The sequence below is a fragment of the Mammaliicoccus sp. P-M59 genome (assembly GCF_022386135.1).
In the GTDB taxonomy this organism is placed as follows: Bacteria; Bacillota; Bacilli; order Staphylococcales; family Staphylococcaceae; genus Mammaliicoccus; species Mammaliicoccus sciuri_A.
The window spans coordinates 576,715-692,057 of sequence record NZ_JAJNJJ010000001.1 but is presented as its reverse complement, the minus strand read 5'-3'; the positions used below and the strand labels follow the sequence as shown (position 1 = coordinate 692,057).

The window sequence follows — 115,343 nt, the reverse complement described above, 5'->3', positions numbered from 1 at the left end:
TCATTACCAATTTGAGTAATACTTTGAATAATGCCCCCATCTAAATGTTTACGCAGTACTCTAAGAAACATTGGTGGATCGAAAGGATTATCAAATTTTTCAGCAGTTAAGTGAAAACGACTGAAATTTGCATGTGTTGATAATAGTAATTGTTTATTTTTTCGTTCACTTCGAATTGTTAATATAATTGTGTCATTACTAGGTTCAGTAATTTTATGAATTCGCCCAGTTACGAGCGATTGTATATCTTCAACAATCTTTCTAGTAAATAAGCCATCAAAAGCCATTTGCATTCACACCTTTATCAAAAGTCAATTTATTGTAACATGTAAGGGATTAAATGAGTATAATTCTGTTTAATCTTTAAACGTCTCTAGCCATATAGAATTGAAATATGGTAAGATATAAAAAAACAAAATGATAATAAATCGTTAGTATTCATTAGGAAAGGTCGTTTGACATGAACATAGAAAAAGGGTTACTGATAGTGCTCTCTGGCCCATCTGGAGTTGGTAAAGGAACAGTACGTAAATCAATATTTGATGATCCGAGTACGGATTTTAAATATTCTATCTCTATGACTACTCGAAACATGCGTGAAGGCGAAACGGATGGCGTAGATTATTTCTTTAAATCAAGAGAAGAATTTGAAGCTTTAATTGCTGATGACCAATTTATAGAGTATGCTGAGTATGTTGGTAATTACTATGGTACGCCAGTACAATACGTAAGAGATACGATGGATAACGGTTATGATGTATTTTTAGAAATAGAAGTAGAAGGTGCGAAACAGGTTAGAAAGAAATTCCCTGAAGCATTATTTATTTTCTTAGCACCACCGAGTCTTGAACATTTGAAAGAAAGACTTGTCGGTCGCGGAACTGAATCAGATGAAATCATCCAGAACCGAATTCTTGAAGCGCGTAAAGAAGTTGAAATGATGAACCTTTACGATTATGTTGTTGTAAACGATGAAGTTGAATTAGCGAAAGAGCGTATTCAAGCCATCGTAGAAGCTGAACACTTAAAAAGAGAACGTGTTGAAGCACGTTACAGAAAAATGATATTGGAGGCAAAAAAATAATGTTATACCCACCACAAAACGAATTAAAAGACAGCATCAATTCTAAATATTTAGTTGTAACAACTGCAGCTAAGAGAGCACGTGAACTACAAGAACACCCTGACAGTTTATTATTAGATGAATATCGTTCACTAAAAAATGTAGGTCAAGCACTAGAAGAAATAGCAGCTCATAAAGTATATGCTAAATTAGAAGACTAATCATTTGAATTAACGAAAGACCTTTTATGTTTGGACGACCAATCCATACATGAAAGGTCTTTTTATTGAATATGGATATTGTAATTTAGATTCATGACAGTCTTTTTTAAAGAATGTATAATAAGTATAAAGTTTAAGAATCGAATTAATCGGAGGAGTACACAAATGAAGAATATACTTCTAGCTGTAACTGGAGGAATAGCTGCCTATAAAGCTATAGATTTAACGAGCAAATTAACACAAAGCGGCTATCAAGTGCGCGTCATGTTAACTGAACATGCGAAACAATTTGTGACACCATTGGCATTTCAAGCTATCAGTCGCAATCACGTTTATACAGATACTTTTGACGAAAAAGATGTCAGTGAAATTCAACATATTACATTAGCTGACTGGGCTGATGCAGTCATTGTTGCGCCTGCAACAGCTAATACAATTAGTAAATTAGCGAATGGCTTAGCAGATAACATGGTGACTTCAACATTACTCGCTACGACTGCTCCTGTTTTTATCGCACCAGCAATGAATGTTCATATGCTTGAACATCCTTCTACCGTTGAAAATATGTCTCGTTTAAGAAATTATGGTTATAAATTCATCGCGCCTGGGGAAGGTTATTTAGCTTGTGGTTATGTTGCAAGAGGTAGAATGGAAGAACCGATTACCATTTTGACAATTATTGATGATTATTTTAAAGAACAAGCACAACCAGAAACATTTGCTTTAAAAGGTAAAAACGTACTTGTAACTGCTGGACCAACAGTTGAAAAAGTAGATGCTGTACGCTATTTTACAAATCGTTCAAGTGGTAAGATGGGCTATGCATTAGCTGAAGCTGCAAGAGATTTAGGGGCGAACGTTACGTTAGTAAGTGGAGAGACAAATTTAACGCATCCTGTTGGCGTAGAATTTGTTCAAGTAACAAGTGCTGAAGATATGTTCCAAGCTGTTAAATCACGTATGAATGATATGGACATGATTATTAAAGCAGCAGCAGTCGCTGATTACACACCAGTTGAAACTTCTGAACATAAAATGAAAAAGAAAGATGGCGACTTACAGCTTACATTTAAAAGAACGACAGACATCCTTAAATATTTAGGGGAACATAAAGATAAGCAATATTTAGTTGGATTTGCGGCTGAAACAGATAATGTCGAAGAATATGCAATGGGTAAATTGAAAAAGAAAAATGCAGATGTCATCGTTGCCAATCACGTTGCGAATGAGGCAATTGGTTTTAGATCTTCAGATAATGAAGTAGATATGTATTTTGCAAATGGTGATAAAGTACCAATTGCTAAAGCTTCTAAACAACAAGTGGCCATCAAAATTTTAAATGAAATTACTAGTAGGTGGGAAGATTGATTGCAAATGTAGTCGTAGATATTCCAGCTAAAAATGTCGACAAAATATTTGATTATTTAATTCCGCAAGATATTGAAGATATCGTCAAAGTCGGTGTTAGAGTTGAAGTGCCTTTTGGTCCACGTAAAATTCAAGGATTTGTCATAGGCATAAGTGAAGAATTAACAAGTGACATTGATCAATCTAAATTAAAATCAATCATTCGTGTTAAAGATTTTAAACCAGAGTTAACAGCGGAACTCATTGAACTGAGTGAATGGATGTCTAACTTTCATTTAGTTAAGCGTATTTCAGCTTTAGAAATTATGTTACCGAGTGCTGTCAAAGCTAAATATCAAAAAGTATATTGTGTTGCTGATCCAGAAGGGATTCCTGCACAATATTTAAATCATTTTAATAAAGAAGGTATTTTAACATTTGAACAAGCGCAACAACTTCAAATTGTTTCTATTTTAGAAGACTTTGTAGAAAATGAGGCAATTATAAAAGACACAATTGTAGGTCAACAACTCACAAGAAAATATGTAACTTGCGTAAGAATCGTCCCTACAGATCGATTAGATGAGATTTTGATGTCATTGAGTAAAAAAGAAAAACAACTCGATGTCATGAACTATTTAATTGAACATAGACGAGAAGATGTCATGCTCAGAACATTAAAAGAAGAAGGGTTCTCAGAATCGAGTATCAATACGCTTGTTAAAAATCAAATATTAGAAAAATACGATGGCATTATGAATAGAGATCCGTATGAGCATCGCATTTTTGAAAAAGAACATAATAAAGCGTTAACTGAAGCGCAACATGAAGCTTTTACACAGATTGATGAAGCGGTTCGTAATAATGAATCGAAGACATTTCTTTTACACGGTGTGACGGGTTCGGGAAAAACAGAAGTATATTTACAAACTATTGAGAATGTACTCAAAAAAGGCGAACAGGCGATTATGCTTGTGCCTGAAATTGCATTAACACCGCAAATGGTTAACCGATTTAAAGCGCGCTTTGGTGATGAAGTAGCTGTATTACATTCCGGTTTATCTAAAGGTGAAAAATACGATGAATGGCAAAAAATAAGAGATGGTAAAGCAAGTGTTTCAGTCGGTGCAAGATCAAGTGTCTTTGCACCATTTGAAAAATTAGGTCTTATTATCATTGACGAAGAGCATGAAGCAACTTATAAGCAAGAAGATTATCCGAGATATCATGCAAGAGAAATCGCGATATGGAGAAGTGAATATCACAAATGCCCAGTCGTATTAGGATCTGCTACACCAAGTCTAGAAACTTTTGCACGTGCAGAGAAAAATGTTTATCAATATTTAGGATTACCAGATCGTGTGAATCAACAGAAAATGCCTGAAATTGAACTTATTGATATGAGGGAAGAACTTAAAGAAGGTAATCGTTCGATGTTCTCTAATGACCTGACTAAAGCTATTCAAGATCGCATTGATAAAGGTGAACAAATTGTATTGTTCTTAAATAGAAGAGGACATTCATCATTTGTATTGTGTAGAGATTGCGGGCATGTGCCACAATGCCCAAATTGTGATATCTCGCTTACATATCACAAAACACATGATGAATTAAAATGTCATTATTGTGGATATAGTGAACCTATGCCTCAAAGATGTCCAAGTTGTGAAAGTGAACATATACGACAAATGGGTGTTGGTACGCAGAAAGTCGAAGAAATTATATACGACACATTCGACCGCGCTAAAGTTATTAGAATGGATGTCGATACTACTTCGAAAAAAGGTGCCCACGAAAAATTATTAACAGCTTTTGGAAACCAAGAAGCTAATATTTTGTTAGGGACCCAGATGATTGCTAAAGGACTGGACTTTGAAAATATCACATTAGTAGGCGTTCTTAATGCAGATACGATGCTAAACTTGCCAGATTTCAGATCGAGTGAAAAGACATTCCAATTACTGACTCAAGTTGCAGGTAGAGCAGGTCGACACGAGAAACAAGGCGAAGTTATGATTCAAACATATAACCCGGATCATTACGCTATCTTAGATGTTACAAGTAATGACTATATGTCCTTTTATCAAAAAGAAATGAAATTTAGACAGATTGGTAAGTACCCACCATATTATTATCTAGTGAATTTGACCATTAGTCATACAGATATTAAAAAAGTATTAAAAGCATCCAAGCATATACATGGTATATTGTTGCAACACGTTACAACACAATCCTTTGTATTAGGACCATCACCAAGCCCGTTATCACGTATTAATAATAGACATCGATTCCAAATACTAATTAAATTTAAGAACGAACCAGATTTATTAACAGCCTTACAATATTTAGATGATTATTATCACGAACAATACTTAAAAGATAAACTATCACTAGAAATAGATATTAACCCTCAGATGATGATGTAAATAGAAGAAACCCGTGAAATTTGATGATTTCACGGGTTTTTCATATGAAGAGAGTGAATTCTAGTTCTCTTTTCTAATTTTGCTGATATGAATATCTCTTGAAATTGCAATCAACGGACGAATGAGCATTTGGAAACTCCCAATTACAAATAGAACAGTTCCTGCAAAAGTAGTCGATTCATTAAAAAATAGAAAACTACCCGTTATAAATATCATCGCAAGAATGATATCGTTAATTTGATATAGAAATTTATAAAAAGTAACAACCTTAACATCAATATTGAATATGGTGAATTCCAATTCATTTTTATTTTTAGTGTGCATAATCCTCACCTCAAGTTGATAATATCAATAAATAGATTAAATTCAAGAGATTGATGTATGTGGGGGGAGGTATATTGACGTCGTTATTAGCAGTTTTGGCCAAAGGTGCAAATACTGACCCCGTTATTAGCAGTTCTTGCTAAAGGTGCAAATACTGACCCCGTTATTAGCAGTTCTGGCCAAAGATGCAAATACTGACCCTGTTATTAGCAGTTTTGGCTAAAAGTGCAAATACTGACCCTGTTATTAGCAGTTCTGGCTAAAAGTGCAAATAGCAAACACCACACTAGTTTATTTAGGGAAAAATTTTCTATTTCTTTTCTTCTCTGATTTGAAATACTTGTTACAAACACGGCCAATTGTATATTGCTTCACCGGATAACACCACTGGATGGCTTCATCAAATGTGAAACCGTCTCTTTTTAAATAATAGAGTTCTTTCAAATTGTACAGAATGATTTCTTCGGATTTGATCTTACTATAACAGTATGTGCAGTTATAGTAGATTTTACTTTCTACTATATTGATAGTGTGCATTTTTCTACAACTTGGACATTTAATACCAGCTAAACTGAGATCGAAATATGGTGTGAGTTCTTTTTGATAATAAGTGGAGTGAATTTTCTTGTGTTGTAATAAAAAGTTTAATAGTGCGGGGTTAAACTTTGATGATTGGGATAGTAAAATTTCTTTGATTTGATTCAATTGATTGAAGTAGATGATATTCTGATCATGTAGCCAGTTTCCAACTGGGATAAAATGAGGGTTCGTAAAAATGATATAAGGCTGAATGTCTGTATGTATACCATTTTGATACAGTAATTTTTCTAATTCAGATTTCATAAATTGAGTTTGCTTAATGGGGATTTCGTAGTGATTCCATAACTATTTTTTAAGTAATCTTGTTCGAAATGCCACTCATCTCTATAATGTTTAATTTCAAATAAGAAAAGTGTATTATCTGTTGCGACTAAATAATCAATTTGGACATGATGTTGATTACCGAATTCGAAGTTATAAATATAGGTGACATTAGGTATCGTGTTTAAAAACGATTTGAAATACCGTTCTCCTTCTTTACCATTGTAATAAGTTAGAAGATTATTCCTCTCATCTTTCGATAAAATCTTTCGTGATTCAAGTGCGAGTAAATATTGATAGTAATCGGATGCATTCATATAGGACTCCTTTCTGTTATTTATTGGTAATTCAATTTTACTTCGTTTACTAAAAATTTCTATCAAATCAATATAAGCGACTGTAGATGAATTTTCTCTGTCGCTTTTTATATTGATTTACGTTATAATTATACGATGAGTTTTTAAAAAGGAGCGATAGATATGGCTGTAAAACCACTTGTTACGGTACCAAATCCAATATTAAATAGAGAAGTTAAAGATGTTGTGACTTTTGATGAGTCTTTAAAAACATTAATTGCTGATTTAGAGGATACAATGTTTGAAAATGATGGGGTGGGTATAGCTGCACCTCAAATTGGCGTTGATCTTAAAGTTGCGATTGTTGATATGGAGCAAGAAGGTATTTTGCAGCTGATCAATCCAACGATTGTTTCTCAATCTGAAGAAACTGAAGCTGATGTAGAAGGTTGTCTCAGCGTACCTGGTGTCTTTGGAGAAGTGAACAGAAGTAAAATGATTGTTGTGAAAAGTAATGATTTAAATGGTAATCAAGTTGAACTAACTGCGTATGATGATATTGCGCGTATTATTTTACATGAAGTAGATCATTTATATGGTGAGTTATTCACGGATAAGATGACAAGAGAAATTAGCGAAGAAGAACTAGAGGAGATGTATAAGGATGAGTAAAATTGTATTTATGGGTACACCAGATTTTTCTACAGGCATTCTTGAAATGTTAATCGAAGAACATGAAGTGATTGCAGTTGTTACTCAACCGGATCGTCCAGTAGGTAGAAAAAAAGTACTGACACCACCTCCTGTTAAAAAAGTAGCAGTTGAACACAATATTCCAGTATATCAACCTGAAAAATTAAATCATTCACCAGAATTAGAAGAGATTATTAATTTACAACCTGATTTGATCGTAACTGCAGCATTTGGACAGCTATTACCAAAATCATTATTAGATGCGCCAAAATACAAAGCAGTCAATGTGCATGCTTCATTGCTGCCTAAATATCGCGGTGGTGCACCGATTCATTATGCAGTTATGAATGGTGAGAAGAAGACTGGCGTAACAATTATGTATATGGCAGAAAAATTAGATGCAGGTAATATTATTAGCCAAGATGAAATCGACATTAAAGAGAACGACACAGTAGGAGATGTTCATGATCAACTAGCAGTACTCGGTACAGCATTATTGAAACGAACTTTACCTACTATTTTTAATGGAACAAATGATAGCATTCCTCAAGATGAATCTCTAGTAAGTTTCGCTTCTAATATTTCAAGAGAAGATGAAAGAATTGACTGGACACAAGATGCTGAATCAATTCATAACCATATTAGAGGGTTATCACCTTGGCCAGTTGCATATACAACGATGAATGATAAAAATATGAAATTGTGGCGCAGTGAAATAGTAAGAAATGTTAAAGGTAATCCAGGAGAAATTGTTGAAACAACTAAATCAGCTATTATAGTAGCAACAGGCAGTGAAGATGGTGTTGCTTTAACTGAAATACAATTAGCAGGTAAAAAACGAGTGCAAGCACGAGATTATTTAAGCGGATTACAATCAAAAATTGATGGGACTAAATTAATATGATGAAAAATAATGTAAGAAACGTTGCATTAACGATTTTAGATGATGTACTGACAGGTGAAGCATATAGTAATCTACAACTTAATGAAGCGATAAAAAACGAAGCCGTATCTAAAAAAGATGTTGGATTATTAACGGAACTTGTATATGGTACTTTACAAAGAAAAATCACTTTAGAATATTTAATTGAGCCTTTTATTAAGACGAAGTTAAAAGGTTGGATGAAACGTCTATTAATTATGAGTGCATATCAATATGTATATTTAGATAAAGTCCCAAATCATGCGATTATCAATGAAGCTGTCAATATTGCTAAAGTACGCGGTGATTTACACAATAGTAAAGCAATTAATGCAATTCTTAGAAATTTCATGTCTGCACCATTAAGAACATTAGATGAAATCAAACATGATGATAAGAAACTTTCAATAGAGGGTAGTGTACCTTTATGGCTAACGAAACATTGGATTACACATTTTGGATATGAAAAGACAAGAGAGATGTGTTTACTAAGTTTAACACCGCCAGATACAACAGTAAGAGTAAATACAACACGTATATCTGTTGAAGATGCAGTTGAAAGATTAGAAAGTAATGGTTATACTGTCGAAATAGATAAAGACATAGAAAGATGTTTACATGTTAAAGGTGAAGCTATTGTAAATGATAGATTATTTAAAGATGGTTTATTATCTGTACAAGATAAGAGTTCAATGTTTGTAGCAGAAATTTTGAATCCGAAACCGAATAGCACAGTGTTAGATACATGTAGTGCACCAGGTGGGAAGACTTGTCATATCGCTGAAATCATGAATCAAACAGGTCATGTTGATGCGTTTGACATTCACCCACATAAAATAGATTTAATAGATTTTAATATCAAAAAATTAAGACTTAAAAATGTAACAGCAGCAGTACACGATGCAACTCAGCCTTTTGATCAAACATATGATTACATCCTTGTAGATGCACCGTGTAGTGGATTTGGTGTCATGAGAAGAAAGCCTGAAATTAAATATGACAAGACGTCAAAAGATGTTGAATCATTATGGCACTTGCAATTAGAAATCCTTGAAAATGCGAGTAAATCTCTCGCACCTAATGGAGAATTAGTGTACTCAACTTGTACAATTGAACAAATGGAAAATGAAAATGTTGTTTATTCATTCTTAAAAGCAAATCCAGAATTTGAATTCGCACCATTTATAGATCCGAGAACAAATCAAGAAACTAAAACATTACAGCTACTACCTCAAGATTATAATTCAGATGGTTTCTTTATTACTAAAATTAAGAGAAAGGAAAGTTAATATGCCAGCGATACAGAAAAAACGCAATAAATTTATGCCAAACTTCGAAAGACCTTCAATATATTCATTACAATTAGGAGAATTAGAAGATTGGTTGATCGATCAATCAGAACCAAAGTTTAGAGCTAAACAAATTTTTGATTGGTTATATGTTAAAAGAGTAGATGCTTTTAGCGAAATGACAAATCTTTCAAAAGAATTGAGAGAAAAGCTTGTTCAATCATTTGAAATTACAACATTAGAAGTAGCTGTTAAACAAGAAAGTAAAGATGGAACAATCAAGTTTCTTTTTGAATTACAAGATGGATACACGATTGAAACAGTATTAATGAGACATGAATATGGGAATTCAGTTTGTGTGACAACTCAAGTAGGTTGTCGTATAGGTTGTACGTTCTGTGCCTCATCAATCGGTGGATTGAAACGTAACCTTGAAGCGGGTGAAATTGTTGCGCAAGTATTAACAGTTCAAAAAGCTTTAGATGCTACGGATGAGCGTGTCAGTCAAGTCGTTATTATGGGTATTGGTGAACCATTTGAGAACTATGATGAAATGATGGGATTCTTAAAAATCATTAATCATGATAAAGGTTTAAACATTGGTGCACGTCATATTACAGTTTCTACATCAGGAATTGTCCCTAAAATTTATGATTTTGCTGATGAATCACTACAAATAAACTTCGCATTAAGTTTACATGCTGCTGATAATGAAACACGTTCAAGATTGATGCCTATTAATAGAGCTTATGATTTAGATAAATTAATGGAAGCTATTGAATACTATGTCAATAAAACGAATAGAAGAATCACATTTGAATATGGTTTATTCGGTGGCGTGAATGACCAAGTTCATCATGCAAAAGCATTGGCAAAATTAATTAAACATTTAAACTGTCACGTGAACTTAATTCCAGTTAACCACGTACCAGAACGTGATTATGTAAAAACATCAAAAGAAGATATCTTTAAATTCGAAAAAGAATTAAAAAGAAACGGGATAAATGCTACAATAAGACGTAATCAAGGTGCAGATATTGATGCTGCATGTGGACAACTAAGAGCAAAAGAGCGAAAAGAAGAAACGAGGTAACAAATCATGGAAGCACGGTTTTTTACAGATGTCGGTCAATTTCGAGAACAAAATGAAGATGCAGGTGGTATCTATACAAATCAAACAGGTCAAGTTTTATTAGTGATTTGTGATGGTATGGGCGGACATGCTGCAGGTGAAGTTGCAAGTCAATTTGTGAATGATTCACTTAAAGCTAGATTCGAAGATGAAAATTATATTGAATATGATCATGCTGAAGATTGGTTGCAATCTAACTTAGCTGATATAAACAGACAATTATATAACGAGTCTATGAACAATGAGATGTATAGAGGCATGGGTACAACTTGTGTTTGTGCTCTAGTCTATGAAAAAGACATCGTTGTAGCTAATATAGGTGATTCACGTGCTTATTTGATGAACAGTCGTGAAATGATGCAATTAACAAATGATCATACATTTGTTAATCATCTTGTTACGATTGGGGAAATTACGAAAGAAGAAGCTTTCACGCATCCTCAAAGAAACATTATTACAAAAGTTATGGGAACAGATAAACGTGTTAACCCAGATATTTTTTACTACAATACAAAATTTTATGATTATTTACTTTTAAATTCAGATGGCTTAACAGATTACTTACATGAAGATGACGTTCAACAAATTGTGATGTCTCATAAAGGTACGGTTGAGGATATTGGTGAAACGCTTATCGAAGAAACAATCGAAGTCGAAGGTAAAGATAATATTTCGTTAATATTATATCCATTTGAAGGTGGAAAAATATGATAGGTCGCATAATCGCCGGTCGCTATGAATTTGTGAAGTATCTTGGTGGCGGTGGTATGAGTAACGTCTATTTAGCGAAAGATAAGATCTTGAACCGTGATGTAGCAGTGAAAGTAATCAACATACCGCCTTATGAAAAAGAAAAAGCCGTTGAACGTTTCGAAAGAGAAGTTCAAAATACGACGATTTTAAGTCATAGTAACGTTGTGAATGTACTAGATGTAGAAGAAGATGATAATTGTTATTACCTTGTTATGGAATACATAGAAGGACCAACTTTAAAGGAATATCTATGTAAAGAAGGTAAGTTATCTGCAGATGAAGCTGTTGAAATGACGCTTCAAATCTTAAAAGGTATCGCACATGCACACCATCATCGAATTATTCATCGAGATATTAAACCGCAAAACATTCTCATGACTAAAAATGGGACGTTAAAAATATTAGACTTTGGTATTGCAAGGGCATTAAGTGAAACAGCTCTAACTGAAACGAATCATGTTATGGGTTCTGTTCAATATTTATCGCCTGAACAAGCTAAAGGTCAATCAACAGATGAATCATCAGATATTTATTCTATTGGTATTGTATTGTATGAATTATTAACAGGACACCCACCATTTAATGGGGAAACGCCTGTAAGTGTAGCCATTAAACATATTCAAGAAGAGTTTCCTTCTATTAGAAAAGAACGACCATCTATACCTCAAAGTATAGAAAATGTCATTATGAAAGCAACGCGTAAAGAAAAGTCACTCAGGTACCGTGATACAAATGAAATGTATTATGACCTTTTAACAGCATTGGACGATGAACGTAAAGATGAATTACCTAGGTATGATTCTAATTCAGATACTAAAACAATGCCCGTTATAAAAGCAGATGAAGAAGAAAGTGATACAAAGACTGTTCCAATTGCAACGACTCAACAAGATGCTAATGCTCAACAACAAAATACGGAAACAAATAAGCCTAAACGTAAACGAAATAAATGGTTAATCGTTTTTGTGCCTATTTTACTATTATGTATGTTAGTAGGTGCAATCGGTTTTGCCTTAACGGCTCCTAAATATGTAGATGTGCCTAATTTATTAGGAAAATCACGTGGTGAAGCCTTAGCTTTAATAGACGAAAAAGGTTTAAGTAAAGGCAAAATAACAGAAGCCTATAGTAATAGCTTTAAAGAAGGCGAAGTTATGAAAGTAACACCTAAAGTTGGTAGCAAAGTTAAAGAAATGACTAAAGTTGATTTAGTGATATCTCAAGGTGTTAAGACGTTTACCGTAGAAGATTATGTTGGAAAATCAGCAGACAAAACGAAAAAGCAATTAGAAAAACAAGGCTTTGAATCTGTCCGTATAAAAGAACAGTATGATAAAGCGGCGAATGGCACAGTGATTAATCAAAATATCGAACCAGGTTCTAAAGTCGTACCTAAAGATACGATGATTATTTTGACTAAATCAATCGGCGTGAAACAAGAATACGTTAAAGATTATACGGGTGAAGAAATCAGTAAAGCGACATCTGAACTTGAAGCACTTGGATTTAAAGTAGAACAATCTGAAGTTGAAAGTGATGAACCAGCAGATACAATCGTCAAACAATCATTTAAAGATGGACAATTACCAGTCGAATCAACGATTTACTTTGATGTATCTAAAGGTGAAGATAAAGACTCTGACTCAGATAAATCAGATGACAAAGATAAAAAAGATGACAACAATGATAATGCAAGAGATAAAACATATACACAATCCGTTTATATACCATTTACAGGTTCTGATAGTAAAAAAGGTCAAAAAGTAGAAATCTTTGTTAAAGATAAATCAAATAATATTAAAAAAGTTGCAGATTCCTTTACGATTAAAAAAGATACAACAAGAAGCATTAATTTCACGATTCCAAAAGGCGAATCAGCTGAATATCGCGTTGAAGTAGATGGTAAAGAAATTGAAAGTAACACAATTGATTACGATGATTTCTAAATATATGAAAAGTATATAGCTATATAAGAGACTGAAACATTAACCAGTGTTTCAGTCTCTATTTTTATACACTATTGATTTAATGCTTAGTTCTTAGTAAAATTTAGAAAATGAGTCTGGGGTGAAAAATATGCTTCCTTATGTGTCTTTATATGAATATGTATATCGTCAAACAGAACATGCTATTGTAGATGCTGATCAAAAGCACGCTATTTATGAAGAGTATAAAAATATTGTGACCTCATCTCATCTAACTGATCAAGTCTTTATAGAAGTTATGAATAATTTCTTCTATGATATAGGCTTGTTAAATACGTCTATTAAGGCATTGAAAGTTCCTGACAAGCAAGTGGGGATTAAGGTGAGGGCTACTAAAGATGCTTTAGTTGTTACGGAAGTGCTGGATGATATACGCTTTGTTGTTGGTGATGAAATTACACAGTTATCAGGAGATTCTATTGAATATTGTAGAATGAGATATCATCGATTATTAAAAGATGAACCATACCATAGGGAAGAATGGGGACATATTTTAACTTTCCAAAATGAAGTAGAAGTAAAAAGAGCGAATCAAACTTATCGCTTTGAATTGAGACATTATCCGGTCGATACAGAACATACGATTGATGTGACGATTAAGGATGATGTACCAATATTAGAGTTTAACGGTGATATTCGTTTTGAACAAGCTGTTGAAGCGTTATATAAATTATCCAAAATTCAAGAATCATCTAAAAAAGTCGTGTTTGATTTTAGGAATGCACAATTTAAAAATTTAAGTATCGCAGAGTTTCTTATACCTTATTTTTATGAGATTGGAAATCAAGAAACGATATTAACGAGAGACACACACGTAAAGGTTGAGCGAGAGCGTCATAAGACGTTATTTAAGCAAAAATTAGAACGTTTGTATAAAGCGTGCAGTGAAATGAATGAACAAGCTTTTTATCAAAATATTTTAGATCAACCTGTTGGTGATTGGAAACTCTTTGATGATGATAAAATTGATTTTATCGGATTAAGTCGATTTGAAGAAATTGTGGTATTAATTGATAAAGATACATCTTATGCAGCTGAATGGCTCGTTTATAAAATAGCAAAATCGGGAATAGTCAATCTTGTCGGAAGACCAACGAGTGGAAATCTAGCATTTTTTAATGTTGTTGAGGAAATTATTGATCAACGATTTATACTCAGTTTTCCAGTTGATAATCTAAGTCAATCGATTCAAGATGATGTCGTTTATCCAGATACGCTAATTGAGTGGTCAAAAAGGCATGCATTAGTTGACAAAGATATAAAATTTTCAATTGATAATAGTAGTTGATTGATTATTTTCACAGAAAATGAAATAATATGTAAGTATATGAAATTTACAAAAATTCTAGGGGGCATTAACTTTATGGGTAAGCAAATACCAAAAGATAGAGGGCTAGACAGTACATTAAAAGTCTTAAAAGAAGGCTATAAATATGTACCAAATAGACTTGAGAAATTTGATACAAATATTTTTGAATTAAGAGCATTAGGTGGAAGAAGAACAGTTGTATTTAGCGGTAAAGAAGCTGCAGAGATTTTTTATAACAATGAATTAATCGAAAGACAAGGTACATTACCTAAACGTGTTGTTAATACTTTATTCGGTAAAGGCGCTATACATACTACTGGTGGTAAAAAACACATAGACCGTAAAGCTCTATTTATGTCATTAATGACTGAAGAAAACTTAGAATATTTGAGAGAACTTACACGTAGTACTTGGTTTATGAATACTGAACGTATGGAAAGAATGGACGAAGTTAACGTTTATAAAGAATCTATCATTCTATTAACTAAAGTTGGATTTAGATGGGCAGGCATTATCGCTTCTCCTGAAGAAATCGAAAGCTGTGCTAAAGATATGGATACTATGATCGATTCATTCAAAAATATCGGTACTGCATTCAAAGGATATAGAGAAGCTAAAAAAGCAAGAGATAGAGTGGAAACATTCCTAGAAAATCAAATTATTGCAGTACGTGAAGGTAAATTAACACCTCCACAAGGTACAGCATTACATGAATTTAGTCATTGGGAAGATTTTGAAGGTAATTTAATGGATTCTAGATTGTGTGCGATCGATTTAATGAACGTTGTGCGTCCTCTAGTCGCAATTAACCGTTTTGTTAGTTTCGGTGTGAAAGCATTACATGATTATCCTGGAGAAGCAGAAAAAGTCTTCAATAATGAAAATGACTATGCATATAAATTTGTACAAGAAGTTAGAAGATTCTATCCTTTCGTACCATTTTTACCTGGTAAAGCAGCAGTAGATATCGAATTTGATGGCTATACTATTGAGAAAGATACTTTCTTAGTATTAGATATTTACGGAACATTGCATAGAGAAGGCTTATGGGAGAATCCAGAAAGATTCTATCCAAACCGCTTCAGCGATTGGGACGGAAGCCCATTTGATTTAATTCCTCAAGGTGGCGGCGATTATTATACAAACCACCGTTGTGCGGGTGAATGGATGACAATTATCATCATGGAAGAATCAATGAAATACTTCGCTAGAAACATTTCATATGATATGAAAAAAGACCAAGACCTATCTGTTAATTTAAATAAATTACCAGGTCGTGTCGTAAGTGGTACAATCATTGAAAATGTTAATGCATTAGTAAACCGTAACGTAGAATCAGTTTAATTATAAATTGATTCATTATAATAATATTATTCAGGCTGAAATTTCATTCGAAATTTCAGCCTGAATTCATGTATATATGAAAATTTTCAAAGATATTTGGTATCATAGGTAAAGAGGTGATGACATGGTAACTTGTTTAGTTGTAGATGATGATAAATTTATCTTAAATGATTTGAAGCGAGAAATTGAACGTGAACATATAAATGTTATAACAAGTCTCAGTGGTGAGGAAGCTTTAGAAGTTGTAGAGCATAAATATATTGATATTGCTGTTGTAGATATTATGATGCCAGGTATGGACGGCTTTGAATTGTGTCAAATACTTAAAGATAGTTTTGATATTCCAGTTATCATGTTAACGGCAAGAGATGAGTTGAGTGATAAAGAAAATGCATTTCTTGCTGGAACAGATGATTATGTAACGAAACCATTTGAAATTAAAGAGTTAATTTTTAGAATAAAAGCTGTACTACGCAGATTTAAAATTAATTCATCCAATGAACTTCAAATAGGTAACACACATATTAATAGTGTTGATATGGAAATAACGATTAATCAGAAAACAATGCTTTTACCTAAGAAAGAATTTGCATTATTAGATTATTTAATGCGTAACAAAGATAAAGTATTACAACGAGACAAAATCATTGAAGTTGTATGGGGCATTGATTTCGAAGGAGACGAGCGAACACTTGATGTACATATTAAACGTATTAGAAAGCGATTAGAAAAGTTAGAGAGCGATGTCTTGATTAAAACCGTGAGAGGCGTTGGTTACAAGGCGGTGCTTGCTCATGAGGTTTAAGTCTTTAGCGCAACGTATAACAATCTATACAATAGTTGTGATGCTCGTAAGTGCTATTTTAGGATTCATTCTTACAAATATTTATTATCATATAGATTTAAAAGAAAAAAATGACCACAAAGTATTTAATACTTTAAAAGATGTTCAAGATTATATTGATCATGACAATGAAATGTCGTTGGATAATTATTTAAATCACTTAAGTGAGCTGCATTATCAGGCTGTATTATATAATGATAAGTTGAAACCGACTTACTATGGTGATAACTTTAGAAAATATAATTTAGATAACCAAGCAGTTGAAGATGTTTTAGACGGTAAAACGTATCATGGTATTAAGAATAGACCGTTTAATATATTTATTACAGGATTCTTTGATAATGAAACGAGAAACACTGTCGGTATCAAGATTCAACACCAAGGTAATGAATATGCGTTATTCTTAAGACCGAGTGTCGGTTCTATGTTAGGCGAATTTAGAATATTTTTAGCGATATTACTTGTATTACTTGTCGTCATTTCATTAATACTCGTGCTATTTTCAAGTTATTCTTTAGCAAATCCAATTAGACGACTTATGAAGACGACTGAATCATTACGTAAAGGTGATTTTGATGTCGATATCAAAGTAACACGTGACGATGAAATAGGTATATTACAACATCGATTTATTAAGATGAGAGATGAACTTAAACAACTAGAAATGATGAGACAATCTTTTGTTCAAAATGTCTCTCATGAAATTAAATCTCCACTTCAATCTATTTTAAGTTTATTAAGAGAACTTGAACATGAACAAGATGAAAATAACAGAATACAAATTATAGAAGATATATATGCTAGGGCATACCGTTTGAGTAATTTAACGAAACAATTATTGTTGTTATCTGAGTTAGATAATAGTGAGCATCTATCATTTAATGAAACAGTACATGTTCAAAAAGTCATTAAAGAAGTCGTTCAAAATCTCAATTTCTTATTAGAAGACAATGAAATCTCAGTTCTGTTTGATATGGATGATTTAACGATTAAAGGTAATCATAAGTTACTTTATCAAGCACTCTATAATATATTAAATAATGCTATTAAATACTCACCTAAACATAGTATGATACAAATTGATCTTAAAGAAGAAAATGAATTTGTAAAAATTTCTATTATAGATGAAGGTTATGGCATGACTGAGAAACAATTGAAACATATTAAAGATCGATTTTATAAAGGCGATCAATCACATAATATTCATGTTGATAGTAACGGTCTTGGTTTATCAATTGTGGATTCAATTATTGAACATCATGATGCTCAAATCTTCTTCGAAAGTGAAGTCGATAAAGGGACAGAAGTAACGATTTTGTTTAAGCAACATAAATAATTGATTATTTAAGCAGTATGATTTGGTATAATTAAAATAAAATGAGGTAGGTGTTATATTGAAAACGGGTCGTATTATTAAATCAATAAGTGGAGATTATTCAGTACAAGCTGACGATGGTATTTATATTACGAGAGCTCGAGGGTTATTCAGAAAGAAGAAGACATCCCCTGTTGTCGGAGATATTGTTGATTTTCAAGTTGAAAATGAAACGGGTGGGTATATTCAACATATTCATGAACGTGAGAATATATTATTAAGACCACCAGTCTCAAATATTCATAAAGTTATCGTCGTGATGAGCGCATCAGAACCAGCGTTTAGTCAACAATTATTAGATAGATTTCTCGTAGTTGTTCATTCATACAATATTACACCGATAATATGTGTAACTAAAAAAGATCTCGCTACTGATGATGAAATTCAACAAATTCAAGATAAATTAGCTCAATATCAATCAATTGGATATGAAACTTTATTTATAGGCGAAGAAGATGATGTATCAAATGCGATTAAACCTTTAATTGATGGTATTATCGTGTTAAGCGGCCAATCTGGTGTTGGTAAATCCACGATTATGAATAGATTGTTCGAGGATTTGAATTTAGAAACGAACAAAATCTCAAAAGCGCTTAATCGTGGTAAACATACGACAAGGCATGTTGAGTTGTATGAGTTAGATGGTGGTTATTTAGCGGATACACCTGGATTTAGTGCATTAGACTTTTCTCACATTGAAAAGGAAGAACTTGCAGATTTATTCCCAGAATTTGAAGCCATTAAATCACAGTGTAAATTTAGAAATTGTACGCACATTAATGAACCTAAATGTGCAGTAAAAGAACGCATACGAGACAATCATTTTTATCAGTTAAGATATAAGCACTATTTGACATTATTCGAAGAAATTCAAAATAGAAAGGTAAGATATTAATGGTAAAAATAGCACCTTCACTTTTAGCTTGTGATTTTGCAGAATTAAAACAAGAAGTAACACGCGTTAAAGAATCTGGCGCAGACATTTTACATTTTGATGTAATGGATGGGCAGTTTGTACCGAATATATCAATTGGTTTACCTATTTTAGAATCATTAAGAAAAGTAACAGATATGACGATTGATACACATTTAATGATCGAGAACCCAGAACAAATGATTGATGCGTTTTGTGAAGCGGGTTGTGACATGGTATCTGTCCATTTCGAGGCGACACCACACATTCATAGAGCGATACAACAAATCAAAGCGCATCATAAATTAGCAGGTGTTGTGATCAATCCTGGAACGCCTGTAGAATCATTAACTCAAATTTTAGGAGACGTGGACTTTGTTTTAATTATGACTGTGAATCCTGGATTTGGTGGTCAAAGCTTTATAGAATCTACGCTAAGTAAAATTACTTGGTTAGACGAATATAGAAAAGAACATGACTTAAACTTTGAAATTGAAGTTGATGGTGGTGTTAATGAAGAAACTGGTGCGTTATGTAAAGCACAAGGAGCAGATATATTAGTTGCAGGATCTTATTACTTCAAACATGAAGACTACAAAGAACCTGTACACAAATTAAAGGGTGATTAATCATGAAAGTAAATCTATTATGTAGTATGCGTCATATCAATGAACATATACTTCAAGATGAAAAGCACATTGATTGGATAGGTGTAGATAGAGGCACAATTGAATTAATTAAACATGATATTAAGCCTATTGCTGCTATAGGAGATTTTGATTCGGTATCAGAGGAAGAGTATCAACAAATTATTAAACATATCGATATTGATCCGGTTAATAAAGAAAAGGATGATACCGATCTTGCATTAGCGGTTAACTTAGCAGTTGAACTCGGATACGAAGAAATAAGAATATATGGTGCGACAGGTGGCAGATTAGATCATTTTATGGGTGCTGTTCAAATATTAACGAAACCAGAATTTCTGGAAGATAATATTCAAATTACGCTTGTAGATGAACAAAATGAAATTACAGTATTAAAAGCAGGAAATCATCGAATTTCACAAGTAGAAGGCATGAAATATGTGTCGTTTATTCCGTTAAGTACGAATATACGAATAAAATTAGAAGAATTTAAATATGATTTGCCATTTACCACTTTGGCTCAAGGCTCAACGTTAACAATTAGTAATGAGTTTAAAGCAGGTCATGAACATCCATTAGTGACAGTTGAACTTGGCAATATATTGATGGTACAAAGTAAAGATAAATAAAAAAAGAGAACCTTCCACACAAAGGTTCTCTTTATTATATGTGACTTATATTCATTAAACGCGTGTAACTTTACCTGATTTAAGCGCACGAGCTGAAACCCATACACGTTTAGGTTTACCGTCAACTAAGATTCTAACTTTTTGTAAATTAGCGTTCCAACGACGTTTGTTAGCATTTAATGCGTGAGAACGGTGGTTACCAGTTCTAGCTTTACGACCTGTTACGAAACATTCTTTAGCCATAAATATCCTCCTTTAATGAAATATAAATACACATTTATTTACGTTTACACACCTTAATAATATAACACGCACTTGTCATTTATTCAACGGCTTTTTTGCAATTTAGCGAAAAAATAATAACAAATTTCGCAAAAAGTATTTTAAAGTTCAATTTATTTGTTATAATAATATCTTGTGAAAACGTTGTATAAAAAACGTGATTAAAATGATGAATTCTTGCGATGTGAATGTGATATTAAGTATAATTAAACAGAACATATAAAAGTAGTTTATAAAACGAAAAAATTTAAATGTGTAGGAGGGACGTAATCATGACTTTAGAAATTACAAATGAGTATGGAAGTATCGATATTTCAAATGACGTTATTGCAACGCTTGCTGGCGGAGCTGCCGTAGAATGTTATGGTATCGTTGGTATGGCAAGTAAACATCAAGTTAGAGATGGTATTGCAGAAATTCTTGGGCGTGATAATTATGCCAAAGGTGTTATTGTATCTCAAAACGAAGGTGTTCTTGATGTAGATATGTATATAATTGTGAGTTATGGTACGAAAATCTCAGAAATAGCAAACAATGTCCAATCTGCTGTTAAATATACTTTAGAACAATCATTAAATTTAAAAGTCAACGCAGTCAACATATATATCCAAGGTGTTAGAGTTATTAATGATGATGAGGAAGCATAGGGAGGCAAATACAGTATGAATAAGATTGACGGCAAATTGTTTGCTGATATGATCGTACAAGGATCAGATAGTTTATCAAACAATGCAGATTTTGTAGATTCTTTAAATGTGTTCCCTGTACCAGATGGAGATACAGGAACAAATATGAATTTATCAATGTCATCAGGTGCAGCAGAGGTTAAAGCTCATAGTAATGTACATATCGGTGAGGTTGGTAAAATATTTTCTAAAGGATTGTTAATGGGCGCAAGAGGTAACTCAGGTGTTATCTTATCTCAATTATTTAGAGGATTCTCAAAATCGATTGAGAATGAACAAGAAATTGATGCTCAACAATTCGCTAAAGCATTCCAAGCAGGTGTGAATACAGCATATAAAGCTGTAATGAAACCAGTTGAAGGAACGATTTTAACAGTTGCGAGAGTAGCTGGAGAAGCGGCTGTTAAAGCAGCTGAATCAACAGAAGATGTTATAACAGTTATGGAAGCTGTCATTAAAGAAGGTCAAACAGCATTAGAAAACACACCAAACCAACTACCTGTACTTAAAGAAGTAGGTGTTGTGGATAGTGGTGGACAAGGTTTAATGTTTGTTTATGAAGGCTTCTTAGCAACATTAAAAGGCGAAAAAATTCAACCAGCTAAAGAAAAAGTAGATACAGACGAATTTATTAATGATGACCATGATTTCGGTGGTGTCATGAATACTGAAGATATCGTCTACGGCTACTGTACTGAAATAATGGTTCGCTTTGGAAAAGATAAAAAAGCATTCGATGAAGAACAATTTAGAGAAGATATGAGTCAATTCGGTGATTCATTACTTGTAATCTCTGATGATGAAATCGTAAAAGTACATGTTCATTCTGAAACACCAGGTGAAGTATTATCTTACGGTAGCCAATACGGTGAACTGATTAAAATTAAAATCGAAAATATGCGTGAACAACATAGAGAAGTACTTCGTAAAAACGCAGATAAAAAGATCAAACAAGAACAACAACAAGAGCAAGAAGAGATTGAAACAGCAGTTATTACAATTTCAATGGGTGAAGGAATCACAACATTATTTAAATCACTTGGTGCAACACATGTCATCAGCGGTGGCCAAACTATGAATCCTTCAACAGAAGATATTGTAAAAGTTGTAAAACAATCAGGTTGTAAAAATGCAATCATCTTACCAAATAATAAAAATATTATTATGGCAGCTGAGCAAGTTGAACATTTAGTTGATATACCTGTAGCTGTTGTAGCATCAAAAACAGTATCTCAAGGTCTTTCAGCAATGTTAAATCTTAACTTAGAGCAATCAATCGAAGAGAATAAAGCGCATATGGAAGATGCAATGCGTTTTGTAAAATCAGGTTCTGTAACATATGCCGTTAGAGACACAAATATAGATGGTATTACAATTAAAAAAGGTGAGTTCATGGGTATCCATGAAAGCAGTATTAAAGTAAGTGATGCTGACCACCTAACAGCTAGTAAAAAGCTTATCGATGAAATGATTGATGAAGATAGTGAAATTTTAACAATTATTAAAGGTGATGACGCTACTGATGAAGAAGTCGATCAATTAGTATCATATGTTGAAGAAAACTATGAAGAAGTTGAAGTAGAAGTACATCAAGGTGACCAACCAATTTACTCATTCTTATTCTCAGTAGAATAATCTCAAGATAAAAGACAACAATGTTAAACAAAAGCGTTGTTGTCTTTTGTGTTGTAAAACGCTTACAAAACGAGCGAAAGTTGTTATAATGGTATGGTGAAATTAAAAGAGAAACGAGTGATTATTGATGAAATATAGAAGTGTCTTTGACATTATTGGTCCAGTAATGGTTGGACCATCTTCATCACATACTGCTGGTGCAGTAAGAATTGGATTAATAGCTAGAGGGTTATTTGATGGTAAACCTGAACATATTGATATATATTTATATGGGTCTTTCATGGAAACTTATAAAGGACATGGTACTGACGTTGCGTTAGTCGGCGGTATTCTAGGCTATGATACAGACGATGACCGAATCAAAACAAGTCTTCAAGATGCTGAGCAACAACAGATTGATGTCAACTTTATCGAAATGTATGAAGAACGATCACATCCGAATACAGCAATTATCAACATGAGAAATAAAGAAATGGAAATCTCAGTAGAAGGTATTTCAATTGGTGGTGGTAAAGTTGAAATCGTTGCGATAAACGGATTCCAAATTGCCATTAGTGGGAATTATCCTGCTTTACTTGTTTTTCATAAGGATACATTTGGCACAATCGGGAAAGTGACCAATGTCTTTGGTGATTATCGTATTAATGTTGGTAGTATGCAAGTGGCCCGTAAAGAGAAAGGTGAACTTGCATTAATGACGTGTGAATTAGATGATGATATTCCACAAGAAGTCTTAAATAAAATTAAAGAAATTGATGGTGTACAGACAGTCACATTAATGGGGGAATCATAAAAAGGAGGGTTATCATGTTTCAAAGTGTAAAAGAACTTATTGAAATTTGTGAAAGAGAAAATAAAAAAATTTATGAAGTCATGATTGAACAAGAAATGCGTGTGTCTAAACTCTCTAAAGAAGAAGTTTATCAAAATATGGAACGCAATTTAGATACAATGGAAAAAGCCATTGAACGTGGTATAAATGGTGTAACGTCAACAACAGGTTTAACTGGAATGGATGCTGTACTTTTACAAGATTATTTAGAAAGTGGACAATCACTTTCAGGTGATTTAATGATTGATGCAGTAAGTAAAGCTGTTGCGACGAACGAAGTAAATGCAGCAATGGGTAAAATATGTGCAACACCAACTGCCGGTTCTGCAGGGGTTGCGCCTGGTGTATTATTTGCACTGAAAAAAAGACTAAACCCTACTAGAGAAGATATGTTACATTTCTTATTTACAACAGGTGCATTTGGATTTGTTGTTGCGAATAACGCATCTATATCAGGTGCTGCTGGTGGTTGCCAAGCTGAAGTTGGTTCAGCAGCTGCGATGAGTGCTGCTGCAACAGTAGAAATGGCTGGCGGTACACCTCAACAATCTGCAGAAGCATTTGCGATTAGCTTAAAAAATATGTTAGGACTTGTTTGTGATCCAGTTGCAGGATTAGTAGAAGTACCTTGTGTTAAGAGAAACGCTGCAGGTGCTTCAAATGCAATTATTTCAGCTGATATGGCTTTAGCAGGCGTGAAATCCAGAATTCCTACTGATGAAGTTATAGAAGCTATGTATAAAATTGGCCAAACAATGCCTTCAGCACTACGTGAAACAGGTCGTGGTGGTTTAGCAGGTACGCCAACAGGTGAAAGATTAAAACAAGAGATATTTGGAAATTAACCAAAACATTAATTTATAAGGCTAGGACATGATTCATTGTCCTAGTCTTTATTTGTTTGTATAAAGCTCATTTTGGTGAAATCGATTGGTTTATATCATGTATTTGTTCTATAATTAGAGTATTAATAAATATAGGTGATAAAAATGAATAAGCAACATCTAATATATACAGACCGAACTTTGCAAGAACTTAAAGGTGTTGGACCAAAAAGTTTACAGTTATTAAATGAATTAAATATCTATACATTAGAAGATTTAGTGTTGTATTTACCAACACGTTACGAAGATGAATCTGTCATAAATTTAAACGAAGCAACTGATGGTGATGTTGTCACTGTTACTGGAGAAGTGTACTCTAGTCCGACTGTCGCATTTTTTGGTAGAAATAAATCTAAATTAACGTGCCATATGCTAATTGATCAAATTGCCGTTAAAGTCACTTTCTTTAATCAACCTTATTTGAAAAAGAGACTCATCATGGGTGAAACAGTTACAATTAAAGGTAAATGGGATCAAAAGAAACAAATTATTGCTGGTCAAAAAGTAATGGCTGAAAAAGAAGACGGTGGAAATGCGTTAACACCTATTTATCGATTAAAAGAAGGTTTAAAACAAAAGCAGCTTAATAAATATATTGAACAAGCATTACAACTTGTTGAAATTGATGAATGGTTATCTCCAAATTTAATGGATAAGTACAAATTAATGCCATTAAAAGATGTCATTCCAATTTTACATAAACCACTTCAATTTAATCACCTCAAATTAGCACGACGCACATTTTCATTTAATGAATTATTCTTATTTCAGTTAAAGATGAAATGGTTAAGCAAATTAGAAAAAGAATCTAATAAAATAGAAGGTTTAAATTATGATGTTAATGCGGTGAAATCTTTTATCGAAACATTACCTTTTGAATTAACAGATGCTCAGAAAAATAGTGTGAATGAAATTTTTAGAGATTTAAAAGCGCCTATTAAAATGCATCGATTATTGCAAGGTGATGTAGGTTCGGGTAAAACGGTTGTTGCAGCTATTGCGATTTATGCAATGTTTAATGCTGGTAAGCAAAGTGCGCTTATGGTCCCAACAGCTATATTAGCTGAACAACATGCAATCAGTTTAGATGAGTTGTTTGGTGGGCAATTAAATGTCGCTTTATTAACAAGTTCAGTTAAAGGTAAAAAAAGAAAATTATTACTTGAACAGTTAGAAGCAGGAGAAGTTGACGTTATTGTTGGCACGCATGCACTAATTCAAGATGATGTAGCGTTTAATGATATTGGATTAGTTATCATTGATGAACAGCACCGATTTGGTGTAAATCAACGTAAGAAGCTGCGTGAAAAAGGTGCAGATACAAATGTCTTATTTATGACAGCAACACCAATTCCGAGAACATTGTCTATCTCTGCGTTCGGGGAAATGGATGTAACCTCGATTAAACAAATGCCTAAAGGGAGAAAAGAAATTTTGACATCGTGGGCTAAACATGAAGAAATTGATCATGTACTGAATCAACTAAACAGTGAAATATCAAAAGGTCGACAAGCGTATGTCATTTGTCCATTAATAGAAGAAAGTGAAGCGTTGGATGTTCAAAATGTAGTCGCAATTTATGAGCAATTACAGTTGCGTTTCGGTGCGGATAAAGTCGGTCTTGTCCATGGTAAAATGCATGCAGATGAAAAAGACGAAATCATGAATAAATTTAGTAATAATGAAATCGCGATATTAGTTTCTACAACTGTTGTTGAAGTAGGTGTAAACGTCCCTAATGCAACATTTATGATTATCTATGATGCTGACCGATTTGGTTTATCTACGTTACACCAATTAAGAGGACGTGTCGGTAGAAGTCATCACCAAAGTTACTGTACGTTAGTAGCATCACCTAAAACTGAGAGTGGTGTAGAACGTATGCACATTATGACTGAATCTACTGACGGTTTTTATTTATCAGAACGAGATTTGGAAATGAGAGGACCTGGTGACTTCTTTGGCGTTAAACAAAGTGGTTTACCTGATTTCAGAGTTGCAAATATTGTAGAAGATTATAGAATGTTAGAAGTTGCAAGAGATGAAGCGAGTGAATTAGTGCAATCAGGTGAATTTTTCAAACCTGAATATGATAAATTGAGATTATTAGTACAAGAATCTATGTCAGAACAAAATTTTGATTGACATTGGAACACGTATTGTATAAATTTGAATTACCATATTTTGAGAGTAGGTTAGAAACATGAGATGGTTATATAAAATTATAGGTATCTTATTAATCATGACGGCAATATCTATTTTCTTCTGGAATGATATTAGAACGTATTTTACAGACCGTGTTAATGATAAAGTCATTGAGTCGTATGAAAATCATGATGACAGCGTTAAAATAAATCCAATAGAATCATGGATTACAAAAACAGAAACAGATAACTTAAAAGTAAATGAACACATGGTTGGTTATTTAAAAGTACCAGCAGCAGATATATCAGAGCCTATATTTAAAGGACCAGCAACAGAACAAAATTTAAAAAACGGATTGTCATTAGTAGATGAGAACGAAAAATTAAGTGAGCAGAATGTCGCAATCGCTGGACATCGTGTAGAAGGTGCAGGAATAAGATTTAATTATCTCGATCGCGCAAAAGTTGGCGATAAAGTAGAACTCATCACATTAAAAGGTAAAAAGACATATATAATTAAAAATATTAAAAATGTAAAGCCAAATCAAGTTGAAGTATTAGATGAACATAAAGGTAAACCGAATCAATTAACATTAATAACATGTGATAATTATAATCCAGATACTTTATTGTTCGAAGAGCGCATGATATTTACAGCAGTAGAAGAAAATGCAGCATAACTATGATAGAGGAGAGTAAAATTTCAAATTTTGCTCTTTTTTTGTTGGGAGAAATGAGTTGGATGGAGTGGGTATGGGAGATCGGTGGGTGGATTTGTGGGGGATTTGTTGGATATAGGTGTGGGGGATTCATCGAGTAGGTAGGGAGAATGTGAGATATTCGAGAAGATGTAAGCTAAAGTTGGAGTAAACACACGAGATCTGCGAAGATGTGAGTTAAAGCGGTAGTAAACTCACGAGATTGAAGAAGATGTGAGTTAAAGAGGTAATAAACTCACGAGATTGGTGAAGATGTGAGTTAAAGGAGCAATAAACCCACGAGATTGAAGAAGATGTGAGTTAAAGAGGTAATAAACTCACGAGATTGGTGAAGATGTGAGTTAAAGTTGTAGTAAACACACGAGATTGGAAAAGATGTCAGTTAAAGAAGAAGTAAACCCACGAGATTGTGAAAGATGTAAGCTAAAGTTGGAGTAAACACACGAGATCTGCGAAGATGTGAGTTAAAGAGGCAGTATACTCACAAGATTGCAAAAGATGTGAGTTAAAGCGGTAGTAAACTCACATCTTTTTAAAAATTAAATGATTATTTAGAAATGAACATTTTTGATTACATAAAAAATCGCCCAAGTCGTAGCTTAATGCCTACATTAAGCCAAGAGATGGCTCAAGTCGTAGCTTAATGCCTACATTAAGCCAAGAGATTGCTTAAGCCTCAACTCCCAACATCAATTCCCACCCCCAACACCTAACCTCGCACCCAAAATAAGTCCAACCTCCTACCCAAATCCATAATCAACCCCCAAAATTCACTCATTCCACCTTGTCTTCACATCTTATTATTTAAGTCTTATGACCAAATTTTTAAATTTCGTTCTTTTTTATTGTATAATTTGTTGAGTATATTGTTATACCCGTGTTAGTATAAGTAAGGTAGGTCATGATAGCAGGTGCTAATTTTAGCTATAAGTACATAATAGAATGGATTTGGATGAAATGAAATTATCAAAAGCAGATCGCCAGAGGGAATTAACAAATCGTTTGAAAGCTGAACCTTTCATAACTGACGAAACTTTAAGTGAATATTTTAAAGTAAGCATCCAAACTATTAGACTAGATAGAATGGAGCTAGGTATTCCAGAATTAAGACGCCGCATCAAAGATGTAGCAACACAAAATCATGATGAAATTAAATCATTACCCATTGAAGATGTCATTGGGGAAATTATAGATATTGAATTAGATAAATCAGCAATTTCTATTATAGATATTAAGGAAGAACATGTTTTTACACGTAATGGTATTGCTAGAGGACACTATTTATTTGCCCAAGCTAACTCATTATGTGTAGCATTGATTAACGATGAATTAGCATTAACAACTAAGAGTAATGTTCAATTCAAAAAATCAGTAAAACTAAATGAAAGAGTCATTGCTAAAGCTACTGTGATTCATAAATCGAAACATATAGCTAAAGTAGATGTCACTAGCACTGTTCATGGAGAAACTGTTTTCCAAGGACAATTTGAAATGTATTATTCGAGCGAGGGTGAAAATAATGGTTAAGATTGCGATAGATATGATGGGCGGAGATGACGCGCCAGGTATCGTAATAGAAGCGGTTAAACAAGCAGTTAATGATTTTCCAGATTTAGAGATTTTGTTATATGGTGATGAAAAACAATTTGATTACAAACATGATCGTATCACTTTTTATCATACAGATGAAAAGATAACAATGGATGACGAACCTGTTAGATCAATTAAGAAAAAGAAAAATGCTTCAATGGTTTTAATGGCGAATGCTGTTAAAGAAGGTAAAGCTGAAGCATGTGTATCAGCTGGTAATACTGGCGCACTTATGAGTAGTGGATTATTTATTGTCGGCAGAATAAAAGGTATTGAAAGACCTGCATTAGTTGCAACTTTCCCAACTGTGACAGGTAAAGGATTTGTATTTTTAGATATTGGTGCAAACTCAGATGCTAAACCTGAACATCTTGTGCAATATGCTAAAATGGGCGAAATTTATGCCAAACAAATTAGAAGTATTGAAAAACCTTCATTAGCACTTTTAAATATTGGTACTGAAGAAACAAAAGGTAATGCTTTGATGAAAAAGACTTATCAATTACTTAAAGAAGAACAATTTGATAACTTTATTGGAAATGTTGAAGCAAAATCTTTATTGTTAGATGCATGTGATGTCGTTGTATCAGATGGTTATAACGGTAACATGGTGTTAAAAACAATCGAAGGTACAGCAACAGGTATATTTAAAATGTTAAAAGAAGCGATGACTGCTTCAACTAAAAATAAACTTGCTGCACTTACTTTGAAAAAAGATTTTAAAAAAATCAGCAATAAAATGGACTATGCAGAATACGGTGGTTCAGTCCTATTAGGATTAAATGGTGTTGTTGTTAAAGCACACGGATCATCAGATCAACGTGCATTCTATAATGCAATTAAACAAGCTAAGCTAGCTGCAGATACTAAAATAGTAGATAAAATGAAGAAAGCAGTAGGTGAAATAAATGGGTAAAGTTGCAATCATGTTCCCTGGTCAAGGGTCACAAAAAGTAGGAATGTCAGAAGATTTATATCAAGAAGAAATTAATGCAACATCAATTTTAGAAAGAGCAAATGAATCATTATCATTTGATTTACTTGAAATTATGTTTAAAGATCCAGAAGAAATTCTTGGATTAACTGAATATACACAACCAGCATTGTTAACGCATAGTTCAGCTTTAATGAATGCTTTAAAAGATTTAAATTATGACTACGCATTAGGACATAGTTTAGGTGAATATTCAGCATTAGTATCAGAAGGTGTATTAAAGTTTGAAGATGCCGTTCAAATCGTACATAAACGTGGTACATTAATGTCTGAAGCTTTTCCACAAGGTGTAGGTTCTATGGCAGCGGTACTAGGTTTAGACATTGAAAAAGTGAGAGAAATCTGTGAACAATTATCAACAGAAGACAAACTTATTGAACCAGCAAACATCAATTGCCCAGGTCAAATCGTTGTATCTGGTCATGCAGAACTCATTGATAAACTTGCAGCAGAAGGTAAATCACTAGGTGCTAAACGTGTTATGCCTTTAAAAGTTTCAGGTCCATTTCATTCTTCAATGATGAAAACTATAGCAGATGATTTTGAAAACTACATTAATCAATTTGAGTGGAAAGATGCTGAACACCCAATTGTACAAAATGTATATGCTAAACCTGAAACAGATCATGAAGTTATTAAAGCGAACATGGTTAAACAATTATTCTCACCAGTTGAATTCAGTCAATCTGTTGAGTATTTAATTGAACAAGGTGTAGATCACTTTATCGAAGTCGGTCCTAACAAAGTATTATCTGGGTTAGTTAAGAAAATTAGTCGTGATGTTAAAATAACATCAATTCAAACAATTGATGATATTAAAGGATGGAATGAATAATGACAAAAACAGCTATCGTTACAGGTGCTTCTAGAGGTATTGGTCGTAAAATTGCATTAGAACTTGGTAAAGAAGGTTACAATGTAGTTGTGAACTATGCAGGAAATAAAGAAAAAGCAGAAGAAGTCGTTTCTGAAATTAAATCATTTGGTGTAGAAGCATTTGCATTTCAAGCAAACGTAAGTGAGCAAGATGAAGTAAAAGCTATGATTAAAGAAACAACATCTCAATTTGGTACTATCGATGTATTAGTTAATAATGCAGGTATTACAAGAGATAATTTATTGATGCGTATGAAACAAGACGAATGGGATGACGTAATCAATACAAACTTAAAAGGTGTATTTAACTGTGTTCAAGCAGTAACAAGACCAATGTTAAAACAAAAATCTGGTCGCATCATTAACTTATCAAGTGTTGTAGGATCATTAGGAAACGCAGGACAAGTGAACTATGTAGCAACTAAATCAGGTGTTGAAGGTATGACAAGAACATTTGCTAGAGAATTAGCATCTAGAGGCATTACTTGTAATGCAGTTGCACCAGGATTTATCGTATCAGATATGACAGATCAATTATCTGATGAATTAAAAGAACAAATGAAATCACAAATTCCACTTGCACGATTTGGTGAAGATAGTGATATTGCCCATACAGTAGCATTTCTTGCAAGTGATAAAGCAAGCTATATTACTGGCCAAACAATTCACGTTAATGGCGGAATGTATATGCAATAATAACTACTTTTATAGTAGAATAGGATAGTAAGAGAAATTGAATTTCTTATTATATAAGATTTAAATCATTTAAAGGAGGTGAATGGAATGGCAAGTTTCGACAAAGTTAAAGACATTATTGTAGATCGTCTAGGTGTAGACGCTGAAAAAGTAACGCCTGAAGCTTCATTTAAAGATGATTTAGGTGCTGATTCTTTAGATATAGCAGAATTAGTAATGGAATTAGAAGATGAATTTGATATGGAAATTCCTGATGAGGAAGCAGAAAAAATCAACACAGTTGGTGACGCTGTAAAATATATTGAATCATTAGAAAAATAATTCAAACTATAAAAGCCCGTATACCATTGGTTACGGGCTTTTTATTATGCTTTTTATGAATAGGGTAAAAATCTAAAAATTAGTTTAACTGCTAAATTAATTTGCTTAAAATTCTAAACGTATTTTTCCTCTTCAAAAGTAACGTCCATTGTTTCATCACCATACGTTTCAGGAAAGATAAAATCTAGCCATTCTAGATCATCAGAAAAATAATTTTAACCCACCTTAATTGGTGGGCTATTTTATATATTAAAATTATTCATTTTTTAACTATATACATATTCTAGAAAATTGGTATATAATGTAAAAAAAGTAGGATTTTTGATGAATTTTAAAATTTTTAAACCGTTTGTATGTTTAATTGCATTTGCTGTCTTATTTTCTGGATTTGGAAATATACAAGCACAAGAAGACAATACCTTGATCAAAGAGAATAATGAAGTTACTAATTCTTTATCTCATGCTGATATTACCGAAAGTAAGACTGGAGAAATATCCGAAGTCAATACATCTATTGATGAGGAAGAGGTGTCATTAGATACAACCCTTTCAAATAATTTTGAAACAGGCGAGATTAGTTTAAGTGGTAAAATATCTAATTATGAAGTAGAAGAACACATAGATTATTCTATAGACTTAACTTATGCAGATGAAAATGATATTGCCGGATATTTAATAGATAATAAAACAGGAGAAGAACATCAGTTTGATACACGTTTATTTGAAGCTTCAGCAGTACCTTTAGTTGTAGTAGCTGTTATGGCTGCTCGATTTGGTATTAAATGGGCTATTAAAAAATATGGTAAAAAAGCTGTCAATAAAGCTGTCAAATCTAATACACACAAGATTGTTAAAAGTATTAATAAAAGTTTACTTAATGATAAAGGTGTAAATTTAGGTAAATTTACTCAAAAAGTTAAAGGGAGTAATCCTACATGGAGAGATTCGAAAACTAAATGGACTATCTCTAAAAATAAAGGAGAACCACATGGTGGATCTTATTGGAAGTTAAAAAATAACAAGGGAGAAAGAAAGGCCTCTTTGACTAAGGATGGAAAAATTTTAAGGAAATAAGGTGCTACAAATTATGTATTTTGATATAAATAATTTGAATATTAAAAAAATAAATTTTGGGATGATGAAAAATTCAATTCATTTAAATTTAAGTGATGATAAGTATCAGTTCTTAGAAGATGGTGACACTATCAATAATGATTATTTTTTAACTGTATATAAAAATGCAATACACATTTTTGAAGATTTATTTTCGCTTTCAGACTCTATAAATTTGGTTCATGTTGTATATTCTTATACTAGACCATATAGAAAAACGAATTTTATAAAAAAATTCACATCATTAACTAAAGATGAATTATCTTATTTTAAAGAATATGTAAAATCGAATGATGATGATGAAGTTTTGTGCGAGGAGTTTTCATACAATTGTTCCATTAAAGAATTAAAATATAAAAAATTATTAAAAGCTATATCCAATCAAGATTTTAAAGGATTAGTTCCAAATATTAATCAGAATTATAATTATTCTGAAATATATATAATTAATAATACCAAAAATTTAATATACCATTTATATGATGATAGGGGCCTATGGTTAGCTTTTAATAAAAATGAAGATTATGCAAGATATTCTAAAAAGTATAGTGATTTAATATTGGATCTTGATAATGAAGAGGTTTAAACTATACATATGCATAGCGATTATCTTTTTTATTATTTTAAGCTTAATTTTTTATTTGAACAATCTAAAACTATTAAAAGTAGCTATTCTAGATACCGGTGTTAATAGTTCTTCTGTTGAAAGCAAAGTAATCTCAAAATAATATTGTGATTTATGATGCAAAAGTATTGAATAGCGATGGTCTTGGAACTGTTAAAGATACAATAGCAGGTATAGATTGGGCAATTAAAAACAAAGTAAATGTGATAAATATGAGCTATGGTTTTACTCATGATTACGAAAGCCTTCACAACAAAATAAAAGAGGCAAATAGTAAAGGAATTATTGTTTTGGCTGCAAATGGTAATGATATATTTGGTCAAAAAGAGTACCCTGCATCTTATCATGAGGTAATTTCTATAGGTGTATTGAAAAATAAATATAATAAATCTATCTACAATTCAAATGATAATGCAGATTTATATATTTCTTTAAGTAATAAATCTAAGGGAAGTGTCAATAATACTTCAGAAGCAACCGCATTAGCTACTAATCGTTTAATTAAAAATCATAATGGTGACCTTCATAATTTAGATAAAAAAGAATTAATTTCGGTATTAAAAAAAGAATAAGTACAAAAGAGAGATAAAGATAATAAACGTTCAAAAATTGAAATTTTAGCAAATATCTCTTATATAATTAGTAGTTTTATTGTAAGAACGACCGTTCTATTTTGTAAAGCAATGTTGATAATATAAACGTAGGGGTAAAAAGGGGGGCAAATAGTTTGTTTTCATATGAACTAGTATGAAATAAACATTGCATAAAGTCTGTGAGATAGTGCGTTAATTAATGCACTTGAACAACCATAAACTCATGCGAAAATCACATGTATTTCATCATTAGAAAAATAATTCAAATTACAAAAGTCCGTATACCAATGGTTACGGGCTTTTTATTATGCTTTTTTATAGAAGATGTAAAATCTATATTTTTAGTGTTTTAATAGTTTTGGAAAATTTAACAATAATTCAAATAAGTAAATGGATAATTAATTCAGTTTAAGATTTTTGTTTATTAATATTGCCAAATAGTATTAAGGAGCTATAATAATATAATGTAAAATTAATATTTAAAACTCAATATTAGCCATTCTCCTAATAATACATTGATTTATTCTTTAGATATTGAAATAAATGCCTTAGGTAGTACTTTTATTTGAGTACTAAAAAAGAATGACTAAAGTCGTCATAAAAAATTTGAGTACGCATTATATTTTTATATTAATTATATTAAAAAACTTTAAGGAGAAATATCATGAATGAATTAACAATTATCATTACTTATTATAATAAAGAAGATTATATACTTGATTGTATTGGTAGTATTAAAAACCAAAGAAATCAAAACTTTGATTTAATCATAGTTAATGATGGATCAACAGACTCTTCTAATAGATTAGTTAATGAAGCGATAAATAATTATGATAAAAATGTAAATCACATTAATTTAGATAGAAATTATGGGCACGCCTATGCTAGAAATATAGCTTTAGAAAATGTTGAAACAAAATATTTTATGTTTTTAGATGCTGATGACCAACTTGCAAGCTATTCAGTTGAGTATTACTTATCTAAAATCAATGGATTAGACGGCTTAATTGGGCCAATAAATAAATTCTCATTAAAAAAACCTCAATATGTAAATAAAGATAAAATTAGAATTGACTACTTAACTAAAGGTAATAATCCTAATTCCTTTTTAAGAAAAAATACGGTTTGTAATATTTTGTTTAAAACTTCTATTGTCAAAGCGCATAACATTAGGTTTAATGAAGATTTAAAAATATATATCGATACTTCGTTTACGCTTGAATATATTAAATACGTAGAGAGATTTGTAAGGTTACGTAATTTTCCTTTTTATTTTAGAGGTGAAATTTATGATCCATTTGAAGGTAATACTTTAAGTGATCAAGATTTCATTTTTACATTCGAAGATTATGTTAATAGTTATCTTGATTCCATTAAAAGAACGGATAATAAAGAAATTCTTAACTTTTTATCTCAAAAAATGAAACTTGAAATTAAAAAAGGGTTCGACCCATCTTTGACAGATATAAATATAAGATATAGTGTTCTTGAGAAACCTTTAATTAATATTGTTAAAACACTAAAGTGGAACATTATAAAAGATGGAAAAATACTCTACAAATTAGAATTATTGTTTTTATCTATGGACGACATTGATAATGCTAAATATATAAATAATATTAGAAGTGTAAGTAGACATGTAAAAAATATAGTTCAGAATAATAAAATGAAGAATAGATCAAAATATCAACTATTAGATAAAGAAGAAGCTGTAAATAATGAAACTATCGTTTTTGAGTCTTTCGGTGGTAAAAATTATAGTGATAGTCCTAAATATATTTATGAATATATGCAAAAACATTATCCTAAATTAAACTATATATGGGTGTTTAAAAATCCTAATCAAAATGTCATAACTGGTAATGCAGTAAAGGTTAAAAAAGGATCTAAAGAATATTATGATGCATACTCAAAAGCTAAATTCTGGGTTACGAATGCAAGGTTACCACTGTATTTAAATAAAAAAGATAACCAAATTTACATTCAAACATGGCACGGAACACCATTAAAGCGTTTGGCTAATGATATGAAGATAGTAAGAATGCCAGGAACAACTACACCTAAATATAAAAAGAATTTCTACGCTGAAACATCAAGATGGGATTATTTAATTTCTCCTAATAGGTACTCAACGAACATTTTTAAAACGGCATTTTGGATGGATGAGAATAGAACTTTAGAAATAGGATATCCTCGGAATGATATATTAGTTAATAGAAGTAATGATCAAGAATATATAGAAAAACTGAAAAAAGAATTAAACATACCAAAAGGTAAGAAAATTATTATGTACGCTCCAACATGGAGAGATGATGAATTTGTTAAAAAAGGTAAATATTTATTCGATTTAAAAATAAATTTAGAAAACCTACAAAAAGAATTAGGTGATGAATTTGTCATTTTACTAAGAATGCATTATTTAATTTCAAATGCATTAGATTTAAGTGGATATGAAGATTTTGCAATCGACGTATCTAATTATAATGATATATCCGAATTATATTTAATATCTGATGCACTCATTACAGATTATTCTTCAGTCATGTTTGACTTTGGGATTCTAAAAAGACCACAATATTTCTTTGCTTATGATATTGAGAAATATGATAAAGGTTTGAGAGGATTTTATATGGATTATATGAATGATTTACCTGGAGAAATTATTACAGATGAGTTTAAATTAGCTGAGGAATTAAAAGATGTTGATAAACATAAAGAAAAATATAAAGATAAAATAGAAAAGTTTTACGATAAATTCTGTTCTATAGAAAAAGGTCAATCTTCTAAATTTATTGGAGATTTTATATATGATAAGACAAAATAAAAATATCCCTGCCATAATTGGTGGGGTATTTTTATTTTTCAACAAGAATTATCATGAATTTTAATAAAATATAGAGGGAGATTAGTGGTCTTTTTGTAATCAATACTTAATCTTTATAACCTATCCAGTATACTTTATATATGATAAAATGTTTTAATATATTATTTAAGTATATATATAATACATATTTTTTAGGGGGATGTATGAAGATTAAAAGCAAATTATTGTTAGCTATTGCATTTACGAGCTTGACTGCATTGAATTTGAATTTGCATGCTGACGCTAAGGATGGCGGCGGTAGTGATACATCTAAAGATAAGACACCTAAGATACAGAACGTAGAGGTTGAACATAGAGATTACGATAAGAAATCAAGCAAGGTCCAAAAAGAAGTTGCGAAATCTTCAACAGCTGCCATGAATTATGTTTATTCATTGGAAGGTAAGGGTTGGGATTTTGATGGCTACTACGGTTGGCAATGTTTTGATTTAGTGAATTATTATTGGAATTATTTATATGGTCACGGTTTACATGGTGACTATGCAAAAGATATTCCAACTGCTAATAATTTTAGTGGTGAAGCAACAGTGTACAAAAACACACCATCATTTGTAGCACAGCCTGGAGATGTTGTTGTATTTAATGAAGATTTCGGATCAGGTGCTGGACATACAGCAATTGTATTAAACGGTAATGCAGACGGTAATGTGATGCAATTTACAAGTTTAGATCAAAATTGGTATGGTGGCGGCGCTGACAAGACAGAAGTTGCACAACGTATCACGCATGATTATGAAACTGAAATGTGGTTTATAAGACCAAATTAAGCAATCCATGATGATTACATAAGATAAGATAAACGTCTGAACAAAGCAATTTGTTCAGGCGTTTTATATATTGTGTCAATGGATATTGTCGTTTATGATAATATTCTTTTTTTTTTATGAAATATAACGTAAAATAGATAGGAAACATAATATTAGGGAGGACAGGCATGGTTAAAAATAAAGCACAAATCATATTACAATTTAAAGCTCAATTCGATGTGTTTATGAAAGACATAAATATCGAATTTGAACAATATGATATTTATGTTCAAGCATTCTCGCATTCAAGTTTTATTAATGACTTTAAATTAGATAAATTAAGTCATAATGAACGTTTAGAGTTCTTAGGAGACGCGGTGTTAGAATTGACGGTGTCACAGTTTTTATTTAAGAAATTTCCATTACTTCCAGAAGGTAAGCTCACTAAACTGCGCGCATCAATTGTATGTGAACCATCACTTGTAACATTTGCAATGAGTTTAAATATGAACGAATTACTTTTACTTGGTAAAGGTGAAGAAAAAACAGGTGGTCGTGAACGTCCATCGTTAATCGCCGATGCATTCGAATCATTTATTGGTGCATTGTATTTAGATAAAGGACTTGAAATTGTAGAGCAATTTTTAGAAAAAGTCGTATTTCCACATGTCGTTAATGAAAATTATACTGCGAATCGTGATTATAAAACAGAATTGCAGGAATTTATGCATCGTCATAATAAAGGCAATATTACGTATCATTTATTAGATGAAAGTGGTCCAGCACATCACAAGATGTTTACTTCTGAAGTACTATTAAATGGCAAACCTTTAGAAACAGGAAAAGGTAGAACGAAAAAAGAATCAGAACAAAATGCTGCTAAAAAAGCGTTGAATAATGGTCAATAAGGGGTAGTTTATGGTTTATTTAAAATCAATAGATGCATATGGATTTAAATCTTTTGCTGAACATACACATGTAGACTTTGATAATGGTGTAACAGCTATTGTAGGCCCAAATGGTAGTGGTAAAAGTAATATTACGGATGCTATAAAATGGGTTCTCGGTGAACAATCAGCAAAAAGTTTACGTGGATCTAAGATGGAAGATGTCATCTTTAACGGGTCGAAAGAACGTAAAAAGTGCCAATATGCAGAAGTAAAATTAACATTGGATAATCATTCAAGAAAACTAAATATAGATGAAGATACAATAACAGTTGAACGCCGCTTATATAGAAATGGTGACAGTGAATATTATTTAAATAAAGAACGAACACGCTTAAAATCAGTCCTTGATCTATTTTTAGATTCAGGTCTTGGTAAAGAAGCTTTTAGTATTATTTCTCAAGGTAAAGTTGATGAAGTATTGAATGCTAAGCCTAGTGATAGAAGATATCTCATAGAAGAAGCAGCTGGCGTATTAAAATATAAAAAACGTAAAAAAGAAGCGACGCAAAAATTAGACGAAACAGAACAAAATCTAAATCGTGTTGAAGACATTTTATTCGATTTAGAAGCTAGAGTTGAGCCTCTAAGAGAAGAAGCTGCGATTGCTGAAGAGTATATTGCTTTAAAAGAAGAAATGAAAAAAAGTGATATTACTGTAACGGTATATGATATTGAAAGTTTAAATAAAGATTTTAAAAAGCTTGAACAAGAAATTGAGCATTTTCAATATCAAAAAGAACAAAAAACAAATGAATTAGACGCTATGACTTTTGAATTAAATGAAAAGAAAAAATCGAGAGATCAGATTTCTAATCAAATTCAAAATGATAACAAGGCATTAGTTGAAGCGACTGAATCATTAGAACGATTTACTGGTCAATTAGAAGTCTTAAAAGAACGTCAAAAAAATAGTGATGCGACAAATGAAAGATTAGAAGAAGAAAAGCAAGCTTCTCAAACGAGAATTAACAAAATTACTGAACAAATTAAAGAAATAGATGCAGAACTAAAAGAATTTAAAGATAGATATCAAGTATTAGTGCAAGAAATTAATGGACTTGAAGGTCAATTATCGAATCAAGAAGGTACATTTGAAGAGAAAATTGAACAACTGAAAGATCGTTATTATCAACTGATGACAGAGCAATCAGACATTAATAATGATATTAGATTTTTAGAAGACAAATTAGCAACACATCAAGAAAAACAATCAAGATTAGATGGCAGACAAAAAGAAGTATACGAAGAACTTCAACGCGTTTGGGAAGATAAATCTTCATATACAGAAAAGCTACAATCTGTTGAAAAAGAACTTCAAGAAACAACTGAACAATATAAAGCTGACCATAAGTTGTTAAAAAGTAAAGAGCAAGCATATAAAGATACGGAGTCAAAACTGTATCAAGCGTACCGTTATACAGAACAAATGAAGACGCGTATTAATACGTTAAAGAGTATGCAAGATGAATACTCTGGATTTTATTCTGGTGTTAAACATGTGCTGAAAGAAAAGTCACTCAATGGTATAGAAGGTGCAGTTGCTGAAATTATCGATACACCTTCGAAATTGACAACAGCTATTGAAATAGCGCTAGGTGCTTCTTTGCAACACATTATTGTACGAGAAGAGAAAGATGCACGATTAGCAATTAAATATTTAAAAGATAAAAAGCTAGGCCGTGCTACATTCTTACCAATGAATGTGGTTAAAAAACGATTTATACCACAATCTGTTATCGAGCAAATTAATGATCAACATGGCTTCATTACAGTAGCTTCTGAAGGTGTTAAATATGACGAGAAATATCGAAATATTGTAGAGCATTTGTTAGGTAGTACAATTATTGCTAAAGATTTAGAAACTGCCAATCAACTTGCGAGGTTAATTCAGTTCAAGCATAGAATCGTGACACTTGAAGGCGATGTGATTACGCCAGGCGGTGCTATGACTGGTGGTGGCAAAGAGAAGAAAGCAAGTTTGTTATCACAAAAAGATGAACTGAAAACGACTGAAGATAAGTATCAGAACTTTATGCAACAAACAACTCAAATTGAGGAGAATGTTAAAGCGTTAAAACAAGAAGTTCAAAATATCGAACAGTCCTTAACTGAAACACAAGAAAAAGGTACTGAATTAAGAGCTAAAGAGCATGAAGTAACGTTACAATTAGATGCAGTATTAGCTAAAGAAAAACGATTAAAAGACGAAAATGAAACGTTTGAATTTGAAAAAAATGATGGCTATAACTTTGTGAAAGGTCAAGAAACATTACAAGAAAAGCAAAATAAACTTGTAACGATTAAACAAGATATAGAGCAAATTGATAACGAAATCAATCAATTAAATGCATCACTTTCACATAGTAAAGATAGCGAAAAAACAATTCAAAATACATTAAATGAAAAGCGTTCGAATCTTGCAGTTGAAAAAGAACGAAATCGTTTGAAAGAACAAGATAAGAAACGACTTAAAGAAGATTTAAACGAATATGAACATACGTTAACTAAGATTAATGATCAAATTGAATTAATCAATTCTGATGATTATATGGGTAGCGGTCAATTTGAAAAAGTCGAAAGTCAAATTCAACTATTTACAGCTAAAAAGCAAGAAATAGAAACGAAAATGATGGATGATCAAGATAAATATAAATCTATTCAAGAAGAAATTGAGCAAATAGAACGCGATACGCAATCTATGCATCAAAGCATTTCTGGTTTAGAAACAGGCTTACAAGATATGGTGAGTAAGCACTCTAAAATAGATATTATGATTGAGCATCAATTGACACACTTAAATGAAACGTATCAATTAACTTTTGAAAAAGCACAATCATTGTATGAAATGCCAGAAGATATTTCAGAAGCAAGAAAAACTGTTAAATTAACGAAAATGTCTATAGATGAACTTGGACATGTAAATTTAAATGCGATAGAACAATTTAAAGAAGTTAATGAAAGATATACTTTCTTAAGTGATCAAAGAACAGATTTATTAGAAGCAAAAGAAACATTAGAACAAGTCATATTAGAAATGGATGGCGAAGTATCAACTAGATTTAAAGAAACATTTGATGAAGTGAATCATCATTTTGGAAATGTGTTTAAATCACTCTTCAATGGTGGACGTGCTGAGTTACAACTTACAGACAAAGATATTTTAGATGCGGGTGTTGAAATTGTCGTACAACCTCCAGGCAAGAACCGACAATACTTATCACTACTTAGTGGTGGGGAACGTGCGTTATCTGCCATTAGTTTACTCTTTGCGATATTAAAAGCACGTACAGCGCCTTTTGTAATTCTAGATGAAGTTGAAGCTGCATTAGATGAACAAAATGTCATAAGATATGCAGAATATTTAGATCAACTTAAATCGGAAACTCAATTTATCGTTATTACACATAGAAAAGGTACAATGTCATACGCGGATAGCTTATATGGTGTTACAATGCAAGAAGCGGGCATTTCTAAACTTGTGAGTGTTAACTTAAAATCAATTAAAGAAGAAGAATTGGAGGCATTACAATCATGAGTTTTTTTAAACGATTAAAGGATAGATTCTCTCCTAGTGAAGAAAAAAACAAAGAGATTGAAAACCAAGAAGAACAACCAGTCCAAGACTTAGAACCTGAGTCTAATGAAAAGGAAAATCCAGAGGCGATTCAGTTTGACGATGGCTTAATGTCATTAGATGAGTTTGAAGAATGGGAATCAGAACAACTTGGTGCTAAGTTCAAACAAGGATTAGAAAAATCTAGAGAGAACTTCCAAAATAAATTAAATGATTTATTAGCAGTGTATCGTAAAGTTGACGAAGATTTCTTTGAAGCATTAGAAGAAATGTTAATTCAAGCAGATGTTGGATTTAACACAGTTATGGAACTTGTTGATGAATTACGTATGGAAGCTAAACGCCAAAATATTAGTGAAACATCTGAATTAAGAGAAGTCATCGTTGAAAAAATAGTCGAAATTTATGTACAAGATGATGAAGATATTGATCGAATGAATATTGAAAATGACCGATTAAATGTTATATTAATGGTTGGTGTTAATGGTGTTGGTAAAACGACGACTATCGGTAAATTAGCACATCGTTATAAACAAGAAGGTAAAAAAGTTATGTTAGCAGCTGGGGATACTTTCCGTGCAGGTGCTATTGAACAATTGAAAGTTTGGGGAGAACGGGTTGGCGTAGAAGTTATTAGTCAAAAAGAAGGTTCTGACCCAGCAGCAGTTATGTATGATGCAGTAAATGCTGCTAAAAATAGAGGTGCTGATATTTTAATTTGTGATACTGCAGGACGATTACAAAATAAAGCCAACTTAATGAATGAATTACAAAAAGTTAGAAAAGTTATTGATCGTAACGTACCTGGCGCACCTCACGAAGTATTATTAGCATTAGATGCGACAACTGGACAAAATGCATTATCACAAGCTAAGTCATTTAAAGAAGTGACACAAGTTACAGGTATCGTATTAACGAAACTTGACGGAACAGCAAAAGGTGGTATCGTGTTAGCGATACGTAATGAATTACAAATTCCAGTTAAATTTGTAGGACTCGGTGAAAAACTTGATGACTTACAACCATTTGATGCAGAAAGCTATGTTTATGGATTATTTGCAGACATGATAGATGCAAATGAGTCTGTTGAAAATACTACTGAAGAAGCTGATCAAAATGACGGAAAATAATGAACTTATAAAAACAATGAGAATGAATTACTTATTTGATTTTTATCAAGGTTTATTAACTGAAAAACAACGCAATTATTTAGAGTTATATTATTTACAAGATTATGCACTAAGTGAAATTGCAGAGACATTTCATGTGAGTCGACAAGCAGTATATGATAATATAAAACGAACAGATGAATTATTAGAAGAGTATGAAACGAAATTACAACTCTTTAAAAAATTTAAAGAAAGACAATCTATTATTGATGAATTAAAAAGATTGTCAGGAGATAATCAAGAACTTAATCAGGCGATTGAACGCTTAGAAATTCTTGAATAGGAGGAGAAATTTATGGCATTTGAAGGGTTATCCGAAAGACTTCAAGCCACGATGCAACGCATCAAAGGTAAGGGTAAAGTTACAGAGTCAGATATTAAAGCAATGATGCGTGAAGTACGATTAGCATTATTAGAAGCAGACGTTAACTTTAAAGTTGTTAAATCTTTTGTAAACACAGTATCTGAACGCGCATTAGGTGCAGATGTTATGCAATCTTTAACACCTGGACAACAAGTCATCAAGATTGTTCAAGATGAGTTAACGACTTTAATGGGTGGAGAAAATAGTAAAATTAACATGAGCAGTAAACCACCTACTGTTGTGATGATGGTCGGTTTACAAGGTGCAGGTAAAACAACAACTGCAGGTAAATTAGCATTATTAATGAGAAAAAAATACAACAAAAAGCCATTACTTGTTGCATGTGATATTTATAGACCAGCTGCGATTCAACAATTACAAACAGTTGGTAAACAAATCGATATACCAGTATATACAGAAGGCGATCAAGTAAGTCCGAAACAAATTACTGAGAACGCGTTGAAATATGCACGTGAAGAACATTTAGACTTTGTTATTATCGATACAGCAGGTCGTCTGCATATTGATGAAGCATTAATGAATGAACTTGTAGACGTTAAAGAAGTATCTAAACCAGATGAAATCATGCTTGTTGTAGACTCTATGACAGGTCAAGATGCTGTAAATGTTGCAGAATCATTTGATAATACATTAGATGTAACAGGTGTTACGTTGACTAAATTAGATGGTGATACACGTGGTGGTGCAGCACTTTCAATCCGTTCTGTTACTGAAAAGCCAATTAAATTTATTGGTATGAGTGAAAAGCTAGATGGACTTGAATTGTTCCATCCAGAACGTATGGCATCTAGAATTTTAGGTATGGGTGACGTATTAAGTTTAATTGAAAAAGCCCAACAAGGTGTCGATGAAGAAAAAGCTAAAGAATTAGAAAAGAAAATGAGAACATCTTCATTTACGTTTGATGATTTCTTAGAACAATTAGAACAAGTTAAAGGTTTAGGTTCGTTAGATGATCTGATGAATATGATTCCAGGTGCAAACAAAATGAAAGGCATGAAAAATGCTAACATGGATCCTAAACAAATCGATAATGTTCAAGCGATTATCCGTTCTATGACTTTAGAAGAAAGAAATAATCCTGACATTTTAAATGTTTCTAGAAAACGTCGTATTGCTAAAGGTTCAGGTCGTTCTTTACAAGAAGTAAATAGATTGATCAAACAATTTGGCGACATGAAGAAAATGATGAAACAATTTACAGGAAGCAATAAAAAAGGTAAAAAAGGTAAACGTGGCGGAAATCCATTCCAAGGCATGAACTTACCATTCTAATAGTAGCGTGACGCATCTATAATATAGAGCAAAGTTATGGCAGCTATCTTTAAGTGATAATGCCAGCTTTGCTCTCTTATTTTGCATGAAATTTAAATTGGTAAAGAGAAAACACTTTACAAACAATTTATATCCTGTTATAGTATTTACTTGTAGAAAAGAAATTATAAATGAGTAAGGAGTTTTTTAAACATGGCAGTTAAAATTCGTTTAACACGTAAAGGGTCAAAAAGAAACCCATTCTATCGTATAGTAGTAGCAGATGCACGTTCTCCACGTGATGGTCGTATTATCGAACCAATCGGTACTTACAATCCAGTTGCTAAACCAGAAGCAGAAATCAAAGTTGACGAAGAGTTAGCTTTAAAATGGTTAGCTGACGGTGCAAAACCTACTGATACAGTTCGTGATATCTTATCAACTCAAGGTATCATGGAGAAATTCCATAATTCTAAACTTTCTAAGTAAAGCGTAGATTATATTGGAAAAATTAATACAAACAATTATAGTACCGCTCGTAGATTATCCGGAGAACATCAATATATCTAAAGATGAACAAGATTCTAGCATTACGTTCAATATAGACGTTCATGAAGAAGACATTGGCAGAATTATTGGTAAGAAGGGCAGAATGATTAAAGCAATTCGTACAATTGTGTCTGGTTCAATGAACGAGCAAGGCAAGAAAGTGTTTGTAGAAGTTAATTAAGAGTACCTAATTGGTGCTCTTTTTTATGTTAATAATGAAAGAAACAATTGAGGAGGCACAGCTCAATGAATGTTGAAATAGGCAAAATTGTTAATACACATGGTATTAAAGGTGAAGTGAAAGTATTATCAGATTCTGACTTTACCGATGAACGATTTCAAAAAGGTCAACTTATTACAGTTAAGAAAAATAATGAATCATTTTCATTTACTATAGCATCACATAGAATTCATAAGAATTTTCATCTATTAACGTTTGAAGGTATTCATAACATCAATGATATCGAACATTTAAAAGGTTCTAAAATTTATCAAGAACAATCAAATGAAGCGATTGAACTTGAAGAGAATGAATACTATTATTCAGATATTATTGGTTGTACAGTATTTGTTGAAGAAGAAGCGTTAGGTAGAGTAATTGAAATTATGGAAACAGGTGCGAACGATGTATGGGTCGTTAAGGGAGATAAAGAATATTTAATTCCTTATATTGAAGATGTTGTTAAACATGTTGATGTTGATCTGAAGACTATTAAAATTGAACCATTAGAAGGTTTATTAGACTGATGAAGATTGATTATTTAACACTGTTTCCAGAAATGTATGAAGGTGTACTCAATCATTCCATAATGAAACGAGCACAAGATAAAGAAATTGTTCAATTTAATACAGTGAATTTTAGAGATTTTGCGAATAATAAACATTCACAAGTTGATGATTATCCTTATGGTGGCGGACAAGGTATGGTTCTTAAACCAGAACCTGTATTCAATGCGCTTCAATCATTAGATAAAGATGAAAATACGCGCGTTATTTTAATGTGTCCACAAGGTGAGCCATTCACACAAGCAAAAGCGGAGTCTTTATCAGAAAGTGATCATATTATTTTTATATGTGGTCATTATGAAGGCTATGATGAGCGTATTAGAGAACATTGTGTAACGGATGAAATTTCAATTGGGGACTTTGTATTAACAGGTGGAGAACTTGCGAGCATGACAATGACAGATGCAATCGTAAGACTAATACCAGGTGTTCTCGGTAATCAAGTATCACATGAAGATGATTCATTTTCATCTGGATTATTAGAACATCCTCAGTACACAAGACCAGCAGATTATGAAGGCTTAAAAGTACCAGATGTATTATTATCTGGGAATCATGCCAACATTGAAAAATGGAGACATAAACAATCATTGTTAAGAACACAACAGAGAAGACCAGATTTGTTAGATAGTTATCCATTAACAGAAGCGGATAAACGTTTCTTAAATGATAACAAAAAATAGATTGAATCAACTTGTGCAATGTGATATATTAATATAAGTGTGTGAGCACAAATTCACTATGATCCGCTGCTAGCATTTATATGAAACAATTACATTGGGCAAGAACATAGTCAGAAGGAGAGAATATAATGAGTAATAATAAGTTAATCGAAGCAGTAACAAAAGACCAATTACGTACGGATATTCCAACATTCCGTGCTGGTGACACTTTAACTGTACACGTACGTATCGTTGAAGGTAGCCGCGAACGTATCCAAGTGTTCGAAGGTGTAGTTATTAAACGTCGTGGTGGCGGAATTTCTGAAACGTTTACAGTTCGTAAAATTTCTTACGGTGTTGGTGTTGAGCGTACATTCCCTGTACACACTCCAAAAATCGAGAAAATCGAAGTTAAACGTCGCGGTAAAGTACGTCGTGCGAAACTTTACTACTTACGTAGCCTACGTGGTAAAGCTGCTCGTATTAAAGAAATTAGATAATATAAACCTTGGCATTGCTTGCTAAGCGTTTAAGTGTTTGGGACATATATCCCGACACAAAATAAATAAGCATATCACTGAACTGATTACTCAGTTGCTGGTGATATGCTTATTTTTTATTTACTAAAATGAGTCGAATATATTTAAGTTTACTGCTTTGAATTCACTTTTCTTGTGAAGATAACACTTAAAATAATTGAAATGATTGAAACCAAGATCATCGTTTTAAAATAGGGTGGTTGATAAGTGATTTCTATATCTTTGTCTTGTTGTTCTACATCAATACCTGTCATAATGTGATTGACTTTATGAATGGCTTTGTCTTTACCGTCTACTTTAGCCTTTAAGCCTTCTCTATACGGTATATTGATGACTGCAGTCCCTTTTTTATGTTCTTTTAAAGATATATTAATTTTCCCGTTTGTTTCATGGTAAGTATAACGCTTCTCTTTATGAGCTTGCTTCAATGTTTGATAATTTTCACCATATAAACCTTGTAACTCTAATTTATATTTCCCATTCGTTAATGAGATAAATATTTTACCATCTTTAGGTACTGGCACACGATAAAGTAAATCATCTTGATTCATGCGATATTTTGAATCTTGGAAGAGACGATTATTTGGATAATCATTTACTTGAATCGTAAAGTTTGATTGCGGTAATACACGTTCTAAATGTAACATCAAATATAAATCTTGATATTGATTCGTTAATTTTTTAGGTAGCTGAATCGTTAAACCATCTCCATTTCGAGGCACGGTCAACATGTCATCTTTATAATTGGCATCACGCGTTGTAATGGTCGTTTGGTTTAATAGATTCGGTGCTTTGTTTATTTCTGAATTAACTTTATCTTTATCTGTTGTAACAACACCTTTAATCATGGCATGTTCAAGATCTAATGGATTATCAATATCATGGGCATCATAATATTGATCGGTTACTTTAACTGCAGGTAATGGTTGCTCATTTTCTAATATTTGATATTTGCCATCGTCTTGAATCAATTTAAAGTTTGCTGGCGATGATTTCTGGTACGATTTCTTCATTATATATTTTGTTGACCAAAGGCTGTATAAGTTAGATCGATCTTGCATATCGCTATAACGACTTAACGATTCATTCTGTAGATTAACTTTTGCATCTTCAAAAAGATATTGATTCAAACCGCCATCAAAAATACTCGAGTATAAACTAAGACCTTTAAAATGTTGATACATAGGTGTGTTGTCTTGTGTTAATACACGCCATCCTAATCTTTCATCAGGTTTCAATTGTTGGTTTAAATGTGATACATGACTTCGTTGTAGGCCACTATCAAACGTACTTGCTTGAATAAAGAATTTATTCGCACGTCTTTCATGATCATCGTGATAGATTTGGTTCTTACTATGATCTTTTGAAACTAAGAAAGAAGTTAACAATATCATTGTCGCAAATACAAGTGTTATTAAACGTGTAAAACGCTTTATAGTTAATACGAGTAATCCTATTATAAATATAATAGGTACCATCCAAATCCAACTGACATAATCTTTGGTTACAAAATAGCTTGAAAAAATGACGATGAAACTTGGTATAGCCGTGATGATATATTGCTTGATGCTGATTGATTTAAAGTAATATACGTAACTCGCAATTAAACCACTAGAAAAGAACGTTAATAAATAATGCCATCTTTTTTGTGGTGCAGAAAAGCCATTAAAAATACTATCTACATAAGGTAAGAAACTCGCAATCATCAAAATAATCGTGAAAATACTAAATAATCTATAATAATAATGTTTGTAAAGCTTTATTGTTAAAAGCGCCTGAATGGCTATAAAAAGTACAACAATTAAATAATTGTCATAGAATATATTGTCATGTTTATTGAAGTTAGACAGTAATGGAATCGTACCATTATAAATTGCACGATTATTCCCAATGAAACTATGGGCAGAGTGGAAGAAAATAAATAAACTACTTCCAAGTCCAAGTATACTCGCTACTACAAGTAATTTAAGTTGTTGCATTCTTGGTACGATATCTGCCTTATGTTGAAAAATAAATCGATAGAAAAAGTAAATGAGTCCTGTTAAAAATTGATAATATGCAAAATAAAAGTTATTGATAAACGTTAAGGCAACGATTAAGATAAACAGGCCTATTTTTTTATCTTTTAAAAATCTTTCAATACTGAATAATAATAATGGCAATAGCATAAAGACATCGCTAAAGAATGGCCAATATACAGTAAACCTAAAGTATATAGGTGAAACTGCAAATAGAAAAGCAGCGACTATTGAAGTAGTTTGATTTAAGCCAATCTTCTTAACATATAAAAAGGTAAAACTCATAATTAAAAATGACTTTACGACTGATATGACGATGGCATTCTGAGCCCAAAATAACATATGGTCCGTATTAAAATGAAAGATAAATGAGCCTAACCAAACAAAAATAACATTTATAATGAACAAAATATTCGTAGAGAAGTAATAGGACAAATCCATAAACATATCTCCACCAAGACCTAAATCAGTTGAATAGAAAAATGTTCCGTGTGTCCAATGTTCAAATAGATACATTTGAATTGGCAACATTTGTTCGATACCATCATTTGGACCAGTAAAAATAATACCATCTTTAAAATAGCGATATAGTATATAACTATGGCCTAAAATGGCTAAGACACCGAAAAGTAAAATGTATTTGAAAATAGCGTTGTTATTCAAAAATGTTTTTAATTTATTTATCATTTGATTCACCTATATGTGTTATTCGTGAGATTTAAGGTTTGTTTGTTGAATAATATATTTTGGTCTATCTTTTGTTTCATAATAAATACGACCAATGTATTCACCTATAACACCTAAACTAAATAATTGAAGACCACCTAAGAATAAAATGGCGGAAATAATTGTGAAATAACCAGGTTCTTCGATGCCATGTATCATAATATTTATAAATGTAATTAAAATATATAGAAGACAGATAAACATTGTAATACCACCAAAATAAAAGCATAGTCGAAGCGGTTTATTATTAAAACTAACGATACCATCAATTGCGTAATCGATTAATTTAAAGTTGGAATATTTAGAACGTCCTTGATTTCTATCTAGATGATTATATGTAATAGTTGTCTTATTAAAACCAACCCATTCAAATATACCTTTAGAGAAGCGATTGTACTCAGTCATTTTAATGATAGACTCAGCAACTTCTTTAGATATTAAGCGAAAGTCACCTTCACCGCTTTTTAATTTAACATCAATCATATTTCTAGATAATTTGTAGAAAATTTTAGCTGGGATTCTTTTTAAAAATGACTCTTTGTCGCGATTGCGTAATGCGACGACTTGTTGATAGCCTTCAAGGTGTAATTCGATCATTTGTGGGATTATCTCAGGTGGGTGTTGAAGGTCTGAATCCATGATGATAACAGCATCTCCTATACTGTGCTCAAGTCCACAATACATAGCAGATTCTTTGCCGAAATTTTTAGAGAAAGATATGTATTTAACATGTTTGTCTTTTTCTGATAGTGATTGAATTAAATTTAGTGAAGCATCTGTAGAACCATCATCAACAAATATGATTTCGAATTGATGTGGCAAATTTAAAAAGACGTTTGATACTTTTTCATGTAAAATAGAGATGTTAGTTTCCTCATTATAAAGAGGAACTATAATTGAAATAAACATAACAAACCTCCTATATAGATATGGTTAATATATCATATTTCGATAGTTAAAGATAAGAAAGGATAAATATAAATGACAATTCAATGGTTTCCAGGTCATATGGCCAAGGCGAGACGCGAAGTAACAGAACAATTAAAAATGTTAGATGTGGTATTCGAATTAGTCGATGCACGTATTCCGCTATCTTCAAGAAATCCAATGATTGATGACATTGTTAAACAAAAACCTCGTGTTGTAATACTTAATAAAAAAGACATGTCAAAACAAAGTGAGACAGATAAATGGACACAATATTTTAAAAATCAAGGCTTTTTCCCAGTTCAAATTGATTCGAAACATGGTAAGCATTTAGGTGAGCTTATGAAAGCTGCACAAGCTGCCACTAAAGAAAAATTTGATAGAGAAAAACGTAAAGGTCTTCGTCCGAGAGCAATCAGAGCTATGATAGTTGGTATTCCGAATGTAGGTAAATCCACACTTATCAATAAATTAGCCAAAAAATCAATTGCTAAAACAGGTAATACACCGGGTGTGACGAAAAAACAACAATGGATTAAAGTAGGAAAAGAATTAGAATTGTTAGATACACCAGGGATTTTATGGCCGAAATTTGAAGACCAAACGATTGGTAAAAAGTTGAGTTTAACAGGGGCAATTAAAGATAGTATTGTACATTTAGATGAAGTTGCGATATATGGATTAAACTTCTTAATCGATCATGATCCGGAAAAATTAAAGCAATTTTATCAAATTGAATTACCTGAAGATGGTGACGTCATTGGTTTATTTGATCAAATAGGTAAAAGAAGAGGCATGTTAAAACGTGGTAATGAAGTGGATTATGAGTCTGTTACTGAGTTGATTATTAGAGATTTACGTAATGCTAAAATTGGTCATTACTGCTTCGATATATATGAAGAAATGAAGGATGGCATGCATGAAACAGAAGAGCATTAAAGAAATTGTTGAAAAGATTAATCAATATTTAACGATTCAAGAAGTTAAAGAATCGACTTATAATGAAGATGAACGTAAAGGCGTTCAAAATGCTTTAAGTAAGCGAATCAAGCAGTTAGAAAAAATAGAACAACTTCATCTTAAATATATTCAAATGAATCAATATGAAAAACAAGTATTAGACTCAAACAAAGATGCTGTTATTTGTGGAATTGATGAAGTAGGGAGAGGTCCACTTGCAGGCCCAGTCGTAGCAAGTGCGGTCATTCTTGAACAAGACCATCAATATTTAGGCATTACAGATTCGAAAGCTTTATCACAAGCTAAACGTTCTTATTTCGAACAAGAAATATATAATCGTGCACGTTCAGTAGGTATTGGTATTGCAACTGTTGAAGAAATTGATGAACTCAATATATATGAAGCAACAAAGGTAGCGATGCAACGAGCGATAGATCAATTGTCAGTTAAACCAGACCACTTATTAATAGATGCGATGAAGCTAGATAATGGCATTCCACAAACATCTATTATAAAGGGAGACTTAAATAGTGTTTCTATAGCAGCAGCAAGTGTGATTGCTAAAGAATATCGTGATAAGTTAATGTCTCAATATCATACAGAATATCCTGGATATGATTTTGATAAAAACAAAGGTTACGGCACAAAATCACATTTAGAAGGGCTCGAAAATTATGGTATTACACCGATACACCGTAAAACTTTCGAACCTATCAAATCAAAAGTGAAATATTAGTCTAACAATTCGTAAAATTGGACTCTCCTTGTTTACAATAACGCTTACATTTTCTATAATTGAGAAGTAAGCAAACATTATTGTATGTATTAGGAGGATGGAGAATGAATATCCATGAGTATCAAGGTAAAGAGATTTTTCGCTCTATGGGCGTAGCTGTACCTAATGGTTCAGTGGCTTTTTCACCTGCTGAAGCAGTAGAAAAAGCGAAAGAATTAGATTCAAATGTATATGTTGTTAAAGCGCAAATCCATGCTGGTGGACGTGGTAAAGCTGGTGGCGTTAAAATTGCTAAATCAATTGATGAAGTACGTGAATATGCTAAAGAATTATTAGGCAAAGTACTTGTTACACATCAAACTGGCCCTGAAGGTAAAGAAGTAAAACGTCTTCTTATCGAAGAAGGATGCGATATTCAAAAAGAATATTACATTGGGTTCGTTATCGATAGAGCTACAGACAGAATTACTTTAATGGCTTCTGAAGAAGGCGGAACTGAAATTGAAGAAGTTGCAGCAGCAACACCTGAAAAAATCTTCAAAGAAGTGATTGATCCTGTTACTGGATTAATGCCTTACCAAGCTAGAAGAATAGCATTTAATATTAACATCCCTAAAGAATCAGTTAACAAAGCTGTTAAATTAATGATGTCTTTATATAATGTGTTTGTAGAAAAAGACTGCTCAATTGTTGAAATTAACCCACTTGTTACAACAGGTAGTGGTGAAGTATTAGCACTTGATGCAAAAGTAAACTTCGATGATAATGCTTTATTTAGACATAAAGATATCGTTGAAATGCGTGATTTAGAAGAAGAAGATGAAAAAGAAATCGAAGCTTCTAAATACGACTTATCTTATATCGCACTAGATGGAAACATTGGTTGTATGGTAAACGGAGCTGGCTTAGCTATGGCTACGATGGATACAATTAATCACTTTGGCGGTAATCCGGCTAACTTCCTTGACGTTGGGGGCGGCGCAACAAAAGAAAAAGTTACTGAAGCATTCAAAATCATCTTAGGTGATTCACAAGTTGAAGGTATCTTTGTAAATATCTTCGGTGGAATCATGAAATGTGATGTCATTGCTGAAGGTATCGTAGCTGCTGCTAAAGAAGTTGAATTAGATATGCCTTTAGTTGTAAGACTTGAAGGTACTAATGTTGAACAAGGTAAACAAATCTTAAAAGAATCTGGTTTAGCAATCGAGCCAGCATCTATCATGGCTGATGGTGCTCAAAAAATTGTTAAATTAGTTCAAGAACGATAAGAAAGGCGGAGAGTTACGTGAGTGTATACATCGATAAAAATACAAAAGTATTAGTTCAAGGTATTACGGGTGCAACAGCACTTTTCCATACTAAACAAATGCTAGAATACGGTACTCAAATCGTTGCTGGGGTAACACCTGGTAAAGGTGGGCAAGTGGTTGAAGGTGTACCAGTATTTAACACTATAGAAGAAGCAGTCGCTGAAACTGGCGCAACTGTTTCAGTAATATATGTACCAGCTCCATTTGCGGCTGATGCAATTATTGAAAGTGCAGATGCTGAATTAGACTTAGCTATTTGTATCACAGAACATATTCCTGTTATTGATATGATTAAAGTTAAGAGATACTTAGAAGGTAAGAAAACTCGCTTAGTAGGACCAAACTGTCCTGGTGTGATCACTGCAGATGAATGTAAAATTGGTATTATGCCTGGTTACATCCATAAAAAAGGTCACGTAGGCGTAGTTTCACGTTCAGGTACATTAACATATGAAGCGGTTCATCAATTAACTCAAGCTGGTATCGGTCAAACGACAGCAGTTGGTATTGGTGGAGACCCAGTTAATGGTACAGACTTCATTGATGTATTAAAAGCATTTAATGAAGACGACGAAACATATGCAGTTGTTATGATTGGTGAAATCGGTGGTACTGCTGAAGAAGAAGCAGCTGAATGGATTAAAGCTAACATGACAAAACCAGTAGTTGGATTCATTGGTGGTCAAACAGCACCTCCAGGAAAACGTATGGGTCACGCTGGTGCAATTATTTCAGGCGGTAAAGGTACTGCATCTGAAAAAATCAAAACTTTAAATGACTGTGGTATTGATACAGCAGATACACCATCTGTTATCGCTGAAACACTTATAAACCGTATTAAAAAAGAAGACGGTTTATACGAAAAATGTCTAACAGTTAAATAATAACCATATATAAGTACAGTGTCTTTCTACAATAGAAAAGCACTGTGCTTATTTGGTGTTTTAATTTATATATCCCACTAATGAACTGAATTTTAGTTTGTTAGTGGTTTTTTTGTAGACAATATTAAATGCATAAACTATAATATATGTAAAATATTAACAAACAGGAGTGAGGCATGAATCACAACTATGAAACAGCATATGTAAATGCACTAACATCAAGATTAAATGAAGACAGTCATGATTTTGAAATCATGAATAAATTTAAAGGTTATGAAGGCGAACAACTAGTAGAAAATCTACTAAAGCAACAACATCAAATTGTGTTTAGTCATAATCTTGAATTTGTATCTTCAAATGCAGTACAAATAGATTTTTTAATCATACATAACAGTCAAATAAGTATATTAGAAGTTAAACACTACTATGGCGATTTCGAAATCTATGACAACTATATAAAGAGTTCTTCTAATAAACGTTACACATCACCATTTGTACAATTATACAAAGCTAAAAATACTCTCCAATCAATACTTCAAGAAATCAATCTAAACCTACCAATAAATCACTATTTAGTATTTTCAAATCCCACATTTACACTAAGAAACCACATACCTAACCGCTCGCAAGTACTGTTGCGCTCTGAATTTTATAAATTTCCAAAACTATTTCAATCTCAACAAATCGATAAAGATAAGCAAATACTTCAGCAAATTATAGCTAAGCAGCAAATATTTTCTCATAGATTTAAACCAGTCGAAAGAGTTGCTTTTAATAAGATAACGAAAGGTATAAAATGTCCAGAATGTAAAAAGTTACATACTATTATAATTGAAGAAAAGAAGAAGATTATACCTTGTAAAAATTGTTTAAAAACTTTTAGAAGAGTGGAAATTTACTATTTTAACATAATGGAACTAGGCATAATAAAAGGAAAAGAAGGATTTACAATACCAGAAGCAGTTGAATGGTGTGAGGCGAATAATGTTCAAACTGTAAAAAGAATATGTAATCAACATTTTAAGAGTAAAGGTCAAAGGTATAAGACGTATTATTTAGAAGAATTTATTAGGTGATGCGGCGCTAACGATCAAGACTGAAAAACAAGATCGTTAGAAATTCTAACGCTCAAGAAAGTAAAACAAGATCGTTAGCCGTTAAAAAAATTAAAAAAAGAGGAGTGAGCCCCGCGCTAACGATCAAGACTGAAAAACAAGATCGTTAGAAATTCTAACGCTCAAGAAAGTAAAACAAGATCGTTAGCCGTTAAAAAATTAAAAAAAGAGGAGTAACCCCCGCGCTAACGATCAAGACTGAGAAACAAGATCGTTAGAAATTCTAACGCTCAAGAAAGCAAAACAAGATCGTTAGCCGTTAAAAAAATTAAAAAAAGAGGGTTAACCCCTGCGCTAACGATCAAGACTGAGAAACAAGATCGTTAGAAATTCTAACGTCCAAGAAACCAAAACAAGATCGTTAGCCATCCACCCAAAACAAAAAAATCTACATTATAAGAGGTGTACATTTATGAATGATTATCAAGAAACAATTTTGAAATTAATTTACAGTGGTTTTACGACTAATCAAATTCACAAGATGATTCGTTATGATCCTGAGTTAAATTTTCTTTCATATAGAACTGCGTTTATTGATTTTGTATATAAAAGTGGTTTTAAAGAGAGAACAATATTAACGATGTATCACAAATATAATGATAGTCATATAGATAAAATACGTTCTTCATTAAAGAAAAGAAATATTCAAATGGTGTTTTCTGATGAGGATTGTTATCCAACTTTATTGAAGGAAATTTATGATTATCCGTTTGTACTTTTTGGAATGGGTAATATGTCGTTATTGCAAAATAAACAAAAATTGGCTATAGTCGGTTCAAGGAAGGCTACTCAATATTCAGAACAAATTTGTGATGCTATCGTGCCAGGACTGGTTAAGTCGCATATTACAATTGTTTCTGGAATGGCCATGGGAGCAGATTATTTTGCACATTTAAAAGCGATAGAGTATAGTGGTCAAACTATAGGTGTTGCTGCATTTGGTTTAGATTACCATTATCCAAAAGCGACACAATATATAAGTGAACTTATGCGTAAAGATCATCTTGTTATATCTGAGTATTATCCAACAACAAAAGTTCAAAAATGGCGTTTCCCAGAAAGAAATCGTATTATTAGTGGATTGTCACAAGGTGTATTAGTAACTGAAGCAAATGAACGTAGTGGTTCTTTAATCACGATAGACTTGGCATTGGAACAAAATAGAAATGTATATTGTTGCCCAGGCACGATTTTTCAATCTTTAAGTAAAGGTGGCAATAATAGAATAAAAGAAGGTGCCAAGCTCGTACAAAATGCTCAAGATATCATTGAGGATTATTGTATATTTACTGAACAAAAATAAATTTTATAAAATGTTTTAATTGACAAAGCTGAATTTATCAGTTTATCATTTACATTTGTAATCAATAGAATAGCAAGGGGGACTTACTTTGGCAGAAAATCTTGTCATCGTTGAATCGCCCGCAAAAGCAAAAACCATTGAAAAATATTTAGGAAAAAAATATAAAGTCGTTGCATCTATGGGGCATGTTAGAGATTTACCTCGTAGTCAAATGGGCGTAGATGTTGAAAATAATTATGAACCTAGATATATTACGATTCGCGGCAAAGGGCCAGTTGTAAAAGATTTAAAACGCTATGCAAAAAAAGCAAAAAACGTTTATCTCGCAAGTGACCCCGATCGTGAAGGTGAAGCAATTGCGTGGCATTTAGCACATATATTAGATATAGATGAAAATAAAAAATCAAGAGTCGTATTTAACGAAATTACAAAAGATGCAGTGAAAGATAGCTTTAAGCATCCTAGAGAAATAGAACATGAGTTAGTTGATGCACAACAAGCAAGACGTGTACTAGATAGACTAGTTGGGTATAACATTTCTCCAGTGTTATGGAAAAAAGTTAAAAAAGGTTTATCGGCAGGTCGAGTACAATCTGTTGCATTAAGACTCGTTATAGATCGTGAAAACGAAATTAATAATTTTAATCCAGAAGAATACTGGACTATTGAAGGTTTATTTAAACATAAAACTAAAACATTTAGTGCGAAGTTTTTACATGAGAATAGTAAACCCGTTAAATTAAAAAATGAAAAAGACGTACAAAAAATTACAACACAATTAGATGGGGATAAATTTGAAGTTACGCAAGTTACTAAGAAAGAAAAATTAAGATATCCTGCGAAATCATTTACAACTTCATCTTTACAACAAGAAGCATCACGTAAGTTGAATTTTAAAGCTAGAAAAACAATGATGTTAGCACAACAATTATACGAAGGTATAGATTTGAAAAAACAAGGTACTGTTGGTTTGATTACGTATATGAGAACGGACTCTACACGTATAGCTGATAGTGCTCAAGCTGAAGCAGCATCATTTATTGAAAAAGAGTACGGTAAAGAATATTTATCTAAAGCAAAAGCAGCAAAAGGTAAACAAGGCGCACAAGATGCCCATGAAGCAGTTAGACCGACAAGTGTGGAACGTACACCAGATCAGATGAAAACATTCTTATCTAGAGATCAATATCGATTATATAAATTGATTTGGGAACGTTTTATGGCAAGTCAAATGGCACCTGCTATTGCTGATACAGTTGCAGCAGATATTACACAAGGCGATTTGAAATTCAGAGCAAATGGTCAAACAATCAAATTTAAAGGTTTCATGAAAGTATACGTTGAAGCTAAAGATGATACTGATGAAGAAAAAGAAGGTAAATTACCACCGTTAGAAAAAGGTGATATCGTTACGGCTGAGAAAATCGATCCAAAACAACATTTCACTCAACCACCACCACGATACACTGAAGCACGATTGGTTAAAACTTTAGAAGAATTAAAAATCGGTAGACCTTCAACTTATGCACCTACAATCGATACGATTCAAAAAAGAAACTACGTAAAATTAGACCAGAAAAGATTTGTGCCTACAGAGTTAGGAGAAATCGTACATGAGTCAGTTAAAGAATACTTCCCTGAAATTATCGATGTTGACTTTACAGTTAATATGGAAACATTGCTAGATAAAGTAGCAGATGGTGAAATTGAGTGGAAGAAAGTCATAGATATGTTCTATGAAAACTTTAAAATTGATGTAGCAAGAGCAGAAGAAGAAATGGAGAAAATTGAAATCAAAGATGAACCAGCTGGTGAAGATTGCGAATTATGTGGTTCACCAATGGTTTATAAAATGGGCCGATACGGTAAGTTTATGGCTTGTTCAAATTTCCCAGATTGTAGAAATACGAAAGCAATCATTAAAACGATTGGCGTTAAATGTCCTAAATGTAAAGAGGGCGAAGTTGTTGAACGTAAATCTAAAAAGAATAGAGTATTCTATGGTTGTTCAAGATACCCAGAATGTGATTATACATCATGGGATAAACCTTTAGACCGTTCATGTCCTAAATGTGAGACAGTACTTGTTGAACGTAAAAAAGGAAAATCAGCTCAAGTTATATGTCCAAATTGTGATTATAAAGAGCAAGAACAAAAATAGTTATAATACAGTGCAAAAAGTTATTTTAATGATAACTTTTTGCACTTGTTTTTTGATTTAATGTTTTAATAGTAAAACGTCACTAATTTTTAAAATTTATCATCACTTTATCATTTGATTAAATTCAGATTTGTTATACAATTCAATATGGAATAAAAAATTCGAAAATCAAGGAGGCATAAATAATGACTTCAATAAATGTTATCGGTGCTGGATTAGCAGGTTCAGAAGCGGCATATCAAATTGCCAAGAGAGGATTCAATGTTAATCTATATGAAATGAGACCGGTAAAACAAACACCAGCGCATCATACAGATAAATTTGCAGAACTTGTATGTTCTAATTCTTTAAGAGGTAATCAGTTAACAAATGCTGTCGGTGTCTTAAAAGAAGAAATGAGACAATTAGATTCATTAATTATAAAAGCAGCAGATAATGCGCGTGTACCAGCGGGAGGTGCACTTGCTGTCGATCGACATGATTTTGCGGGATACATTACAGATACGCTTAAGAATCATCCGAATATTACTGTAAAAAATGAAGAAATTACTGAGATTCCTGATGGACCAACAATTATTGCAACAGGTCCTTTAACGACAGAAAGTTTAACGAAACAAATTATGAATATTACAGGTGAAGAACAACTGTACTTCTATGATGCAGCTGCACCAATTATTGAAAAAGAATCTATTAACATGGATAAAGTATATTTGAAATCACGCTATGACAAAGGTGATGCAGCATACTTGAATTGTCCAATGACTGAAGAAGAATTCAATACTTTTTATGATGCACTTATAAATGCTGAAGTTGTACCTTTAAAAGAATTCGAAAAAGAAATTTATTTTGAAGGTTGTATGCCATTTGAAGTAATGGCTGAACGTGGTAAGAAAACTTTATTATTTGGTCCTATGAAGCCTGTAGGTTTAGAAGATCCTAAAACTGGTAAAAGACCATATGCAGTTGTTCAATTACGACAAGATGACGCAGCTGGAACGTTATATAATATTGTAGGTTTCCAAACACATCTAAAGTGGGGCGCGCAAAAAGAAGTTATTTCGCTAATTCCTGGATTAGAAAATGTCGATATCGTACGTTACGGCGTGATGCATCGAAATACATTTATTAATTCACCAAACGCGCTTAAAGAAACGTATCAATTAAAATCAAGAGAAGATTTATTCTTTGCTGGTCAAATGACTGGTGTAGAAGGATATGTTGAAAGTGCAGCGAGTGGACTGATTGCAGGAATTAATGCGAGTAAACTCGTTTCAGGACTTGACCCAATTGTTTTCCCTAGAGAAACAGTAATCGGAAGTATGGCTTATTACATTACACATGCGAATAATAATAAGAACTTCCAACCAATGAATGCGAACTTTGGTTTGTTACCTACATTAGAAAAACGTATTAAAGATAAGAAAGAACGATATGAAACACTTGCAAATCGTGCATTAAAACATTTAGATTCATTTAAAGTAATGCTTTAGTAAATTATTTTAAGATTTTTTAGAATTGTGATACAATTCAGATAAAATGGGAGGAATGAGTTATGGTACATACAATTGAACAACAGTTTGTTGATATGTTAACTTATGAAAAACATTTTTCCACCCATACTTTAAATGCATATCAACTTGATTTGAATGAATTTAATGATTTTTTACAATCAGAACATTTATCTTTAGAATCATTTGAATATAAAGATGCAAGGAGATACCTTGCGTTTTTGTATGATAAAGGACATAAAAGGACGAGTGTTTCGCGTAAAATTTCTACATTAAGATCTTTATATCAATATTGGATGAGTGTTGATAGCGAAATTCAGAATCCATTTATTCAACTTGTTCATCCAAAAAAAGAACATCATTTACCAAGCTTTTTCTATGAAGAAGAAATGGAAAAGCTATTTAAAACACTTGATGATGGTAAAAAAACGAATATAAGAGATCGCGTCATTCTTGAGTTGCTTTATGCGACAGGTATTCGAGTGTCAGAATTAGTTCATATTCAAATGAGTGATATTGATTTGAATTATGCATTTGTCAAAGTGCTAGGTAAAGGGAATAAAGAACGTATCGTTCCATTTGGAGAGTATTGTCAAAGTGCAATCGTTGACTATATTGAACAATTTAGAAGTCAGATGCATTTAGATCATGATTTATTGATAGTAAACATGAGAGGTAAACCTATAACTGAACGTGGTGTAAGATATGCACTCAACGAAATCGTAAAGAGAACGCAAGGTGTGTATCATATTCATCCTCATAAATTAAGGCATACTTTTGCAACACATTTGCTAAATCAAGGAGCCGATATGAGAAGTGTTCAAAGTTTACTGGGACATGAAAGTTTATCAACGACAAGTCAATATACACATGTTACAAAAGATCAATTAAGAAAAGTATACTTATCAGCACATCCACGTGCGTAAAGGAGATTTGATAATGAGTTCTTCATTACATGCTACAACTATATTTGCAATAAGACATAATGGTCATTCTGCAATGGCAGGTGACGGTCAAGTTACATTAGGTGAGCAAGTCATCATGAAACAAACAGCAAGAAAAGTTAGAAGATTATATCATGATAAAGTTGTTGCTGGTTTCGCTGGCAGCGTTGCAGACGCATTTACTTTATTCGAAAAATTTGAAGTTAAATTACAAGAATATAGCGGTAATTTAACGCGAGCTGCAGTTGAGCTTGCTCAAGAATGGCGTGGAGATAAAATGTTACGTCAACTTGAAGCGATGCTCATTGTTATGAATGAGACGGATTTATTAGTCGTAAGTGGTACTGGAGAAGTGATTGAGCCAGATGATGGTATCATTGCTATTGGTTCTGGTGGTAATTACGCTTTAAGTGCTGGTAGAGCGCTTAAGTCATATGCACCTCATTTATCGGCTAAAGAAATTGCAGAAGCTTCACTTAATACGGCTGCAGATATTTGTGTGTTTACAAACCATGAAATAAAAGTTGAAGAAATATAATTGGAGGGGTTTAAGGTTGTCACAAAATCAATTAAAAATGACACCGCATGATATCGTTGATCGATTAAATGATCATATCATTGGTCAACAAGATGCTAAACGTAAAGTAGCAATTGCTTTAAGAAATCGCTATAGACGAAGTTTATTAGATGAACAACTTAGAAACGAAATCATACCTAAAAACATTCTCATGATAGGTCCTACAGGTGTAGGTAAGACTGAAATAGCTAGAAGAATGGCTAGATTAGTTGGTGCACCTTTTGTAAAAGTAGAAGCTACTAAATTTACTGAAGTAGGTTATGTAGGTAGAGATGTTGAAAGTATGATACGTGACCTTGTTGAAGTGGGTCGTCGACTTGTTAAAGAAGAAAAGAAAAAAGGCGTACTTGATGAGGCAACTCAAAAAGCTAATGAAAAATTAGTGAAATTGCTTGTGCCAAGCATGAAGAAAAAAGCACAAAGTAATAGTAATAATCCGTTAGAGTCATTGTTTGGTGGACAATTCCCGAACTTCAATCAACAAGAAGAAGTCGAAGAAACACCAACTGAAGAGATAAAAACAAAACGTGAAGATATTAAAAAACAATTATTAAACGGTGAACTTGAAGAAGAAATCGTTAAAATAAAAGTAGAACAAGAACAACAAACACTTGGCATGATGGGTATGGAAAATAACCCTCAAATGCAAGATATGCTTAGCCAAATGATGCCTAAGAAAAAAGTTGAAAGAAACTTGCCAGTTAAATCAGCACGAAAAATTTTAACAGATGAGATTGCGAATGAATTGATTGATCAAGAGTCAGTTAACGAAGAAGCAATTCAATTAACTGAACAAATGGGCATGGTATTCATCGATGAAATCGATAAAATTGCTGTGAGCAACAGTAACGGTGGACAAGATGTATCTCGACAAGGTGTACAAAGAGATATTTTACCAATTGTTGAAGGTAGTGTCGTTCAAACGAAATATGGTTCAATTAATACTGAGCACATTTTATTTATTGGTGCAGGTGCATTCCATATGTCTAAACCAAGTGATTTAATACCTGAGTTACAAGGTAGATTTCCAATTCGTGTTGAATTAGATAGTTTAACTACTGAAGATTTCGTTAAAATATTAAAAGAACCGAAACAATCGCTTCTTGATCAATACAAAGCATTGTTGGAAACTGAGATGGTGACAATCAACTTTACAGATGAAGCCATTAATCGTTTAGCTGAAATTGCTTTTCAAGTTAACCAAGAGACAGATAATATAGGTGCAAGAAGACTGCATACTATACTTGAAAAAATGCTAGAAGATCTTTCTTTTGAAGCTTCAAATATGCCAAATGCAGTTGTAGATATAACACCTGAATATGTTAATCAAAAATTAGAATCTATTGCGACAAATAAAGATTTAAGCGCGTTTATTCTATAAAAAAGGAGAAAAAATTAAATGAGTTTATTATCAAAGACAAGAGAATTAAATACGTTATTACAAAAGCATAAAGGTATTGCTGTAGACTTTAAAGATATGGCTAAAACTATCAGTGATGTAACGGTGACAAACGTATTCATCGTATCAAGAAGAGGTAAAATTTTAGGTTCAAGTTTAAATGAATTATTAAGCAATGAACGTATTATCAAAATGTTAGAAGACAGACATATTCCTAAAGAATATACTGATCAATTAATGCATGTAGAACAAACGAAATCAAATATCGGTATTGAAGAAGTATTAACTGTATTCCCACCAGAAAACAAAGAATTATTCGTTGATAGTCAAACAACTATTTTCCCAATCCTTGGTGGTGGTGAACGTTTAGGTACATTAGTAGTTGGACGTGTATCTCAAGATTTCAATGACAACGATTTAGTACTTGGTGAATATGCAGCTACTGTTATTGGTATGGAAATATTAAGAGAAAAACATAATGAAATTGAACAAGAAGCTAGAGATAAAGCAGCAATCAATATGGCAATTAATTCACTTTCATATTCAGAAAGAGAAGCGATTGAACATATCTTTGAAGAACTTGGTGCACCTGAAGGTTTATTAGTTGCTTCTAAAGTTGCTGATAGAGTAGGTATTACAAGATCAGTTATCGTCAATGCATTAAGAAAATTAGAAAGTGCTGGCGTAATTGAATCTCGTTCTTTAGGTATGAAGGGTACATTCATTAGAATTAAAAAAGAAAAATTCTTAGATGAGTTAGGATTATCTAAATAAAATACTTGATGAACAGTATAAGATATGATATATTTGAAAACGGCTATAAAAGCCAAATTCACACATAATCACGAAAATTATGGATTGGTGCAACTTAACTAAGTTGTTTCTATAATAAGTGTTTATGGCGGAATAAAACCAATTAGGAGGAATTATCATGGCAGTTATCTCAATGAAACAATTGCTTGAAGCAGGTGTTCACTTCGGTCACCAAACACGCCGTTGGAACCCAAAAATGAAAAAATACATTTTCACAGAAAGAAACGGTATCTACATTATCGATTTACAAAAAACAGTTAAAAAAGTTGACGAAGCATACAACTTTATTAAATCTGTTTCTGAAGAAGGCGGTAAAGTATTATTCGTAGGTACTAAAAAACAAGCACAAGAGTCAGTTAAAGAAGAAGCTGAACGTGCTGGACACTACTACATTAACCAAAGATGGTTAGGTGGTATCTTAACTAACTATAAAACAATCTCTAAACGTGTAAAACGTATTTCTGAAATTGAAAAAATGGAAGAAGACGGTACGTTTGATGTATTACCTAAAAAAGAAGTTGTAGAACTTAAAAAAGAATATAACCGTTTAATCAAATTCTTAGGCGGTATTCGTGATATGAAATCAATGCCTCAAGCATTATTCGTAGTAGACCCTCGTAAAGAGCGTAATGCGATTGCTGAAGCACGTAAATTAAACATTCCAATCGTTGGTATTGTTGATACAAACTGTGACCCAGATGAAATCGACTATGTTATCCCTGCGAACGATGATGCTATTCGTGCTGTTAAATTGTTAACTGGTAAAATGGCTGATGCTATTTTAGAAGGTCAACAAGGCGTTTCAAATGAAGATGTTGCTGAAGAGCAAAACATCGACTTAAACGAAACAGAACAAGCACCTGAAGAAGAATCAACTGAAACTACTGAAGCATAATTTCAAAAAGGTGATAAGGTTCTATAACTTATCACCTTTTTTTAGAAAGATTTAAGATAAACAATATATTATTTAAATAAATGGAGGAATTAGATTATGGCTATTTCAGCTAAACTTGTTAAAGAACTACGTGAAAAAACTGGCGCAGGTATGATGGACTGTAAAAAAGCTTTAACAGAAACTGATGGTGACATCGATAAAGCGGTAGATTACTTACGTGAAAAAGGTATCGCTAAAGCTGCTAAGAAAGCAGACCGTATTGCTGCAGAAGGTACTACTTTTGTTGCATCTAAAGGTAACGATGCAGTAATTCTTGAATTAAACTCAGAAACTGACTTCGTTGCTCGTAACGAAGGTTTCCAAAACTTAGTTAAAGAAATGGCTGATCATATTCTTGATGTTAAACCAGCTGACGTTGATGCATTAAACGCTTCAAAATTAGCTAGTGGTCAAACTGTTGAAGAAAAAATGAACGAAGCTATCTCTACTATTGGTGAAAAATTAACTTTACGTAGATTTACATTAAAAACAAAAACTGATAACGATTCATTCGGTGAGTACTTACACATGGGTGGACGTATTGGTGTATTAACTGTTGTTGAAGGTTCAACAAATGAAGAAGCAGCTAAAGACGTTGCTATGCACATCGCTGCATTAAACCCTAAATTTGTTTCTCGTGACCAAGTATCTGAAGAAGAATTAGCTCACGAAAAAGAAATTTTAAAACAACAAGCTTTAAATGAAGGTAAACCTGAAAATATCGTTGAAAAAATGGTTGAAGGTAGAATGCGTAAATATTTAGAAGAAATCTGTGCTGTTGACCAAGCATTCGTTAAAAATCCAGACCAAACTGTTGCTGAATTCTTAAAAACAGACGGTGGCGTGCTTGTAGATTTCGTTCGTTACGAAGTTGGGGAAGGTATCGAGAAACGTTCTGATAACTTTGCTGATGAAGTAAAAGGACAAATGAAAGGCAACTAAGATTGCTTTTTAGGAAGAAGACACGCTTTGTGTCTTCTTTCGTTATATATAAAGACCTAATTATAAGCATAGAGAGGGATCAAGATGACTAAGAATTCTAAATATAAACGCGTCGTATTAAAACTAAGTGGTGAAGCTTTAGCAGGAGATTCAGGCTTTGGCATTAACCCAGTCGTAATTAAAAGTATCGCTCAACAAGTGTCAGAAGTTGCTCAAATGGATTGCGAAGTTGCTGTAATCGTTGGTGGCGGAAACATTTGGAGAGGTAAAACTGGAAGCGATTTAGGTATGGATCGTGGAACAGCTGATTATATGGGCATGTTAGCCACTGTTATGAATGCTTTAGCATTACAAGATAGTTTAGAACAATTAGATTGTGATACTCGTGTATTAACTTCAATCGAAATGAAACAAGTTGCTGAACCATATATTAGAAGACGTGCGATTCGTCACTTAGAGAAAAAGAGAGTCGTTATATTTGCAGCGGGAATAGGGAATCCTTACTTCTCTACAGATACGACTGCAGCTTTAAGAGCAGCTGAAGTTGAGGCTGATGTTATCTTAATGGGTAAAAACAATGTTGATGGTGTTTATTCTGCTGACCCTAAAGTAGATCCTAAAGCAGAAAAATACGAAAGATTAACATATATTCAAATGTTACAAGAAGGATTACAAGTTATGGATTCAACTGCTTCATCATTCTGTATGGACAATGATATCCCACTTGTTGTATTCTCAATTATGGAAGAAGGAAATATTAAACGTGCTGTTCAAGGTGAAGAAATCGGTACGATTATTACAAAATAAACTTGAGGTGTAATTCCATGGCAGATGTTATTCAAGAAACGAAGTCAAAAATGAACAAAACTATTGAAAGTTTCAATAGAGATTTAGCTGGTATTAGAACTGGACATGCAAATGCGAATCTTTTAGAAAGAGTAAATGTTGAGTATTACGGTGTTCCAACACCTATTCAACAATTAGCAGGTATCTCAGTACCTGAAGCGCGTTTGTTAGTTGTTCAACCATATGACAAATCATCAGTTGATGATGTACTTAAAGCAATAAATGCTGCTAACTTAGGTGTTAATCCAACAAGTGATGGTACAGTTATTAGAATTTCAGTACCAGCATTAACTGAAGAACGCAGAAAAGAATTAGTAAAAGAAGCTAAAAAAGAAGCTGAAAATGCTAAAGTTGCAATTCGTAATGTTCGTCGTGATTCAAATGAAGATTTGAAGAAACAAGAAAAAAATGGCGAAATTACAGAAGATGATTTAAGAAATCAAACTGAAGAAGTTCAAAACATTACAAATGATTTCATCAAACAAATAGATGATTTAACGACTCAAAAAGAAAATGACATTTTGGAAGTTTAAAGATAAGAGCTGTACCAAATCAGACTTTGGTACGGTTTTTTCTTTATATATAACAGAATCACTCTTTTTGTGATAAAATGTATTACGATATGTTTAATTAATTTTACATATAAATTCGCGTTTGTTTGATGGAGGACGCTATGATAAAAAAGTTTATAAAGCAAAAACAACAAATAAATAATCAAGACAATGAATTATCGATACCTGAACATATAGCAATTATTATGGACGGAAATGGTAGATGGGCTAAAAATAGAAAAATGCCTCGTATAAAAGGACATTATGAAGGTATGCAAACGGTTAAGAAAATAACACGTAAAGCAAGTGATTTAGGTGTGAAATATTTGACTTTATATGCTTTTTCTACGGAAAATTGGTCGAGACCAGAAGATGAAGTGAAATATTTAATGAAATTACCGGTTGATTTTTTAAAGACTTTTCTACCTGAATTGATTGAAAAAAATGTTAAAGTCACAACAATTGGTTTTACCGAAGCTTTGCCGAAGCATACTAAAAATGCAATTGAAGAAGCTATCGAAAAAACGAAACATAATACAGGGCTAAATCTTGTGTTTGCGTTGAACTATGGTGGTAGAGCAGAAATTCTTAATGCTGTTAAAGAACTTTACCATGAAGTTGAAGAAGGCAATTTAACAATTGATGATCTATGTGAAGATAATATAAAGAAATATTTATTCACTTCAGATATTCCAGATCCAGAGTTGCTCATTCGTACATCAGGTGAAGAAAGATTAAGTAATTTTTTAATATGGCAATCATCTTATAGTGAATTTATATTTACTAAGACACTGTGGCCAGATTTTGATGAACAATCACTCATAGACTGTTTAAAAATTTATCAGTCGAGACAACGAAGATTTGGTGGGCTGTAAAGGAGATAAAAATGAAGACAAGAACAATATCGGCAATTGTTGCTATGGCTGTATTTCTTCCAGTCGTAATATATGGTGGATTACCCGTAATAGCGTTAGCGTATTTATTAGCGATTATTGCTTTAAAAGAAATTTTAAATATGAATAATTTATCAATTATTTCTATACCAGGTTTTTTGTCCACTGTTTCGCTATGTATAATATTATTGCCTCAAGAACTCATTAATAACGATATAAGTGTTCAACTTAGACTTCTAATCGTTATGAGTTTCTTAATGTTGAGTTATACAGTGATGTCTAAAAATAGATTTAATTTTATGGATGCCTCTTTCTGTGTCATGTCCGTTACATATATCGGAATAGGCTTTATGTATTTCTATGAGACAAGAGAACATGGCTTACAATTTATCTTATTCGCATTATTATTAGTGTGGTTAACTGATACAGGTGCATATATATTTGGTAGATTATTTGGTAAACATAAACTTTGGCCATTAATTAGTCCGAACAAAACGATTGAAGGATTTATTGGCGGCATTTTCTCAAGTTTAATCGTTGCAGTTATTTTTGGACAATATTTTGATATGGATGTATCATTATGGTTATTAATTCCATTAACGATGTTATTAAGTATGTTTGGACAATTAGGTGACTTAGTAGAATCTGGGCTTAAAAGACATTTCGGTGTGAAAGATTCAGGGAATATTATGCCAGGACATGGTGGTATATTAGATAGATTTGATAGCTTTATCTTTGTATTACCACTGTTAAATCTATTCCTATTTCAATTGTAAATTGGGGTGAAGTCTTTGAAAAATATAGCTATTTTAGGAGCTAGTGGTTCTGTTGGACAGCAAGCATTAGATGTTATAAGAGAACATGCATCACAATTTAATTTAGTTGCATTTTCAGTCGGTAAAAACATTGCTTATGCACAGAATATAATTGAAGAATTTCATCCAGAACTCATATCTGTTCAAAATGAAGAAGATATAGATAAACTTAAACATTTAAATATTGAAATTGTACATGGGGACGCAGGTTTATTAGCAGTTGCAACATACCATAATACCGATATTTTATTAAATTCAATTGTCGGTAGTATAGGTTTAAGACCTACTATTGCAGCTATAGAAGCTGGTATAGATATAGGACTAGCGAATAAAGAGACTTTAGTTGCAGCTGGTGAACTTGTGATGTCAAAAGCTAGAGAACATAATGTTAACATTCTACCTGTAGATTCAGAACACTCAGCAATATTTCAATGTTTAAATGGTGAGAAGAAAGAACAGGTTAATAAATTAATCATAACTGCGAGTGGCGGTTCATTTCGTGATTTAACACGTACAGAACTCAAATCTGTAACACGTGATGAAGCGCTCAACCATCCTAACTGGTCTATGGGGCAAAAGATTACGATAGATTCTGCAACAATGATGAATAAAGGTTTAGAAGTCATTGAAGCAAAATGGTTATTTGATTTAGATATTGACCAAATTGAAACTGTCTTACATAAAGAGAGTATTATTCATTCTATGGTTGAATTTAAGGATACGAGCGTGATTGCACAATTGGGTACACCAGATATGAGAACACCCATTCAATATGCATTTACATATCCAGAAAGATATACAAGAGATGCAGAAAAATTAAATTTGGCTCAAATCGGACAGTTGAATTTTAAAGAAATGGATTTCGATCGCTTTAAATGTATACAGTATGCTTATGAAGCCATTAAAATAGGTGGTACAATGCCCGTTGTTTTAAATGCTGTGAATGAAGTAGCTGTAAATAAGTTCTTGAACAATGAAATAACATTTTTGGAAATTGAAGACATGATTGGGGAAGCAATGAAAAACCATGAAGTTATTGAGCATCCAGATTTAGAAACGATTCTAAAAATTGATGCTACATATAAATCTAAGGATTACGGGGTGTAGGCGTGATTTATACAATATTAGCATTTATTTTTGTATTTGGACTATTAGTGACAGTACATGAATATGGACATATGTTCTTTGCGAAACGTGCAGGTATCATGTGCCCAGAGTTTGCCATAGGTATGGGACCTAAAATATATTCATATAAGAAAAATGAAACACTTTATACAATTAGACTACTTCCAGTAGGTGGTTATGTCAGAATGGCTGGAGATGGATTAGAACAAAATCCATTAACACCAGGTATGCATATCGCAATTAAATTAAACGATCAAAACGAAATAACACATGTTATTATGGATGATCAACATAAATTCCAACAAATTGAACATATTGAAATTAAAGATAGTGATTTCGAAAATGATATTTTCATTGAAGGTATTACAGCAAGCGATGAAGAAAGACATCATTTTAAAATAGCGAGAGAAGCTTACTTTGTTCAAGGTGGAGATTTAATACAAATTGCACCTAAAGATAGACAATTAATGTCTAAAAAGCCTTATCAAAGATTCTTAACTTTATTTGCAGGTCCGTTATTTAATTTTATTCTTGCTTTTGTTATTTTTATTGGGCTTGCTTATTGGAATGGTGTGCCAACGAATGAACCAGTATTTGGAGATTTAGAAGACGGTGCTCCTGCACAAACTGCAGGTATTAAAAAAGGTGACGAAATTCTATCAGTAGATGGACAAAAAATTCAAAAGTTTACAGATTTACAACCTATTTTTAAAGAGAAGAAAACTGAACCTGTAGAAATTAAAGTTGATCGTGATGGTCAAGAAAAGACTTTCAAAGTAGCAGCTAAAAAAGATAAACTAGAAGTTAGTAAAGGTAAATATGAAACACGATACATTATCGGTGTTGCACAACCGACAGAACACACAGTGTTTGGTCCATTAATTGCAGGTATTGAAAAAACAATAGTGGCAGGTCAATTAATATTCCAAGCAGTTCTTGGCTTGATTACGAGCATATTCACGGGTGGATTCTCCTTTGATATGTTAAATGGACCTGTTGGTATATATAGCAATGTAGATTCTATTGTGAAGCAAGGATTTATTACATTAATGGGTTACACAGCGTTATTAAGTGTTAACTTAGGTATTATGAATTTATTACCTATTCCAGCTTTAGATGGTGGAAGATTATTATTTGTTATTTATGAAATGATTTTCAGAAGACCGATTAATAAAAAAGCAGAAATGGTTATGCTTTCAATTGGTGCTGTATTTTTAATATTTGTAATGATTATGGTTACATGGAATGATATTCAAAGGTACTTCATGTAGCTTATAGGAGGAAACTTATGAAACAGTCGAAAATATTTATACCAACATTAAGAGAAGTTCCTGCAGAAGCGGAAGCAATTAGTCATAAACTTTTATTAAAGTCAGGTATGATTAAACAAAATGCAAGAGGTATATATAGCTATTTACCAACTGCAAAACGTGTACTCAACAAAATTGAGCAAATTGTACGTGAAGAAATGGAAAAAATCGATGGCGTAGAAGTGCTTATGCCTGTGTTACAACAAGCTGAACTTTGGAAAGAATCAGGTAGATGGGATGCGTATGGTCCAGAGTTAATGAGATTGCACGATCGTAATAAACGTGAATTTAGTTTAGGACCTACACATGAAGAAGTTGTGACTTCTCTTGTAAGAGATGAATTGAAATCTTATAAACGTTTACCAATCACTTTATTCCAAATTCAAACAAAATTTAGAGACGAACAACGTCCAAGATTTGGATTATTACGTGGCCGTGAATTTATTATGAAAGATGCTTATTCTTTCCATGCTAATGAAGATTCATTAGATGATACATACCAAGATATGTATCATGCTTATCATAATATCTTTACAAGAGTAGGTTTAAACTTTAGACCAGTACTTGCTGACTCTGGTGCTATCGGTGGAGACCACACGCATGAGTTTATGGTTTTAGCTGATATTGGTGAAGATACAATTGTTTATAGTGAAACAAGTGACTATGCTGCAAATATTGAAAAAGCTGAAGTAGCTTACACACCTAATCATGAACATACACCATTAAAAGATATAGAAAAAGTTGAAACGCCAAATGTTACAACAGCACAAGCATTAGCAGACTTTTTAAATGTGACTTTAGATAAAATTATTAAATCAATGATTCTTAAAGTTGATGATGAGTATGTCATGATTTTAATTAGAGGTCATCATGAAGTAAATGATGTTAAGTTAAAATCATATTTCAAAACAGATAATATCGAAATGGCAACTGAGTCTGAAATCGTGAATATTTTAGGTGCTAAGCCAGGTAGTCTAGGACCAGTTAATGTAGACCAAATCAAAATTTATGCAGACAATTTCGTTCAAGATATTAATAATTTAGCTGTTGGTGCAAATGAAACAGGTTATCATTTTATTAATGCGAACGTAGATAGAGACTTTAAGATTGAAGCATATGGAGACTTCAGATTTATTCTTGAAGGAGAAGCATTACCAGGTGATTTAGGTACTGCGAAATTCGCTGAAGGTATCGAAGTTGGTCAAGTCTTCAAACTTGGAACGAAATACTCTGAAAGCATGAATGCGACATTCTTAGATGAACAAGGTAAAGCACAACCACTTATTATGGGTTGTTATGGTATTGGTATCTCTAGAACATTATCAGCAGCAATCGAACAACATCATGATGATAAAGGGATTATTTGGCCAAAAGCTATTGCACCTTATGAAGTACATTTAATTGCGATTAATCCTAAAAAAGAAGAGCAACAAGCATTAGCAGATCAACTTTATGGACAATTGCAAAATAAATATGATGTCTTATATGATGACCGTAAAGAAAGTGCTGGGGTTAAATTTAATGATGCAGATTTAATAGGTTTACCAGTACGTGTTATGGTTGGTAAGAAAGCTTCAGAAGGTATCGTAGAAGTAAAACGTCGTGATAATTCAGAAAGTAAAGAAGTCCATATTGATGAATTAGATGAAGTACTTGCTACTTTCTATGATGCAGTAAAATAGACTGATAAAAACAACTAAATCTGATATAATATAAGATATTTAAAGAGGCTATTTAATGATTAGCCTCTTTTTCATTTTGATGAAGGTGGTCGTATAAGTGTCAATGACAGGGCAAGAGAAATTCCAAACGCTTCTCACGCAAATGAACATAACAGATGAACTTGATAAAGATGTCGTAGAACAAGGTGAACTTACAAGAATTGATGTGTCCCAATCAAAAAGATTGTGGCATTTCTACATTAAGTTGCCATATTATTTATCAAGTGAAATGTATCTTGTTTTTACAAATCAACTGAAAAATACTTTTAGTAGTATTGCGCAAGTTGATTGGACAATTGAAGTGACAACTAAAGAACAAATAGATGAACATATATTGAAATACATTCCACATTGTATTGATGGTACTGAATTAAGTGATAAAGTGAAACATCAACTAAAACAAAAGCCTATTATCTTTGCTGATGATATCGTGAAAGTTCAAGTGAACAATGATATTGAACGCGATTATTTCGATAAGCGTGTCAATGGTTCATTAGTAAAAGCGCTCCAGAAATGTGGCTTTCAAATAAGTCGTGTTATATTCGAAACGATGGATAATGAAGAACAAATGAGAAGAGAACTTGAATCATTTGAAGCGCACATCCAACAAGAAGATGAAGAAGCTGCACGAATTGCATCAGAAAAAATGGAACGTATGAAGAAAGAAAAAGCAGAATCTAGTGATAATGAAAATGCTGTATCACGATGTCAAATTGGTAAAGACATTCCTGTAGATTCTATTCGTAAAATAGAAGATATTATCGAAGAAGAGTTCAAAGTAGCACTTGAAGGTGTTATTTTTGATATCGAAATGAAAGAACTTAAAAGTGGTAGACATATTGTCACATTAAAAATTACGGACTATACCGATTCGCTTATACTTAAGATGTTTACGAGAAAAGGTAAAGATGACCTTGAACATTTTAAAGCTTTAAAAGTAGGTACATGGGTTAGAGCGCAAGGTAGAATTGAACAAGATCAATTTATACGTGATTTAGTGATGATGATGACGGATATCCATGAAATTAAGAAGTCTCCTAAACTTGATAAAGCAGATGAAAAAAGAGTTGAATTTCACTTACATACATCTATGAGTCAAATGGATGGGATAACACATATCGGTAAGTATGTTGAACAAGCGGCTAAATGGGGACATAAAGCAATCGCGATAACAGACCATAATGGTGTTCAAGGTTATCCAGATGCGCATGCAGCAGCAATGAAAAATGGTATTAAAATGATTTATGGTATGGAAGGTATGCTTGTAGATGATGGTGTGCCGATTGCGTACAAGTCACAAGATATTCCGCTTAAGACAGCAACGTATATTGTATTTGACGTCGAAACAACAGGACTTTCAAGTCAATATGATCAAATTATAGAATTAGCGGCCGTTAAGGTTAAAGATGGCGAAGTAATTGATACCTTTGAACGTTTTTCTGACCCAGGAGAACGTCTATCAGAAACAATTAAAAATTTAACTGGTATTACAGACGAAATGTTACGTGGACAACCTGATATCGAAACAGTTCTAAAAGATTTCCATGAATGGGTTGGAGACGCAATATATATTGCGCATAACGCATCATTTGATATGGGCTTTATAGATACAGGTTTTGAACGTATCGGACTTGGTGCTACGACAAATGGTGTTATCGATACACTTGAATTATCACGTACAGTGAATACTGAATATGGTAAACATGGATTGAATTTCTTAGCTAAAAAATATGGTGTAGAACTTACACAACACCATAGAGCGATTTATGATGCGGAAACAACAGCGCATATCTTTATTAAGATGTTAAAACAGTTAGAAGAACTCAATGTTCATAATCATAATCAAATAAACGAGAAGCTATCAAATGATGAAGCATATAAACGTGCAAGACCTTCTCATGTAACGCTAATCGTACAAAACCAAGTCGGACTTAAAAATTTATTCAAAATTGTCAGTGCCTCATTAGTAGATTACTTTTATCGTACACCACGTATACCACGCTCGTTATTAAACAAATATAGAGAAGGTATTCTAGTAGGTAGTGCATGTGATGAAGGAGAAGTATTTACAACGGTTATGCAAAAAGACCAAGAAGAAGTTGAAAAAGTTGCGAAATATTATGACTATATAGAAGTTCAACCTAAAGGCTTATATCAAGATTTAATTGATAGAGAATTGATCAAAGATAATGAAACGATGGAAGAAATATATACTCGTATATTAAGCGTTGGTGAGAAACTTGATATTCCAGTAATTGCAACAGGAAATGCCCATTATTTATACGAACATGATGCTGTTGCACGAAAAATATTAATCGCCTCTCAACCAGGTAATCCATTGAATAGACAAACATTACCTGAAGCTCATTTTAGAACAACAGATGAAATGTTAGATGAATTCCACTTCTTAGGTGAAGAAAAAGCATATGAAATCGTTGTGAAAAATACGAACGACTTAGCAGATAGACTCGAAACCGTGATACCTATTAGGGATGAATTATATACACCTAATATGGAAGGTGCGAACGAAGAAATTCGTGAAATGAGTTATGAGAATGCTAGAAAATTATATGGTGAAGACTTACCACAAATCGTAATTGATAGACTTGAAAAAGAATTAGAAAGTATTATCGGAAATGGTTTTGCGGTTATTTACTTAATCTCACAAAGGTTAGTTAAGAAATCATTGAATGATGGTTATTTAGTTGGTTCACGTGGTTCTGTCGGATCTAGTTTTGTTGCGACAATGACTGAAATAACTGAAGTGAATCCATTGCCGCCACATTATATTTGCCCATCTTGTAAAGAAAGTCATTTCTTTGATGATGGTTCAGTCGGATCAGGTTTCGACTTACCAGATAAACAATGTGAAAAATGTCATGTTGATATGATTAAAGAAGGACAAGATATACCGTTTGAAACATTCTTAGGTTTCAAAGGAGATAAAGTACCGGATATTGACTTGAACTTTAGTGGTGAATATCAACCAGTAGCCCATAATTATACGAAAGTACTGTTCGGTGAAGACAAAGTATTCAGAGCAGGTACAATCGGTACTGTTGCTGAAAAAACAGCTTTTGGTTATGTTAAAGGATATTTAAATGATCAAGGTATTCATAAACGTGCAGCTGAAGTTGATAGACTTGTTAAAGGTTGTACCGGTGTTAAAAGAACTACCGGGCAACATCCAGGGGGGATCATTGTAGTACCAGATTATATGGATATTTATGATTTTACACCAATCCAATACCCTGCTGATGATCAAAAATCACCATGGAAAACAACGCATTTCGACTTCCATTCTATTCATGATAATATTTTGAAACTGGATATATTAGGACACGATGATCCAACAATGATTAGAATGTTACAAGATTTATCAGGCATTGATCCTAAGACAATACCAGTAGACGATAAAGAAACAATGAAAATCTTTAGTACACCTGAATCATTAGGTGTAACAGAAGAAGATATTCTTTGTAAGACTGGAACATTTGGTGTGCCAGAATTCGGTACAGGATTCGTTAGACAAATGCTTGAAGATACGAAACCAACTACTTTTTCAGAGCTCGTACAAATATCTGGGTTATCACACGGTACAGACGTTTGGTTAGGAAACGCACAAGAGTTAATCAAATCAGGTACATGTGATTTATCAAGTGTTATCGGTTGTCGTGATGATATCATGGTTTACTTAATGTATAACGGCTTAGAACCATCACTTGCCTTTAAAATTATGGAAGCAGTTCGTAAAGGTAAAGGTTTAACAGATGAATTCGAAGAAGCTATGAAAGAAAATAATGTACCAGATTGGTATTTAGATTCATGTAAAAAAATTAAGTACATGTTCCCTAAAGCCCACGCTGCTGCATACGTTCTAATGGCATTAAGAATTGCATACTTTAAAGTTCATCATCCGTTGTTCTATTATGCAAGTTACTTTACAGTACGTGCGACAGACTTTGATTTAAAAACAATGACAAAAGATAAAGAGTCTATTAAAGCAACGGTGAAAGAATATTATAGCCGATTCCATGAATTAGCTAAAAAAGAAAAAGATGTATTAACAGTTTTAGAAATAACAAATGAAATGGCACATAGAGGATACAAAATCCAACCAGTCAGCTTAGAGAAAAGTGATTCGTTTGAATTCAAAATTGAAGGTGATTCACTTATTCCACCATTTATCGCAGTTCCTGGACTAGGTGAAAACGTTGCGAAACGTATCGTTGAAGCAAGAGAAGAAGGTCCATTCTTAGCTAAAGAAGACCTTAATAAAAAAGCAGGTGTATCACAAAAAATCATCGAATATCTCGATGAACTTGGATCATTACCAAATATGCCTGATAAAGCTCAGCTTTCAATATTTGATTTATAATGCATGTTCTTGAGCATAGCGCCATTATGTGATATACTGTTATTGCTTAAAATAATACTCTGACGTTTAAAGAGTGGGACATTTCCCGCTCTTTTCTGTTTGTATTAAGAGGGAGGTCATTATGAGTAAAGTTGCAGCACACGTTGAGGAAATTATTCAACCAATACTTGAAGATTTAAATTATGAACTTGTAGATGTCGAATATGTCAAAGAGGGATCAGACTATTATCTACGTATTGCAATTGATAAAGACGGTGGCGTTGATTTGAACGACTGCACAATTGCCTCTGAAAAGATTAGTGAAGTTATGGACAAAGAAGATCCTATTAAAGAACCTTATTTCATGGATGTATCTTCACCTGGTGCAGAACGCCCATTGAAAAAAGAAAAAGACTATCAAAATGCAATTGAACAACCCGTATTTATCTCGTTATACGAACCTGTTGAAGGAGATAAAGAATGTTTAGGCGTTTTAAAAGAAGTTACTGAAACATCTATAACGCTAGAAGTGAAAATTAAAACAAGAACTAAAAATGTCACGTTGCCACGCAAGAAAATCGCTAAAGCACGTCGATCAGTAATGTTATAATATAAAGGAGGATACATTGTGAAAGGTAATGAATTATTACTTGCAATTGAATACCTTGAAAAGGAAAAAAGAATACCTCGTGAGGTACTTATTGATGCAATAGAAGCGGCTTTAATCACAGCTTACAAAAAGAACTATGACAGTGCCAAAAATGTTAGAATCGAATTGAATCTTGATGAAGGTACTTATAGAGTTATTTCAAGAAAAGACGTTGTAGAAGATGTTGAAGATTATAGAGATCAAGTAGCATTAGATACAGCGTTAGTTACAAATCCAGCATACGAAATTGGAGATGTCTTTGAAGAAGACGTTACACCTAAAGATTTCGGTCGTGTTGGTGCTCAAGCAGCTAAACAAGCAGTTATGCAACGTTTAAGAGATGCTGAAAGAGGCATTCTTTATGATGAGTTTATTGATAAAGAAGATGACATTGTAACAGGTGTTATCGACAGAGTCGATCATCGTTATGTATATGTTAATTTAGGCCGTACTGAAGCTGTACTTTCTGAAGCTGAGAGAAGTCCAAATGAACAATATTTACCAAATGAACGTATTAAAGTATATGTGAATAAAGTTGAACAAACGACTAAAGGTCCTCAAATCTTTGTATCACGTACACATCCTGGTTTATTAAAGCGTTTATTCGAGCAAGAAGTTCCTGAAATTTATGATGGTACTGTAATTGTTAAATCTGTAGCACGTGAAGCTGGAGACCGTTCTAAAATTAGTGTCACTTCAGAAAATGGCGATATCGATGCTGTAGGTGCATGTGTTGGTGCTAAAGGTGTTCGTGTTGAAGCAGTCGTTAATGAATTAGGTGGCGAAAAAATCGACATCGTTGAGTGGGACGAAGATCCAAAAGTATTCGTAAGAAATGCTTTAAGTCCTTCACAAGTTGTAGAAGTTATTGTAGACGAAGAAAATCAATCGACTACAGTTGTCGTACCAGATTACCAATTATCATTAGCAATCGGTAAACGTGGACAAAATGCACGACTTGCTGCAAAATTAACAGGTTGGAAGATTGATATTAAATCAGAAACTGATGCAAGAGAAGCAGGCATTATTTCAACTGAAGAATCATAAAGTGAGGTGCTTTTATCATGAAAAAGAAAAAGATACCAATGCGTAAATGTATACTTTCAAATGAAATGAAACCTAAAAATGATATGATTCGTGTCGTTAAAAATAAAGAGGGCGAAATAACAGCAGATGCGACAGGTAAAGCACCAGGTCGCGGTGCATATGTTTCTAAAGATCTAGAAGTTATCGAAAATGCACAGAAACAAGGAAAGTTAGAACGTTATTTTGACAGTAATAAAGAAACACTTGAACCTGTCTATAAAGAAATCATTCGTTTAATTTACCGTGAGCGTATACCTAAATGAGTATAGAAAAGAAAGATCAAATTTTAAATCTTCTTGGTCTGGCAACAAGAGCTAGAAAGATTAAGACTGGCGAAGAAATTGTCATAAGTGAGTTAAGAAAAGGCAATGTTAAACTTGTCATACTTTCAGAAGATGCTGCAGCAAATGTTACAAAAACTATAAAAAATAAATGTGCAACTTATCATGTAACACTTTTAACTTTTGCTACACGCTATGAATTAGGCTACGCAATTGGAAAAGAAAGCAGAGTGGTGTTGGGCATAACTGACATTGGATTTAGCAAAAAGCTAAAAACGATGATTCATGATTTTCATGAGGAGTGAGTATATGAGTAAAAAGAGAATATATGAGTATGCAAAAGAAATCGATGTAAAGAGTAAAGCAATCATAGATGAATTAAAAAAGAATAACATAGAAGTATCAAATCACATGCAAGCATTAGAGGAGAATGACATTAAAATTTTAGATAAAGCATTTAAAAAGCAGGATTCTGCTAAAAAAGACCAAACAACTACTCACGCAAATACAAATAAATCAAATAACAACAAACAGAATAACAAACAAAACAATAAACCTAATCATCAACAAAAGAATCAAAAGAATAAAAAGCAAAATAACAAAAAACAACATAATCAACAACAGCAACAACCTAAACCGGAAGTTAAAGAAACACCATCTTTAATTACGTATGAAGAAGGTATTACAGTTGGTGAATTAGCTGATAAAATCAACAAAGATGCTTCTGAAATTATTAAGAAGTTATTCTTACTTGGTGTCGTAGCTAATATTAACCAAGCATTAGATACTGATACTGTTGAATTAATTTGTGCAGATTATGATATTGAAGCTGAGTTAGAAGTACATGTAGATGCTACTGACTTAGAAAATTACTTTGAAGTTGATGAAAATGATGCAGACTTAATTGAAAGACCTGCAGTTGTTACAATCATGGGACACGTTGACCATGGTAAAACAACACTTCTAGATTCAATCCGTAATACACGTGTTACAGCTGGTGAAGCGGGTGGTATTACACAACATATTGGTGCATACCAAATTGTTAACAATAACAAGAAAATTACATTCCTTGATACACCAGGACATGCTGCTTTCACAACAATGAGAGCGCGTGGTGCTCAAGTAACAGATATCACAATTTTAGTTGTTGCAGCTGATGATGGTGTAATGCCTCAAACAATTGAAGCAATTAACCATGCTAAAGCAGCAGAAGTACCAATTATTGTTGCGGTAAACAAAGTTGATAAACCAACAGCAAACCCTGATCGTGTTATGCAAGAATTAGGTGAATATGGTCTTTATCCTGAAGACTGGGGTGGAGATACAATCTTCGTTCAACTTTCAGCAATCCAAGGTGACGGAATCGATGATTTATTAGAAATGATTGGTTTAGTTTCTGAAGTTGAAGAATTAAAAGCTAACCCTGACCGTGCTGCAGTAGGTACTGTAATCGAAGCAGAGCTTGATAAATCACGTGGACCTGCAGCTTCTCTATTAGTACAAAACGGTACTTTAGAAGTAGGAGACTCATTAGTAGTGGGTAACACATACGGTAGAGTACGTGCGATGGTTAACGATTTAGGTAAAAGAATCAAAACAGCTGGACCATCAACACCTGTTGAAATTACTGGTTTACATGATGTACCACAAGCTGGTGATCGCTTTGTTGTATTCAAAAATGAAAAACAAGCTCGTCAAATCGGTGAAAAACGTCAACAAGAAAATATCTTAAAACAACGTCAAGATAGTAAGAGCGTTTCATTAGATAACTTGTTTGAACAAATGAAACAAGGTGAAATGAAAGATTTAAATATCATCATTAAAGGTGATGTTCAAGGTTCAGTAGAAGCTTTAGCAGCATCATTAATGAAAATAGATGTTGAAGGTGTTAATGTACGTATTATTCATACAGCAGTTGGTGCAATTAATGCATCAGACGTTACATTAGCAGCAGCATCAAACGGTATTATTATCGGATTTAACGTAAGACCAGATGCAGGTGCTAAACGTGCTGCAGAAGAAGAAAATGTTGATATGAGATTACACCGTATTATTTATAAAGTAATCGAAGAAATCGAATCAGCTATGAAAGGTCTATTAGACCCTGAATTTGAAGAGCAAGTTATTGGTCAAGCTGAAGTACGTCAAACATTTAAAGTATCTAAAGTTGGTACAATCGCTGGTAGTTACGTAACAGACGGTAAGATTACAAGAGATGCAAGTGTACGTATTATTCGTGACGGCATTGTTATCTTTGAAGGTGAATTAGATACACTTAAACGTTTCAAAGATGATGCTAAAGAAGTAGCAGCTGGATATGAATGTGGTATCACAATTGAAAAATTCAACGACATTAAAGAAGGCGACATCTTCGAAGCTTTCAAAATGGTTGAAATTGAAAGAAAATAATTAAGCGTAGTTTGAAGTATGTATGACGATTACTCATACTATAAAAATTTAATGAACTCAAATCTCATTATTTAGCATAGGCTAAATAATGAGATTTTTTTATATCAATTCATACAAATTACATAAAACTGTTAAAATGTTCGTTTTTAATCAAATTTTAATTTTTCTCTAATTGTATGTGAATCTTGTAAAGATAAATTATGGTTAAGCAAGAAATACGATATGAGGAGGAAATGAACATGAAAGTAGTGATTATTCCATCAGGATTTAAAGAAAGTTTAAGCGCAGAAGAGGTCGGAAAAGCAATTGCGAATGGTGTTAATAAAGTAGAAGGCAAACATGAAGTCACAACTATTCCAATGGTTGATGGTGGAGAAGGTTTTGTAGATACTATTATAAAACTTAAAGAAGGTAAAAAAATTGCAACGCAAGTAATGGGACCAATCGGTAAGCCGATTCATTCATACTTTGGTGTATTTAAAGAAAGTGGTGTTAAAACAGCCGTAATAGAAATGGCAGCGATTGCTGGTTTAAGGCATGTACCTAGAAATATGAGAAATCCACTTAATACAACTACATTTGGTGTAGGAGAAACAATTATTAAAGCATTAGATTATGGTGTTGAAAGAATCCTAATTGGTTGTGGAGATTCAGGTACATCGGATGGCGGAGTAGGAATGGCTCAAGCAGTAGGTGTTAAATTTTTAAATAAAGAAGGAGAACCTATATTTATTAATGGAGGGGGAGAAATTAACCGTATTCATGGTGTTGATATGAGATATATGGATCCAAGAGTACATCTAGTTGATATTGATGTAGCGGTAAATTGGATGAATATATTGTGTGGCAGTAAAGGAGTTGCAAGAGTATTTGGACCACAAAAGGGAGCATCAATTGAAGATGTAGAACAATTATCTTCCAACTTAGAACATCTTGCGAGACTAATTAAATCATTTAAAGGTGATGACTTATCGCTTATTAATGGTGGCGGAGCATCAGGTGGATTAGGAGCAGGTTTACATGGATTTTTAAATGCAAAGTTACATCCGCGCTTTGAAATTATAATGAAGTATATTAAAATTTCTGATGCAATTATTAATGCAGATTTAGTAATTACTGCTGAGGGGTGTATAGATTACCAAACACCAAACGGTAAAATTCCATCAGAAGTTGCAAGAATTGCGAAATCACACAATAAACCAGTTATCGCTTTTGCAGGAACAATTGGTTTAAATGCAAAAATTAATTATCAAAGTGGAATTGATGCTTTTACGAGTATAATCCCAGAACCAACAACTTTAGAAAATTCAATATCTGATGCAAAAGATTGGTTAGAAAATTGTTCTGAAAATGCATTTAGACATATTATGATAGGCATTAACCTAGGTAACCAAATGGTTGCTAAAGAGATGTGATCTAAATGACTAATAAGCAAATCATTTACTTATCTGTATATTTCATCTTTTCAATCTATATTTTCTTATATACAGATATGAGTTATTTAGCTAAATTAAGTTTAATTGTATTCGTATTGTCATTAGGTCTCTATTTATTATCAAATATGCCAGCAGGTTTATCTTCGTTTATCGCGATTATGATAGGTATTCTACTTGGATTACCAGAAGATGTAATGTTTCATTCAATGAATTCGCACGTAGTTTGGTTGATGATAGGCGCTTTTATTATTAGTGCGGCAATTGAAATAAGTGGTTTGTTAAACAGAATGATTAATTTTATACATGTGAGATGTAAAACGAGTAGAAGTGTGAATATACTTTTATTTCTTATCATACAAGTGATTTCTGTTATCGTACCATCAACTTCAGGTAGAGCAGCAGCTATGTTACCAGTTTATAAAGCATTTGAAACACGATTCCCGACATATAAGATGTATTTTGCATTGTTAATACCAATTTTAATATTAATGGGTGCAAATTTAACTTTAATTGGTGCCGGTAGTCATCTAGTTGGTATAGGATTATTAGAAGGAAAAGCTAATAAATCTATTTCTTATAGTGAATTTTTATTATGGGGATTGCCCTTTGGTTTAGTAATTGGTTTAGTTACTTTTATAGTGACTAAAATAATGTATATGAATATAAGTGAAGACGTACTCTACCATCAAGAAAAATCGCATGAAGAACGAAAGCCTTTTACTCAAATTGAGAAAAGAGCAATTGTATATATCGTCATCACAATAACTTTATGGATGACTGAAAATATTCATGGATTTGAAATTGCTTTTATTACCATGTTGATGGGTATTTGTATGATGCTACCTAGAATAGGTGTGATAACTTGGAAACAAGGTGTTCAAAATGTTTCATGGAGTTTAATATTCTTTGTAGCAGGTGCTACGACTTTAGGGAATTTGTTGGTCACTTATAAAGTAGTGGATTATATACAAGATCATTTGTTAAATTATTTATCTCAATTTCAAACTTTAAATGAATTCGCTATACTTAGTATAATAGTGACTATCACTGTTACTTCACATTTGTATATTACAAGTCATACGACACGGGCAATTGTTTTTGTACCAGTATTTTTATTATTTAGTGAAATGTTTAATTTAAATCCAGTCGCAGTAGTGTTTATTACTTTAATTGGAACGAATTATTGTGTAACATTTCCAGTTTGCTCAAAAGCATTGCTATTATTTTATGAACAAGAAGAAAAACCATTTAAAAATCGAGATTTAATGAAAATAAGTGTTATATTAATGCCAACTTATATATTATTGATGATATTTAGTTATTATATATGGTGGCAATTTACAGGACTTTCACTTAGATAGGAGACAAAATAATGGAGAAAATATTAGTTGTCGAAGATGATGAAAAAATTGCACGTGTCATACAATTAGAACTAGAATATGCAAATTATAAAATTGATATTGCACACACAGGTAAATCAGCATTAGAACGTTTAGAAAATGAAAATTTCGACCTGATTTTATTAGATGTTATGATTCCAGAACTAAATGGATTAGAAGTATTAAGACGCGTAAGAGAACAAAATCAAGACGTTAAAATTATAATGCTGACTGCACGCGATGCAGTTATGGACAAAGTTAGTGGCTTAGATTCAGGTGCTAATGATTATATGACAAAGCCATTTGAAATTGAAGAATTGCTCGCTCGTATTCGAGTTCATTTGAAAGAAAAAAGTACTTTAAAAGTACAAAATGAAGACGACAATGCATCTACTTATAGATATTTAACAATTTATAAATCAAGACGTGAAGTCTATATTGATAAGGAACCAATTAATTTAACACAAAAAGAATATGACTTATTAATTTACTTTTTAGATAATAAAAATCAAGTGTTAACGAGAGAGCAAATTATAGAAGCGGTATGGGGTTATGACTATTATGGCGATACAAATGTTATCGATGTTTATGTCCGATATTTAAGAAAAAAACTTGATATAGATACAGAGTCTATTATAACTAGCGTTAGAGGAATAGGATATATATTAAAGGATTGATATTATGAAATTAGGAACAAAGATCCAATTATACACAACAGTTATGATTGTTATAGTAGTGATATTAATCAACTTAGTTGTATATTTTGTGTATCAAAAAATTTCATTAGATTCAGAAGTGACTCAATTAGAAAGTCGCGGAATAAATATAATGAAAGAATTACAAAATACAACTAGAGAAAATGTAAATACTGAAGCGGTATTACAATCTTATTTACTCTCTGACGGATATATTACTTTAGTAAACAAAAATGACAAAAAAATAATTCAAATTTCGACAGATGTAAACTACAAAAATATTGGTGAACCATTTAAAAATGAACAATATAAGAAAGTGGTAAATAAGAAAGGTAATCACTTTGCAATGGTATCACTACCGATTATTTGGAAAAACGGTGAAGTAAGTAATTTACAAATTTACGAAAATATTAATTTCAAATATGAAACCTTTGATATATTAAAAGGCATATTAATTGTATCTACTTTTATTATACTAATTGTTATATTTTTATTAAATCGAATTATTACTCAGATTATATTGAAACCGATTAATGAACTTATAATAAAGATGAATAAGACGAAAGAAACAAAACATTACACGACTATTGGTATTAATAAAGATGATACGAAAGAATTAAAAGAATTATCACAAACATTTAACGATATGATGCTCTATTTAAAAGATCATGATGAAAAGCAACAAGCTTTTATTCTAAATGCTTCTCATGAATTAAAAACCCCAATCACGGTAATTAGTTCATATAGTGAAATGTTAAAACGATTTGGGAAAACTCGTGAAGATATTTTAGAAGAGGGTATAGATACGATTAATGATGAAGCAAAACGTTTAAAATATTTAACTGAGCAAATGTTGGATTTAGCTAAGATAGAGAGAACGTATCATGATTTACCACTAGAGAAAATTAATTTATATGATGAAATCTATATTTTAGTTAAACGCCTAATGGCAGTATATAAACGAAAAATTAATTTATCTGCTGAAAATCAACATATAGAAGGACTTGTGAATAAAGAAAGTTTCACACAAATTATGACTATATTTTTAGATAATGCATACAAATATAGTCAGAGTCATATTGATATTAATATTTTAACAATTAAAGATCATATTCAAATACAAATTAAAGACTATGGCTCAGGTATTCCAGAACAAGATTTAGAGAAAATTTTTACGCGCTTTTATAGAGTTGATAAAGCAAGATCAAGAGAATCTGGTGGATCTGGATTAGGACTTTATATTGCAAAAGAATTAGCATTGAAAAATCATATTGATATTAAAGTTGATAGTGAAATGAACAAAGGCACTCAATTTACACTTATTTTAGAGAGGGTGAAATAATTTGAAAATAGCAACAAAACACATCCTTGTTTTGTTAGCATCTACACTATTTATAGTATTAAGCGTCATTATTTATATGAAAGCAAATGAAAAATTAATGAAGAAAGAAGAAGTAGAAAAGTTTGTTACTGATCGATATAAAGGGAATATTGAAGATATTTCGCTTTCTGATGATGAATCATTATTCCATGTTAATATTAAAGATAGTAATAAAGTGTATTCTTTAGATATTGATCGTAAGAAAGAGGTTATTAAAAACGTAAAATCAAAAACGATTAAAAATAAAGAGCAGTCTAATAATAAAGAAAAAAAGCAAAAAGAAAATCCTAGAAAAAAAGAAAAGAAATCATTAATCAGTGAAAAAGAAGCAAAGCAAATCTCTCATCAAAAAGTTGGCGGAAAATTTATAGATATAAAGAAAAATACAAATACAACGCCGAATACGTATACAATAACTCAATATGTAGATGATGATGAAGGTGCGGTTGTAACTGTTAATGCAGTAAGTGGTAAAATAAATTCTGTCTCATGGTTTAATATTGAACAACCACAATTAGAATATAATGCTCCAAAGACAGATGAAAGACAAGAAGCACAAACAAATAATGGATATTATTATGAACAAGATGATGACTTTGACGATGATGATGAAGATGATGATTAAATTTCTATCATAAAAACATTTGTTAAATATAATCTTGGTATATTTGATAGGAGGAATTGACGATAACCACTTTAGCAATCATTATTTTTGTATTGACACTGACTTTCGTTATTTGGCAACCGAAAGGACTAGATATCGGTGTAACAGCTTTTATTGGTGCATTAATTGCTATTATAACTGGTGTTGTACAAATAGAAGATATATTTGAAGTGACTAGCATTGTTTGGAATGCAACATTAACATTTATAGCGATTATTATCATTTCGCTTATTCTTGATGAAATAGGATTCTTTGAATGGTCTGCGATTCATATGGTTAAAGCCTCTCGAGGAAATGGTGTAAAGATGTTCGTTTATATTATGATATTAGGTGCAATTGTTGCGGCATTTTTTGCGAATGATGGTGCAGCTTTGATACTTACGCCTATAGTATTGGCAATGGTACGTCATCTTGGATTTAATAAGAAAATCATTTTTCCTTTTGTGATAGCAAGTGGATTTATAGCAGATACAACTTCGCTACCATTCACAGTGAGCAATTTAGTGAATATTGTTTCTGCAGACTATTTTAATATTGGCTTTGTTGAATATTTCTTACATATGTTCATACCGAATATATTCTCATTATTGGCCAGTATTGCCGTATTGTGGTTATTCTTTAAATCGTCAATACCACGTACATTTGATGATCGTCATTTAAAACAACCAAAAGAAGCAATTAAAGATTTGAAACTGTTTCGTATGTCATGGGCTATACTATCCATTTTACTCATCGGATATTTTATCAGTGAGTTTGTACACATACCCGTATCAATTATTGCAGGTATAGTAGCCATTATATTTGTATGGTTTGCTAGAAAATCTCCTGCAGTTCATACTAAAAAAGTACTTAAAGGTGCACCATGGAATATAGTTGTATTCTCAATTGATATGTATTTAGTTGTCTTTGGACTAAAAAATGTAGGTATCCTTACGATTTTAAGTCATATACTAACAGACATTTCTCAACATGGATTATTTGCAAGTATTATGGGAATGGGATTTATTGCAGCATTTCTGTCATCGATTATGAATAACTTACCAACCGTTCTCATAGATGCGCTCGCTATCCATCAATCAGATGTTATTGGTCCGCTTAAAGAAGGCATGATTTATGCAAATGTCATCGGTTCAGACCTCGGTCCGAAAATTACTCCCATCGGTTCATTAGCAACATTATTGTGGCTACATGTATTGTCACAAAAAGGTGTTAAAATACCTTGGGGCGCATACTTTAAAACAGGTATTATCATAACGATACCCGTATTATTTATTACATTAGTAGGGTTGTATGTAACATTGTTAATCTTTTAAAAAACAGTTAAGATAGGAAGCTATCTTAGCTGCTTTTCTGTTTGCGATATTGTAAAGGTGTCATAAAATAGAATTGCTTAAATACTTTGATATAATGTGATGTTGTTTTATAGCCTACTTTTCTACCAATATCTTCAACTGTCATTATATTCTCATTAAGCAATGCGATACTTTTTTCGATTCTTATTTCATGTAAATATTGCATAATGGTTTGTTGTGTTACTTGTTTAAATAGTCTTGATAAATGAAATTTTGAACCGTGACATTGGTTACAAATTTTATCTAATGTAAGATTTAAATGATAATTTCGATGAATGAAATTTTTTATTTGTAATGCCCATTCTTCATCTTCTAATAATTGACCTGTTGGATTACACTTTTTACAAGGACGATAACCATTTTCTATAGCTTCGTGATAGTCTCGATATATTGAAACATTTTCTTTATTAGGTAATTTAGCATTGCATGAAGGTTTACAGAATATCATTGTCGTCTTAACTGCATATACAAAATCATCATTTGCTAATTTATTGTTTGTTTGAATGTCTTGCCATCTTTTCTCAGTTAAATACATTGCCAAATCTATCACCTCAAAAATATCATAACATATAAAAATATCCTTATATTGCTATCTAATTATGATAACGACTATTTATATTGAGTTTACAAATAAATTCATTTAAACTTTCATCAAAGGAGGTAGACGATGAAAATAATTTATCATGGTATTCTTAAGCATCTTAATAAACATCTCGATATTTATGCAAGTGATGAAGGTCTCGTATTTGTAGGCTCATTTGATAAAGAAAATGAAATACATCAGTTTATTTCAAATATAGAAATTAAAGAAAATCAAGACAAAGTAAAACCTTATATCGACCAATTGAATGAATACTTTAATGGCACAAGAAACACTTTTGACTTAAAAATAGATATAAATTCCACACCTTTTAACGAAACTGTGTGGCAAGTGTTGACCAAAATACCATATGGAGAAACAACAACTTATTCAGATTTAGCCAATAAAATTAATAAACCAAATGCAGTTAGAGCTGTTGCATCAGCAGTCGGTAAAAATCCATTAAACATTGTGATACCTTGCCATCGTGTAATAGGCAAAGACGGACAACTAAGAGGCTATAGAGGCGGACTTGAAATGAAGCAATCATTATTAGAATTAGAATCAAGACACACCCATTTATCATAAATAATGTGGTGTGTTTTCTATTATCATTTCGTGTATGATAATAGAAAGAGATGATTGGGGGTTCAATATATGAGTAGTGATGATAATAGTAGGAAAGTCATTTTGGATTTAGCTGTTACATTAGATGGGCTTATCGAAGGTGAAAATGGCGAGATTGACTGGTGTATTATGGATCCTGAAATGAATTTTGATGACTTTTTAAATCAAGTCGATACAATTTTTTATGGAAGAAAAAGTTATGAAGCATGGGGAGATTTTCAACCGAGTTTAGAAGATACAGAAGAAGACAAATTAATGTGGAAAAACATACATGCCAAAGAAAAATATGTCTTTTCAAAGAAATTTAAGTTTGAAGATAAACACGTCAATGTTATTAAAGATAATATCGTAGAACATGTAAATGAAATAAAAAGTAAGCCAGGTAAAGATATATGGTTATATGGTGGATCTAGCTTAATTACGACATTTGTAAATTATGGATTAGTAGATGAATATAGACTATCCATACATCCTATCGTTTTAGGAAAAGGAAAACCACTATTTATAGATATAGAAGATAGACAACAACTTAAACTAGTACATTCAAGAAAATTTAAATCAGGTGTTATACAATTAATTTATCATAATGAGTAGTAGGTGATATCATGAAAACAGAACGTGAGGTATTGGAAGAAATTTTTAATATTGCTTCGATTGAGGATGATATTAGAGCAGTTTGCATGAATGGGTCTAGGGTTAATAAATTTATTGAACCGGATGAATATCAAGATTTTGATATTGCATTTATCGTAAAGAATTATGAGTCGTTTATTCAACATTTATCATTTATTAAAAATTTTGGAGAGCCTATTATTTCTCAGTGTAATAGAGAGCGTTCTGATAGTGGTATAAAGGATCAATTATTTTATATGGTGTTGTTTGAAAAACACATGCGAGTAGATTTCAGATTTATACCAATTGAATGTATAGAAGCATATAGACATGAAGATTATTTACTGAAGGTATTAATTGATAAGGATCATTATTTTAGTGATCAAAGTGAACCAAGTGATAAAAAATATCATATTAAGAAACCTAACCAGAAGCGGTTTGATTTTGTTTGTAATGAATTTTGGTGGTTATCAACGTATGTTGTTAAAGGCATTAAAAGAGAAGAAATTTTTTATGCTATTGATCATTTAAATATGATGCGTGATTTACTTTTGACTATGTATGACTGGAAAGTCAGTAACAAATTTGAATGGCAAATCTCAACTGGAAAAAACCATAAATTATTAAAAAAATACATTTCTAAGTCTGAATGGAATAAATTGTTAGAATCATATCCACACGGTGAAGTTGATGATATAACAAATTCATTATTAAATATTACAGAACAATTTTATATTTTATCAGTTGAAGTAGCCAAAGATTTAAATATGGGTATTAACACTTTAGAAGCAAATAAGGTTATTAATTATATCCATAATCAAATAACTGGATTTACTGACATGTAAATGGGAAGTATACCTTAGCTGGAGATATACTTCCCATTTTTGGAAGATAAGCACTTTTATTGTTGAGTCGAGAATACGGATTCTCTTCAAGTATATAAATATACTTGATATATATAGCATAACTGTTTATTTAGAAAAGTGAAATTTGTGTTATGGATGATGACTTGTTATGTGACAGTTGATGACATTCATTAAAGTATGAATCGTTATTTTTAATGTATATTTACACTGCAATAAGGGAATAGGTAAGTAAATAGATTGGATGCAGTAAAGTTAATCATGAACTACAAATATGACGTATTGGAGTGGTTCTTATGCAAACAATGATTGTTTATTTTATCGGCTGCGTTATTGGATTTATCGTACATCGTATATTTCAAACTGAAAGTATGTGGATGAATGTCGCTCAGTTTTCAATATTTTTCGCATTTATGTATACATTTATTGGTAGATTTATGCCTTCTATTCGAAATTCACTTATTAAAATGGTTCCGAGTAGTATTCCAAATCCGAAAATGATTGTGTATGTAACGGGATGGTTAGAATTTGTCATTGCGATAAGTGTGTTTATTCCTAAAGTTAATTTTGTATTCAGTGTTATTGGTATTATTTTATGTTTTGTATTGTTCCCTGGTTATATGAAAGCACATGCTAAAAATATTACTATAGGTGGAAAAGTACCAATGAACATATATTTAAGAGCACTGTTGCAAATATTATTTATTATTTCATTTATTATCATCTTTAAGCATGCCTAAGATGGGATATGAAGTATTGATGGATAGTTTATGAATTCTTTTTTAACTTATTTTTCGATAATCTTTCATTTATTTTTCTAATGTAATTTAAACAAATAATTAATGGAGTGATTATCTTTTTAAGCATTCAAGCATGTGCTATAATGTACTAATGTATATAGAGAGATGAGAATGTTAAGAGGTGAAAGATATGAGTATTCGTTCTGAACGAGTAGGCGAACAAATGAAAAAAGAATTAATGGATATCATCAATAATAAACTTAAAGATCCAAGAGTTGGATTTTTAACAATTACAGATGTAGAACTTCCAGGAGACTTATCACACGCTACAGTTTATTTAACTGTATTAGGTACTGATAAAGAAAAAGAAGATACATTTAAAGGTTTAGAAAAAGCAAAAGGCTTTATTAAATCAGAATTAGGTAATCGTATGAAATTACGTATTTTACCAGAATTGCATTTTGAATATGATGAATCAATCGATTACGGTAATAAAATTGAACGCATGATTCAAGATTTAAATCGTAATGATTAATCCAAATTTGGAAAGACTGAGACACTATAAGATGTCTTAGTCTTTTTTTGATTAGAGAGGCTCTAACTACCATTATTCTGAATTGTGGTAATAAGAACGCTGTAACTACCATAATTCTGAATTGTGGTAATAAGAAGACTGTAACTACCATAATTTCGAATTGTGGTAATAAGAACGCTGTAACTACCATTATTCCGAATTGTGGAAATAAGAGAGCTGTAACTACCATTATTCTGAATTCTGGTAAATAGAGCGACGCCATCGTTAGGGACATTACTCAGAAATCTGTCCCCAACACAATCGCATTTTTTATGAAATTCAGTTATTTCTTCTTTTTATGAATATTTTCATGTAAAATTAAAAAGAATAGAAACATTATGGAGGTCGTAAATTTGGATGGCATTCTAGCAATTCATAAGGAAGTTGGTATGACAAGTCATGACGTCGTATTTAAACTTCGTAAAATTTTAAAAACAAAAAAAGTTGGCCATACTGGAACTTTGGATCCTGAGGTAAGTGGTGTACTACCGATTTGTGTTGGGAAAGCGACGCGTGTGAGTGATTATGTGATGGAAAGTGGCAAATCTTACAGAGCTGAAGTAACGATTGGTATGAGTACAACGACTGAAGACCAAACTGGTGAGATAGTTGATCAGAAGCGTGTTGATCAAAATTTATGGGGCAAAGATGAAATGATTGCGACTTTAAAACAATTAGAAGGTGACATAGAACAAATTCCACCTATGTATTCTGCTGTTAAAGTTAATGGTAAGAAATTATATGAATATGCTAGACAAAATATTGAAGTTGAACGTCCTGTAAGAAGGGTGCATATTAACAGTATTGATTTAATTTCTGATATTATTTATGAGAATGATACTTGTAAATTTGAAATTGAAGTTGAATGTGGCAAGGGTACATATATTAGAACGTTAGCAACTCAAATTGGTGCTTTACTAAATTATCCTGCACATATGTCTCATTTAATTAGATTGAAAAGTGGCGGATTTACTTTGAATCAGGCTATTAAATTAGATGACTTAAGAGAAATTGTTGAGCAAGATAAGTTACAAGATGTGATTCTTCCATTAGAATATGGATTGAATGGTTTAACGAAAATTACCGTACATGATAAAAATATCGTAACGCGTATTCAGAACGGACAAAAAATAGAAAAATCTTTAATAGATGAAAGTAAACATGATGGCGAATTTGTTGTTTGGTATGAAGACAAAGCGATTGCTATTATGGATACTTACGATAAAAATGAAACACTTTATAAACCGAAAAAAGTTTTTCTTTAAAGGAGTATATTGATGGAAGTTATAGAAATTACACACCCAATTAAATCTAAACAATTTGTAAATGAAAATATTGCTTTAGCTATCGGTTTTTTTGATGGCATACATTTAGGTCATCAACAAGTTCTTAAAAAAATGATTAAAGTAGCTAAAGATAAACATTTAAAAAAAGCTGTTATGACATTTGATCCACACCCTTCAGTTGTCTTAAATCCTGAAAAGAAAAGAACAACGTATTTAACACCTATTGCAGATAAAATTGAAGCAATTGAAAAGTTAGGAGTAGATTACTGTTTCGTCGTTAACTTTTCTTCTACATTTGCAGATGTGTCTGCAGATGATTTTATTGACCAATATTTTATTCAAAATCATGTAAAAGCTGTTATTGCTGGCTATGATTTCAGTTTCGGTAAATATGGAAAAGGAAATATGGCATCGTTACAAGAAAATGATTACCCATTTGATGTATTTGTTGTATCTAAGCAAACGTTACATGAGGATGAAAAAATCTCAACTACGAATATTAGAACATCACTTGAACTAGGAGAAATAGAAGCTTGTAATTTAGCTTTAGGACGTCCATATGTTATTAAAGGTATGGTTGTTCAAGGCGAAAAAAGAGGGCGTACGATTGGTTTTCCTACAGCTAATGTTGAACCAAGCGATGACTATGTATTACCTAGAAAAGGTGTTTACGCCGTAACATTATTAATTAAATCAAGAGATAAGTCATATAAAGGTGTGTGTAACGTTGGTGTGAAACCAACATTCCATGATCCATCTGTTTCTCAAATAAGTATTGAAGTTAATATCTTTGATTTTGAAGAAAGTATATATGGTGAACGTGTAGAAGTATATTGGCACCATTTTATTAGACCAGAACAAAAATTTGATGGCATAGATGCACTTGTTAATCAAATTAAGCAAGATAAAGAAGAAGCAAAAGCGTTATTATCACTTGAAAGAACATAAAGAGTTATGTATAATGATTTGAGTGCCTAATCCTTGGCTTATCGACACTCCGACGATCAGCTCAGGTTTACGGTGAATACAATTATAGGAGGGAAATTGACAATGGCAATTTCACAAGAAAGAAAAAACGAACTAATCGAACAATACCGCGTACATGAAACTGATACTGGTTCTCCAGAAGTACAAATCGCAGTTTTAACAGCAGAAATCACTGCTTTAAACGAACATTTACGTACTCACAAGAAAGACCATCATTCACGTCGTGGATTATTAAAAATGGTTGGTCGTCGTAAACATTTATTAACATATTTACGTGAAAATGATGTTCAACGTTACCGTGATTTAATTAAATCATTAGGATTACGTCGCTAATCGTAATTTCAATCGAAGGAAATCAATCAGATTTCTTTCGATTTTTTTATAAATAAATATAAAAAATATGTGTATAATGGTATGATATAAGAGATTAAGTGTATGAGAGGAGATTCATAAATGTCTCAAGAGAAGAAAGTCTTTAAGACAGAATGGGCAGGAAGTCCATTAATAATTGAAACAGGCCAATTAGCAAAACAAGCTAATGGTGCAGTATTAGTAAGATATGGGGATACAGTTGTATTATCAACAGCAACTGCATCAAAAGAACCTAGAAATGTAGACTTTTTCCCATTAATGGTTAACTATGAAGAAAAAATGTATGCTGCAGGAAAAATTCCTGGTGGCTTTAATAAACGTGAAGGTAGACCTGGTGAAGATGCTACTTTAACAAGTAGATTAATTGATAGACCAATTCGTCCATTATTCCCTAAAGGATACAGACATGATGTTCAAGTTATTTCTATCGTAATGAGTGTTGATCCAAACTGTTCACCAGAAATGGCAGCTATGATCGGTTCTTCAATGGCATTATCTGTTTCAGATATTCCGTTTGAAAGACCAATTGCAGGTGTAAACGTAGGATTAGTAGACGGCGAATTTGTTATCAACCCAGATGTTGAACAAAGAGAAGTCTCTTTATTGGATTTACAAGTAGCGGGTCATAAAGATGCGATTAACATGGTTGAAGCGGGTGCTAAAGAAGTAACTGAAGAAACAATGTTAAATGCTATTTTATTTGGTCATAAAGAAATTCAAAGATTAGTTGAATTCCAAGAAGCTATCATTGAAGATATTCAACCTGAAAAAGCTGAATTTATACCTGTTGAAATTGAAGCTTCATTTGAAGAAACAGTTCGTGCTAAAGCAGAAGCTTTAGATATTATTTCAGCAATCAGAACTGAAGAAAAACAACAAAGAGATATTAATATTTCTGCAGTTAAAGAAGAAATTCTAAATGACTTTACTAACGAAGAAGATCCAGATAACGAAGAAGTTCTTAAAGATGTAAGTAAAATATTAGATGCACTTGTAAAAGAAGAAGTGCGTCGTTTAATTACTGAAGATAAAGTGAGACCAGATGGACGTAATCCTGAAGAAATCAGACCATTGTCTTCTGAAGTTGGATTATTACCTAGAGCTCATGGTTCAGGTTTATTTACACGTGGACAAACTCAAGCATTTTCAGTTGCGACTTTAGGTGCATTAGGTGAACATCAAATCATTGATGGTCTAGGTACAGAAGAACAAAAACGTTACATGCATCACTATAATTTCCCTAACTTCTCAGTTGGTGAAACAGGACCAGTGAGAGCACCAGGACGTCGTGAAATTGGTCACGGTGCATTAGGTGAACGTGCATTACTACAAGTTATTCCTGATGAAAAAGAATTCCCTTATACAATAAGAGTTGTTTCAGAAGTACTTGAATCAAATGGTTCATCATCACAAGCTTCAATTTGTGGTTCAACTTTAGCTTTAATGGATGCAGGTGTGCCAATTAAAGCACCAGTTGCAGGTATCGCAATGGGCTTGATTACTAAAGATGATAACTACACAATTTTATCTGATATTCAAGGTATGGAAGATGCACTAGGTGATATGGACTTTAAAGTTGCAGGTACAGAAAAAGGTATCACTGCTATTCAAATGGACATCAAAATCGATGGTTTAAGTGAACAAATCTTAAAAGAAGCACTTGAGCAAGCAAGAATTGGTAGATTATATATCTTAAATCATATGCTTGAAACATTAAGAGAACCTAGAGAAGAACTTAGCCAATATGCACCTAAAATTGAAATTATGCATATTAAACCAGATAAAATTAGAGATGTTATTGGACCTGGTGGTAAGAAAATCAATGAAATCATTGATGAAACAGGTGTTAAATTAGATATCGAACAAGACGGTACAGTATTTATCGGATCTAAAGATAAAGAAATGATCGATCGTGCTAGACAAATTATTGAAGATATTACAAGAGAAGCTGAAGTCGGTGCAATTTATATGGCAACAGTTAAACGTATCGAAAAATTCGGTGCATTTGTTGAAATCTTCCCAGGTAAAGATGCCCTTGTTCATATTTCTCAATTCTCTAACGAAAGAGTTAACAAAGTTGAAGATGTAGCTAAAATTGGTGACCAATTCTTAGTAAAAGTAACTGAAATTGACCGTCAAGGACGCGTAAACGCATCACGCAAAGTGTTGTTAAACGAAGAAAAAGAACAAAAATAATAAAAGAAATGATTCAGATAGGGACATTGACAATCATTAAAATCTGAAATTTAAAGTGTCAACAAAGTCATAGATTTTGTTGGCATTTTTTATGAGTAAGTAGAACAAGAAGTTACATGATACTTGTCAGTAGTTTTATGAATAGGAGTACCGTTATTAGCAGTTCTGGCTAAAGGTGCAAATACTGATACCGTTATTAGCAGTTCTGGCTAAAGGTGCAAATACTGATACCGTTATTAGCAGTTTTGATACAAAGTGCAAATACTGCGATTATACATGTACATAATACTTCTCAATACTTATGACACAAAAGGTTTTAAATTAATGATTGCTTCATATAAAATACTTTTATAACCGATACGCCTGAGGGAATCGTACAAGTCGAAGACTACAGGCTGAGACTGTACCCTAGGCAAGAGAGGTTATGAAAGTATGTATGTCTACTAATAGAGGGACATTGACGTGTCCCTATTTATTTTGAGGTGAATAAATATGGCTGATTTACAACGACTGAATAATGGAACGACAGTGATTTTTGAAGAAGTTCCTAACAGTGAAACAATTAGTGTAGGTGTTTATGTCAATACTGGAACGGGTGATGAAGGTGATTATCCAGAAGGTATTGCTCATTTTATGGAACATATGTTGTTTAAAGGTAGTGAACACTATACGAGACAGCAATTATCAAATGAATTTGATAAAATTGGTGGCTATAACAATGCATATACGACAAAAATGTACACTTGTTATTTCTGTAAAACATTAAAAAGATTTGAACATAAAGCAATTGATTTACTTATAGATATGGTTAAAAATCCACTATTTCTTGAAGAAGAAATTGTTCGTGAGAAAAAAGTCATTTTAGAAGAAATTAAAATGATTGAAGATACACCAGAAGAATGGTTAATGGATAAATTGGAACATGAAATTTATAAAGACCAACCATTAGGACGAATGATTCTTGGTACGCCGGTTAGTGTCAATCAAATTGATAGAGATACATTAGTTGATTTCCATAAAAAATATTATCAAAGTAATCGTTTAATTGTTTCAGTTGCAGGTGCTTATAGCGAATCTATGAAAGAAACATTGCTTAAGCAATTATCTGATGGGGTAGAAATACCGCTTGATCAACAAGAACAAAGCATGAATTTTATTGAGAAGAAAGAAACTTACTATAAAAATGAACTAGAACAAACGCATTTTATGAGAAGTTATGACGCACCAAGTTATAATGACGAACACTATTATGCAACGAATATTTTGAACACAATTTTAGGCGAAACAATGAGCTCTAAATTGTTCCAAGTTCTAAGAGAAGAACATGGATTATGTTATAATGTTTACTCGGATTTCCAAAGTTTTCATAATGATGGCTTGCTGACAATTTATGTAGCAACTGATAAAGAAAATGTTGATGCATCAAGTGAACTTATTACGGAAGTGCTCGAGTCATTATTAAGTGACGGTATTACACAGAATGAATTAGACGATGCTAAAAGCCATATCATCACAAGCTTTTTAATGGCATCTGAATCTAACCAAAATAAAATGACGAGAAATGCACGTTCAATCATGTTTCATAATGAATTAATTACGAATGAGCAGTTCGAGCACGAGATTAATCAAATACAGTTAGCAGATATTAAATCAGCTACGAAAAGATTACTAGATGCACCTTATTCTGAGTTTATTTTGACAGAGAAATCATAAAGATATGACCTGATATAAAAATTATTGTCTTCCTTAATTTAAAATATGTATAAGACTGTTGTATGTGCTTGTATAATCGATTATATAAATGGTATGATTAAATAAATATATTATGGACGGGACTACATTTAGGAGGAACAATTTTGAGTTTAATTAAAAAGAAAAATGATAAAATTCGTATCATACCACTCGGTGGTGTAGGAGAAATTGCAAAAAACATGTATATCGTTGAAGTGGACGAAGAAATGTTCATGTTAGACGCTGGTTTAATGTTTCCAGAAGACGAAATGTTAGGTGTAGACGTTGTTATACCAGACATACAATATGTTATTGAGAATAAAGATAAACTTAAAGGTATCTTTTTATCACACGGACATGAAGATTCTATCGGTGCTGTAAGTTATATACTTGAAAAGCTTGATGCACCAGTATACGGATCAAGATTGACGATCGCATTAGTTAAAGATCATATGAAAGCAAGAAAAATCAATAAAAAAGTACGTTATTATACAGTAAATAAAGATTCTGTCATGAGATTTAAAAACGTTAACGTGACATTCTTTAATACAACACATTCTATCCCAGATAGTTTAGGTGTATGTATCCATACATCATATGGTGCAATCGTTTATACTGGAGAATTTAAATTCGACCAAAGTTTACAAGGTGCCTATGCACCAGATATCGCTAAGATGACTGAAATTGGGCAAAATGGCGTATTTGCGTTGATAAGTGATTCAACAGAAGCGGAAAAGCCTGGCTATAACGTTCCTGAAAATGTAATCGAAAGTCATATGGTTGATGAATTTGCAAAAGCAAGCGGACGCATTATCGTGTCTTGTTATGCATCTAACTTTATTCGTATTCAACAAGTGTTGAATGCGGCTAGTAAATTAAACCGTAAAGTTTCATTCTTAGGACGTTCTTTAGAAAGTTCTTTCAATGTTGCACGTAAATTAGGTTACTTTAATATTCCAGAAAATCTTTTAGTACCTGTGCATGACATTAGTAAATATCCTAAAAATGAATTAATTATTATTGCTACAGGTATGCAAGGTGAACCAATTGAAGCATTAGGCCAAATGGCTCAACAAAGACATCCTATTTTAAACATTTTAGAAGGCGATAATGTTTATATTTCTACAACAGCTTCTGCTAATATGGAAGTAATTATTGGTCAGACTTTAAATGAATTAGTTAAAGCTGGCGCACACATTATGCCTAATAACAAAAAAACACATGCATCTAGTCATGGTTGTATGGAAGAACTTAAAATGATGCTTAATTTAATGAAACCTGAATACTTTATTCCAGTACAAGGTGAATTTAAAATGCAAATCGCACACGCGAAATTAGCAGCTGAAACAGGCGTAGATCCTGAGAAAATTTTCTTACTAGAAAAAGGTGACGTTGTTAACTTTGATGGCGAAAAAATGATTGCTAATGAAAAAGTTACAGCTGGTAACGTATTAATTGACGGTATCGGTGTTGGAGACGTCGGTAATATTGTTTTAAGAGACAGACACTTATTAGCTGAAGATGGTATATTTATCGCTGTTGTAACTTTAGATCCTAAAAATAGAAAAATTGTTGGTGGACCTGAAATTCAATCACGTGGATTCGTTTATGTTAGAGAAAGTGAAGAATTATTAAACGACGCTTCAGAAAAAGTCCGTGAAATTGTTGAAGAAGGTTTACTTCAAAAGAAAATTGAATGGTCTGAAATGAAACAAAATATGCGTGATAAACTCGGTAAGTATCTTTATGAACAAACGAAACGTCGCCCGATGATTATTCCAATTATTTCAGAAATCTAATGAATTGTTTTATGGATGATTTTTAACAGTCAAGAGATGAGACTAAATTCTATATCAATATAATGGGTCTTTCCATCTCGGCAAATATGAACAAATAATGTGTCTTACACGCTATCTGTTCATTAACTGCCTACATACTATATGAGGCTGAGACATCTATTTATGTCCCAGCCTCTTTTTGCATTATAGATAAGGAGGCTATTTCAAAAATGGTACAAAAGAAGAAGCCAGCAACACGTAAAAGAAAAACAACACGTGGCAAGAAAAAGCAAAAAGATAATACACTAAAATACGTCATACAGATGATTGTGTTGTTTTTACTCGTGTTAGGTATTTTTCAATTAGGATTTATAGGTTTAATGATTGATAGCTTCTTTCATTTCTTATTTGGATTCTCAAAATATTTCACCTATATACTGATAGCGATTATTTCACTGTTAATAACAGTGAATGGTAAATTAAAATTCACAAGAAGAGTAAACGGATTGCTCGTCTTTCAAGTAGCATTGCTATTCATTATGCAGTTAGTATTATATTTCAAAGATCCATCGTTTAATACGTTTAAGACAACATTGAGTGAAACATATTCAAGTTTAGAACGAAATGCATTTTACTTTAACGGTGGTGGTTATATTGGTTATTATGCGTTTAATGTCATTAGCAAGCTTATTTCCGTCTTTGGATATAGTATAGTAACGATACTCGTTTTACTATCTAGTGTTATTTTAATCATGAAGAAAAGACATCGTGATATTACGAAATCAGCATTTGATATGGCGCAAAGTAAAACTAAATCAAAAATGACAAATCTTGAACAAAAAAGAGAAGAAAAAGCGAAAGCTAAACAACTAGAAAAAGAAAAGCGTCAAAAAGAGCAACCTAAAGACGTTTCACATTTAGAAGAAGTCGAACCAGTTCAAGAAATTTCTAAAAATGACCAACTACAAGCTAATGAAGAAATTCCAATCTTTGAATCACAAGAAAAGTTAGCTGCTAAGAGAGCGCAACAACCTAAACAAACCGTTCAACAAGATCATGATAATCATGAACCTGCAATGAATGAATCAACTATAGATGAGACTGAGAATTTAAATTATAAATTACCACCGATTACGATTTTAAACGATCCACCTAAATCTCAATCAGTTTCTAAAAAGACTGTTCAAGAAAAAGGGAAACTACTCGAAGCTACGTTAAGAAACTTTAATGTCGATGCGAAAGTGACTCAAATTAGGATTGGACCAGCTGTTACGCAATACGAAGTACAGCCAGCTCAAGGTGTGAAAGTAAATAAAATTGTTAATTTGAGTAATGATATTGCACTGAATTTAGCAGCAAAAGATATTAGAATTGAAGCGCCTATTCCAGGTAAGTCTGCAGTTGGGATTGAAGTACCTAACGAACATATTTCAATGGTAACGTTGAAAGAAGTACTGAATGAGGCAAAACCAACGTCTAATAAACTTGAAGTTGCTTTAGGAAGAGATATTTCAGGTGAACCGATTACTGCAGAATTAAACAAATTACCTCACTTACTCGTAGCAGGTGCTACAGGGAGTGGTAAATCAGTTTGTATTAATGGTATTATCACAAGTATATTAATGAATGCTAAACCACATGAAGTGAAATTAATGCTTATTGATCCTAAGATGGTTGAATTAAATGTGTATAACGGGATACCACATTTATTAACACCTGTTGTTACGAATCCTCAAAAGGCAAATCAAGCATTACAAAAAATTGTATCCGAAATGGAAAAAAGATACGACTTGTTCCAACACGTTGGTGCAAGAAATATTGAAGGATATAATCAATTCATTGAACGTACGAATCAAGAAATGGAAGAAAAACAAGCACAGTTACCTTATATAGTCGTCATTGTTGATGAACTTGCTGACTTAATGATGGTTGCTGGTAAAGATGTTGAATCATCCATTATGAGAATCGCACAACTTGCTCGTGCAGCAGGTATTCACTTAATTATTGCAACACAAAGACCATCTGTTGATGTCATCACAGGTAGTATTAAAGCTAATATACCTTCTAGAATTGCATTTGCAGTAAGTTCTGCAACAGATTCTAGAACAATTTTAGATAGTGGTGGTGCTGAAAAATTACTAGGTAGAGGTGATATGCTATTCTTATCTAGAGATTCTTCAAAACCAACAAGAATACAAGGTGCATTTCTTTCTGATGGTGAAGTTGAATCAGTTGTCCAACATGTTGTTGGAGAACAAACAGCGAACTATGTTAAAGAGATGGAACCTGACGAACCAACTGAAACAAATGAAATGGAAAGTGAAGATGCTTTATATAAAGAAGCATATTTATTTGTTGTAGAAGAACAAAAAGCAAGTGCGAGTTTATTACAAAGAAGATTTAGAATAGGTTATAATAGGGCATCTAGGTTAATGGATGATTTGGAAAGTAATGGTGTTATTGGTCCTCAATCAGGTAGTAAACCTAGACAAGTATTGGTTGATATTTATCAAGACGAATAGGGGGATATTATGTCTACAAATGCAAGTACAAATTTCGTTAAAAATTGGATATTAGAAAAAATTCAAACAGCTGAACTCAAACCGGGAGATGCTATTCCGAATGAGTTTGAAATTAAAAAGTTGTTAAATATAAATTATGATGAAATCGAAAAAGCCATACATGAACTTGTCACAGAACAAATTTTATCTCAAAAAACAGGCGACGTAACAGTAGTTAAACCTACACAACCATATTATTATCCATTAGACGAATTAGTAAGTATTACAAAAATGATTGAAAAGAATGGTGAAGTTGCAGGAACTGAATTTATTAGTTTAGATGAAGAAGTCGCGACTTTAAAAGATATAGAAGTATTAAACTTAGAAAAAGATGCGTATATTTCAGTTATTGAAAGAGTACGCACAGCTAATGGTGAGCCAGTCGTTTATTGTTTAGATAAAATTGCTACTGATTTATTTGCATGCAGTGACTACCGATCCAACTCATCTATTTTATCTGCAATTGAAAGTAAAGTAGAATTTAAAATAACACATGCTAATACATCTATAGAATCTATTAGTTATGAACCATATATTAGTGAAATACTGAATTCTGAACCAGATGATGCAATGATGTTATTAACACAAATTCATTATAACGAACATGGTACACCTGTTCTTTATTCACTAAATTATTTTAAAAGCAGTCTTGTAAAGTTTCGAATTACAAGAAATAGGATATAATAAATATATTGAGAGAAACAAAGTAACAATTGTTGCTTTGTTTCTCTATATACATACATATAAGAGAGGTATCTATTATGATAACAACAGAACATATACAATTATCTTCAAATGACGTTTATGTGATACCAACTGAAAAATTTAAAACAACGACTATCGTTTTTAAATTTGTAGCACCATTAAACAGTGAGACGATTACATCTAGGTCAATTTTAAGTAAATTAATTACACGTGTTACAAAACAATACCAAACTGATAAAGAAATGAATAATTTGCTTGCGGACTTATATGGTGCGCATTTATTTAGCTATGTCAATAAACAAGCTAATAATCATATCATGACAATTGGTATTGAAATCGTAAATGAAAAATATTTAAATAGTGAAATTCCACTGTTTGAGCAAGCCGTTAAATTATTGCACGAAGTGATTTTCAACCCACTTATTGAAAATGGAAAATTTAACGAAAAATATACGAAGCAAGAAAAATCTTTATTACATAAAAAATTAACTGCAATTGAAGACAATAAATCTCAACGCGCATTTATTCAATTTATGAATCATATGTTTGAAGATGAGCCATATAAATATTTAGCTTCAGGTCGACTAGAAGACATTGATAATGTAACGCCTGAATCTTTAGTGAATACATATCATGATTTGTTACATGAGAATGCAATATCTACATATATTATTGGAAATGTTGAATTAGATGAAGTTAAATCATTGTGTCATGAATATTTTAATTTCGATCATAATAGTCAATTAGAAATCGAAACGACATTATTAAAAGATATTAAAGAAGTAAAAGAAATAGTAGATTATACAAAGATTGATCAAGCAAAATTAAATATGGGATATAGGTTCCCAATAACATTCCATTCTAAAGAATATTATTCGTTCTTAGTGTTAAATATGTTACTTGGTGGAGATGCTTCTTCAATTTTATTTAGTGAAGTACGTGAAAAACAAAGTTTAGCATATTCAATACATTCTCAAATCGATGCAAGAAATGGGTTCTTATATATAGTTGGTGGCATCTCTAAAGATAAAGTACATGTCGCTAAAGAAACAATTTTAAATATTTTTAAAGATATTCAACAAGGTGAAATTGAAACAGAGAGACTGACTTTAGCGAAGAAAGTCTTAATCTCACATGCACGAGAAATGTTTGATAAGCAACGACAAATGATCGACTTATTGCATACACATGCGAGATATCAATCCGTTTATAACTATGATGAGTGGATTAAAGAAATTGAATCTATCACTATTGAAGATATTAAAAAGATCGCACAACTTGGACAATTAGATACAATATATATACTGACTGAAGGTGATAACAATGCGTAATCAATATTATAAACAGATTGATGAAACTGTATTTGAAGAGACTTTAGAGAATGGTTTAAAAGTAGTAGTTATTCCGAAAGCAGGTTTTTCAAAGACTTTTGTGACATATACAACACATTTCGGTTCACTTGATCATACATTTAAGCCACATGGCAAAGATGATTTTGTAACTGTTCCGGACGGGGTAGCCCATTTCTTAGAACATAAATTGTTCGAAAAAGAAGATGGCGATGTCTTTACAAGTTTCGCTGAAAATGATGCACAAGTTAATGCATTTACAACATTTGATAGAACAAGCTATTTATTTAGTGCGACAGGAAATGTACACGATAATATTATTCGTTTATTAAAGATGATTGAAAGCCCATATTTTACTGAGAAAACAGTAGAAAAAGAAAAAGGTATAATCGCTGAAGAAATTAAGATGTACCAGGAACAGCCTAATTATAAATTAATGTTCCAAACTTTAGGTGCACTCTATCATAATCATCCTGTACAAGTGGATATAGCAGGATCTGTTGAAAGTATTTATGACATTACGGCAGAAGATTTATATTTATCATATGAAACGTTTTATCATCCAGCAAATATGGTGTTAATCATTGTTGGCGATGTCAATCCTGACGAGACTATACAATTAGTGCGTGAACATGAAGATAAAAGAAATATGCATGAAATGCCACCTATTACGAGAAAAGCAATAGACGAACCGACATCTGTACATACACCATATGTCGAAACGAAAATGGATATCGTCCAAGAAAAATCAATGTTGGCATATAAGTTCAAGCCTAATACTATTTCTGATAAAGTACGCGTAAAAAATGATATGGAAATGATGATTGCTTTAGATTTAATGTTTGGTGAACAAACTGAATTTTATCAATCAAATTTAGAAAAAGAAGTGATTGATGATACGTTTGGTTATCAATTTGCTAACGAAATGACATATAGTTATTTAATTCTAGCTGTGACAACTGATTATCATCATGAATTTAAAGAAGCGGTTAAAGCAGAACTTAAAAAGTATATAGAAAATGGATTTGTTCCAGAAGAGTTAGAAAGAGTGAGAAAACAAACTTTAGGGGAAATTGTATCAAGCTTAAATTCTCCAGAATATATTGCGAATCAATATACTAAATTCTATTTCGAAGGTGTCGAACTATTTGAACTTGTAAACATTTTAGAATCTATAACAGTAGAAAGTGTACAAGAAACATTGGCTTCATTAATAGACTTCGATCATGTTGTAGAAAGTCGTTTGGTGAAACAAAATGGCTAGAACATTTATTGTTGGTGGTAGTGGTGACATTGGCTTATCGATTGTTGATGAATGTTTATCACTAGGGCATGAAGTGATACTGCATTATAATCGATCTAATATTAATGAACTCAAACAAAGGTATGCCGGACAACCTGTAACTTTTCTACAATTCGATTTAACAAACAAAGATAATTTACAGTCTTTAACTTCAATCGGACATATTGATCAATTAATTTATGCAGCTGGGCAATCGTCATTTGGTGCTATTCAAGATTTTACAGATCATGATATTGATGTTCAATATAATTTGAATGTATATGCGCTTATAAAAATTGTTCAATTATTTGTTGATGATATTAGAAAAAGTGAAAATGGCAGAATAATCATTATTTCATCTATTTGGGGTGAGACTGGTGCAAGTTACGAAACAATCTATTCAACAATGAAAGCTGCTCAACTTGGTTTTGTTAAATCTTTAGCAAAAGAACTTGCTTTAACATCTATTACAGTAAATGCTATATGTCCAGGTGTCGTTCATGGTAAAATGACAGATGAACTTGATGAAATTACACAAACACAATTAAAAGATGAAATACCACAAGGTCGGTTTGTTCAAACTAAAGAAGTTGCGGCAACGGTGGGATATTTATTAAATCCGTTATCTCAAAGTGTGACCGGTCAAGTACTTCGTGTAAACGGAGGATGGTATATTTAATATTGGGGTGGATATTATGGAAGAAGTCATTAAAAAAGAATGGTACTTAGAATACGATATACAAGTAAATAGAGCAGGTTTATTAGGGGATATCTCTAGTTTGCTTGGTATATTAGGTATTAATATCATTACGATAAATGGTGTCGATCAAGGTCGAAGAGGGCTACTTATTAAGACAGATGATATGAATAAGGTTAAACGTTTTGAAAATATTGTTAAAGAAATTGATGATATCACAATTAAAAAACTACGTACACCTGGCTTAAGAGATCGATTAGCGGTAAGACACGGTAGATATATTAAACGAGATGTTGATGACAAAAAGACTTTTAGATTCGAAAGAAAAGATTTAGGTTTGTTAGTCGATTTTATGGCAGAACTGTTTAAAGAGAACCGTCATAAATTGATTGGTGTAAGAGGTATGCCAAGAGTAGGTAAAACTGAATCGGTTGTTGCAGCAAGTGTGTGTGCCCATAAAAAATGGTTGTTTATTAGTTCAACGCTTATTAAGCAAACTGTTAGAAGCTCTTTATTAAAAGGTGAATATAGTGATGAAAATGTTTATATTATTGATGGGGCTGTAACGTCTAAACAAACCGACGAAAAGCATAAACAACTCGTTAGAGAAGTTATGAGTTTACCAACAATTAAAGTAGTAGAACATCCTGATTTATTTGTACAGCGCTCTGAATATAGCCTTGAAGATTTTGATTATATTATTGAACTAAGAGAAACAGAAGACCAAGAAATTACATATGAGCAATTAAATAAAAATGATTTATTTACAAATGACAATATGGCATTTGGAGATGGATTTGGATTTTTTGAATAAATTGTTTGAGGTGAATATATTTGAAATATATTGGAGAAACGTTAAGAAGTAAAAGAGAACAATTAGGGATGACTTTAGTTGAACTTGAAGAAAAAACAAAGATACAAAGACCATTTTTAATGATGATTGAAAAGAATGAATTTGAAAATCTACCAAATCCCGATTATACAAGAGGTTTCATAACGAAATATGCTTCGGCAATCAATATGAGTGCACCAGAATTAATTGATAAACATCAAAGTGAGTTGCCTAAAACAGCACCTTCTGCTAAAGAAGCTTTTAGACAGCTTACGCAAGAAAAAAGAAGTCAAACTGAAATATCAGAGAATAAAATGGTAGCTAAACTCATAACACAAATGGTTACGTTCTTTGGTATATGTTTAATTGGATGGATATTATTAATAATTATCATTTAATTATATATAGTATTGATTTATAATAGTATTATTATGCAGTTGTAAGAAAAGAAGGAGAACGAATATGAATATTCCTAATCAATTAACAGTATTACGTGTTATTTTAATACCTGTATTTGTTTTATTTTTACTTGTAGATTTTAATATGGGTGACATGCATTTCTTATTTGGACAAGAAATGAGAATAGAACAATTTATAGCTGGTATTATATTTATTTTAGCTTCTGTTACAGATTGGTTTGATGGCTATTTAGCGAGAAAATGGGAACTTGTTACAAACATGGGGAAATTTTTAGACCCTCTAGCTGATAAATTATTAGTTGCGAGTGCATTAATTGCATTAGTAGAACTTGATAAAGTATCATCAGTTATTGCTATTATCATCATTGCTAGAGAATTTGCTGTAACAGGTCTAAGATTACTTCAAATTGAACAAGGCTTTGTAAGTGCAGCTGGTCAATTAGGTAAAATTAAAACGGCTGTAACGATGGTTGCAATCGTATTTATCCTATTACAAGAACCATTCTCTACTTTATGGCAAATTAATCTTGGGCAATGGCTCATGTATATTGCTACTTTCTTTACAATTCTATCTGGTATAGAGTATTTTTATCATGGTAGAGATGTATTTAAAGGATCAAAATAATAACAACATTTAACCTACAACATTTCGTTTGTAGGTTTTTCTGTAGGAGGCAAAAGTATGAAAGTTAGTATTTTAAGCGTAGGTACTGAAATTTTATTAGGACAAATTGCAAATACAAATGCACAGTTTATATCAAAAGTACTCAATGAACTTGGTGCAAGTGTGATGAGACACGTTGCTGTAGGTGATAATACTGGAAGGTTAGAACGTACTTTTAAAGAAGAATTAGCGCATCATGACGTTGTGATTTTAACAGGTGGTTTAGGACCAACGAAAGATGATTTAACAAAACAAACTGTTGGTAAAGTATTAGGTAAATCGCTAGAAACAAATAAACAAGCTATGGATCAGATTGAACAATATTTCAAAAATGAAAACCGTACGATGACACCTAATAATAGACAACAAGCACTTGTTATTGAAGGTAGTGAAGTACTGAAGAATGACTTTGGTATGGCACCAGGCATGTATTTAGAAGTGGATGACAAAAAAGTCGTATTATTACCAGGTCCGCCGAAAGAACTTCAACCAATGGTCAATCAATATCTTGTACCTTTCTTCTTAAATGAAGAACGTGTCATCTTTTCAGAGTCGTTGAAATTCATGGGTATTGGTGAATCTAGTTTGGAAACAGAGTTGATTGACTTAATAGATAATCAATCCAATCCTACAATTGCTCCACTTGCTGGTCAACATGAAGTATCACTCCGCATTACGGCTAATGCGAATACTAAACAACAAGCGATAGATTTAATCCAGCCTGTTAAAACAGAAATATTAAATAGAATCGGCGAATTTTATTATGGTAGTGATGATTTAACAGTTGAAGATGCTGTATTTAATGAATTAGACCAACCACTTGTTATCTATGATGGCATTACAGATGGCGTATTAAATGCGCGACTTAAGCTTTCTAAAGACAGCAAACAATATTTAAAATCATATCTCTTACAAAATTCATGGACTGATGAAATGTTGAATATTAGTCAAGATGATCCAATTGAACAAATTGCTAATAAGTTAAAATCAACATTTAACGTAGAAAGTGTTATCGTGTTAAAACAAGATCATAAAGAATCAACAGTATATATTTCACATATGCAAAAAACGGAAAAATTTATTTCGTCATTAAGTCAATCATATGCTGGAAGACGTGATAGAATAAGCAATATAGCACTTATAAAGTTTTTGTACCAATTAAGGTAACTTGCAATAATTCATAAAATCGGTACTTATGTTCGCTTAATTTTAAAAAATGCGTACAAAAACACGAACAAATATTCGCTTTATGCTTGCAATTTAGAACAAAAGCATTTATAGTAATAATAGCTAATTAAACAAGTAAATTCATTTTATATATATAGGAGGTTATCGCGTGAACGAACGTCAAAAAGCACTCGATACAGTAATTAAGAATATGGAAAAATCCTTTGGTAAAGGGGCAGTAATGAAGCTAGGGGATAATACAAGCAGAGAAGTATCAGCAGTTTCTAGTGGCTCAATCACACTTGATAAAGCATTAGGTGTGGGTGGTTACCCTAAAGGACGTATCATTGAAATATATGGTCCAGAAAGTTCTGGTAAAACAACAGTAGCTTTACACGCTATCGCTGAAGCACAAAGACAAGGTGGCGTAGCTGCTTTTATTGATGCTGAGCACGCACTAGATCCTGTTTATGCTAAAAACTTAGGCGTAGATATTGATAACCTATATTTATCACAACCTGACCACGGTGAACAAGGTTTAGAGATTGCAGAAGCATTTGTTCGTAGTGGTGCAGTTGATATTGTTATTGTCGACTCAGTAGCTGCATTAACACCTAAAGCTGAAATTGAAGGTGAAATGGGAGATACACACGTTGGTTTACAAGCAAGATTAATGAGTCAAGCTTTACGTAAATTATCAGGTGCTATTTCTAAATCAAATACAACAGCTATCTTTATCAACCAAATCCGTGAAAAAGTTGGCGTTATGTTCGGTAATCCTGAAGTTACACCAGGTGGACGTGCGTTGAAATTCTATAGTTCTGTTCGTTTAGAAGTACGTCGTGCTGAACAATTGAAACAAGGTCAAGAAGTAGTGGGTAACCGTACTAAAATTAAAGTTGTTAAAAACAAAGTTGCGCCTCCATTCAGAGTAGCAGAAGTTGATATTATGTACGGTGAAGGTATTTCACGTGAAGGTGAATTAATCGACTTAGCAGTTGAATTTGATATTGTAGATAAATCAGGTGCTTGGTATTCATATAACGGAGAACGTATGGGTCAAGGTAAAGAAAACGTTAAGACTTACTTAAAAGAAAATCCAGCTATTATCGAAGAAATTGATGGAATCTTAAGAGATCAATTAGGCTTTAACGGTAAGAAGAAAGAAGAAGCTAAAAAAGAAGAAAAACCTAATGTGCCTGAACAAGAGACTTTATTAGACTAAATAGTATTTTGTGATTAAATTAAACATTCTATAGATTACGTTTCATTGTGTAATCTATAGAATGTTTTTTTATAAAAATAGAATTAAAAATTAAAGTCCATGTCCTTGACACTTGTACAAATTTAAACGTACAATTGAGTTGTATGATTCCATAGTTTCATTTAATCATATTTTTGTATATATAAGACGTAGAACCTAGATAGAAGGAGGTGTTTATGTGGACTTATTAACCCTCTTACTCATTTTGCTAGGAGTTATTCTAGGTGTTGTTGTAGGATACTTTTTCGCACATAATAGCTTAACGAAAAAGCAAGATCAAGCTCGTCAGTCTGCTCACTATATTATAAGTGAAGCGAATAAAGAAGCTGAGAGTCTTAAGAAAGAAAAGTTGATTGAAGCTAAAGAAGAAAATCAACAAATTAGAGATCATCTTGATAGTGAAATTAGAGAGAGAAGAAGTGACCTACAAAAGCAAGAAGCAAGATTACTTCAAAAAGAAGAAAATTTAGAGCGCAAATCTGATCTTTTAGACAAAAAAGATGAAATTCTAGAAAACAAAGAAGCTAAAATTGAAGAGCGACAACAACAGGTAGATGCAAAAGAGAGTAATGTTCAAGAAATAATAATGAAACATGAACAAGAACTAGAACGCATCTCCGGACTCACACGTGAAGAAGCTCGTAAAGAGCAATTCTCACAAGTAGAAGAAGAACTGTCACATGATATTGCTGTACTTGTAAAAGAAAAAGAAAGAGAACTAAAAGCAAATGTCGATAAAAAAGCTAAGGAACTGTTGTCTATTACTGTACAAAGATTAGCAGCAGATCATACTTCAGAATCGACTGTATCCGTAGTTAATTTACCAAATGATGAGATGAAAGGACGTATTATCGGTCGTGAAGGTCGTAATATTCGTACTTTAGAAACATTAACAGGTGTAGATTTAATTATAGACGATACACCAGAAGCGGTTATATTATCTGGATTTGATCCAATTCGAAGAGAAATCGCTAAGACAGCCTTAACTAATTTAGTATCTGATGGACGTATCCATCCAGGTAGAATTGAAGATATGGTTGAAAAAGCGAGAAGAGAAGTGGATGACCTAATGAGAGAATCAGGTGAACAAGCGACATTTGAATTAGGTATTCATAACTTACACCCAGAATTGGTTAAAATTTTAGGACGTATGAAATATCGTACAAGTTATGGCCAAAGTGTACTGAAACACTCAGTAGAAGTTGCACAACTTTCAGGAATGTTAGCAGCTGAACTAGGTGAAGATGTTACTTTAGCAAAACGTGCAGGTTTATTACATGATATTGGTAAAGCTATTGATCACGAAGTTGAAGGTAGCCATGTTGAAATAGGGGTAGAACTTGCAAAGAAATATCATGAACATGATACAGTCATAAATGCAATACACTCACATCATGGGGATGTAGAACCAACATCAGTTATTTCTATACTGGTAGCAGCAGCAGATGCGTTAAGTGCTGCAAGACCTGGAGCTAGACGAGAAACTTTAGAAAATTATGTGAAACGTTTAGAAAGATTAGAAGAAATATCAGAAGGTTATCAAGGTGTTGAAAAAGCATTCGCAATACAAGCAGGTAGAGAAATTAGAGTAATCGTTTCTCCTGAAGATATTGACGACTTTAAAGCACATAGAATAGCTAGAGATATTAAAGATCAAATAGAAGGCGAATTACAATATCCAGGGCATATTAAGGTGACAGTTGTCCGGGAAATGAGAGCTACTGAATACGCTAAGTAGAAGAGTTCTCAAATTTTAAACCCTAACCAAATGCGGTTAGGGTTTTTTTATGTTGTTATCAAAATTACTTTTGCACAATACAAAATTGTAGTAAAATATATATGTATAATATGGAAGCGAAAAAATATTTAATGTAATTTAAACTGAAAATGATAAAACCATTCATAGTAGATTTATGTAAAGTGAGGTGTGATATATGAATAATGACTACGTAACTAGAGCAGAATTTCAAATGCTAGAAAAACATA

At 32.3% G+C, this 115,343-nt stretch carries 107 protein-coding genes (2 of these 107 only partly in view); 99 read left to right on the top strand and 8 right to left on the bottom strand.

Going from position 1 to position 115,343, the window contains the following annotated elements; all coding sequences use genetic code 11:
- Positions 1-287, bottom strand: partial view of an Rqc2 family fibronectin-binding protein gene (locus tag LQ617_RS03340; protein WP_239739551.1) — the 5' portion only. Its footprint begins 1,405 nt before the window's first position; only the first 287 of its 1,692 coding nucleotides appear in the window; the start codon lies at positions 285-287; the stop codon falls past the left edge of the window.
- A 173-nt stretch (positions 288-460) separates the two neighbouring features.
- Between LQ617_RS03340 and gmk the strand changes: the two genes are divergently transcribed.
- The 4 genes from gmk (at position 461) to priA (ending at position 5,057) form a co-directional block, all read left to right on the top strand.
- Positions 461-1,084: a guanylate kinase gene (gene gmk / locus LQ617_RS03335; protein ID WP_025904573.1), complete on the top strand. Its 624-nt coding sequence runs from the start codon at positions 461-463 to the stop codon at positions 1,082-1,084.
- Positions 1,084-1,284 carry a DNA-directed RNA polymerase subunit omega gene (gene rpoZ / locus LQ617_RS03330; RefSeq protein ID WP_016911048.1) on the top strand — a complete coding sequence of 67 codons (201 nt, stop codon included), beginning with the start codon at positions 1,084-1,086 and terminating at the stop codon, positions 1,282-1,284. The genes gmk and rpoZ overlap by 1 nt, the downstream gene beginning before the upstream one ends.
- 165 nt (positions 1,285-1,449) lie before the next feature.
- Complete coding sequence (gene coaBC / locus LQ617_RS03325; protein ID WP_206167151.1) at positions 1,450-2,652, top strand: bifunctional phosphopantothenoylcysteine decarboxylase/phosphopantothenate--cysteine ligase CoaBC; 1,203 nt, start codon at positions 1,450-1,452, stop codon at positions 2,650-2,652.
- On the top strand, positions 2,649-5,057 hold the full coding sequence (gene priA, locus LQ617_RS03320) for a primosomal protein N' (RefSeq protein WP_206167150.1): 2,409 nt from the start codon (positions 2,649-2,651) through the stop codon (positions 5,055-5,057). Before coaBC ends, priA begins: the two co-directional genes overlap by 4 nt.
- 60 nt (positions 5,058-5,117) lie before the next feature.
- Here priA and LQ617_RS03315 read toward each other — a convergent pair whose 3' ends face one another.
- From LQ617_RS03315 to LQ617_RS03305, 3 genes are all read right to left on the bottom strand, one after another.
- On the bottom strand, positions 5,118-5,381 hold the full coding sequence (locus LQ617_RS03315) for a YrhK family protein (protein WP_037587587.1): 264 nt from the start codon (positions 5,379-5,381) through the stop codon (positions 5,118-5,120).
- A 291-nt stretch (positions 5,382-5,672) separates the two neighbouring features.
- Positions 5,673-6,224 carry a hypothetical protein gene (locus LQ617_RS03310; RefSeq protein ID WP_239739549.1) on the bottom strand — a complete coding sequence of 184 codons (552 nt, stop codon included), beginning with the start codon at positions 6,222-6,224 and terminating at the stop codon, positions 5,673-5,675.
- On the bottom strand, positions 6,221-6,559 hold the full coding sequence (locus tag LQ617_RS03305; RefSeq protein WP_239739547.1) for a nuclease-related domain-containing protein: 339 nt from the start codon (positions 6,557-6,559) through the stop codon (positions 6,221-6,223). The genes LQ617_RS03310 and LQ617_RS03305 overlap by 4 nt, the downstream gene beginning before the upstream one ends.
- A 162-nt stretch (positions 6,560-6,721) precedes the next feature.
- On the opposite strand from LQ617_RS03305, the gene def reads away from it, so the two are divergent.
- The 13 genes from def (at position 6,722) to LQ617_RS03240 (ending at position 20,373) form a co-directional block, all read left to right on the top strand.
- Positions 6,722-7,210, top strand: a complete 489-nt coding sequence (def, locus tag LQ617_RS03300; RefSeq protein ID WP_037587590.1) for a peptide deformylase — start codon at positions 6,722-6,724, stop codon at positions 7,208-7,210.
- On the top strand, positions 7,203-8,135 hold the full coding sequence (gene fmt / locus LQ617_RS03295; RefSeq protein ID WP_037587594.1) for a methionyl-tRNA formyltransferase: 933 nt from the start codon (positions 7,203-7,205) through the stop codon (positions 8,133-8,135). Before def ends, fmt begins: the two co-directional genes overlap by 8 nt.
- A complete protein-coding gene (rsmB, locus tag LQ617_RS03290) occupies positions 8,132-9,442 on the top strand; it encodes a 16S rRNA (cytosine(967)-C(5))-methyltransferase RsmB (RefSeq protein WP_191092275.1) in 1,311 nt (436 codons plus the stop codon). Before fmt ends, rsmB begins: the two co-directional genes overlap by 4 nt.
- A 1-nt stretch (position 9,443) precedes the next feature.
- On the top strand, positions 9,444-10,535 hold the full coding sequence (gene rlmN / locus LQ617_RS03285) for a dual-specificity RNA methyltransferase RlmN (RefSeq protein ID WP_025904564.1): 1,092 nt from the start codon (positions 9,444-9,446) through the stop codon (positions 10,533-10,535).
- Between the two features lie 3 nt (positions 10,536-10,538).
- Positions 10,539-11,285, top strand: a complete 747-nt coding sequence (locus LQ617_RS03280; RefSeq protein ID WP_037587595.1) for a Stp1/IreP family PP2C-type Ser/Thr phosphatase — start codon at positions 10,539-10,541, stop codon at positions 11,283-11,285.
- Positions 11,282-13,273 (top strand): Stk1 family PASTA domain-containing Ser/Thr kinase, encoded by a 1,992-nt coding sequence (pknB, locus tag LQ617_RS03275; protein ID WP_239739545.1) that lies wholly within the window; start codon positions 11,282-11,284, stop codon positions 13,271-13,273. The genes LQ617_RS03280 and pknB overlap by 4 nt, the downstream gene beginning before the upstream one ends.
- A 130-nt stretch (positions 13,274-13,403) precedes the next feature.
- A complete protein-coding gene (locus tag LQ617_RS03270) occupies positions 13,404-14,600 on the top strand; it encodes a hypothetical protein (RefSeq protein ID WP_239739535.1) in 1,197 nt (398 codons plus the stop codon).
- A gap of 75 nt (positions 14,601-14,675) precedes the next feature.
- Complete coding sequence (locus LQ617_RS03265) at positions 14,676-15,965, top strand: cytochrome P450 (RefSeq protein WP_025904560.1); 1,290 nt, start codon at positions 14,676-14,678, stop codon at positions 15,963-15,965.
- Positions 15,966-16,089: 124 nt separating this feature from the next.
- Positions 16,090-16,770, top strand: coding sequence for a response regulator transcription factor (locus tag LQ617_RS03260; protein WP_025904559.1), 681 nt, complete (start codon positions 16,090-16,092; stop codon positions 16,768-16,770).
- Positions 16,760-18,145 carry a sensor histidine kinase gene (locus LQ617_RS03255; RefSeq protein WP_206167145.1) on the top strand — a complete coding sequence of 462 codons (1,386 nt, stop codon included), beginning with the start codon at positions 16,760-16,762 and terminating at the stop codon, positions 18,143-18,145. The genes LQ617_RS03260 and LQ617_RS03255 overlap by 11 nt, the downstream gene beginning before the upstream one ends.
- Before the next feature lie 58 nt (positions 18,146-18,203).
- Positions 18,204-19,079 carry a ribosome small subunit-dependent GTPase A gene (gene rsgA / locus LQ617_RS03250; RefSeq protein ID WP_191836239.1) on the top strand — a complete coding sequence of 292 codons (876 nt, stop codon included), beginning with the start codon at positions 18,204-18,206 and terminating at the stop codon, positions 19,077-19,079.
- Positions 19,079-19,726, top strand: a complete 648-nt coding sequence (rpe, locus tag LQ617_RS03245) for a ribulose-phosphate 3-epimerase (RefSeq protein WP_206167144.1) — start codon at positions 19,079-19,081, stop codon at positions 19,724-19,726. The genes rsgA and rpe overlap by 1 nt, the downstream gene beginning before the upstream one ends.
- Before the next feature lie 2 nt (positions 19,727-19,728).
- Positions 19,729-20,373 carry a thiamine diphosphokinase gene (locus LQ617_RS03240; RefSeq protein ID WP_239739533.1) on the top strand — a complete coding sequence of 215 codons (645 nt, stop codon included), beginning with the start codon at positions 19,729-19,731 and terminating at the stop codon, positions 20,371-20,373.
- 54 nt (positions 20,374-20,427) lie between these two features.
- Here the strand turns inward: LQ617_RS03240 and rpmB are convergent, their stop codons facing one another.
- Positions 20,428-20,616 carry a 50S ribosomal protein L28 gene (gene rpmB, locus LQ617_RS03235; RefSeq protein ID WP_017000124.1) on the bottom strand — a complete coding sequence of 63 codons (189 nt, stop codon included), beginning with the start codon at positions 20,614-20,616 and terminating at the stop codon, positions 20,428-20,430.
- Positions 20,617-20,927: 311 nt separating this feature from the next.
- Here rpmB and LQ617_RS03230 point away from each other — a divergent pair, with 311 nt between their 5' ends.
- The 26 genes from LQ617_RS03230 (at position 20,928) to rplS (ending at position 47,822) form a co-directional block, all read left to right on the top strand.
- Entirely contained in the window at positions 20,928-21,302 is a 375-nt protein-coding gene (locus LQ617_RS03230; protein ID WP_016911554.1) for an Asp23/Gls24 family envelope stress response protein, read from the top strand.
- A 15-nt stretch (positions 21,303-21,317) separates the two neighbouring features.
- On the top strand, positions 21,318-22,976 hold the full coding sequence (gene fakA / locus LQ617_RS03225; RefSeq protein ID WP_239739531.1) for a fatty acid kinase catalytic subunit FakA: 1,659 nt from the start codon (positions 21,318-21,320) through the stop codon (positions 22,974-22,976).
- Between the two features lie 127 nt (positions 22,977-23,103).
- On the top strand, positions 23,104-23,769 hold the full coding sequence (sdaAB, locus tag LQ617_RS03220) for an L-serine ammonia-lyase, iron-sulfur-dependent subunit beta (protein ID WP_037587617.1): 666 nt from the start codon (positions 23,104-23,106) through the stop codon (positions 23,767-23,769).
- Between the two features lie 14 nt (positions 23,770-23,783).
- Positions 23,784-24,653, top strand: a complete 870-nt coding sequence (sdaAA, locus tag LQ617_RS03215) for an L-serine ammonia-lyase, iron-sulfur-dependent, subunit alpha (protein ID WP_058591368.1) — start codon at positions 23,784-23,786, stop codon at positions 24,651-24,653.
- Positions 24,654-24,797: 144 nt separating this feature from the next.
- On the top strand, positions 24,798-26,837 hold the full coding sequence (gene recG, locus LQ617_RS03210; RefSeq protein WP_204168241.1) for an ATP-dependent DNA helicase RecG: 2,040 nt from the start codon (positions 24,798-24,800) through the stop codon (positions 26,835-26,837).
- Between the two features lie 58 nt (positions 26,838-26,895).
- The gene (locus LQ617_RS03205) at positions 26,896-27,516 is read left to right on the top strand and encodes a class A sortase (protein WP_126476882.1); all 621 of its coding nucleotides are present in this window, start codon (positions 26,896-26,898) and stop codon (positions 27,514-27,516) included.
- A 996-nt stretch (positions 27,517-28,512) separates the two neighbouring features.
- Positions 28,513-29,082 (top strand): transcription factor FapR, encoded by a 570-nt coding sequence (gene fapR, locus LQ617_RS03200; protein ID WP_025905295.1) that lies wholly within the window; start codon positions 28,513-28,515, stop codon positions 29,080-29,082.
- Complete coding sequence (plsX, locus tag LQ617_RS03195; protein WP_239739529.1) at positions 29,075-30,061, top strand: phosphate acyltransferase PlsX; 987 nt, start codon at positions 29,075-29,077, stop codon at positions 30,059-30,061. The genes fapR and plsX overlap by 8 nt, the downstream gene beginning before the upstream one ends.
- Complete coding sequence (fabD, locus tag LQ617_RS03190; protein ID WP_239739527.1) at positions 30,054-30,974, top strand: ACP S-malonyltransferase; 921 nt, start codon at positions 30,054-30,056, stop codon at positions 30,972-30,974. The genes plsX and fabD overlap by 8 nt, the downstream gene beginning before the upstream one ends.
- The gene (gene fabG, locus LQ617_RS03185) at positions 30,974-31,711 is read left to right on the top strand and encodes a 3-oxoacyl-[acyl-carrier-protein] reductase (RefSeq protein ID WP_025905298.1); all 738 of its coding nucleotides are present in this window, start codon (positions 30,974-30,976) and stop codon (positions 31,709-31,711) included. The genes fabD and fabG overlap by 1 nt, the downstream gene beginning before the upstream one ends.
- Positions 31,712-31,798: 87 nt before the next feature.
- Positions 31,799-32,032, top strand: a complete 234-nt coding sequence (locus LQ617_RS03180; RefSeq protein ID WP_017000113.1) for an acyl carrier protein — start codon at positions 31,799-31,801, stop codon at positions 32,030-32,032.
- A 324-nt stretch (positions 32,033-32,356) separates the two neighbouring features.
- Positions 32,357-33,106, top strand: a complete 750-nt coding sequence (locus LQ617_RS03175) for an SAR2788 family putative toxin (RefSeq protein ID WP_239739525.1) — start codon at positions 32,357-32,359, stop codon at positions 33,104-33,106.
- A 13-nt stretch (positions 33,107-33,119) separates the two neighbouring features.
- Positions 33,120-33,731 (top strand): DUF3885 domain-containing protein, encoded by a 612-nt coding sequence (locus LQ617_RS03170; RefSeq protein WP_239739515.1) that lies wholly within the window; start codon positions 33,120-33,122, stop codon positions 33,729-33,731.
- A 146-nt stretch (positions 33,732-33,877) separates the two neighbouring features.
- A complete protein-coding gene (locus LQ617_RS03165) occupies positions 33,878-34,342 on the top strand; it encodes a S8 family serine peptidase (protein WP_239739513.1) in 465 nt (154 codons plus the stop codon).
- 685 nt (positions 34,343-35,027) lie between these two features.
- On the top strand, positions 35,028-37,187 hold the full coding sequence (locus LQ617_RS03160) for a bifunctional glycosyltransferase/CDP-glycerol:glycerophosphate glycerophosphotransferase (protein WP_239739511.1): 2,160 nt from the start codon (positions 35,028-35,030) through the stop codon (positions 37,185-37,187).
- A gap of 203 nt (positions 37,188-37,390) precedes the next feature.
- Positions 37,391-38,014, top strand: coding sequence for a CHAP domain-containing protein (locus tag LQ617_RS03155; protein ID WP_025905299.1), 624 nt, complete (start codon positions 37,391-37,393; stop codon positions 38,012-38,014).
- A 167-nt stretch (positions 38,015-38,181) separates the two neighbouring features.
- Positions 38,182-38,901: a ribonuclease III gene (rnc, locus tag LQ617_RS03150; protein ID WP_239739509.1), complete on the top strand. Its 720-nt coding sequence runs from the start codon at positions 38,182-38,184 to the stop codon at positions 38,899-38,901.
- A gap of 10 nt (positions 38,902-38,911) precedes the next feature.
- The gene (smc, locus tag LQ617_RS03145) at positions 38,912-42,478 is read left to right on the top strand and encodes a chromosome segregation protein SMC (protein ID WP_239739507.1); all 3,567 of its coding nucleotides are present in this window, start codon (positions 38,912-38,914) and stop codon (positions 42,476-42,478) included.
- Positions 42,475-43,647 carry a signal recognition particle-docking protein FtsY gene (ftsY, locus tag LQ617_RS03140; protein WP_037587754.1) on the top strand — a complete coding sequence of 391 codons (1,173 nt, stop codon included), beginning with the start codon at positions 42,475-42,477 and terminating at the stop codon, positions 43,645-43,647. Before smc ends, ftsY begins: the two co-directional genes overlap by 4 nt.
- Complete coding sequence (locus LQ617_RS03135) at positions 43,634-43,969, top strand: putative DNA-binding protein (RefSeq protein ID WP_025905303.1); 336 nt, start codon at positions 43,634-43,636, stop codon at positions 43,967-43,969. The genes ftsY and LQ617_RS03135 overlap by 14 nt, the downstream gene beginning before the upstream one ends.
- Positions 43,970-43,981: 12 nt before the next feature.
- Positions 43,982-45,346, top strand: coding sequence for a signal recognition particle protein (gene ffh, locus LQ617_RS03130; protein WP_037587757.1), 1,365 nt, complete (start codon positions 43,982-43,984; stop codon positions 45,344-45,346).
- A gap of 192 nt (positions 45,347-45,538) precedes the next feature.
- Complete coding sequence (gene rpsP / locus LQ617_RS03125) at positions 45,539-45,814, top strand: 30S ribosomal protein S16 (protein WP_016910739.1); 276 nt, start codon at positions 45,539-45,541, stop codon at positions 45,812-45,814.
- A gap of 13 nt (positions 45,815-45,827) precedes the next feature.
- The gene (locus LQ617_RS03120; protein WP_025905305.1) at positions 45,828-46,055 is read left to right on the top strand and encodes a KH domain-containing protein; all 228 of its coding nucleotides are present in this window, start codon (positions 45,828-45,830) and stop codon (positions 46,053-46,055) included.
- Positions 46,056-46,120: 65 nt separating this feature from the next.
- Entirely contained in the window at positions 46,121-46,621 is a 501-nt protein-coding gene (rimM, locus tag LQ617_RS03115; RefSeq protein WP_126476473.1) for a ribosome maturation factor RimM, read from the top strand.
- The gene (gene trmD / locus LQ617_RS03110; protein ID WP_239739505.1) at positions 46,621-47,343 is read left to right on the top strand and encodes a tRNA (guanosine(37)-N1)-methyltransferase TrmD; all 723 of its coding nucleotides are present in this window, start codon (positions 46,621-46,623) and stop codon (positions 47,341-47,343) included. Before rimM ends, trmD begins: the two co-directional genes overlap by 1 nt.
- A 128-nt stretch (positions 47,344-47,471) precedes the next feature.
- Complete coding sequence (gene rplS / locus LQ617_RS03105) at positions 47,472-47,822, top strand: 50S ribosomal protein L19 (RefSeq protein ID WP_025905308.1); 351 nt, start codon at positions 47,472-47,474, stop codon at positions 47,820-47,822.
- 149 nt (positions 47,823-47,971) lie between these two features.
- On the opposite strand, the gene LQ617_RS03100 is transcribed toward rplS, so the two are convergent.
- Both LQ617_RS03100 and LQ617_RS03095 read right to left on the bottom strand, forming a co-directional pair.
- On the bottom strand, positions 47,972-50,566 hold the full coding sequence (locus LQ617_RS03100; protein ID WP_239739503.1) for a YfhO family protein: 2,595 nt from the start codon (positions 50,564-50,566) through the stop codon (positions 47,972-47,974).
- Between the two features lie 18 nt (positions 50,567-50,584).
- Positions 50,585-51,514 (bottom strand): glycosyltransferase family 2 protein, encoded by a 930-nt coding sequence (locus tag LQ617_RS03095; RefSeq protein ID WP_239739502.1) that lies wholly within the window; start codon positions 51,512-51,514, stop codon positions 50,585-50,587.
- A gap of 72 nt (positions 51,515-51,586) precedes the next feature.
- Here LQ617_RS03095 and ylqF point away from each other — a divergent pair, with 72 nt between their 5' ends.
- From ylqF to arsB, 33 genes are all read left to right on the top strand, one after another.
- A complete protein-coding gene (gene ylqF, locus LQ617_RS03090) occupies positions 51,587-52,471 on the top strand; it encodes a ribosome biogenesis GTPase YlqF (protein WP_239739501.1) in 885 nt (294 codons plus the stop codon).
- The gene (locus LQ617_RS03085; RefSeq protein ID WP_239739499.1) at positions 52,452-53,228 is read left to right on the top strand and encodes a ribonuclease HII; all 777 of its coding nucleotides are present in this window, start codon (positions 52,452-52,454) and stop codon (positions 53,226-53,228) included. Before ylqF ends, LQ617_RS03085 begins: the two co-directional genes overlap by 20 nt.
- 104 nt (positions 53,229-53,332) lie before the next feature.
- A complete protein-coding gene (gene sucC, locus LQ617_RS03080) occupies positions 53,333-54,499 on the top strand; it encodes an ADP-forming succinate--CoA ligase subunit beta (protein WP_025905313.1) in 1,167 nt (388 codons plus the stop codon).
- 17 nt (positions 54,500-54,516) lie between these two features.
- Positions 54,517-55,425: a succinate--CoA ligase subunit alpha gene (gene sucD / locus LQ617_RS03075; RefSeq protein WP_025905314.1), complete on the top strand. Its 909-nt coding sequence runs from the start codon at positions 54,517-54,519 to the stop codon at positions 55,423-55,425.
- A gap of 176 nt (positions 55,426-55,601) precedes the next feature.
- On the top strand, positions 55,602-56,501 hold the full coding sequence (locus tag LQ617_RS03070) for a nuclease-related domain-containing protein (protein ID WP_239739498.1): 900 nt from the start codon (positions 55,602-55,604) through the stop codon (positions 56,499-56,501).
- A 451-nt stretch (positions 56,502-56,952) separates the two neighbouring features.
- Positions 56,953-57,843: a DNA-processing protein DprA gene (gene dprA / locus LQ617_RS03065; RefSeq protein ID WP_239739495.1), complete on the top strand. Its 891-nt coding sequence runs from the start codon at positions 56,953-56,955 to the stop codon at positions 57,841-57,843.
- 88 nt (positions 57,844-57,931) lie between these two features.
- Positions 57,932-60,004 carry a type I DNA topoisomerase gene (gene topA, locus LQ617_RS03060; protein WP_239739493.1) on the top strand — a complete coding sequence of 691 codons (2,073 nt, stop codon included), beginning with the start codon at positions 57,932-57,934 and terminating at the stop codon, positions 60,002-60,004.
- Positions 60,005-60,189: 185 nt separating this feature from the next.
- Positions 60,190-61,494 (top strand): FADH(2)-oxidizing methylenetetrahydrofolate--tRNA-(uracil(54)-C(5))-methyltransferase TrmFO, encoded by a 1,305-nt coding sequence (gene trmFO, locus LQ617_RS03055; protein ID WP_025905318.1) that lies wholly within the window; start codon positions 60,190-60,192, stop codon positions 61,492-61,494.
- A 62-nt stretch (positions 61,495-61,556) separates the two neighbouring features.
- Positions 61,557-62,438, top strand: a complete 882-nt coding sequence (gene xerC, locus LQ617_RS03050; RefSeq protein ID WP_204167735.1) for a tyrosine recombinase XerC — start codon at positions 61,557-61,559, stop codon at positions 62,436-62,438.
- A 13-nt stretch (positions 62,439-62,451) separates the two neighbouring features.
- Positions 62,452-62,994 (top strand): ATP-dependent protease subunit HslV, encoded by a 543-nt coding sequence (gene hslV, locus LQ617_RS03045; RefSeq protein ID WP_037560086.1) that lies wholly within the window; start codon positions 62,452-62,454, stop codon positions 62,992-62,994.
- A 37-nt stretch (positions 62,995-63,031) separates the two neighbouring features.
- A complete protein-coding gene (gene hslU / locus LQ617_RS03040) occupies positions 63,032-64,414 on the top strand; it encodes an ATP-dependent protease ATPase subunit HslU (protein ID WP_048542780.1) in 1,383 nt (460 codons plus the stop codon).
- 18 nt (positions 64,415-64,432) lie between these two features.
- Entirely contained in the window at positions 64,433-65,206 is a 774-nt protein-coding gene (gene codY, locus LQ617_RS03035) for a GTP-sensing pleiotropic transcriptional regulator CodY (RefSeq protein ID WP_025905322.1), read from the top strand.
- 157 nt (positions 65,207-65,363) lie between these two features.
- Positions 65,364-66,140 carry a 30S ribosomal protein S2 gene (gene rpsB / locus LQ617_RS03030; protein ID WP_025905323.1) on the top strand — a complete coding sequence of 259 codons (777 nt, stop codon included), beginning with the start codon at positions 65,364-65,366 and terminating at the stop codon, positions 66,138-66,140.
- A gap of 93 nt (positions 66,141-66,233) precedes the next feature.
- A complete protein-coding gene (gene tsf / locus LQ617_RS03025; protein WP_185805765.1) occupies positions 66,234-67,121 on the top strand; it encodes a translation elongation factor Ts in 888 nt (295 codons plus the stop codon).
- Between the two features lie 84 nt (positions 67,122-67,205).
- The gene (gene pyrH, locus LQ617_RS03020; protein ID WP_025905325.1) at positions 67,206-67,928 is read left to right on the top strand and encodes a UMP kinase; all 723 of its coding nucleotides are present in this window, start codon (positions 67,206-67,208) and stop codon (positions 67,926-67,928) included.
- Positions 67,929-67,945: 17 nt separating this feature from the next.
- Complete coding sequence (gene frr, locus LQ617_RS03015) at positions 67,946-68,500, top strand: ribosome recycling factor (protein WP_037587780.1); 555 nt, start codon at positions 67,946-67,948, stop codon at positions 68,498-68,500.
- A 140-nt stretch (positions 68,501-68,640) separates the two neighbouring features.
- Positions 68,641-69,393, top strand: coding sequence for an isoprenyl transferase (locus LQ617_RS03010; protein WP_025905327.1), 753 nt, complete (start codon positions 68,641-68,643; stop codon positions 69,391-69,393).
- Positions 69,394-69,404: 11 nt separating this feature from the next.
- The gene (locus LQ617_RS03005) at positions 69,405-70,187 is read left to right on the top strand and encodes a phosphatidate cytidylyltransferase (protein ID WP_037587782.1); all 783 of its coding nucleotides are present in this window, start codon (positions 69,405-69,407) and stop codon (positions 70,185-70,187) included.
- A 15-nt stretch (positions 70,188-70,202) separates the two neighbouring features.
- Positions 70,203-71,333 carry a 1-deoxy-D-xylulose-5-phosphate reductoisomerase gene (gene dxr / locus LQ617_RS03000; RefSeq protein ID WP_037587783.1) on the top strand — a complete coding sequence of 377 codons (1,131 nt, stop codon included), beginning with the start codon at positions 70,203-70,205 and terminating at the stop codon, positions 71,331-71,333.
- Between the two features lie 2 nt (positions 71,334-71,335).
- Complete coding sequence (gene rseP, locus LQ617_RS02995) at positions 71,336-72,622, top strand: RIP metalloprotease RseP (RefSeq protein ID WP_058611079.1); 1,287 nt, start codon at positions 71,336-71,338, stop codon at positions 72,620-72,622.
- 17 nt (positions 72,623-72,639) lie between these two features.
- Positions 72,640-74,343 (top strand): proline--tRNA ligase, encoded by a 1,704-nt coding sequence (locus tag LQ617_RS02990; RefSeq protein ID WP_239739491.1) that lies wholly within the window; start codon positions 72,640-72,642, stop codon positions 74,341-74,343.
- A gap of 97 nt (positions 74,344-74,440) precedes the next feature.
- Positions 74,441-78,760 carry a PolC-type DNA polymerase III gene (locus tag LQ617_RS02985; protein ID WP_424364868.1) on the top strand — a complete coding sequence of 1,440 codons (4,320 nt, stop codon included), beginning with the start codon at positions 74,441-74,443 and terminating at the stop codon, positions 78,758-78,760.
- A gap of 121 nt (positions 78,761-78,881) precedes the next feature.
- Positions 78,882-79,349 carry a ribosome maturation factor RimP gene (rimP, locus tag LQ617_RS02980; RefSeq protein ID WP_239739489.1) on the top strand — a complete coding sequence of 156 codons (468 nt, stop codon included), beginning with the start codon at positions 78,882-78,884 and terminating at the stop codon, positions 79,347-79,349.
- 18 nt (positions 79,350-79,367) lie between these two features.
- Positions 79,368-80,435 (top strand): transcription termination factor NusA, encoded by a 1,068-nt coding sequence (gene nusA / locus LQ617_RS02975; protein ID WP_037587793.1) that lies wholly within the window; start codon positions 79,368-79,370, stop codon positions 80,433-80,435.
- Between the two features lie 17 nt (positions 80,436-80,452).
- Positions 80,453-80,737 carry an RNase P modulator RnpM gene (gene rnpM, locus LQ617_RS02970; RefSeq protein ID WP_025905335.1) on the top strand — a complete coding sequence of 95 codons (285 nt, stop codon included), beginning with the start codon at positions 80,453-80,455 and terminating at the stop codon, positions 80,735-80,737.
- A complete protein-coding gene (locus tag LQ617_RS02965) occupies positions 80,734-81,060 on the top strand; it encodes a ribosomal L7Ae/L30e/S12e/Gadd45 family protein (RefSeq protein ID WP_025905336.1) in 327 nt (108 codons plus the stop codon). The genes rnpM and LQ617_RS02965 overlap by 4 nt, the downstream gene beginning before the upstream one ends.
- Positions 81,061-81,064: 4 nt before the next feature.
- On the top strand, positions 81,065-83,164 hold the full coding sequence (infB, locus tag LQ617_RS02960) for a translation initiation factor IF-2 (protein ID WP_239739487.1): 2,100 nt from the start codon (positions 81,065-81,067) through the stop codon (positions 83,162-83,164).
- Positions 83,165-83,403: 239 nt separating this feature from the next.
- Complete coding sequence (locus LQ617_RS02955) at positions 83,404-84,579, top strand: glycerate kinase family protein (protein ID WP_239739485.1); 1,176 nt, start codon at positions 83,404-83,406, stop codon at positions 84,577-84,579.
- Positions 84,580-84,584: 5 nt separating this feature from the next.
- Positions 84,585-85,961, top strand: a complete 1,377-nt coding sequence (locus LQ617_RS02950; RefSeq protein WP_239739483.1) for an SLC13 family permease — start codon at positions 84,585-84,587, stop codon at positions 85,959-85,961.
- Between the two features lie 11 nt (positions 85,962-85,972).
- Entirely contained in the window at positions 85,973-86,656 is a 684-nt protein-coding gene (locus LQ617_RS02945) for a response regulator transcription factor (RefSeq protein ID WP_239739481.1), read from the top strand.
- Positions 86,657-86,660: 4 nt separating this feature from the next.
- Positions 86,661-88,016, top strand: coding sequence for a sensor histidine kinase (locus LQ617_RS02940; RefSeq protein ID WP_239739479.1), 1,356 nt, complete (start codon positions 86,661-86,663; stop codon positions 88,014-88,016).
- Position 88,017: 1 nt separating this feature from the next.
- Complete coding sequence (locus LQ617_RS02935) at positions 88,018-88,680, top strand: PepSY domain-containing protein (RefSeq protein ID WP_204977527.1); 663 nt, start codon at positions 88,018-88,020, stop codon at positions 88,678-88,680.
- A gap of 62 nt (positions 88,681-88,742) precedes the next feature.
- Positions 88,743-90,032, top strand: coding sequence for an arsenite efflux transporter membrane subunit ArsB (arsB, locus tag LQ617_RS02930; protein ID WP_239739769.1), 1,290 nt, complete (start codon positions 88,743-88,745; stop codon positions 90,030-90,032).
- A 25-nt stretch (positions 90,033-90,057) separates the two neighbouring features.
- Here arsB and LQ617_RS02925 read toward each other — a convergent pair whose 3' ends face one another.
- Positions 90,058-90,606: an Ada metal-binding domain-containing protein gene (locus LQ617_RS02925; protein WP_239739767.1), complete on the bottom strand. Its 549-nt coding sequence runs from the start codon at positions 90,604-90,606 to the stop codon at positions 90,058-90,060.
- A gap of 132 nt (positions 90,607-90,738) precedes the next feature.
- Here LQ617_RS02925 and LQ617_RS02920 point away from each other — a divergent pair, with 132 nt between their 5' ends.
- From LQ617_RS02920 to LQ617_RS02810, 23 genes are all read left to right on the top strand, one after another.
- Positions 90,739-91,239: a methylated-DNA--[protein]-cysteine S-methyltransferase gene (locus LQ617_RS02920; protein WP_239739477.1), complete on the top strand. Its 501-nt coding sequence runs from the start codon at positions 90,739-90,741 to the stop codon at positions 91,237-91,239.
- Positions 91,240-91,308: 69 nt separating this feature from the next.
- On the top strand, positions 91,309-91,872 hold the full coding sequence (locus LQ617_RS02915) for a dihydrofolate reductase family protein (protein ID WP_204255121.1): 564 nt from the start codon (positions 91,309-91,311) through the stop codon (positions 91,870-91,872).
- Between the two features lie 11 nt (positions 91,873-91,883).
- Complete coding sequence (locus LQ617_RS02910) at positions 91,884-92,735, top strand: aminoglycoside 6-adenylyltransferase (RefSeq protein WP_037587803.1); 852 nt, start codon at positions 91,884-91,886, stop codon at positions 92,733-92,735.
- A 314-nt stretch (positions 92,736-93,049) separates the two neighbouring features.
- Positions 93,050-93,493 carry a hypothetical protein gene (locus tag LQ617_RS02905; protein WP_051575383.1) on the top strand — a complete coding sequence of 148 codons (444 nt, stop codon included), beginning with the start codon at positions 93,050-93,052 and terminating at the stop codon, positions 93,491-93,493.
- A 190-nt stretch (positions 93,494-93,683) separates the two neighbouring features.
- On the top strand, positions 93,684-94,028 hold the full coding sequence (gene rbfA, locus LQ617_RS02900) for a 30S ribosome-binding factor RbfA (RefSeq protein WP_037587805.1): 345 nt from the start codon (positions 93,684-93,686) through the stop codon (positions 94,026-94,028).
- 377 nt (positions 94,029-94,405) lie between these two features.
- Entirely contained in the window at positions 94,406-95,332 is a 927-nt protein-coding gene (gene truB, locus LQ617_RS02895) for a tRNA pseudouridine(55) synthase TruB (protein ID WP_239739475.1), read from the top strand.
- A 12-nt stretch (positions 95,333-95,344) separates the two neighbouring features.
- Positions 95,345-96,301 carry a riboflavin biosynthesis protein RibF gene (ribF, locus tag LQ617_RS02890; RefSeq protein WP_025905353.1) on the top strand — a complete coding sequence of 319 codons (957 nt, stop codon included), beginning with the start codon at positions 95,345-95,347 and terminating at the stop codon, positions 96,299-96,301.
- A gap of 102 nt (positions 96,302-96,403) precedes the next feature.
- Positions 96,404-96,673, top strand: coding sequence for a 30S ribosomal protein S15 (gene rpsO, locus LQ617_RS02885; protein WP_025905354.1), 270 nt, complete (start codon positions 96,404-96,406; stop codon positions 96,671-96,673).
- Positions 96,674-96,793: 120 nt separating this feature from the next.
- Positions 96,794-98,908: a polyribonucleotide nucleotidyltransferase gene (gene pnp, locus LQ617_RS02880; RefSeq protein ID WP_239739473.1), complete on the top strand. Its 2,115-nt coding sequence runs from the start codon at positions 96,794-96,796 to the stop codon at positions 98,906-98,908.
- 492 nt (positions 98,909-99,400) lie between these two features.
- Positions 99,401-100,621 (top strand): M16 family metallopeptidase, encoded by a 1,221-nt coding sequence (locus LQ617_RS02875; protein ID WP_239739471.1) that lies wholly within the window; start codon positions 99,401-99,403, stop codon positions 100,619-100,621.
- Between the two features lie 143 nt (positions 100,622-100,764).
- Complete coding sequence (rnjB, locus tag LQ617_RS02870; protein ID WP_025905357.1) at positions 100,765-102,438, top strand: ribonuclease J2; 1,674 nt, start codon at positions 100,765-100,767, stop codon at positions 102,436-102,438.
- A gap of 209 nt (positions 102,439-102,647) precedes the next feature.
- Positions 102,648-104,939 (top strand): DNA translocase FtsK, encoded by a 2,292-nt coding sequence (locus LQ617_RS02865; protein WP_239739468.1) that lies wholly within the window; start codon positions 102,648-102,650, stop codon positions 104,937-104,939.
- Between the two features lie 9 nt (positions 104,940-104,948).
- Positions 104,949-105,662 carry a GntR family transcriptional regulator gene (locus LQ617_RS02860; RefSeq protein ID WP_037587813.1) on the top strand — a complete coding sequence of 238 codons (714 nt, stop codon included), beginning with the start codon at positions 104,949-104,951 and terminating at the stop codon, positions 105,660-105,662.
- A gap of 77 nt (positions 105,663-105,739) precedes the next feature.
- A complete protein-coding gene (gene yfmF / locus LQ617_RS02855) occupies positions 105,740-107,014 on the top strand; it encodes an EF-P 5-aminopentanol modification-associated protein YfmF (RefSeq protein WP_126476496.1) in 1,275 nt (424 codons plus the stop codon).
- Positions 107,007-108,296 (top strand): EF-P 5-aminopentanol modification-associated protein YfmH, encoded by a 1,290-nt coding sequence (gene yfmH / locus LQ617_RS02850; protein ID WP_037587815.1) that lies wholly within the window; start codon positions 107,007-107,009, stop codon positions 108,294-108,296. Before yfmF ends, yfmH begins: the two co-directional genes overlap by 8 nt.
- Positions 108,289-108,993 (top strand): elongation factor P 5-aminopentanone reductase, encoded by a 705-nt coding sequence (gene ymfI / locus LQ617_RS02845; RefSeq protein ID WP_239739466.1) that lies wholly within the window; start codon positions 108,289-108,291, stop codon positions 108,991-108,993. The genes yfmH and ymfI overlap by 8 nt, the downstream gene beginning before the upstream one ends.
- 16 nt (positions 108,994-109,009) lie before the next feature.
- The gene (locus LQ617_RS02840) at positions 109,010-109,825 is read left to right on the top strand and encodes a YmfK family protein (RefSeq protein ID WP_025905363.1); all 816 of its coding nucleotides are present in this window, start codon (positions 109,010-109,012) and stop codon (positions 109,823-109,825) included.
- Between the two features lie 20 nt (positions 109,826-109,845).
- Entirely contained in the window at positions 109,846-110,241 is a 396-nt protein-coding gene (locus LQ617_RS02835; protein WP_037587819.1) for a helix-turn-helix domain-containing protein, read from the top strand.
- 64 nt (positions 110,242-110,305) lie between these two features.
- Entirely contained in the window at positions 110,306-110,887 is a 582-nt protein-coding gene (pgsA, locus tag LQ617_RS02830; protein ID WP_037587820.1) for a CDP-diacylglycerol--glycerol-3-phosphate 3-phosphatidyltransferase, read from the top strand.
- 57 nt (positions 110,888-110,944) lie between these two features.
- Positions 110,945-112,093, top strand: coding sequence for a CinA family nicotinamide mononucleotide deamidase-related protein (locus LQ617_RS02825; protein WP_239739464.1), 1,149 nt, complete (start codon positions 110,945-110,947; stop codon positions 112,091-112,093).
- A 211-nt stretch (positions 112,094-112,304) separates the two neighbouring features.
- Positions 112,305-113,318 (top strand): recombinase RecA, encoded by a 1,014-nt coding sequence (gene recA / locus LQ617_RS02820; protein ID WP_235906907.1) that lies wholly within the window; start codon positions 112,305-112,307, stop codon positions 113,316-113,318.
- Between the two features lie 217 nt (positions 113,319-113,535).
- The gene (gene rny / locus LQ617_RS02815) at positions 113,536-115,095 is read left to right on the top strand and encodes a ribonuclease Y (RefSeq protein WP_239739462.1); all 1,560 of its coding nucleotides are present in this window, start codon (positions 113,536-113,538) and stop codon (positions 115,093-115,095) included.
- 196 nt (positions 115,096-115,291) lie between these two features.
- Positions 115,292-115,343, top strand: the 5' portion of a protein-coding gene (locus LQ617_RS02810; RefSeq protein WP_239739460.1) for a hypothetical protein. The gene runs 248 nt beyond the window's last position; only the first 52 of its 300 coding nucleotides appear in the window; the start codon lies at positions 115,292-115,294; its stop codon lies off the right edge, out of view.

What these genes read in the sequence shown, in the direction of transcription:
- LQ617_RS03265 (WP_025904560.1), top strand. Translation starts at nt 14,676, where the DNA reads ATGGGTAAGCAAATACCAAAAGATAGAGGGCTAGACAGTACATTAAAA.
- rpsO (WP_025905354.1), top strand. Translation starts at nt 96,404, where the DNA reads ATGGCAATTTCACAAGAAAGAAAAAACGAACTAATCGAACAATACCGC.
- LQ617_RS02945 (WP_239739481.1), top strand. Translation starts at nt 85,973, where the DNA reads ATGGAGAAAATATTAGTTGTCGAAGATGATGAAAAAATTGCACGTGTC.
- coaBC (WP_206167151.1), top strand. Translation starts at nt 1,450, where the DNA reads ATGAAGAATATACTTCTAGCTGTAACTGGAGGAATAGCTGCCTATAAA.
- rpe (WP_206167144.1), top strand. Translation starts at nt 19,079, where the DNA reads ATGGTAAAAATAGCACCTTCACTTTTAGCTTGTGATTTTGCAGAATTA.
- trmD (WP_239739505.1), top strand. Translation starts at nt 46,621, where the DNA reads ATGAAGATTGATTATTTAACACTGTTTCCAGAAATGTATGAAGGTGTA.
- pgsA (WP_037587820.1), top strand. Translation starts at nt 110,306, where the DNA reads ATGAATATTCCTAATCAATTAACAGTATTACGTGTTATTTTAATACCT.
- LQ617_RS03095 (WP_239739502.1), bottom strand. Translation starts at nt 51,514, where the DNA reads ATGTTTATTTCAATTATAGTTCCTCTTTATAATGAGGAAACTAACATC.
- sdaAB (WP_037587617.1), top strand. Translation starts at nt 23,104, where the DNA reads ATGAAATATAGAAGTGTCTTTGACATTATTGGTCCAGTAATGGTTGGA.
- pyrH (WP_025905325.1), top strand. Translation starts at nt 67,206, where the DNA reads ATGACTAAGAATTCTAAATATAAACGCGTCGTATTAAAACTAAGTGGT.
- LQ617_RS02940 (WP_239739479.1), top strand. Translation starts at nt 86,661, where the DNA reads ATGAAATTAGGAACAAAGATCCAATTATACACAACAGTTATGATTGTT.
- codY (WP_025905322.1), top strand. Translation starts at nt 64,433, where the DNA reads ATGAGTTTATTATCAAAGACAAGAGAATTAAATACGTTATTACAAAAG.
- LQ617_RS03005 (WP_037587782.1), top strand. Translation starts at nt 69,405, where the DNA reads ATGAAGACAAGAACAATATCGGCAATTGTTGCTATGGCTGTATTTCTT.
- LQ617_RS03160 (WP_239739511.1), top strand. Translation starts at nt 35,028, where the DNA reads ATGAATGAATTAACAATTATCATTACTTATTATAATAAAGAAGATTAT.
- LQ617_RS02875 (WP_239739471.1), top strand. Translation starts at nt 99,401, where the DNA reads ATGGCTGATTTACAACGACTGAATAATGGAACGACAGTGATTTTTGAA.
- frr (WP_037587780.1), top strand. Translation starts at nt 67,946, where the DNA reads ATGGCAGATGTTATTCAAGAAACGAAGTCAAAAATGAACAAAACTATT.
- rpmB (WP_017000124.1), bottom strand. Translation starts at nt 20,616, where the DNA reads ATGGCTAAAGAATGTTTCGTAACAGGTCGTAAAGCTAGAACTGGTAAC.
- rpsP (WP_016910739.1), top strand. Translation starts at nt 45,539, where the DNA reads ATGGCAGTTAAAATTCGTTTAACACGTAAAGGGTCAAAAAGAAACCCA.
- LQ617_RS03085 (WP_239739499.1), top strand. Translation starts at nt 52,452, where the DNA reads ATGAAACAGAAGAGCATTAAAGAAATTGTTGAAAAGATTAATCAATAT.
- sdaAA (WP_058591368.1), top strand. Translation starts at nt 23,784, where the DNA reads ATGTTTCAAAGTGTAAAAGAACTTATTGAAATTTGTGAAAGAGAAAAT.
- trmFO (WP_025905318.1), top strand. Translation starts at nt 60,190, where the DNA reads ATGACTTCAATAAATGTTATCGGTGCTGGATTAGCAGGTTCAGAAGCG.
- LQ617_RS03175 (WP_239739525.1), top strand. Translation starts at nt 32,357, where the DNA reads ATGAATTTTAAAATTTTTAAACCGTTTGTATGTTTAATTGCATTTGCT.
- LQ617_RS02840 (WP_025905363.1), top strand. Translation starts at nt 109,010, where the DNA reads ATGGAAGAAGTCATTAAAAAAGAATGGTACTTAGAATACGATATACAA.
- pknB (WP_239739545.1), top strand. Translation starts at nt 11,282, where the DNA reads ATGATAGGTCGCATAATCGCCGGTCGCTATGAATTTGTGAAGTATCTT.
- ffh (WP_037587757.1), top strand. Translation starts at nt 43,982, where the DNA reads ATGGCATTTGAAGGGTTATCCGAAAGACTTCAAGCCACGATGCAACGC.
- recG (WP_204168241.1), top strand. Translation starts at nt 24,798, where the DNA reads ATGAATAAGCAACATCTAATATATACAGACCGAACTTTGCAAGAACTT.
- ymfI (WP_239739466.1), top strand. Translation starts at nt 108,289, where the DNA reads ATGGCTAGAACATTTATTGTTGGTGGTAGTGGTGACATTGGCTTATCG.
- ftsY (WP_037587754.1), top strand. Translation starts at nt 42,475, where the DNA reads ATGAGTTTTTTTAAACGATTAAAGGATAGATTCTCTCCTAGTGAAGAA.
- LQ617_RS03230 (WP_016911554.1), top strand. Translation starts at nt 20,928, where the DNA reads ATGACTTTAGAAATTACAAATGAGTATGGAAGTATCGATATTTCAAAT.
- rplS (WP_025905308.1), top strand. Translation starts at nt 47,472, where the DNA reads ATGAGTAATAATAAGTTAATCGAAGCAGTAACAAAAGACCAATTACGT.
- LQ617_RS03270 (WP_239739535.1), top strand. Translation starts at nt 13,404, where the DNA reads ATGCTTCCTTATGTGTCTTTATATGAATATGTATATCGTCAAACAGAA.
- LQ617_RS02990 (WP_239739491.1), top strand. Translation starts at nt 72,640, where the DNA reads ATGAAACAGTCGAAAATATTTATACCAACATTAAGAGAAGTTCCTGCA.
- xerC (WP_204167735.1), top strand. Translation starts at nt 61,557, where the DNA reads ATGGTACATACAATTGAACAACAGTTTGTTGATATGTTAACTTATGAA.
- LQ617_RS02825 (WP_239739464.1), top strand. Translation starts at nt 110,945, where the DNA reads ATGAAAGTTAGTATTTTAAGCGTAGGTACTGAAATTTTATTAGGACAA.
- hslU (WP_048542780.1), top strand. Translation starts at nt 63,032, where the DNA reads ATGACACCGCATGATATCGTTGATCGATTAAATGATCATATCATTGGT.
- sucC (WP_025905313.1), top strand. Translation starts at nt 53,333, where the DNA reads ATGAATATCCATGAGTATCAAGGTAAAGAGATTTTTCGCTCTATGGGC.
- LQ617_RS02925 (WP_239739767.1), bottom strand. Translation starts at nt 90,606, where the DNA reads ATGTATTTAACTGAGAAAAGATGGCAAGACATTCAAACAAACAATAAA.
- truB (WP_239739475.1), top strand. Translation starts at nt 94,406, where the DNA reads ATGGAGGTCGTAAATTTGGATGGCATTCTAGCAATTCATAAGGAAGTT.
- LQ617_RS03135 (WP_025905303.1), top strand. Translation starts at nt 43,634, where the DNA reads ATGACGGAAAATAATGAACTTATAAAAACAATGAGAATGAATTACTTA.
- LQ617_RS02910 (WP_037587803.1), top strand. Translation starts at nt 91,884, where the DNA reads ATGAAAACAGAACGTGAGGTATTGGAAGAAATTTTTAATATTGCTTCG.
- LQ617_RS03255 (WP_206167145.1), top strand. Translation starts at nt 16,760, where the DNA reads ATGAGGTTTAAGTCTTTAGCGCAACGTATAACAATCTATACAATAGTT.
- fakA (WP_239739531.1), top strand. Translation starts at nt 21,318, where the DNA reads ATGAATAAGATTGACGGCAAATTGTTTGCTGATATGATCGTACAAGGA.
- LQ617_RS03070 (WP_239739498.1), top strand. Translation starts at nt 55,602, where the DNA reads ATGAATCACAACTATGAAACAGCATATGTAAATGCACTAACATCAAGA.
- rsmB (WP_191092275.1), top strand. Translation starts at nt 8,132, where the DNA reads ATGATGAAAAATAATGTAAGAAACGTTGCATTAACGATTTTAGATGAT.
- LQ617_RS03100 (WP_239739503.1), bottom strand. Translation starts at nt 50,566, where the DNA reads ATGATAAATAAATTAAAAACATTTTTGAATAACAACGCTATTTTCAAA.
- rpsB (WP_025905323.1), top strand. Translation starts at nt 65,364, where the DNA reads ATGGCAGTTATCTCAATGAAACAATTGCTTGAAGCAGGTGTTCACTTC.
- recA (WP_235906907.1), top strand. Translation starts at nt 112,305, where the DNA reads ATGGAAAAATCCTTTGGTAAAGGGGCAGTAATGAAGCTAGGGGATAAT.
- rimP (WP_239739489.1), top strand. Translation starts at nt 78,882, where the DNA reads ATGAGTAAAGTTGCAGCACACGTTGAGGAAATTATTCAACCAATACTT.
- ylqF (WP_239739501.1), top strand. Translation starts at nt 51,587, where the DNA reads ATGACAATTCAATGGTTTCCAGGTCATATGGCCAAGGCGAGACGCGAA.
- pnp (WP_239739473.1), top strand. Translation starts at nt 96,794, where the DNA reads ATGTCTCAAGAGAAGAAAGTCTTTAAGACAGAATGGGCAGGAAGTCCA.
- LQ617_RS03240 (WP_239739533.1), top strand. Translation starts at nt 19,729, where the DNA reads ATGAAAGTAAATCTATTATGTAGTATGCGTCATATCAATGAACATATA.
- LQ617_RS03205 (WP_126476882.1), top strand. Translation starts at nt 26,896, where the DNA reads ATGAGATGGTTATATAAAATTATAGGTATCTTATTAATCATGACGGCA.
- LQ617_RS02860 (WP_037587813.1), top strand. Translation starts at nt 104,949, where the DNA reads ATGTCTACAAATGCAAGTACAAATTTCGTTAAAAATTGGATATTAGAA.
- rpoZ (WP_016911048.1), top strand. Translation starts at nt 1,084, where the DNA reads ATGTTATACCCACCACAAAACGAATTAAAAGACAGCATCAATTCTAAA.
- yfmH (WP_037587815.1), top strand. Translation starts at nt 107,007, where the DNA reads ATGCGTAATCAATATTATAAACAGATTGATGAAACTGTATTTGAAGAG.
- LQ617_RS03180 (WP_017000113.1), top strand. Translation starts at nt 31,799, where the DNA reads ATGGCAAGTTTCGACAAAGTTAAAGACATTATTGTAGATCGTCTAGGT.
- LQ617_RS02915 (WP_204255121.1), top strand. Translation starts at nt 91,309, where the DNA reads ATGAGTAGTGATGATAATAGTAGGAAAGTCATTTTGGATTTAGCTGTT.
- LQ617_RS02950 (WP_239739483.1), top strand. Translation starts at nt 84,585, where the DNA reads ATGACTAATAAGCAAATCATTTACTTATCTGTATATTTCATCTTTTCA.
- rnpM (WP_025905335.1), top strand. Translation starts at nt 80,453, where the DNA reads ATGAAAAAGAAAAAGATACCAATGCGTAAATGTATACTTTCAAATGAA.
- LQ617_RS02955 (WP_239739485.1), top strand. Translation starts at nt 83,404, where the DNA reads ATGAAAGTAGTGATTATTCCATCAGGATTTAAAGAAAGTTTAAGCGCA.
- LQ617_RS02865 (WP_239739468.1), top strand. Translation starts at nt 102,648, where the DNA reads ATGGTACAAAAGAAGAAGCCAGCAACACGTAAAAGAAAAACAACACGT.
- rimM (WP_126476473.1), top strand. Translation starts at nt 46,121, where the DNA reads ATGAATGTTGAAATAGGCAAAATTGTTAATACACATGGTATTAAAGGT.
- gmk (WP_025904573.1), top strand. Translation starts at nt 461, where the DNA reads ATGAACATAGAAAAAGGGTTACTGATAGTGCTCTCTGGCCCATCTGGA.
- smc (WP_239739507.1), top strand. Translation starts at nt 38,912, where the DNA reads ATGGTTTATTTAAAATCAATAGATGCATATGGATTTAAATCTTTTGCT.
- LQ617_RS03260 (WP_025904559.1), top strand. Translation starts at nt 16,090, where the DNA reads ATGGTAACTTGTTTAGTTGTAGATGATGATAAATTTATCTTAAATGAT.
- fmt (WP_037587594.1), top strand. Translation starts at nt 7,203, where the DNA reads ATGAGTAAAATTGTATTTATGGGTACACCAGATTTTTCTACAGGCATT.
- LQ617_RS03315 (WP_037587587.1), bottom strand. Translation starts at nt 5,381, where the DNA reads ATGCACACTAAAAATAAAAATGAATTGGAATTCACCATATTCAATATT.
- LQ617_RS02920 (WP_239739477.1), top strand. Translation starts at nt 90,739, where the DNA reads ATGAAAATAATTTATCATGGTATTCTTAAGCATCTTAATAAACATCTC.
- fabD (WP_239739527.1), top strand. Translation starts at nt 30,054, where the DNA reads ATGGGTAAAGTTGCAATCATGTTCCCTGGTCAAGGGTCACAAAAAGTA.
- ribF (WP_025905353.1), top strand. Translation starts at nt 95,345, where the DNA reads ATGGAAGTTATAGAAATTACACACCCAATTAAATCTAAACAATTTGTA.
- LQ617_RS02905 (WP_051575383.1), top strand. Translation starts at nt 93,050, where the DNA reads ATGCAAACAATGATTGTTTATTTTATCGGCTGCGTTATTGGATTTATC.
- plsX (WP_239739529.1), top strand. Translation starts at nt 29,075, where the DNA reads ATGGTTAAGATTGCGATAGATATGATGGGCGGAGATGACGCGCCAGGT.
- LQ617_RS03310 (WP_239739549.1), bottom strand. Translation starts at nt 6,224, where the DNA reads ATGAAATCTGAATTAGAAAAATTACTGTATCAAAATGGTATACATACA.
- def (WP_037587590.1), top strand. Translation starts at nt 6,722, where the DNA reads ATGGCTGTAAAACCACTTGTTACGGTACCAAATCCAATATTAAATAGA.
- fabG (WP_025905298.1), top strand. Translation starts at nt 30,974, where the DNA reads ATGACAAAAACAGCTATCGTTACAGGTGCTTCTAGAGGTATTGGTCGT.
- LQ617_RS03305 (WP_239739547.1), bottom strand. Translation starts at nt 6,559, where the DNA reads ATGAATGCATCCGATTACTATCAATATTTACTCGCACTTGAATCACGA.
- LQ617_RS03155 (WP_025905299.1), top strand. Translation starts at nt 37,391, where the DNA reads ATGAAGATTAAAAGCAAATTATTGTTAGCTATTGCATTTACGAGCTTG.
- fapR (WP_025905295.1), top strand. Translation starts at nt 28,513, where the DNA reads ATGAAATTATCAAAAGCAGATCGCCAGAGGGAATTAACAAATCGTTTG.
- LQ617_RS03170 (WP_239739515.1), top strand. Translation starts at nt 33,120, where the DNA reads ATGTATTTTGATATAAATAATTTGAATATTAAAAAAATAAATTTTGGG.
- hslV (WP_037560086.1), top strand. Translation starts at nt 62,452, where the DNA reads ATGAGTTCTTCATTACATGCTACAACTATATTTGCAATAAGACATAAT.
- dprA (WP_239739495.1), top strand. Translation starts at nt 56,953, where the DNA reads ATGAATGATTATCAAGAAACAATTTTGAAATTAATTTACAGTGGTTTT.
- rnc (WP_239739509.1), top strand. Translation starts at nt 38,182, where the DNA reads ATGGTTAAAAATAAAGCACAAATCATATTACAATTTAAAGCTCAATTC.
- LQ617_RS02965 (WP_025905336.1), top strand. Translation starts at nt 80,734, where the DNA reads ATGAGTATAGAAAAGAAAGATCAAATTTTAAATCTTCTTGGTCTGGCA.
- infB (WP_239739487.1), top strand. Translation starts at nt 81,065, where the DNA reads ATGAGTAAAAAGAGAATATATGAGTATGCAAAAGAAATCGATGTAAAG.
- rlmN (WP_025904564.1), top strand. Translation starts at nt 9,444, where the DNA reads ATGCCAGCGATACAGAAAAAACGCAATAAATTTATGCCAAACTTCGAA.
- LQ617_RS03010 (WP_025905327.1), top strand. Translation starts at nt 68,641, where the DNA reads ATGATAAAAAAGTTTATAAAGCAAAAACAACAAATAAATAATCAAGAC.
- rbfA (WP_037587805.1), top strand. Translation starts at nt 93,684, where the DNA reads ATGAGTATTCGTTCTGAACGAGTAGGCGAACAAATGAAAAAAGAATTA.
- yfmF (WP_126476496.1), top strand. Translation starts at nt 105,740, where the DNA reads ATGATAACAACAGAACATATACAATTATCTTCAAATGACGTTTATGTG.